This window comes from Ruegeria sp. BI7, assembly GCF_056537925.1.
Window position 1 is genome coordinate 57672 of sequence record NZ_JBQFSK010000009.1, and the last position, 113010, is coordinate 170681.

General features: G+C 54.4%; 113 protein-coding genes (2 of these 113 running past the window's edge). 67 read left to right on the forward strand and 46 right to left on the reverse strand.

Features of this window, described 5'->3' with window-relative positions; all coding sequences use genetic code 11:
* Positions 1–181, reverse strand: partial view of a fumarylacetoacetate hydrolase family protein gene (locus ACR0JB_RS17400; protein ID WP_480790119.1) — the beginning only. The gene continues 740 nt to the left of window position 1, outside the view; 181 of the gene's 921 nt are visible here — the first part of the coding sequence; it begins with the start codon at positions 179–181; its stop codon lies beyond the left edge, outside the window.
* Positions 182–320: 139 nt separating this feature from the next.
* Here ACR0JB_RS17400 and ACR0JB_RS17405 point away from each other — a divergent pair, with 139 nt between their 5' ends.
* The 4 genes from ACR0JB_RS17405 to ACR0JB_RS17420 all read left to right on the forward strand — a co-directional run bounded on the left by ACR0JB_RS17405 (position 321) and on the right by ACR0JB_RS17420 (position 4455).
* On the forward strand, positions 321–1001 hold the full coding sequence (locus ACR0JB_RS17405; RefSeq protein ID WP_170507054.1) for a FadR/GntR family transcriptional regulator: 681 nt from the start codon (positions 321–323) through the stop codon (positions 999–1001).
* Positions 1002–1193: 192 nt separating this feature from the next.
* Complete coding sequence (locus tag ACR0JB_RS17410) at positions 1194–1877, forward strand: fumarylacetoacetate hydrolase family protein (RefSeq protein WP_170397500.1); 684 nt, start codon at positions 1194–1196, stop codon at positions 1875–1877.
* A gap of 60 nt (positions 1878–1937) precedes the next feature.
* Positions 1938–3473, forward strand: coding sequence for an acyl--CoA ligase (locus ACR0JB_RS17415; protein WP_170397496.1), 1536 nt, complete (start codon positions 1938–1940; stop codon positions 3471–3473).
* Positions 3474–3477: 4 nt separating this feature from the next.
* Entirely contained in the window at positions 3478–4455 is a 978-nt protein-coding gene (locus ACR0JB_RS17420; RefSeq protein WP_170397493.1) for a 2-dehydropantoate 2-reductase, read from the forward strand.
* A gap of 324 nt (positions 4456–4779) precedes the next feature.
* Here the strand turns inward: ACR0JB_RS17420 and ACR0JB_RS17425 are convergent, their stop codons facing one another.
* Positions 4780–5151 (reverse strand): hypothetical protein, encoded by a 372-nt coding sequence (locus ACR0JB_RS17425; RefSeq protein WP_170397491.1) that lies wholly within the window; start codon positions 5149–5151, stop codon positions 4780–4782.
* A gap of 315 nt (positions 5152–5466) precedes the next feature.
* On the opposite strand from ACR0JB_RS17425, the gene ACR0JB_RS17430 reads away from it, so the two are divergent.
* Positions 5467–5823 carry a hypothetical protein gene (locus tag ACR0JB_RS17430; RefSeq protein WP_170397489.1) on the forward strand — a complete coding sequence of 119 codons (357 nt, stop codon included), beginning with the start codon at positions 5467–5469 and terminating at the stop codon, positions 5821–5823.
* Between the two features lie 602 nt (positions 5824–6425).
* Here the strand turns inward: ACR0JB_RS17430 and mntR are convergent.
* Positions 6426–6878: a manganese-binding transcriptional regulator MntR gene (gene mntR / locus ACR0JB_RS17435; protein WP_480790120.1), complete on the reverse strand. Its 453-nt coding sequence runs from the start codon at positions 6876–6878 to the stop codon at positions 6426–6428.
* Positions 6879–6995: 117 nt separating this feature from the next.
* Here mntR and ACR0JB_RS17440 point away from each other — a divergent pair, with 117 nt between their 5' ends.
* The 5 genes from ACR0JB_RS17440 (at position 6996) to ACR0JB_RS17460 (ending at position 12100) form a co-directional block, all read left to right on the forward strand.
* A complete protein-coding gene (locus tag ACR0JB_RS17440) occupies positions 6996–8849 on the forward strand; it encodes a cytochrome c peroxidase (RefSeq protein WP_480790121.1) in 1854 nt (617 codons plus the stop codon).
* Positions 8849–9709, forward strand: a complete 861-nt coding sequence (locus ACR0JB_RS17445) for a phosphate/phosphite/phosphonate ABC transporter substrate-binding protein (protein ID WP_480790122.1) — start codon at positions 8849–8851, stop codon at positions 9707–9709. The genes ACR0JB_RS17440 and ACR0JB_RS17445 overlap by 1 nt, the downstream gene beginning before the upstream one ends.
* Entirely contained in the window at positions 9706–10476 is a 771-nt protein-coding gene (locus ACR0JB_RS17450; RefSeq protein WP_480790123.1) for a phosphonate ABC transporter ATP-binding protein, read from the forward strand. The genes ACR0JB_RS17445 and ACR0JB_RS17450 overlap by 4 nt, the downstream gene beginning before the upstream one ends.
* A complete protein-coding gene (phnE, locus tag ACR0JB_RS17455) occupies positions 10476–11219 on the forward strand; it encodes a phosphonate ABC transporter, permease protein PhnE (protein ID WP_480790124.1) in 744 nt (247 codons plus the stop codon). Before ACR0JB_RS17450 ends, phnE begins: the two co-directional genes overlap by 1 nt.
* A gap of 263 nt (positions 11220–11482) precedes the next feature.
* Positions 11483–12100 carry a transglutaminase-like cysteine peptidase gene (locus ACR0JB_RS17460; protein WP_480790125.1) on the forward strand — a complete coding sequence of 206 codons (618 nt, stop codon included), beginning with the start codon at positions 11483–11485 and terminating at the stop codon, positions 12098–12100.
* A 150-nt stretch (positions 12101–12250) separates the two neighbouring features.
* On the opposite strand, the gene ACR0JB_RS17465 is transcribed toward ACR0JB_RS17460, so the two are convergent.
* Both ACR0JB_RS17465 and ACR0JB_RS17470 read right to left on the reverse strand, forming a co-directional pair.
* Positions 12251–13012: a transglutaminase-like domain-containing protein gene (locus ACR0JB_RS17465; RefSeq protein WP_480790126.1), complete on the reverse strand. Its 762-nt coding sequence runs from the start codon at positions 13010–13012 to the stop codon at positions 12251–12253.
* Between the two features lie 99 nt (positions 13013–13111).
* The gene (locus ACR0JB_RS17470; RefSeq protein WP_480790127.1) at positions 13112–13540 is read right to left on the reverse strand and encodes a MerR family transcriptional regulator; all 429 of its coding nucleotides are present in this window, start codon (positions 13538–13540) and stop codon (positions 13112–13114) included.
* A gap of 181 nt (positions 13541–13721) precedes the next feature.
* Here ACR0JB_RS17470 and ACR0JB_RS17475 point away from each other — a divergent pair, with 181 nt between their 5' ends.
* The 7 genes from ACR0JB_RS17475 (at position 13722) to ACR0JB_RS17505 (ending at position 18152) form a co-directional block, all read left to right on the forward strand.
* A complete protein-coding gene (locus tag ACR0JB_RS17475) occupies positions 13722–14321 on the forward strand; it encodes an SCO family protein (RefSeq protein WP_480790128.1) in 600 nt (199 codons plus the stop codon).
* Positions 14322–14326: 5 nt separating this feature from the next.
* Positions 14327–14749 carry a disulfide bond formation protein B gene (locus ACR0JB_RS17480; protein WP_480790129.1) on the forward strand — a complete coding sequence of 141 codons (423 nt, stop codon included), beginning with the start codon at positions 14327–14329 and terminating at the stop codon, positions 14747–14749.
* Positions 14746–15405, forward strand: a complete 660-nt coding sequence (locus tag ACR0JB_RS17485; RefSeq protein ID WP_480790130.1) for a DsbA family protein — start codon at positions 14746–14748, stop codon at positions 15403–15405. The genes ACR0JB_RS17480 and ACR0JB_RS17485 overlap by 4 nt, the downstream gene beginning before the upstream one ends.
* A gap of 17 nt (positions 15406–15422) precedes the next feature.
* Positions 15423–15905: a copper chaperone PCu(A)C gene (locus ACR0JB_RS17490; protein WP_480790131.1), complete on the forward strand. Its 483-nt coding sequence runs from the start codon at positions 15423–15425 to the stop codon at positions 15903–15905.
* Entirely contained in the window at positions 15905–16531 is a 627-nt protein-coding gene (locus ACR0JB_RS17495; RefSeq protein ID WP_480790132.1) for an SCO family protein, read from the forward strand. The genes ACR0JB_RS17490 and ACR0JB_RS17495 overlap by 1 nt, the downstream gene beginning before the upstream one ends.
* Positions 16528–17880: a peptidoglycan DD-metalloendopeptidase family protein gene (locus tag ACR0JB_RS17500; RefSeq protein WP_480790133.1), complete on the forward strand. Its 1353-nt coding sequence runs from the start codon at positions 16528–16530 to the stop codon at positions 17878–17880. Before ACR0JB_RS17495 ends, ACR0JB_RS17500 begins: the two co-directional genes overlap by 4 nt.
* A 104-nt stretch (positions 17881–17984) precedes the next feature.
* Positions 17985–18152, forward strand: a complete 168-nt coding sequence (locus ACR0JB_RS17505; protein WP_480790134.1) for a hypothetical protein — start codon at positions 17985–17987, stop codon at positions 18150–18152.
* A 138-nt stretch (positions 18153–18290) separates the two neighbouring features.
* On the opposite strand, the gene ACR0JB_RS17510 is transcribed toward ACR0JB_RS17505, so the two are convergent.
* Together ACR0JB_RS17510 and ACR0JB_RS17515 are read right to left on the reverse strand one after the other, a co-directional pair.
* Complete coding sequence (locus ACR0JB_RS17510) at positions 18291–18800, reverse strand: L,D-transpeptidase family protein (RefSeq protein WP_480790135.1); 510 nt, start codon at positions 18798–18800, stop codon at positions 18291–18293.
* Positions 18801–18865: 65 nt separating this feature from the next.
* The gene (locus tag ACR0JB_RS17515) at positions 18866–21214 is read right to left on the reverse strand and encodes a heavy metal translocating P-type ATPase (protein ID WP_480790136.1); all 2349 of its coding nucleotides are present in this window, start codon (positions 21212–21214) and stop codon (positions 18866–18868) included.
* A 195-nt stretch (positions 21215–21409) separates the two neighbouring features.
* Between ACR0JB_RS17515 and ACR0JB_RS17520 the strand changes: the two genes are divergently transcribed.
* The gene (locus ACR0JB_RS17520) at positions 21410–21673 is read left to right on the forward strand and encodes a hypothetical protein (RefSeq protein WP_480790137.1); all 264 of its coding nucleotides are present in this window, start codon (positions 21410–21412) and stop codon (positions 21671–21673) included.
* A 35-nt stretch (positions 21674–21708) separates the two neighbouring features.
* Here the strand turns inward: ACR0JB_RS17520 and ACR0JB_RS17525 are convergent, their stop codons facing one another.
* From ACR0JB_RS17525 to ACR0JB_RS17535, 3 genes are all read right to left on the reverse strand, one after another.
* Entirely contained in the window at positions 21709–22371 is a 663-nt protein-coding gene (locus tag ACR0JB_RS17525; RefSeq protein ID WP_480790160.1) for a L,D-transpeptidase, read from the reverse strand.
* Positions 22372–22736: 365 nt separating this feature from the next.
* A complete protein-coding gene (locus tag ACR0JB_RS17530) occupies positions 22737–23369 on the reverse strand; it encodes a tyrosine-type recombinase/integrase (RefSeq protein ID WP_480790138.1) in 633 nt (210 codons plus the stop codon).
* Positions 23370–23517: 148 nt separating this feature from the next.
* On the reverse strand, positions 23518–23907 hold the full coding sequence (locus ACR0JB_RS17535; protein WP_480790139.1) for a MerR family transcriptional regulator: 390 nt from the start codon (positions 23905–23907) through the stop codon (positions 23518–23520).
* An 89-nt stretch (positions 23908–23996) separates the two neighbouring features.
* Between ACR0JB_RS17535 and ACR0JB_RS17540 the strand changes: the two genes are divergently transcribed.
* Entirely contained in the window at positions 23997–24320 is a 324-nt protein-coding gene (locus ACR0JB_RS17540; RefSeq protein WP_480790140.1) for a hypothetical protein, read from the forward strand.
* Positions 24321–24324: 4 nt separating this feature from the next.
* Positions 24325–24543: a GDCCVxC domain-containing (seleno)protein gene (locus ACR0JB_RS17545; RefSeq protein WP_480790141.1), complete on the forward strand. Its 219-nt coding sequence runs from the start codon at positions 24325–24327 to the stop codon at positions 24541–24543.
* 301 nt (positions 24544–24844) lie between these two features.
* Here ACR0JB_RS17545 and ACR0JB_RS17550 read toward each other — a convergent pair whose 3' ends face one another.
* Positions 24845–25135, reverse strand: coding sequence for a winged helix-turn-helix transcriptional regulator (locus ACR0JB_RS17550; protein ID WP_254437428.1), 291 nt, complete (start codon positions 25133–25135; stop codon positions 24845–24847).
* Between ACR0JB_RS17550 and ACR0JB_RS17555 the strand changes: the two genes are divergently transcribed.
* Positions 25128–26168, forward strand: coding sequence for a nuclear transport factor 2 family protein (locus tag ACR0JB_RS17555; protein ID WP_254443033.1), 1041 nt, complete (start codon positions 25128–25130; stop codon positions 26166–26168). The two genes, ACR0JB_RS17550 and ACR0JB_RS17555, sit on opposite strands and share 8 nt — an antisense overlap.
* Before the next feature lie 158 nt (positions 26169–26326).
* Here the strand turns inward: ACR0JB_RS17555 and ACR0JB_RS17560 are convergent, their stop codons facing one another.
* The 4 genes from ACR0JB_RS17560 to gntH form a co-directional block, all read right to left on the reverse strand.
* Positions 26327–27583: a HupE/UreJ family protein gene (locus ACR0JB_RS17560; RefSeq protein ID WP_170425515.1), complete on the reverse strand. Its 1257-nt coding sequence runs from the start codon at positions 27581–27583 to the stop codon at positions 26327–26329.
* Between the two features lie 19 nt (positions 27584–27602).
* The gene (locus ACR0JB_RS17565) at positions 27603–29321 is read right to left on the reverse strand and encodes a hypothetical protein (RefSeq protein WP_170397460.1); all 1719 of its coding nucleotides are present in this window, start codon (positions 29319–29321) and stop codon (positions 27603–27605) included.
* A 91-nt stretch (positions 29322–29412) separates the two neighbouring features.
* Positions 29413–30321, reverse strand: coding sequence for a transporter (locus tag ACR0JB_RS17570; RefSeq protein WP_480785850.1), 909 nt, complete (start codon positions 30319–30321; stop codon positions 29413–29415).
* Positions 30322–30428: 107 nt separating this feature from the next.
* Positions 30429–31556 (reverse strand): guanitoxin biosynthesis MBL fold metallo-hydrolase GntH, encoded by a 1128-nt coding sequence (gntH, locus tag ACR0JB_RS17575; protein ID WP_170507076.1) that lies wholly within the window; start codon positions 31554–31556, stop codon positions 30429–30431.
* Positions 31557–31750: 194 nt separating this feature from the next.
* Here gntH and ACR0JB_RS17580 point away from each other — a divergent pair, with 194 nt between their 5' ends.
* A complete protein-coding gene (locus ACR0JB_RS17580; RefSeq protein ID WP_170507079.1) occupies positions 31751–32305 on the forward strand; it encodes a TetR/AcrR family transcriptional regulator in 555 nt (184 codons plus the stop codon).
* A 524-nt stretch (positions 32306–32829) separates the two neighbouring features.
* Here ACR0JB_RS17580 and ACR0JB_RS17585 read toward each other — a convergent pair.
* The 10 genes from ACR0JB_RS17585 to ACR0JB_RS17630 all read right to left on the reverse strand — a co-directional run bounded on the left by ACR0JB_RS17585 (position 32830) and on the right by ACR0JB_RS17630 (position 43318).
* Positions 32830–33984, reverse strand: a complete 1155-nt coding sequence (locus tag ACR0JB_RS17585) for a Gfo/Idh/MocA family protein (protein WP_217354390.1) — start codon at positions 33982–33984, stop codon at positions 32830–32832.
* Positions 33984–35039, reverse strand: coding sequence for a sugar phosphate isomerase/epimerase family protein (locus ACR0JB_RS17590; RefSeq protein WP_170397452.1), 1056 nt, complete (start codon positions 35037–35039; stop codon positions 33984–33986). The genes ACR0JB_RS17585 and ACR0JB_RS17590 overlap by 1 nt, the downstream gene beginning before the upstream one ends.
* Before the next feature lie 27 nt (positions 35040–35066).
* A complete protein-coding gene (locus ACR0JB_RS17595) occupies positions 35067–36125 on the reverse strand; it encodes a LacI family DNA-binding transcriptional regulator (protein WP_170362209.1) in 1059 nt (352 codons plus the stop codon).
* Positions 36126–36132: 7 nt separating this feature from the next.
* Complete coding sequence (locus tag ACR0JB_RS17600; protein WP_480790142.1) at positions 36133–37755, reverse strand: dihydroxyacetone kinase subunit DhaK; 1623 nt, start codon at positions 37753–37755, stop codon at positions 36133–36135.
* A gap of 11 nt (positions 37756–37766) precedes the next feature.
* Positions 37767–38759: an ABC transporter ATP-binding protein gene (locus tag ACR0JB_RS17605; protein ID WP_170397448.1), complete on the reverse strand. Its 993-nt coding sequence runs from the start codon at positions 38757–38759 to the stop codon at positions 37767–37769.
* Entirely contained in the window at positions 38752–39849 is a 1098-nt protein-coding gene (locus tag ACR0JB_RS17610) for an ABC transporter ATP-binding protein (RefSeq protein ID WP_170397446.1), read from the reverse strand. The genes ACR0JB_RS17605 and ACR0JB_RS17610 overlap by 8 nt, the downstream gene beginning before the upstream one ends.
* 2 nt (positions 39850–39851) lie before the next feature.
* Positions 39852–40040, reverse strand: a complete 189-nt coding sequence (locus ACR0JB_RS17615; protein WP_010442360.1) for a hypothetical protein — start codon at positions 40038–40040, stop codon at positions 39852–39854.
* Entirely contained in the window at positions 40037–40975 is a 939-nt protein-coding gene (locus ACR0JB_RS17620; protein WP_010442361.1) for a carbohydrate ABC transporter permease, read from the reverse strand. Before ACR0JB_RS17620 ends, ACR0JB_RS17615 begins: the two co-directional genes overlap by 4 nt.
* Positions 40972–41919 carry a carbohydrate ABC transporter permease gene (locus ACR0JB_RS17625; RefSeq protein WP_170332156.1) on the reverse strand — a complete coding sequence of 316 codons (948 nt, stop codon included), beginning with the start codon at positions 41917–41919 and terminating at the stop codon, positions 40972–40974. Before ACR0JB_RS17625 ends, ACR0JB_RS17620 begins: the two co-directional genes overlap by 4 nt.
* Before the next feature lie 79 nt (positions 41920–41998).
* Positions 41999–43318 carry an ABC transporter substrate-binding protein gene (locus ACR0JB_RS17630; protein WP_170351994.1) on the reverse strand — a complete coding sequence of 440 codons (1320 nt, stop codon included), beginning with the start codon at positions 43316–43318 and terminating at the stop codon, positions 41999–42001.
* A gap of 387 nt (positions 43319–43705) precedes the next feature.
* Here ACR0JB_RS17630 and ACR0JB_RS17635 point away from each other — a divergent pair, with 387 nt between their 5' ends.
* The 4 genes from ACR0JB_RS17635 (at position 43706) to ACR0JB_RS17650 (ending at position 48421) form a co-directional block, all read left to right on the forward strand.
* Positions 43706–44485: an MOSC domain-containing protein gene (locus tag ACR0JB_RS17635; protein ID WP_254437425.1), complete on the forward strand. Its 780-nt coding sequence runs from the start codon at positions 43706–43708 to the stop codon at positions 44483–44485.
* Positions 44486–44716: 231 nt separating this feature from the next.
* Positions 44717–46174: a xylulokinase gene (xylB, locus tag ACR0JB_RS17640; protein WP_170397444.1), complete on the forward strand. Its 1458-nt coding sequence runs from the start codon at positions 44717–44719 to the stop codon at positions 46172–46174.
* The gene (locus ACR0JB_RS17645; protein WP_170425521.1) at positions 46171–47118 is read left to right on the forward strand and encodes an aldose epimerase family protein; all 948 of its coding nucleotides are present in this window, start codon (positions 46171–46173) and stop codon (positions 47116–47118) included. Before xylB ends, ACR0JB_RS17645 begins: the two co-directional genes overlap by 4 nt.
* Position 47119: 1 nt before the next feature.
* Entirely contained in the window at positions 47120–48421 is a 1302-nt protein-coding gene (locus ACR0JB_RS17650; RefSeq protein ID WP_170397440.1) for a cytochrome-c peroxidase, read from the forward strand.
* Here ACR0JB_RS17650 and ACR0JB_RS17655 read toward each other — a convergent pair whose 3' ends face one another.
* Both ACR0JB_RS17655 and ACR0JB_RS17660 read right to left on the reverse strand, forming a co-directional pair.
* Positions 48422–49933 (reverse strand): CRTAC1 family protein, encoded by a 1512-nt coding sequence (locus ACR0JB_RS17655; protein ID WP_170397438.1) that lies wholly within the window; start codon positions 49931–49933, stop codon positions 48422–48424. It abuts the gene before it with no gap.
* Positions 49923–51140, reverse strand: a complete 1218-nt coding sequence (locus tag ACR0JB_RS17660; protein WP_480790143.1) for an ROK family protein — start codon at positions 51138–51140, stop codon at positions 49923–49925. The genes ACR0JB_RS17655 and ACR0JB_RS17660 overlap by 11 nt, the downstream gene beginning before the upstream one ends.
* A gap of 151 nt (positions 51141–51291) precedes the next feature.
* Here ACR0JB_RS17660 and xylF point away from each other — a divergent pair, with 151 nt between their 5' ends.
* The 4 genes from xylF to xylA all read left to right on the forward strand — a co-directional run bounded on the left by xylF (position 51292) and on the right by xylA (position 55793).
* On the forward strand, positions 51292–52311 hold the full coding sequence (xylF, locus tag ACR0JB_RS17665) for a D-xylose ABC transporter substrate-binding protein (protein WP_155150139.1): 1020 nt from the start codon (positions 51292–51294) through the stop codon (positions 52309–52311).
* A 63-nt stretch (positions 52312–52374) separates the two neighbouring features.
* A complete protein-coding gene (locus ACR0JB_RS17670) occupies positions 52375–53673 on the forward strand; it encodes a sugar ABC transporter permease (protein ID WP_480790144.1) in 1299 nt (432 codons plus the stop codon).
* A complete protein-coding gene (locus tag ACR0JB_RS17675) occupies positions 53673–54476 on the forward strand; it encodes an ATP-binding cassette domain-containing protein (protein WP_170379765.1) in 804 nt (267 codons plus the stop codon). Before ACR0JB_RS17670 ends, ACR0JB_RS17675 begins: the two co-directional genes overlap by 1 nt.
* A 9-nt stretch (positions 54477–54485) precedes the next feature.
* Positions 54486–55793, forward strand: a complete 1308-nt coding sequence (xylA, locus tag ACR0JB_RS17680) for a xylose isomerase (protein WP_170507094.1) — start codon at positions 54486–54488, stop codon at positions 55791–55793.
* 954 nt (positions 55794–56747) lie between these two features.
* Here the strand turns inward: xylA and ACR0JB_RS17685 are convergent.
* Positions 56748–58427: a BCCT family transporter gene (locus ACR0JB_RS17685; protein WP_170397430.1), complete on the reverse strand. Its 1680-nt coding sequence runs from the start codon at positions 58425–58427 to the stop codon at positions 56748–56750.
* Positions 58428–58769: 342 nt separating this feature from the next.
* Here ACR0JB_RS17685 and ACR0JB_RS17690 point away from each other — a divergent pair, with 342 nt between their 5' ends.
* On the forward strand, positions 58770–59702 hold the full coding sequence (locus tag ACR0JB_RS17690; RefSeq protein ID WP_170397428.1) for a LysR family transcriptional regulator: 933 nt from the start codon (positions 58770–58772) through the stop codon (positions 59700–59702).
* Positions 59703–60331: 629 nt separating this feature from the next.
* On the opposite strand, the gene ACR0JB_RS17695 is transcribed toward ACR0JB_RS17690, so the two are convergent.
* The gene (locus tag ACR0JB_RS17695; protein ID WP_254442420.1) at positions 60332–61207 is read right to left on the reverse strand and encodes a LysR substrate-binding domain-containing protein; all 876 of its coding nucleotides are present in this window, start codon (positions 61205–61207) and stop codon (positions 60332–60334) included.
* Positions 61208–61305: 98 nt separating this feature from the next.
* Between ACR0JB_RS17695 and ACR0JB_RS17700 the strand changes: the two genes are divergently transcribed.
* From ACR0JB_RS17700 to ACR0JB_RS17770, 15 genes are all read left to right on the forward strand, one after another.
* Entirely contained in the window at positions 61306–62850 is a 1545-nt protein-coding gene (locus tag ACR0JB_RS17700) for a trimethylamine methyltransferase family protein (protein ID WP_480790145.1), read from the forward strand.
* Positions 62847–64136, forward strand: coding sequence for an aspartate aminotransferase family protein (locus ACR0JB_RS17705; protein WP_170578230.1), 1290 nt, complete (start codon positions 62847–62849; stop codon positions 64134–64136). Before ACR0JB_RS17700 ends, ACR0JB_RS17705 begins: the two co-directional genes overlap by 4 nt.
* On the forward strand, positions 64133–66529 hold the full coding sequence (locus ACR0JB_RS17710) for a GcvT family protein (protein ID WP_480790146.1): 2397 nt from the start codon (positions 64133–64135) through the stop codon (positions 66527–66529). The genes ACR0JB_RS17705 and ACR0JB_RS17710 overlap by 4 nt, the downstream gene beginning before the upstream one ends.
* The gene (locus tag ACR0JB_RS17715) at positions 66529–68940 is read left to right on the forward strand and encodes an FAD-dependent oxidoreductase (RefSeq protein WP_480790147.1); all 2412 of its coding nucleotides are present in this window, start codon (positions 66529–66531) and stop codon (positions 68938–68940) included. Before ACR0JB_RS17710 ends, ACR0JB_RS17715 begins: the two co-directional genes overlap by 1 nt.
* A gap of 40 nt (positions 68941–68980) precedes the next feature.
* Complete coding sequence (locus tag ACR0JB_RS17720; RefSeq protein WP_170578237.1) at positions 68981–70651, forward strand: thiamine pyrophosphate-binding protein; 1671 nt, start codon at positions 68981–68983, stop codon at positions 70649–70651.
* Between the two features lie 4 nt (positions 70652–70655).
* Positions 70656–70871, forward strand: a complete 216-nt coding sequence (locus tag ACR0JB_RS17725) for an FAD-binding protein (protein ID WP_254442421.1) — start codon at positions 70656–70658, stop codon at positions 70869–70871.
* 123 nt (positions 70872–70994) lie between these two features.
* A complete protein-coding gene (locus tag ACR0JB_RS17730) occupies positions 70995–71372 on the forward strand; it encodes a hypothetical protein (RefSeq protein ID WP_480790148.1) in 378 nt (125 codons plus the stop codon).
* Positions 71373–71477: 105 nt separating this feature from the next.
* Entirely contained in the window at positions 71478–71897 is a 420-nt protein-coding gene (locus tag ACR0JB_RS17735) for a group III truncated hemoglobin (protein WP_170362191.1), read from the forward strand.
* A complete protein-coding gene (locus ACR0JB_RS17740) occupies positions 71894–72637 on the forward strand; it encodes a DUF2189 domain-containing protein (protein ID WP_170351584.1) in 744 nt (247 codons plus the stop codon). Before ACR0JB_RS17735 ends, ACR0JB_RS17740 begins: the two co-directional genes overlap by 4 nt.
* A complete protein-coding gene (locus tag ACR0JB_RS17745) occupies positions 72634–72924 on the forward strand; it encodes a TehB family protein (protein ID WP_170351582.1) in 291 nt (96 codons plus the stop codon). Before ACR0JB_RS17740 ends, ACR0JB_RS17745 begins: the two co-directional genes overlap by 4 nt.
* The gene (ccoN, locus tag ACR0JB_RS17750) at positions 72914–74536 is read left to right on the forward strand and encodes a cytochrome-c oxidase, cbb3-type subunit I (protein WP_170351580.1); all 1623 of its coding nucleotides are present in this window, start codon (positions 72914–72916) and stop codon (positions 74534–74536) included. The genes ACR0JB_RS17745 and ccoN overlap by 11 nt, the downstream gene beginning before the upstream one ends.
* Positions 74537–74542: 6 nt before the next feature.
* Entirely contained in the window at positions 74543–75274 is a 732-nt protein-coding gene (gene ccoO, locus ACR0JB_RS17755; protein ID WP_480790149.1) for a cytochrome-c oxidase, cbb3-type subunit II, read from the forward strand.
* Positions 75271–75438 carry a cbb3-type cytochrome c oxidase subunit 3 gene (locus ACR0JB_RS17760; protein WP_480790150.1) on the forward strand — a complete coding sequence of 56 codons (168 nt, stop codon included), beginning with the start codon at positions 75271–75273 and terminating at the stop codon, positions 75436–75438. The genes ccoO and ACR0JB_RS17760 overlap by 4 nt, the downstream gene beginning before the upstream one ends.
* Positions 75429–76301, forward strand: coding sequence for a cytochrome-c oxidase, cbb3-type subunit III (gene ccoP / locus ACR0JB_RS17765; protein ID WP_170578247.1), 873 nt, complete (start codon positions 75429–75431; stop codon positions 76299–76301). The genes ACR0JB_RS17760 and ccoP overlap by 10 nt, the downstream gene beginning before the upstream one ends.
* A 25-nt stretch (positions 76302–76326) precedes the next feature.
* A complete protein-coding gene (locus ACR0JB_RS17770; protein ID WP_302478873.1) occupies positions 76327–76452 on the forward strand; it encodes a hypothetical protein in 126 nt (41 codons plus the stop codon).
* A gap of 32 nt (positions 76453–76484) precedes the next feature.
* Here ACR0JB_RS17770 and ACR0JB_RS17775 read toward each other — a convergent pair whose 3' ends face one another.
* The gene (locus ACR0JB_RS17775; protein ID WP_170347428.1) at positions 76485–76949 is read right to left on the reverse strand and encodes an RrF2 family transcriptional regulator; all 465 of its coding nucleotides are present in this window, start codon (positions 76947–76949) and stop codon (positions 76485–76487) included.
* 106 nt (positions 76950–77055) lie between these two features.
* Between ACR0JB_RS17775 and ACR0JB_RS17780 the strand changes: the two genes are divergently transcribed.
* From ACR0JB_RS17780 to ACR0JB_RS17810, 7 genes are all read left to right on the forward strand, one after another.
* Entirely contained in the window at positions 77056–77565 is a 510-nt protein-coding gene (locus tag ACR0JB_RS17780; protein WP_170578249.1) for a cupredoxin domain-containing protein, read from the forward strand.
* Positions 77566–79026, forward strand: a complete 1461-nt coding sequence (locus ACR0JB_RS17785) for a cbb3-type cytochrome c oxidase subunit I (protein ID WP_170578251.1) — start codon at positions 77566–77568, stop codon at positions 79024–79026. It begins immediately after the preceding gene.
* On the forward strand, positions 79026–79625 hold the full coding sequence (locus ACR0JB_RS17790; protein ID WP_170578253.1) for an SCO family protein: 600 nt from the start codon (positions 79026–79028) through the stop codon (positions 79623–79625). The genes ACR0JB_RS17785 and ACR0JB_RS17790 overlap by 1 nt, the downstream gene beginning before the upstream one ends.
* Entirely contained in the window at positions 79622–80182 is a 561-nt protein-coding gene (locus tag ACR0JB_RS17795; RefSeq protein ID WP_170578255.1) for a hypothetical protein, read from the forward strand. The genes ACR0JB_RS17790 and ACR0JB_RS17795 overlap by 4 nt, the downstream gene beginning before the upstream one ends.
* Positions 80183–80188: 6 nt before the next feature.
* Positions 80189–81004: a formate/nitrite transporter family protein gene (locus ACR0JB_RS17800; RefSeq protein ID WP_170553498.1), complete on the forward strand. Its 816-nt coding sequence runs from the start codon at positions 80189–80191 to the stop codon at positions 81002–81004.
* A gap of 217 nt (positions 81005–81221) precedes the next feature.
* Positions 81222–81545, forward strand: coding sequence for a hypothetical protein (locus ACR0JB_RS17805; RefSeq protein ID WP_170414554.1), 324 nt, complete (start codon positions 81222–81224; stop codon positions 81543–81545).
* 39 nt (positions 81546–81584) lie between these two features.
* Positions 81585–81950: a c-type cytochrome gene (locus ACR0JB_RS17810; protein WP_480790151.1), complete on the forward strand. Its 366-nt coding sequence runs from the start codon at positions 81585–81587 to the stop codon at positions 81948–81950.
* Between the two features lie 85 nt (positions 81951–82035).
* Here the strand turns inward: ACR0JB_RS17810 and ACR0JB_RS17815 are convergent, their stop codons facing one another.
* Positions 82036–82980 (reverse strand): hydrogen peroxide-inducible genes activator, encoded by a 945-nt coding sequence (locus tag ACR0JB_RS17815; RefSeq protein ID WP_480790152.1) that lies wholly within the window; start codon positions 82978–82980, stop codon positions 82036–82038.
* 96 nt (positions 82981–83076) lie between these two features.
* On the opposite strand from ACR0JB_RS17815, the gene ACR0JB_RS17820 reads away from it, so the two are divergent.
* On the forward strand, positions 83077–84537 hold the full coding sequence (locus ACR0JB_RS17820) for a catalase (protein ID WP_480790153.1): 1461 nt from the start codon (positions 83077–83079) through the stop codon (positions 84535–84537).
* 169 nt (positions 84538–84706) lie between these two features.
* Here ACR0JB_RS17820 and ACR0JB_RS17825 read toward each other — a convergent pair whose 3' ends face one another.
* Positions 84707–85231 carry a redoxin domain-containing protein gene (locus ACR0JB_RS17825; protein ID WP_480790154.1) on the reverse strand — a complete coding sequence of 175 codons (525 nt, stop codon included), beginning with the start codon at positions 85229–85231 and terminating at the stop codon, positions 84707–84709.
* A gap of 58 nt (positions 85232–85289) precedes the next feature.
* Positions 85290–86039 (reverse strand): hypothetical protein, encoded by a 750-nt coding sequence (locus tag ACR0JB_RS17830; RefSeq protein WP_480790155.1) that lies wholly within the window; start codon positions 86037–86039, stop codon positions 85290–85292.
* 86 nt (positions 86040–86125) lie between these two features.
* Between ACR0JB_RS17830 and ACR0JB_RS17835 the strand changes: the two genes are divergently transcribed.
* The 3 genes from ACR0JB_RS17835 to ACR0JB_RS17845 all read left to right on the forward strand — a co-directional run bounded on the left by ACR0JB_RS17835 (position 86126) and on the right by ACR0JB_RS17845 (position 88524).
* A complete protein-coding gene (locus ACR0JB_RS17835; RefSeq protein ID WP_480790156.1) occupies positions 86126–86671 on the forward strand; it encodes a MarR family winged helix-turn-helix transcriptional regulator in 546 nt (181 codons plus the stop codon).
* Positions 86668–87366, forward strand: a complete 699-nt coding sequence (locus tag ACR0JB_RS17840) for an MOSC domain-containing protein (protein ID WP_480790157.1) — start codon at positions 86668–86670, stop codon at positions 87364–87366. The genes ACR0JB_RS17835 and ACR0JB_RS17840 overlap by 4 nt, the downstream gene beginning before the upstream one ends.
* 513 nt (positions 87367–87879) lie before the next feature.
* Complete coding sequence (locus ACR0JB_RS17845) at positions 87880–88524, forward strand: DNA polymerase beta superfamily protein (protein WP_170507110.1); 645 nt, start codon at positions 87880–87882, stop codon at positions 88522–88524.
* Between the two features lie 442 nt (positions 88525–88966).
* Here ACR0JB_RS17845 and ACR0JB_RS17850 read toward each other — a convergent pair whose 3' ends face one another.
* Positions 88967–90742 (reverse strand): adenylate/guanylate cyclase domain-containing protein, encoded by a 1776-nt coding sequence (locus ACR0JB_RS17850; protein WP_170397425.1) that lies wholly within the window; start codon positions 90740–90742, stop codon positions 88967–88969.
* A gap of 197 nt (positions 90743–90939) precedes the next feature.
* Between ACR0JB_RS17850 and ACR0JB_RS17855 the strand changes: the two genes are divergently transcribed.
* The gene (locus tag ACR0JB_RS17855) at positions 90940–91647 is read left to right on the forward strand and encodes an IS6 family transposase (RefSeq protein ID WP_170397422.1); all 708 of its coding nucleotides are present in this window, start codon (positions 90940–90942) and stop codon (positions 91645–91647) included.
* 241 nt (positions 91648–91888) lie between these two features.
* Here the strand turns inward: ACR0JB_RS17855 and ACR0JB_RS17860 are convergent, their stop codons facing one another.
* A complete protein-coding gene (locus tag ACR0JB_RS17860; RefSeq protein WP_170397420.1) occupies positions 91889–92890 on the reverse strand; it encodes an AraC family transcriptional regulator in 1002 nt (333 codons plus the stop codon).
* Positions 92891–93029: 139 nt separating this feature from the next.
* On the opposite strand from ACR0JB_RS17860, the gene ACR0JB_RS17865 reads away from it, so the two are divergent.
* The 8 genes from ACR0JB_RS17865 (at position 93030) to ACR0JB_RS17900 (ending at position 101605) form a co-directional block, all read left to right on the forward strand.
* Positions 93030–94427, forward strand: coding sequence for a metal-dependent hydrolase family protein (locus ACR0JB_RS17865; RefSeq protein WP_170397418.1), 1398 nt, complete (start codon positions 93030–93032; stop codon positions 94425–94427).
* 86 nt (positions 94428–94513) lie between these two features.
* Positions 94514–95218, forward strand: coding sequence for a DUF3299 domain-containing protein (locus ACR0JB_RS17870; RefSeq protein WP_254437424.1), 705 nt, complete (start codon positions 94514–94516; stop codon positions 95216–95218).
* Entirely contained in the window at positions 95215–96393 is a 1179-nt protein-coding gene (locus ACR0JB_RS17875; protein ID WP_170397414.1) for a carbohydrate porin, read from the forward strand. The genes ACR0JB_RS17870 and ACR0JB_RS17875 overlap by 4 nt, the downstream gene beginning before the upstream one ends.
* Positions 96394–96442: 49 nt before the next feature.
* Positions 96443–97684 (forward strand): membrane dipeptidase, encoded by a 1242-nt coding sequence (locus ACR0JB_RS17880; protein ID WP_480790158.1) that lies wholly within the window; start codon positions 96443–96445, stop codon positions 97682–97684.
* A 334-nt stretch (positions 97685–98018) separates the two neighbouring features.
* Positions 98019–98288, forward strand: a complete 270-nt coding sequence (locus tag ACR0JB_RS17885) for a potassium channel family protein (RefSeq protein WP_367647833.1) — start codon at positions 98019–98021, stop codon at positions 98286–98288.
* A gap of 176 nt (positions 98289–98464) precedes the next feature.
* Entirely contained in the window at positions 98465–99544 is a 1080-nt protein-coding gene (locus ACR0JB_RS17890; protein ID WP_170397411.1) for an AI-2E family transporter, read from the forward strand.
* Positions 99541–100605, forward strand: a complete 1065-nt coding sequence (locus ACR0JB_RS17895; protein WP_170362165.1) for an HlyD family secretion protein — start codon at positions 99541–99543, stop codon at positions 100603–100605. Before ACR0JB_RS17890 ends, ACR0JB_RS17895 begins: the two co-directional genes overlap by 4 nt.
* The gene (locus ACR0JB_RS17900) at positions 100595–101605 is read left to right on the forward strand and encodes a DUF2955 domain-containing protein (protein ID WP_170425527.1); all 1011 of its coding nucleotides are present in this window, start codon (positions 100595–100597) and stop codon (positions 101603–101605) included. The genes ACR0JB_RS17895 and ACR0JB_RS17900 overlap by 11 nt, the downstream gene beginning before the upstream one ends.
* A gap of 384 nt (positions 101606–101989) precedes the next feature.
* On the opposite strand, the gene ACR0JB_RS17905 is transcribed toward ACR0JB_RS17900, so the two are convergent.
* The 11 genes from ACR0JB_RS17905 to ACR0JB_RS17955 all read right to left on the reverse strand — a co-directional run bounded on the left by ACR0JB_RS17905 (position 101990) and on the right by ACR0JB_RS17955 (position 112042).
* Positions 101990–102259 (reverse strand): LysR substrate-binding domain-containing protein, encoded by a 270-nt coding sequence (locus ACR0JB_RS17905; protein ID WP_170397407.1) that lies wholly within the window; start codon positions 102257–102259, stop codon positions 101990–101992.
* 175 nt (positions 102260–102434) lie between these two features.
* Complete coding sequence (cutA, locus tag ACR0JB_RS17910; RefSeq protein WP_170397405.1) at positions 102435–102752, reverse strand: divalent-cation tolerance protein CutA; 318 nt, start codon at positions 102750–102752, stop codon at positions 102435–102437.
* 712 nt (positions 102753–103464) lie between these two features.
* Positions 103465–104451, reverse strand: a complete 987-nt coding sequence (locus ACR0JB_RS17915) for a type II secretion system F family protein (protein ID WP_170397403.1) — start codon at positions 104449–104451, stop codon at positions 103465–103467.
* 14 nt (positions 104452–104465) lie between these two features.
* Positions 104466–105434 carry a type II secretion system F family protein gene (locus tag ACR0JB_RS17920; RefSeq protein ID WP_170397402.1) on the reverse strand — a complete coding sequence of 323 codons (969 nt, stop codon included), beginning with the start codon at positions 105432–105434 and terminating at the stop codon, positions 104466–104468.
* Positions 105431–106822, reverse strand: a complete 1392-nt coding sequence (locus ACR0JB_RS17925) for a TadA family conjugal transfer-associated ATPase (RefSeq protein ID WP_367648225.1) — start codon at positions 106820–106822, stop codon at positions 105431–105433. The genes ACR0JB_RS17920 and ACR0JB_RS17925 overlap by 4 nt, the downstream gene beginning before the upstream one ends.
* A gap of 12 nt (positions 106823–106834) precedes the next feature.
* On the reverse strand, positions 106835–108064 hold the full coding sequence (locus ACR0JB_RS17930; protein ID WP_170397400.1) for a CpaE/TadZ family protein: 1230 nt from the start codon (positions 108062–108064) through the stop codon (positions 106835–106837).
* Positions 108061–108708, reverse strand: a complete 648-nt coding sequence (locus ACR0JB_RS17935; RefSeq protein WP_170351519.1) for a TadE/TadG family type IV pilus assembly protein — start codon at positions 108706–108708, stop codon at positions 108061–108063. Before ACR0JB_RS17935 ends, ACR0JB_RS17930 begins: the two co-directional genes overlap by 4 nt.
* Entirely contained in the window at positions 108705–109202 is a 498-nt protein-coding gene (locus ACR0JB_RS17940) for a TadE/TadG family type IV pilus assembly protein (protein WP_170397398.1), read from the reverse strand. Before ACR0JB_RS17940 ends, ACR0JB_RS17935 begins: the two co-directional genes overlap by 4 nt.
* 14 nt (positions 109203–109216) lie before the next feature.
* On the reverse strand, positions 109217–110749 hold the full coding sequence (locus ACR0JB_RS17945) for a TadE/TadG family type IV pilus assembly protein (protein ID WP_170397396.1): 1533 nt from the start codon (positions 110747–110749) through the stop codon (positions 109217–109219).
* A gap of 9 nt (positions 110750–110758) precedes the next feature.
* Entirely contained in the window at positions 110759–111718 is a 960-nt protein-coding gene (cpaB, locus tag ACR0JB_RS17950) for a Flp pilus assembly protein CpaB (RefSeq protein ID WP_170397394.1), read from the reverse strand.
* 144 nt (positions 111719–111862) lie between these two features.
* Positions 111863–112042 (reverse strand): Flp family type IVb pilin, encoded by a 180-nt coding sequence (locus tag ACR0JB_RS17955; protein WP_170397392.1) that lies wholly within the window; start codon positions 112040–112042, stop codon positions 111863–111865.
* Between the two features lie 528 nt (positions 112043–112570).
* Between ACR0JB_RS17955 and ACR0JB_RS17960 the strand changes: the two genes are divergently transcribed.
* On the forward strand, positions 112571–113010 hold the 5' portion of the coding sequence (locus tag ACR0JB_RS17960) for a helix-turn-helix transcriptional regulator (protein ID WP_170507116.1). It continues 403 nt past the right edge of the window; only the first 440 of its 843 coding nucleotides appear in the window; the start codon lies at positions 112571–112573; the stop codon falls past the right edge of the window.

Here is a 113010-nt window from a genome sequence, read left to right on the forward strand (position 1 = left end):
CGGCACTCAACGCCTCCAGCGCGGTCTGCCCGCCTTCGATAATCAGCTGCATCGTGCTTACATCAAGAGCCGTATCCGGCATGAGCATCTTAATCGCACGCGAAACATCCAACCTGCTTCCGTTAGCAAGCAATGCGACGCAAACGGCGTGGCTATCTATTGAAACAGTCGCTAAACGCACTCGGCTCTCCTCCTACATGCTAGGGCCCACTTAGGTCACCGATCTTCGCAGGCGACTCAGATTTGGTTGTCACTTGCCCTTGAGTTTTTGCCGACTTGGAGTTTCAATCAATCAACCAATCACCAAATTGGGTGAAGATGTGAGCAACCCAACCGAACTCGCGCAACACGTACGTGACCTGATTAACAATGCTGGATACCGGCATAATGACAGGCTTCCGCCTGAACGCGAACTTTGTTCAAAGCTTGGAACGACCCGAAACCAATTGCGAAGAGCTTTGGCAGAGCTTGAGGCGCAGGGGCTCATTTGGCGGCATGTAGGTCGCGGAACTTTCGTTGGTTCCAGACCGGTTCTTAACCTCACAGACGTAACCTATTTGGGCAATCAAATTAAACCAGAGCAGGTTGTATCGGTGCGATTCACGATCGAACCGCAGCTCAGCCGCCTTGCAGCGCTCCACTCCACCCGTTCAGACCGCGAACAAATGAGGCTCTGCGCCGATAAATGTCGAACCGCAGAGGATTGGCGTACTTATGAAGCATGGGACAACAATTTGCATCATGCGATAGCCCGCTCGACTAGGAACCAACTCTTTCTTTACTTTTTTGAGACGTTGAATTCGGTTCGAAGATCTATTGTTTGGGGACAGCCACGCGAAACCCTAAAGCCCGCAGAGGATTATTCCAGTTTTAGCGAACACGATGTGATCGTGTCTGCGATAGCAAAGGGCGACGATGAGCTTGCGGCAAGTGCTATGGTGGATCACCTGAAATCGGTTTATTCGCGTGTACTGCCAACGAGCATCCAGTCTGACGACTGAAGCAGCATCAACGCCCAACCAATTCTAGAAATGGTCGGGCCAGAAGGAGGCTGGAGCTCTTGCAAACTCGCCCCAATTTTGGCGATGACTTGGTAAGCGGCCACGTTTGATCGTATCTAGCGTGGCATCGATCGGAAGGTGTCTGACCGTTTGGAAATCCGATCTTTGGCAATAAACGTTCAGGAGGAAGCGATGTCCGATCATGTCATTCCCGCGCCGCAGGTGCATGTAATACCCATAGCGGGGGGCGGCACATTCCCGGTTCGTCGTGTTTACTGCGTTGGGCGAAATTATGCCGCGCACGCAATTGAGATGGGCCATGACCCAAACCGGGAGCCTCCGTTTTTCTTCCAAAAAAACCCGAACAATTTAGATCCTTCCGGGGAATTCCCTTACCCTCCGCACAGCTCCGACGTGCATCACGAAGCTGAAATGTATGTTGCGCTCAAGTCGGGCGGTACGAATATCTCGGTAGACGATGCGTTAGATCATGTCTTTGGGTACGGTCTTTCGCTTGATATGACTCGTCGCGATCTGCAAGGGCAGATGAAAAAAATGGGTCGCCCGTGGGAAATTGGCAAGGCATTTGAGCGCTCAGCGCCATGCGGACCAATTCACAAAGCATCAGAAGTCGGGCATCTCGACAAAGGACCTATTACTCTGACGGTGAATGGTGAAGTTCGGCAAGAAGGTGACTTGAACCAGATGATCTGGAAAGTCCCTGAGATGATCTCCTACCTGAGCGATTACTTTGAGCTCGCTCCCGGAGACGTTATTCTTTCGGGAACTCCTTCTGGCGTTGGCCCCGTCAACCGTGGCGATGTGATGGTTTTGGCGGTGGAGAAACTGGGTAGCCTAACCGTCCACATAACTTAGCAAGTACAAAGTCAAACCCCCTCCGCGAAATAGGCCAACGCTTTTGTAGACGGATCCCAGATGCCCCACTTAGTTGCCGAATTGATCGCACCCCATTCTGGTACCGCAAATGCTATCGGTGCCCCAGGTCGATCTTGGTTGAACTACCTGGGGCTGCGAGAGCTTTGCGCAAAGGTCAAAAAAGATCTCCATCAGATCGGAGTAGGTCGTGGCGACCGAGTGGCAATTGTGTTGCCCAATGGCCCCGAAATGGCGACGGCTTTCATATCCGTTGCCCAATTGGCGACGACGGCACCATTGAACCCGGCGTACACTTACGAAGAATACGTTTTCTACCTCAAAGACCTGAACGCCAAGGCCCTTCTTGTAAACGAAAACGACGATGGACCTGCCGTAAAGGCCGCTGGGGACCTTGGCATCGCAATCTTGAGGGCCTCTCACGATAGCTTACATTCGGCCGGACAGTTCTCTATATTGTCCTGTGACCCAATTGGCACGGCTGACACATCCGCACCGGGTGAAGATGATGTCGCACTGATACTGCACACGTCAGGAACAACGTCGCGTCCCAAGATCGTTCCTCTGACGCAGGCTAATATCTACGCATCCGCGCGGAATGTGGCTTCGTCTTTAAAACTGACAATCGACGATCGTTGTCTGAGTATTATGCCGCTGTTTCATATCCACGGGTTGATTGCGGCTGTTGCCGCGTCTTTAGGTGCTGGATCTCAAATTAGCTGCGCCCCCGGATTCAACGCTCTTAGTTTTTTCTCACAGGTCGCTGAAGTTGATCCGACCTGGTACACCGCAGTTCCGACGATGCACCAAGCCATTCTCACCCGCGCTGCACGAAACCAAACGATCATTGAGCAATCGCGGTTGCGCTTTCTTCGATCTTCTTCTGCTTCGTTGCCGGGCCCGGTAATGGAAGAGTTGGTGGCAACTTTTAATGCGCCCGTCATCGAAGCCTACGGCATGACTGAGGCGACACATCAAATGTGTTGCAACCCGCTTACTCCCCAAACTCAAAAACCCGGATCTGTTGGAATAGCAGCAGGCCCCGAAGTCAGAATTGCAGACGAGAACGAAAATGTTCTGATCTCTTCGAGGGACGTCGGAGAAATCGTTATCAGCGGTCCGAACGTGACGCCGGGATACGAAAGCAACCCGCAGGCAAATGCTGAAAATTTCTTTGAAGTGGACGGAAAAACTTGGTTTCGCACTGGTGACCAAGGGTCGTTCGACGAAGAGAATTACCTACGACTGACCGGTCGTCTTAAGGAGCTTATCAATCGCGGTGGAGAGAAAATCAGTCCACTTGAGGTTGACGCTGTACTCTTAAGCCACCCAGAAGTCGCTCAGGCAGTTTGTTTTGCCGTTCCCCACGAAAAACTGGGTGAAGACATAGCGGCAGCTGTGGTGCTTTCAGAAGGAGCGACGATCCAAGGTCAAGAGGTCAGGGCTTTTGTCGGCGCGCGGCTCGCAAAATTCAAGGTGCCGACTTCGGTGGTTGTTCTTGAAGAAATTCCAAAAGGCGCGACTGGCAAGATACAAAGGATCGGACTAGCTGCTAAATTGGGACTGGCAAAGGCTTAGACACATGAAAGTTTGTATCTTTGGTGCCGGAGCTATCGGAGGTTACGTTGCCGCGAAACTTGCACAGACTGATACAGAAGTCAGTGTCGTCGCGCGTGGCCCCCACTTGGCGGCAATGCAGGAAAAAGGACTGACCCTTCTTGAGGAAGGGCATGATCCGGTTAGCGTTCCAATACGCGCTTCAGACAATGCTGCCGATCTCGGCCCACAAGATTATGTCTTCATCACACTAAAAGCGCATTCCGTCCCAGCAGTCGTAGACTCAATGCAGCCGTTGATTGCAGACGAGACAACCGTAGTTAGTGGAGTGAACGGGGTGCCCTGGTGGTACTTCCACAAACTAGGCGGTCCTTACGAGGGAACGAGGTTGGCGTCAGTCGATCCGGGAAATGTGCAGTGGGACGGTTTTGGGCCAGATCGCGTCCTCGGATGTGTTGTTTATCCTGCCGCCGAGGTCATTGCTCCAGGATCAATCAAGCATATAGAAGGCAATCGTTTTTCGTTGGGCGAGCCCGATGGTGCTAAATCAGACCGTGCTGCCAAGCTTTCGGCTGCGCTATCCGCCGCCGGAATGCGTGCGCCCGTCAGACCAAGAATCCGAGATGAAATTTGGTTGAAACTGTGGGGTAACTTGTCGTTCAACCCGATTTCCGCTCTTACCCACTCAACACTTGATGTCCTGTGTGCCGACGAAGGCACGCGCTCGGTAGCACGCGGAATGATGCTCGAGGCTCAAGAAGTCGGTGAAAATCTTGGCGTAAAATTCCCGATAGATGTTGAAAAACGCCTCGACGGCGGAGCGGCTGTCGGTGCACACAAAACCTCAATGTGGCAGGATCTGGAGTTGCGCCGACCGATGGAAATTGATGCCTTGGTCACTTCGGTGCAAGAACTGGGGCAACTTACAGGGGTCTCAACGCCCAAAATCGACATTGTAGCATCACTGATCAAACTGAGGGCAAAGGTTGCAGGTCTTTACTAGAGTCTTTGTCGGCCTTGCAAAGAGAGCATTGCTTGAGGCTGATATGTGAGACTGGTACGAACGTGTCATACAGCGTCTTTGGGAGTATTCCTGCACCTTCGATGACAGTTAGCTCCTCGTATTGGGCCATAAATGCTTGACGTTTGGGTGGGAATTGCGTGACGCGATTTACCCATTTGTTGATATACTAGACGCCGATTGAGTCAGGAATCAGTGACGTTCCACATTTCCTATTGAACGTCACACGAACCTGACCCAACCGTCATAGTTGGACCAGAAACTAGGTGAACGTTCGACATCAGAAGGCGCCCCCAACGTTGGACATCAGTTGAATTTGACCTTTGCGTCATCAACTAACACGCCTCCCACATTTTTTGCTCCCGCAGGCAGTTTGGTTTGTTCTGACTTCCCTTTCGGAAAATCAGAGCTGATTTGTAAGTCAGACAGCGAAGATGCCTGTTTGCGGCTATCCGGCCAAGAAATGCCATCAGGATCAGCGCCTTTCAGGATGCCAAGCGCAAGGGCCTTGGATTTGCGTCTTGTTGGACGTGTGTGAAAGATGATGTCGTGACCACGCGGCCAATTACCGAGCCACCGGACATCATCCGGGTCTTTTCCGAGGCGACGGCTCAGACCCAGACGCGAGTACCCGTTCCCAGGCACGGTGCGGGGACGTTTGCGTTTGTAGTGGGCCATGTCTTTGGCCTTTCATGCAGTTTTAGAACTACATGGCACCCTCCATCGTTTGGTTTGCTGGTCTTGAGCTGGGCTCTGCTTTGACACTGAACACGCAGCCGGACTGGATATCGGATTAGTTCTTCAAAATCAATCGAAGGGAATAGGACGGCTTTGCATAGGGATTTGTGCATCGGCTCTGGCACCCGGAGAGGCCCTTTAGTCAGGGCAGTCTACAGGCAACGGATCGTTACAAGTATTTCATGTGCGTAGGCCGCTGTCAGTTTTTCCTAAAGGCCAACTACAAGCAATTGTTAAACTGCGAGGTGAAGAGACATGACTGATGATCGAAATGATCTTTTTGAACGGCTCAAACCAATTTGGGAGGCCGTAGTTAAGTTGGGCGAGAACACCCCCGAACTCAGTATGAAGGCCTATCTCAATGAGATGAGGAGCGAAGTAGACAAAGCACGGACCGCTTCATTGGGGACTGAAAACAATCCGGATCGGTGTGACGAAAAAGTAGCGGAGGATCCTGAGGCTCAGTTCAAGATGATTGCAGTCGCCTATGCCACCGGAGACATGGATGAGGTCGATCAGTTGATAAACTACCTTGCTTTTATACGTCGTATGAAAAAACAGGGCATTTATGAATTGGGGCACTGGAGTGATGAAGACCCAGGTGGGCGGTGATACAACCAGAGATCGCTTCACATAACACCCATACTGCGATGTGCGCGGTTTGTTATAACGCTGCTATTCGTGCATTGGTTGCAGAAAACTGCCATTCGAGACGCGGTTCGAGGACGACCGCCGTGCGGACTCTACCGACATTGCCGTTTCCGGTGTTTGCTGACGCAGCATTCGATTGCAGATGCGGTATACTCGTCGCTGCGTTGCAGCTGATTTCGCCAGACCGGTCGTTGAAATCCAGTCTGAGGGGCGGAATTCAGTCCGCCCTTTCGCCGCAACCGGGACCGGCCATCGAGGAGCGGGACGTTGCCGCCTTTTGCTGATGCAGACTTTGCTCGCACAGTAAACACTCGCTCTTATGCCAGCTATCATTCGGCAGCGAGATGTGAAAACCGACGCGCTCTAAAACCTGTGAACGCATTCGGAATTCGCTTTTCAGGCGGATGGAAGAGCTATTACTGGTCATTTCCAAGGCTTGCAGTTGGGTTGATTGTTAGAAACATCAAACCACCATTGATTACAATCCGCCCGAAAGTGGTCATATTCCTCAAACCCCGAACCCAGTTTCAATCAACGGGCATTGAGGTGCCCTCCACGCAATTTCAATTTGAGCCTGTTTCACGTTCCGTGAATGCCCTGAACACGCCGAGGGTTTCCTCGCTGACATGATGCTCGATACCTTCGGCGTCGTGCTCAGCCACATCTCTTGAAACGCCCAAAGCAACCAGGAAATCCACAACGATCCGATGACGTTTCCGGCACGCCTCAGCCAATTGGCGTCCCGCATTCGTAAGGCGGAGCGAGCGGTAAGGTTCATGTTCGATGAACCCTTCGCGTTTTAGTCGGGACAAGTTCTTTGAGACGGTGGGTTGGGTCACACCAAGGCGTTCAGCAATTTCCACCGGTCGCGCAGCGCCCCTCTCGTGGATCAGTTCGGCAATAAGCTCCACATAATCCTCAACCATTTCGCTTTGATGTGCCGTGCGAACCGCTTCGAATCCACTGGCCTGATTGTCAATCTTGCGGTCGGCGTCCTGTGGAGTGCTGTCAGTCATTGGGCTCACGATTACGTTATTGGCCTTCCTGTACGTGTATGCATTGCATCGCGCGGCTTGACAACGGCCTGCTGGTCACGAATAAATTAGACAAGGCTAATAATTGTAGACGAGTCTATGAAGAATCTAATTGCATCCACATTCCTCGGGTTGTTGCCTGTCATAGCAGGTGCCACGGCAATCGAAGAGGCGCCGTGGGCACCGCGGGCAGCTGCGTACCGATTGACCTTGTTCATGGGAAACCTGAGCCCGGTTCCGTGGGACAAGATCGAACAAAGCTGGATGTCGCCGCCCCTTGGCAGTGATCTGCAGATTGATGCGATTTCGCGCGTTTCCGAAGCCGAGGCTCAAGCGATCAGCCGCGCACTGGATTCCGAAGACCGCCAGGCGCTGTTCGAGGCCAGCACAGCAGCCATCGCAAGTGGAATTCTGCGGCATCTGGATGCAGCCAAGGCGGCGCTTGGCCAGCCCAAAGCCGCATCGGAGGTGTCTCAGGCCGCCGCCTTGTTTCGCGCATTTGAGGACGGCATCAAGGCAGCCGATGCACAAGCCGCGCGTGATCTGGGGCGGGCCTGGCTGGTTCTGAACTCTTCCCTTGGTAGCGCGGGCGTATTGGGTAACGGTGCGCAGAATGTTGATGCCGATAGATTTGCCGAGGCGCACAGTGTTGTAGCCGACTATATCCGGGCAAATTACCTTCCATCAGAGTTTACTGAACGAAACACGCTAACGCCAATCCCCGAGACAGTGGTTCGAAGCGGAACGCCAGTCACGCTTCCCGCCACTCTTCCACCCGGATCAAACATCGCCGATCAGAGCCAACTACCCCGGTTGGTGCTGCAATTCGAAGAAGCTGGCGAGGACGAAGCCAACCTGCCGCTAGTGGCTTTTGGCGACATGCTGTTCGACAGTCCTGAGATTTTTGGCGGCCCCGCACGCGAGTTGGGGATTGCCTGTTCGACCTGTCACAACCGGTCGGATGTGAATCGCGAGTTTTTCATTCCCGGCCTGTCTTCTCATGCAGGCGGCATGGATGTGGACGGATCGTTCTTCAATCCGATGTTCAATGATCGAACGGACGATCATCTGGACACACCATCGATGCGCGGTATCCGGTTCACGGCACCTTATGGCCGGGACGGGCGCGAACCCAGCCTGCGCCGGTTCATCCGCAACGTGATCGTGACCGAATTTGCCGGGAAAGAACCGACACCTTTCCAATTGGATGCGCTGGAGGCTTACGTCAAACAGTTCGACTTTTTGCCCAACCCTAAGATTGACCGGGCAGGCAGGCTGACTGATCTGGCATCCGATGCGGCCAAACGCGGAGAGGTATTGTTCAACACCGAGTTTGCAGGTCTGGACGACAAGGCCTGCGCATCTTGTCATACGCCGAACCGCCAATTCCGCGACGGGTTGACCTATGACATCGGCAGCGCCGAGCCTCCGTTCCAGGGCGGTACACCAACCGCGTTCGAAACACCGACGCTGCGCAACGTCAATTTCACCGCGCCCTACATGCATGACGGGTCTCTGCCGACGTTGGCCAGCGTAGTGGATTGGTTCAACGACACCAAGCAACTTGGGCTGGATGAGGCGCAACGCGCCGATCTGACCGCTTATGTCGAGGCTGTGGGGGATGGCGAAGAGCCATATCAGGTATTCGATGGTCGCGACAGCGTATTCCGGCTGTCATGGGAAGAGCTGACCACTTTCGCAAGCACATTGGACACCCTGTTGCCGATGCAGGATGCAGAAAATATCGCGCTGCTGATCGACACGGTCGCCCCCGATCTCGCGGCGGATGCCAGTGTCATGGTCAATCAGAGTTCCAAGCCGGAAATCTATGAATTCTCCGCCATTTTGCGAGCGGTCGGCGATGCCAGCGCCAGCGGTAATTGGGGCGAGGCAATCCGCCAATGGGAATTGTTCAAGGTCATGCAGGCCGAAATCGACGAGAGGATGTTCTGATGGTGTCGCGTCGCAACTTTCTGGCCACGGCCACTGCCATGCTCGCCATGCCTGCGATGGCGGCGGCCAATCAGGGTCTGAAACTGGCTTTCATCCCACAGGAGAACCCTGAGAAGCTGCTGGGGGATATCAAGGTCATCACCAAATGGTTGACGGATCAGATGGGCGTCCCGGTCACCGGGTTTGTCACTTTCGACCATGCCGCTGCCGTCGAGGCACTGCGCAATGGCGATGCTGACATCTCTTTCATGGGAGCGCTGCCATTTGTCCTGGCCGAGGATCAGATCGGCGCCGTGCCGCTACTGTCTGAGGTCTATCGCGGACAGCCCAGCTATTCTGGCCGCGTTTTCGTGCGTCGCGACAGCGGGATCGAAACGTTGGCTGACCTTGAGGGGCGCGACATTGCCTTTTCCGATCCGGTGTCGGAATCCGGTTACATTTATCCGCTTGATCTGTTCGTACGTGCCGGGCTGTTCACTGGCACGGGCGATGCGGACAGCTTTTTCGGGCAGAAATTTTTTGCAGGCGGTTATCAGCAGGCGATGCAGGCCATGGCCAGTGGGCTGGTCGATGCGGCAGGAGCCAGTCAATATGCCGATCTTTATCTGACGCCGGATCAGCAGGCCGAAGTCAAAGTGCTGGCTGAATCCGAACAGATCCCCAGCCATGCGGTCATCGCCCGCCCTGATCTGGACGCAGGATTGCAGGCGAAATTCGTGGACACCATGCTGCGTCTCAACGAGGCCGAGAACCGATATCTGTTGGCCTATCTCTTTGGCCCGGATGGTTATGTTCCTGCCGACCCGACCGTGTATGACGGCGTGCGCGAGACCGCGCGGCGCTATGGATTCCTGAAATGACCGCTGTCATCGCGCTCAACGCCGTGTCACACTGCTTTGACGGCGCAGCGGCGTTGACGAACCTGTCTCTTTCCGTGCAACCGGGTGAAAGCGTTGCGCTGCTCGGGCCATCCGGCGCGGGGAAGTCAACGATGCTGGCGCTGTTGGATGGTCGGCTGCGCGGTTGGCAGGGCCAGGCCAGTGTGTTGGGCAATCAGCTGTCAGCAACAAGGTCCCCGGCACGTGAGACTCGTGCCGACATTGGTTTCATATTCCAGGAGTTCGCGCTGGTCGACAGGCTGAGCGTCTATCAGAACGTAATGAACGGGCGGTTGGGCCGGATGAAAAGCTGGCCCGCACTTTGGGGCCGCTTTGGCGAGCAGGACCATATATGCGTCACCCGGGCGCTTCAGGATACCGGCTTGTCCGATCTGGCGCATCGGCGTGCAGATCGGTTATCGGGCGGTCAAAGACAACGCGTAGCGATTGCTCGCTGTCTGGCGCAAGACCCCGAACTGATCCTGGCGGATGAACCGGTCAGCAATCTGGACCCCGCTCATGCCGAGCGCATATTGGGCCTGATCACCGGTGCGGCGCGCAGTCGTGGGATCGGCGTCATGTTCAGCTCGCACCAGCCCGAACTATCGCGCCGGTTTGCTGACCGCATTTTGGGCCTTCGTGGCGGTGAGATCCTGTTCGACAAACGGTCTGGTCAGGTGACAAGTGAAGATATCGACGGGCTGTATCACGGTATCAGCGCCACAGCAGGGTTGCGCGTGGTCAGCTGATGGGCCGGTCTGTCATTTGGGGCGCTCTGGCGTTGGCGATCCTGTGGTCTTTGAGCAGTGCCGACATGGGGCTTGAAAAACTGCCCGGTGCCGGATCGCGCCTAACCGAGTTTCTGGGGCGCATGATCCCACCCGACCTCTCGATCTGGCCCGAGGTGCTGAGAGGTCTGGCCGAAACACTGCGGATCGCCATCCTCGGCACTCTATTTGCCATTATCCTGTCCGCCGGGCTGGCCGTTCTGGCCGCCGAAACGCTGGTGCCTCCGGCCATCTGGCGTCCAGTGCGTGGCATGCTTGCAGTGATCCGTTCGATCCCGCTTATCCTTGTTGCGATGCTGATGGTTGGTGCGGTGGGGCTTGGGCCCTTGCCCGGCATTCTGGCCATCACCTTTCACGCCACAGGCATGTTGGCCAAGTTCTATTCCGAAGCCATCGATAACGTCGCCGCCGCGCCGGTGGCCGCACTGGAAAGCGCGGGTGCCAGCCGAACCCAACAGCTGCGTTGGGCGATCTGGCCGCAAATGGCACCGGTGATTCTGCGTGACACCGTGTTTCGGTTCGAGCTGAACCTGCGTGAAAGCCTGATCCTCGGCATCGTTGGTGCGGGTGGCATCGGCCTCTATGTCCAGACTTACGTGCGTTCGTTTCAATATGACAAGGCCGCAACCGTCACGTTGGCCATCGTTGGACTGGTACTATTGTCCGAGGCCCTGAACACCGCCTTGCAAAAGCGGTTTAGCTAACGTTCCTGACCTAAGCGACGGTTCGGTTTTCTCTGATGTACAGTTAACTTGCACAAATTCAACCTGACGGCACCAGTCACAAGGCAGTTCAAACACACTGAAAATACGCGAAAAACATGGAGAACGGTAACCCGGAAACAAGATTTGCAGCATGATTCCGCTACCATTAAGCCGATCTAAAGTACAAGCCTGATAATTTTAGATACTGGTGCTACTCATACACTGAGAACTAGGGACCTTCTTCCTAACGAACGGAGTATCCGATGGTCAATTGTATCGCGAAGCGGGCTTTTTGTTATGCCGGTCAGTTCGTATTAAGTCTTCTGACCATTGCTGGTATTGCGATTGCCGTTCCGTCGTCGACTTTTGCAAATACCCTTCTTCACGAAATCAAAGCGGTCCCCGCCCCGACAGGGGCCAGGGAACTTTGCCAAAGCTATCCGTGGGCCTGCGACCGATCCACCACAACCAGTGTCTTGGACACCGCCACCCAACTCAGGTTAGCGGCTGAAGTTAATCGCGAAATAAATCGGAAAGTACGCGCGGTTTCAGATCAAAACCAATACGGTCGCAAAGAAGTCTGGACGCTACCAACGGCACGCGGCGGCGATTGCGAGGATTTCGCACTTCTCAAGAAAAAAGAACTCATTCGCATAGGTCTTGCCCCATCCAGACTGTCAATAGCAACTGCCCTCGATCGGCAGCGGAATTCGCACGCCGTTTTGATCGTCCGAACAAAGAGCGGGGACTATGTGCTCGACAATCTGACCAATCAGATGAAACCATGGCAAGACACCGGATATTCGTTTCTTCGTATGCAAGATTCCAACACGTCGTCTGGTTGGGCAATGGTCATGAGGGGCGGCGTCTTCCCACCTTAGAGCCTTTCACAGAAACGTCTTTGCCTGTTGCAGTTACGTTCACAATTTCGGAGTTGGCGCGACGGTCAAAAACCGTTGCCTCACACCGCGACTGGAATCTGTTGGCCTCCGCTTTCAAGGGACAGGTGGGCGTGGCTATGATCGTGGCGATCATGTAGCGTCGTGTTTTTCTCCGTGCGAATGCGTTGCCGCAACTCGGGCTATCATTTTCCCGGACCGGAGAGCACGAACGCGTGCATTCATCCAATGTCGGATAACAAAACGGTATAGCCAGGCTTGCACACGACCGAAATCCTGCGCGTGATCGGCATAAAAGGCATCAGGCGTGGCAAAGACGCCGAAATCCTGGACGATTCCGGTTTTTTGAATGTAAGTGTTGTCACCTTTCCAATTGACCTGAGGCGCACTCAGGCACTCGGTGCCCACCCCATAGCCACACAAGCTTTCGGTCTTGGCAAAGGTCTGCTGCAATACGCGCAGAAACATCTCGTCCAGAATGAACCCTTCGAGGTTCAACCATGCCTCGTCGACCTCGACTTCGACCCAGGAATGGATGATTTCTTGTGGAGCCAATGGGTAGACAAGCTCAGGTACCACACCACGCTGCAATTGCTTGTGGATTGTAAAGCCGTGCAGGCGGCATCGGATACCAACCCCACGCAAAAGCGCCATCAAAAGCGTACCCTTGGTATTGCATTGCCCATACCCATCGGCCAGCACATCCGAGGCCGGGATGTCATCGGCCCGGTTGTAGCCGAAGGCGATTTCGTTTCGCACGAAGTCATAAAGCGCACCGATGCGATCTGTTTGCGGTAGGTCGCGCCAGCGTCGATTGGTGATGAGCGCGGCAATGGGCCCAGTTTCAAAATCCAGAAGTGGTGTGGCCGTAAGAAGCGGGTCGTTGGCAGCCATAATATCTCTCCACGAAGCACTTGAGAGATGTGTAATTGCTCCAGTCACTGTAGGTTCAAGAAGTTTTTTTTTTTGGATTCTCGAGTTCGCCGCTCGACTTCAGGCGCCGATTTCGTCGTGGTCGGTCAGGCATTCGGAATGATCGCGCAATACTTCGAGAACACGACATTCGGATGTGTTGCCACCGCTGCATTCGTGCACCATGCGTTGAAGCTCGGTGCGCAGTGCTTCGAGGCGGGCCATTCTTTGCTCGACCTGTTTGAGTTGCCGGCGCGCGATGGAGTCTGCCTCTGCGCAAGAGCGATCCGGATTGTCGCTCAGATCAAGGAGCTCACGGATCGCTTCCAGCGAAAATCCCAACTGACGCGCATGTCGAATAAAGGACAGGCGGTCGACTTCGGCATCGCCATAGCGCCGCTGCCCCCCTTCTGTTCGGCCAGGCTCTGGCATCAACCCGATCTGCTCGTAGTAGCGAACCGTCTGAACCTTTGTTCCAGTTCTTTTCCCAAGGGCACCAATCGTTAGCACATGTGTCTCCATTTAAAGGTACAGTAACTGTAGTTTTGAGCGCGGCGGCCGACAAGTGAAACGGCATAGTTTCGCCGACCCCGTGACACCCCGCCGCAGCCACCAAAACCGTATTGAACCTCTAGCTGCTAGAGCATGTACATGCGCATTCAGATACAAGAATCAAAGCAGGCAGTTCACGTTGAAACTGACAAAGTTCCAAAAATTCCTATGGGCTGTAGCAGGAGTCGCCACGGCGGCGTTTGTCTATCTGATGCTGTGGTCTGACTACAGTGCTAGCCAAAACCAAACCTACGCCGCAGCATTTAGTGCCAGGTTTGAATTGACCGATCATTCGGGTGTCACACGATCCGAAAAAGACTATGCCGGGCGTTGGATGCTGGTGTTTTTTGGCTTCACCAACTGCCCGGATGTCTGCCCGACGACCCTGTCCGAGGTCGCGGCCGTCATGGACGGTCTTGGAAACAAAGCGGAAGAGGTCCAACCTATCTTCATCTCCATCGACCCCGAGCGGGATACGCCTTCGGACCTGGCCGAATATGTGCCGCTCTTTGATGCAGGCATTGTTGGCCTGACCGGTACACCTGAGCAAATCGCGCGAACTTCCGAGTCTTTCCCGATCTTTTACGAACGGGTCGAGGAGGCCTCGGCACCCGATGGGTACACAATGGGGCACACGTCGCATTTGTTCCTGTTCGACACACAGGCAGATTTTGCCGAATCTTGGCCTTACGGCACACCCGCCGAAGAGATACTGGCGGATCTGAAACAGAGAATCTGACAACAATGACCCGATTGACCAAAGAAACCACCCTTGGCCTGGCCTGGATGCTAGCGCTGTTTTCATCGCTTGCCGTTTTGTTCATCGGCGAGGTGCTGGGGCAAACGCCTTGCCTGCTCTGCTGGTTTCAGCGCGCGTTCATGTTCCCATTGGCCATCATTCTTGGGCTCGGTTTATGGTGGCAGGACTGGCGCGTCGGTCGATACGGGGTCGCGCTGGCGATTGGCGGCGCAGGCGTGGCCTTGTGGCACATGGGCCTTTACGTCGGTCTGATCCCTGAAAGAATACAGCCCTGCACCGCAACGGGACCGTCCTGTACGGATGCGAACCAGTTGGTCTTTGGCATCCCAATCCCGCTGATGGCGCTTGTTGCGTTTGCACTTATTGGCGCGTTGTCCGCCCTTTCACTCAAGGAGATACAAGAATGAACAGACGTGGTTTGATCCTGTCCGTTCTCGCGCTCGGCGCCGCCGGTTTCGGCGGCGGTGCGTGGTACGTGAACCGTTCAAATTCAGCGGGCGTTGCCGATCAGGTTGCGCCTGAAATCGCTGAAGCACTTATCCGGCCCTATTCCCCGATACTTGGCCCGGAAGACGCACCCGTCACCATTGTCGAGTTCTTCGATCCGGCCTGCGAGGCCTGCCGCGCCTTTCATCCGGTCGTGAAAGACATCATGGCACAACACGGCGACGCAGTGCGCGTTGTTATCCGTTACACCCCGTTCCATGGCGAAGCGTCTGAAGAAGCGATCCGCGTACTGGAAACCGCGCGAATGCAGGACGTTTTCGAGCCGGTGATGGAAGCCGTATTGAGAGAACAACCCAGATGGGCCGCCCATGGCGCACCCGAACCGGGTCTGATCCTGCAGATTGCTGCATCGGTCGGTCTGGATATCGAAGCGGCAAAGACACAGATGCGCGCGCCTCAGACAACGGGGCTACTTAATCAGGAACGTGCGGACGTTGCGGCTGTTGGCATACAGCAAACGCCCACTTTTTTCGTCAATGGCAAGCCACTCGATCCATTCGGTGAAGCCGAGTTGAGACGTCTGGTCGCGGCAGAAGTCGCAGCGTCGCAAAGTTAATCACGCGTGTGAGCAAAATGATGAAATTCCAACCGAAAAAGACCGCACTGGCAAGCGCCTTTGCCGCTTTTGCCCTGAGCTTCAGCCTTTCAGCGCCCGTTCTGGCAGGGGTCGACCAAATTGTTGTTGAAGATGCCTGGTCTCGCGCGTCGATCGGAACCAACCGTCCGGGTGCGGCCTATATGACGATCCGCAACACCGGCGACGAGGCAGTTACTGTGACCGGCATCCGCACAGACATAGCAGAGATGCCGGAAATTCATCAGACCTCGACCAATGAACAAGGGGTCAGCTCCATGGCACCAGCCGGGGATATCGAAATCGCCCCGGGCGCCTCGGTCGCACTGGAGCCCGGCGGGTTGCACGCCATGCTGATGCGGCTCCAACAGCCGATGACCAAAGGCGAGAGCTTTACGTTGACACTGATCTTTGCCGACGGCGAAGAGATGTCGGTCGACGTGCCGATTTATGGAATAGCGGCGCGAGGGCCAGAAAACTGATGCATCGCAGACGTCTGTTTCAGATGGGTGCGGCCGGTATCGGCGTGCTGGGTCTTACGCTTGTTGCGGGCTGGTGGCAGGTGGACGGTCCCGGGGCACCCGACCCTGATCCGTTGCGGCCGCTTTCCTTGTCGGCCATGGATTTCCGCATGACCGACCATGAAGGCAATGCAGTACGTCCTCAGGCACTTACCGGCCGCGCAAGCATGGTGTTTTTCGGATTTACCTATTGCCCTGACGTCTGCCCGACCACGCTGTCTGATATCTCGGACTGGCTAGACGGGATGGGGGAAGATGCCGAGCGACTGAACGTCGTGTTCATCACCGTCGATCCTGAGCGCGACACCGTCGAAGCCATGGCTGACTACGTCAGTTATTTCCACCCGGCCATTCGCGGATGGGTCGGTCAACCTGAACAAATCGTCAAAGCCGCCGCAGACTTCCGGGCGACATACGAGAAGGTCCCGACAGATGATGGTGATTACACGATGAATCACACTGCCAGTGTTTTCCTGTTCGACGCTGACGGCAAATTCGCCAGCACCATCGATTACCATGAGAAAAGGGATTTCGCGGTCCCCAAAATTCGCCGCGCAATGAAAAGAGGAACGAAAGAAACGTCATGAAAGCAAAACATTTGGCAGCTGCTGCCGGTGGTGTTGCATTGGCAGTCGCTGCAGTCTTCTCTTTTACTCCAAAAGACCCTGCGATGCGGGCTCCTGCGGCAGCAAGTTTTCAGCCCCCGGAATACCCCGAGCTACCGCAACTCGATGAGACGTCCACAAGTGACGTGTCAGCCAGCCGTCTCGAGTCCTGGCCAGATATGAAACCACCTGTTGTCCCCGCATTGGTAACGGTTGACGACCCCTTGCCAGTCATTGATCCACCTTTGAAAACCTGGTCACGCGAGATTGAGTCTGGTGAAACCCTTGACGCAGTTCTCGCCGAGGCCGGACTCGATGCGGCTGACCGCGCCGAGATCGCACTGGCGCTGGGAGCAGAATTTGACTTGCGTCGTCTGCGCCCAGGACATTCGATCGCGCTTACCCGAACGCCCGATGGCCGCCCGCTGCGCATAGCACTTGCGGTTGATGACGGTGTCCGCGTCGAGGCAGTCTTTGGCCAATCTCTGGCCACACGGGTTGTGACCCCTGAGCCTGACACCGTAATGATCGCCGGAAAGACGATCATCGAAAGTTCGATTGCAGCAGCACTGGATGACGCAAACCTGCCCGCGCGATTTGCGGTGGATCTGGCACAGATGCTGAGCGGTACGGTCGATTTCAGGCGCGAGCTCAGCGGCGGCGAAACGCTGCGCCTGCTCTGGCGCGAAAACCGTATGGATGACCAGAGGATCGGCCAGCCGGACCTTGCTTTTGCGGCGCTGGAGATGGGTGAAACGCTCTACGAAGTGGTCTGGCCGGATGACAGCAGCGGACGCGCCACAATCTATGTCGATGGCCAGTTGCTTCGTGTGTTTGCCCAACCTGTCGAAGGTGCACGTCTGAGCTCGGTGTTTGGTCGGCGCAAACACCCGATCTACGGCAACGTGCGGATGCATACCGGCGTCGATTTCGCCGCCGCGCGGGGCACCCCTGTGCATGCTACAGCGCCTGGTCGGGTATCCTATGTCGGGTGGCGCGGGGGATATGGCCGTGTGGTGGAAATCGCGCACGGGTCGGACACCGTCACACGCTATACCCATCTCAGCGCGATCACCGGTGACCTGTCAAAAGGTCAACGCATACAGGCTGGTGAAGTAATCGGGCGCGTAGGATCATCTGGCACGGCGACCGGGCCCAACATGCATTATGAGGTGCTGGTCGATGGACGACCAACCGATCCGCTTACAGATGATCGTCTCGCTAAAATCACAAATGACAAATCAGCGGACACTGCCGCGCAGGAACGGCTGAGTATGGCACGCGCCCAGCTTGAAGAGCACCTTTCCGAACGGATTACGGGCAGGCTCTGATCCACTCGACGTCCCGCTCAGCAACACACTTCAGGTAGCAGATCTTGCTATGCGTTGCTGACGGCCCCGATCTCAATTCAGAACGCGAAAACAGAGGATTAGATATGATGGCAATCGCAGGCGCCTTGGGTGGTGCATTCTGGGGTGGCTTACTGGCCAAACGGAGAAACGGAAACCGGTTTGACATACTTCAATACGCAACAGGATACGGTATCGCATTTGGCCTGCTTACCTTTTTGGCTTCGCTGGCCATTTTGCGTCTGGTTTCCTAACGCAGCTCTTGCCCCTGCGACGGGATGGAGCGCCCCATCAGGAAACCGTGTCGACGTGTAGTGGCCTGTGCGGCTCACGTCGATGACAATATCTGGTGAAGACCAGATTTTGAATTGTCGTGGGAGTTCACGCCCCCATCATGCAATAATGTCGATGGGCGTTCCGTCAGGCACCATTGCGTAGATCTCTTCGATCTGGCGGTCGGTGACCGCGATGCACCCGGCTGTCCAGTCTCGCTTATCCATCGGATCAATGCCTCGTCGCGGGCCGCCATGAATGAAGATGTCACCTCCCGGCGACTTGCCCTGCGCCTCAGCAAAAGCGCGGTCTGCTTCATTCGGGTATGAAATACCAATGGACAAATGGAACAGACTGTCCGGATTTCGCCGGTCAATGACATAAGCGCCTTCGGGTGTTCGCCCGTCGCCCTCGAACTGCTTGTGTCCACTTGGCGCGAAGCCAAGGTCGACCGGATAGGTGCGCAACACTCCCTCCGCTCCATCCAGAACCAGCAATCTCTCCGACTTGTACAGGCGCAGCCGTGTGACTTTTGGCCCTGTATAAGAGCGGAACTTGTTCGCGCATCCCGACAGGAATGCCGTCACACCACCCAAAAGGAAAAGTCGTCTCGGAAGTTTGCCAACCATCACTGCTCTATGCCTCTTTTTAGAGGTCTCCTATGTGGATTTGATACCACGAGGTCAGAACCCGATCAACGTTCATGCGCCACAGTGCTCTTCGCCAGAGGTTCGCTAACCCTGTGTCCTCCACGCGGCCCAGCCTTGTCTTCGTCTGCCCTCAGCAGGCGCAGCGCATTGGCCACAACCAGCAGCGAAACACCGACATCTGCCGCGATGGCACCCCACATTGAAGCCATGCCTACACTCGTGAGGCCCACGAACACTGCCTTCGTCGCAAGCGAGAAACCGATGTTCTGACGGATGATCGACATGGTCCGGCGCGAATGTCCGATGAGCCACGGCACCTTGCCGATATCATCTGTCATCAGCGCAATATCCGCTGTTTCGATCGCTGCATCCGAGCCGACGGCCCCCATGGCGATGGCATAGTGCGACCGCGCCATGGCCGGCGCGTCGTTTACGCCGTCGCCGATCATGGCCACCATCTCATGACGCGTGGCCAGTTCCTCAATTGCCGTCACCTTGTCTTCAGGCAACAGTTCGGCGCGCACTTCGTCAATGCCGACCTCGGCGGCCACAGCCCGCGCTGTGCGCTCGTTGTCGCCTGTCAGCATGACAATCGTTTTCACGCCCTGCGCGTGCAGCTTTGCCACGATTTGTTTGGCGTCAGGCCGAATACGATCACGCACTTCCAGAACACCCATGACCCCGGTTTCGCCACCGACAACCACCAGTGTACTGCCCGCGCCTTCGATCTGGTTGCGCAGACCGGTCGGGATGTCATCGCCAAATCCCTTTTCGATGGCAAAACGATCCGAGCCCAGCCAGATTGAGCGGCCCTCGGCACGGCCTTCCAGACCCCGGCCCGGTATTGTACGGGTATCTTCCGCAGCGGAAATCACGATGCCCTCGGCCTCGGCCCGTGTCAGGATGGCACGCGCCAGCGGGTGCGAAGATCGCACCTCAAGGCTGGCCGCGCTGGCCAGCAGATCCTGAACGGACGCGCCGCCGAGGGGATGAACAAGCGCCACTTCAGGCTCGCCCATGGTGATTGTTCCGGTCTTGTCCATGGCCAGTGCCGTAGTCCTGCCGGGGGCCTCGATATAGGCACCGCCTTTGATCAGCACTCCGGCCCGCGCCGATGCAGTCAGTGCCGCGACGATGGAAACCGGCGTCGAGATCACCAGCGCGCAGGGGCAGGCGATAACCAGCAGGACCAGCGCGTTATAGATCCAGAAACCCCAGGGTGCACCAAAAGCAAGCGGCGGAGCCAGAGCGATGACAACCGCGATGATCATCACGATCGGCGTATAGATACGGGCGAATTTGGTCACCCATTGTTCCACCGGCGCGCGCCGGGCATGGGCATCGCCGACCATGCGGATGATCTTAGCCAGAACAGTGTCCGACGCCGTCTTTGAGGCACGTACTGTAAGGGTGCCTTCGCCATTGATGGTACCGGCATAGACCTCGTCGCCTTGTTCCTTGGGCACAAGGGCGCTTTCACCGGTGATCGGCGCCTGATCGACGGCGCCAGCACCGTCAATGACCTCACCATCCAACGGAATGCGGTCGCCCCCGCGCACGATGAAACTGTCGCCGACAATCACCTCGGCCGCCGGAACCACCTCCTCCCGACCATCCGGTCGCACCACCAGAGCCGTTGGTGGTGCAAGATCAAGCAGCGCCGAGACGGCATTGCGCGCGCGCCCGACGCTCCAGCTTTCCAGATAGAGAGAGAGTGAAAAGAAGAAGGCAACCGTTGCGGCCTCGAAAAACTCTCCCAGACCGATCGCGCCGCAGACGGCAACAACCATCAGCAAGTTCATGTCAGGCGAAAGCCGCCGCGCTGAGGACCAGGCCTTGGGGGCCACCAGCCAGACGCCAAACAGGATTGCAACGGCGAACAACGCCGCCTCCGGCAAGGGCATCTGCACGTCGCCATGTCCTGAAAACAACCCGAGCGCACCACCCATTCCGGTTTCGACCAGATGCCACAGGAAACCCGCGGCCCAGAAACCACCGCTGAGCATTGTGAAACGTCGCTGCCGCGCGATATGCGCCGCCTGATCTTCGGCGGCATTCTCATCGTTCCAGGGCTTGGCACTCATCCCGGTGCTGGCGACCAACTGCTCGATCTCGTCATCAGAGATTCTTGCTGCAGTTTCAAGTAACGTCATCCGCCCGTTGATCACATCGAACGCGATATGGTCTGTTCCACCGACCTTCGGTCCGACGACCCGGTTCAGGATCGCTACCTCTTCGGCGCAGTCGAGACCCGAGACCTGAAAGCTCCGACCATTGACCTGAGCTGGCCCGGACGGCGCTACAGCTGCGTCGGCTTCGCCGCCACAGCAATGGTGGCCTTGAATGGCATCATGATCACGATTGTGATTGTGGCTATGGCTGTCGGACGGCATGAAAATACCTCAAGATTTTCCGTGATCAGAAACAGATAATTCCTACAGCAACTAGAGCTTCAAGACCAAAATGTCGGTAATTTTCAAATTATGTGCTGTCTCGTAGAACATGCCGACGCCATTGCGGCTTGCGGGTCATCAACACCGGTGCGACCTTTCCGGCAACGATTCGAAATATTGATCGGAAAAAGCTACATGCAGAACAAAAAGATTTTAGCAGTCGTTGCAGCGCTGTCCGTCACCGCCGGTTGCACCTCACAGTTTGATGCGGAAAACCAGATTGGAAACTTGCCGGATTCCGTTGTGGCGCTTGCTGCTCCGGGGCAGGACCTGGCGACTGCGCGCCTCGTTCCACAAGACAATTGTTATTGGTATGCCCATAGCGGGCCGGTCGAGACGACCCTGGTACCGTTGCGCGCCAAAAATGGCGGCCCGATCTGTGTCGCACGTGAGGCGTGACAATCGGGCGGTCGCCAATTCACTTTCGGTGGCCATTACGTTTGCGCGGTAACGCTGTCCTCGGCTGAGTATAGATATGCGGTCGAGCCGACTTTGACGGTTGGATAAAGATCGTTGATATGCGCCATGATCATGCGGACGCAGCCGGAGCTTGCGCGTCCACCAATGCTTCTTGGTTGCGGCGTGCCATGGATCCTCAGATAGGTATCGCGGTTGCCAACGAATAGATAAAGCGCCCGGGACCCGAGCGCATTGGTCGGCCCGGGTTCCATCCCATTCCTGAATTCCGCGTATTCCGGATTGCGCTCGATCATGGACGCTGTTGGGGTCCAATGCGGCCATTCAACCTTGCGCCGGATCGTATAGGTTCCCGGCTCGTATAGATTTCCGCGCGCTATGGCGACGCCATAGCGCATCGCCGTGCCGCCTTCCTCGATATGATAGAGATACCGCGCCACCGCATCGACATGAATATCACCCGGCACCAGGCCATCATTCGCAGTGACCCGCCGCGGCAGAAAACGTTCGTGCACACCCCAAGGGTTTGTTGTGGCAGAATCATATCCAGGCGGTGTGACTTGAGCGTCCCAGGCGGACTTTTGCGAACCCGTTGGCCAAGTCTTAGCCAACAGCGGGCTGGATACCGACGCTGAAAACAGCGCGGTGGTTGTTTGTATGAAATGGCGTCTCGTCAGCATGGTCCAGGTCCAAATCTTCAATCATGTTCTGCTGGCGCAACAATCCAGCAATCAAAGGATGACCATAATGCCTCTAGCAGCTAGAGCTTCAAGTGGTTTTTATTTTGTGCAGATTGACCATTGACCTCTGTGTCTTACTTCTCACCGGCATGGGTCATTAAGTGTTGCCCTACGATGCATGAATAGCTGGTATTTCCACGGTCAGGCTGCTGGTAGTTATAAGCCTCTGCAGAAGGTACTGTGCTACGAACACTCGCAGCGAAAATCTGACACTTCTTCAATGTGCTTGATCCGAACCACGGCTGCGGCGCGAATGTAGGTCTGGCCCGGATTGGCGAACGGCAAGAGCCGCCCGCCAACGTGGTTCAGATGTCAATCTGCTCAGCGATACTCAGCGCATCTTCAAGTTCGACGCCGAGGTATCTGACAGTGCTGTCAACTTTTGTGTGTCCGAGCAGCAGTTGAACCGCTCTGAGATTTCCGGTTTTCCGGTATATCTCCGCTGCTTTGGTTCGGCGCAGCGAGTGGGTTCCGTATCCGCTGGGTTCCAGCCCAATCGCGGCCACCCAATCCCGAACAAGCCGGCCATATTGGCGGGTTGAGATATGTGGGCGGTCGTGAAACCGACTTGGAAACATGAAGCGGCAACTAATCATTTCCGGCGACCTGATCCACGCGATAATCGTATCCCGCGTGTTTTCAGAGAGCTCGAACTGAACCGGTCGCTTTGTCTTGCTCTGGATCACGGACACCCTTTCGCGAACGCGGTCATCCCTAACCAAGTCGGCGACAGCGAGCTTGACCAAATCACATCCGCGAAGCTTGCTATCAATCGCCACGTTGAATAGCGCAAGATCGCGCAGGTTGCTCCTCAGTTCGAGTCGCGCCCGGATAGCCCAGACCTGTTTAGGCAACAGTGGCCTCTTCTGCCCGATTATCCGGCCCTTGTTCCAAGCACTTCGTTTCGGGGTGACAGCGGGAAGTTGGATTCTTGGCATATTGTGCCCTCCAATCCTCCCGCCAGACCCAGACATCAGCACCGCGCTGACCATCGAAGTCTACTACTTGTCGGAATGCGGGTGTCAGAATGCGCACCCTTTGAGTGTCGCTGCGTCTGCATCGGGCGGCACTGAGCTCAAAGTTTCATTAGGCGGTACGCAGTATTGAGAGCAAGGGGCAAGAGACATTCCCGCTGTCACAGTTTGCTGTGAGTTCGTTCAGCGCCGCTTCCAATCGCTTCAGCTCGTTTATCTTTTCACGCACATTGAAGATATGAAGCTCAGCCAGCTCTTTTACGGATCGGCAATCCTCTCCGTCGCCTTCGGACAGGCTGAGAAGCGTCTTTGTATCGGCTAGTGGAAAGCCCAAATCACGGCATTTTTTTAGGAAACGAAGCCTTCCAACATCGTGCGCGGAGTACATCCGCCGGTTATTCGGTGCCCGTTCTGGTTTGGGCACGATCCCTTCGCGTTCATAGTAGCGGATCGTTTCAATGCCGACACCGCTTTGTCGGGACGCTTCCCCAATCGCAAACATGTGAGATTTCCCGTCTTGATCCTGTAGCGACTACAGAAGTTATACGAGAGGCTGACACTTCGACAACTCCAACTAGTCAAGGGAATGAAATGCAGAAGTACCTTAGCGTTAGTTATCTGGGATCACTGTCAGCACTTGGCGTTGCGACTTGCTGTGTATTGCCCATGACAATGATGTTGCTGGGACTAGGAGGCAGTTGGCTGGCCATTTTCGGAAAGATCGCGGCGGCAAGCTACTACGTATTGGCGATTTCGACGGCGCTTGTCGCTATATCGTGGCTTGTATCTTATCAGCGCGGTTCCCTACCAAAGTTGAAATGGTGGCTTTCGGGGACGACCGCAATCACCGCGTTAGCTTGGATCGGCGTCATTAACGAGGCCCGGATCAACGACTACCTGATAATGCAGATGTGAAACAATGACAGAGCAAACTGTAGTGCTTGAAAGCACCCTGACGTGCCCGAAATGCGGTCACAGCGAAACCGAAATAATGCCGACGGATGCTTGCCAGTGGTTCTATGAATGCAAGTCTTGCTCAGCGGTCTTGAAGCCGTTGGAAGGGGATTGTTGTGTCTACTGCTCCTATGCCACGGTGCCTTGCCCGCCGATCCAGAATGGCGATAGTTGTTGCGGATGACAAAGTCCGCGGTGTCCGAGCAATGCTCATTGCCTAACGAAATCTCGCTGCGTCCGGCACGAATGGCCGCTTGTTACGCCGCATTGTCGAGCTCATGATGACGCACACGCGACAAAATCTGTGCTGCGAGCGCGCGCAGCGAGAATTTCGAATTCACAGATCGGGCTCGTCAGGCTCCTTCGCCGCGATTTGCACCAAGGGTCGGTCTGGGATGGATCGACTTTCGCCGCGCGTCCCATGAACTGGTAAGGTGAGGACAGAGCCGTCGCCCGAAGTCGTCAGCAATAAGTCCGCTTTGAGGTCAACTCGCCTGCTCACGATCAAATTGCATTCTAAATTGTCTGACTTCATCCATCTGTTCATGTGACCAGAAGACGAGCGGCTTTAATATCTCGAGTAAGCTGCGGCCCAAAGGCGTCAATTCATAAGATACAGCTACTGGAGGTCCGGGATCGACGGTGCGGGTTAGGTAGCCGTCGCGCTGCAGTCCACGCAGGTTTTCGGTTAGCACACTTTGTGTGACGTCTCCGATGCAGCGCTTGAGGTCACCAAAGCGTTTCGGCTCATCCTCCAGCGCGAGGACGATGATCATCCGCCATTTGCCCGTCACGTTGGAAAGCACAGAACGGATGGAGCAGTTGGAGGCTTCTGCTTTGTTTGCAACACCTATTGGTAGCATCTCAGTCTCTGGTATTGTTTCACAACTGCATGACACAGTAACGCCGCATCAGTTCCTACGCAACTCCCTGACTGCTATGGGAGTAGTGTTGAGCGTACTAAGTCAGTTCAAAGTACGTAATTGCAATATGGTATGGTTTTGCTACTACATATCGAGAGGATATGAATCAAAGGATAAATCCATGTCTCCCAAGGAACTTGTAATCGCACTCTTTACAGCAGCCTTTGCCGATCACGACCCGGAAGCTGCGCGGCAGCTCGTTACCCCGGATTATATCCAGCATAACCCACAAATCCCAACCGGAGCTGAGGGTTTGGTTGGCCTGATACCTTTGGTCGAGCAATCCGGAATGACTGGCACCACCCATCGCGTCATCACCGAAGGCGATATGGTCGTATTGCACAGCACTTTTGAAAATGCTGATGCGTTTGGCGCAACTACCCTTGCCGCATTCGACATATTCCGGGTGGAGGATGGCAAAGTCGCCGAGCATTGGGACAATTTGCAGCCGGTTCCGGAAACAACGGTGTCTGGCCGAGGTATGACCGGTGGGCCAACCGAAATCACCAATCTCGACAAAACCGAGGAAAACAAAGCATTGGTTCTCGGATTTGTGCGCGATGTCTTGGGTGGTGCCGCACCAGAGAAGGCCCCTATGTATTCCGAGGTCTACATGCAGCACAATCCAATGCTTGCTGATGGGATAGATGGGCTGATGGAGGGCACCAAGGCCTGGGCTGAGCAGGGCAATGTCATTACTAAATTCGAGCCTCAGATTGTAGTAGCGGAAGGCAACTTTGTCTTTGTCGCCTCGGATGCCACCGTCAGCGAAAAACCTTGGGCTTTCTTCGACCTATGGCGCGTCGAGGATGGCAAGATAGTCGAACACTGGGACGTTGTTTCACCCACCCCCGCGGAAATGGTGCACGGGAACGGCAAGTTCTAATATCCGGAGAGAAATGGCGGGTCGCAATTTGCGGGCCCGCCAATCAAAAAACGGACCTTCGATTGGAACGTTGTAGCAAGCACTGTGTGCCGAGATGGCCGTTCTCGGCTATTCCCATCAGTACCGGGTGGCAGCCCAAAGCTGTCGTTCGTAACCGGCTAAATTGAAAGTAAGTCCAGAAAGTCTTTCCCACGTTCGAATGTCCACCAACTCGCAATTGCGCCGCAGCCGATTGCAATCGAAACTCTGAGCGTAAACTCAGGAGTTGGACCAAATTTTGAAATCGCGTTTAGAAGCGGCCACGTTACCAGAACGATTGCGACCTGACCAACTTCCACGCCGAAGTTGAATGCCAATAGGCTCTGCCAAATATTGGGCGACGTCACTTGCAGAATTTCATGCAGCACGAAACTAAAGCCCAGGCCGTGAAGTAGCCCCATCAGGACGGTCACCACGAAAACTTTTCTGTTGGCGCTTGGTCCCGATCTGTCTCGTCTGACCGCCAGAACAGCCGCGTAGATGATTGAGAGCGCAATCCCTGTTTCTACTAAAGGGACAAACCATGCGCCGGATGGAACATAGCCGAAGAAGCCAAGCGAAAGTGTTACGCTGTGACCAACGGTAAAACCGGTGACACGCCAGAGTAGCGCGCGCAGTTCAGGGGCGCCGATGACAAGGCAAACTACAAACAGTACATGGTCGATGCCTTCGAGAATGTGGCGCACGCCCTCCCAAATGAACGACACGATACCTGCGAAACTGGACCTTGAAACCTCGACCGGGTCTTCCATCAGGCCCCGCGTTCGAAAGACCAGTGGGTCGCTGGAGCCGTAGTCGAGGATGAGGTTCGCGGTCATTTCCTGGTCTGGCAATCCGGGGTTCAGAGCGTTTGACAGCGCATAGGTAGACGGGGTGGTTTTCAGGTCATACCGTACGGTGACATCGACGATGACATCGCCAACAAATACAGGCAGATCGAGCGACAGAGTTGATCCCTCAAACACCGCTTTTTGGGCCTCGTTCAGAGTAGCAAATCCCGGTTCTTCGCCCACCCGATGGATTGCCACAGACTCCACGTTTCCTGCTACGCGCTGACCTTGCACTTCGACAATTGTTCCGGCCTCAGCGATTCGACCGAGCCCGAGCGGGTCAGCATCCAGTTGAGCGGTGTCGGCAAAATGCACGACATTGCCGTCCTCAAGGGCATTTGTCGTAAACGGAGCAGCGGATGGAAGGCCATCTGTTCCAATTGCTCCCGTTTTGTCCGCGACAAGGTAAGGCATCGGCAGTCGAAGATGGATACGCAATCCGTCGTCGGTGTGTTCAATGTGGAATACCCGAACGTTCAGGTTCAGTAAAAAATGCGCGTGGCTCGCAACCGCAAACACTATCACGCAGGTCGTGGCAAGAACCAACAAAGCTCTGCTTATCTGCTTAGACATCCGGTGCGCGCGCCTCCAGCACAGTGATTGCTCCAAGTTTCCAGTTGCCTTGCTCAGGTCGGAACTCGACCCTTGCGCGGTATTCCACTCTGCGACGGTGATCATGGCCCCAATGGCCTGCGCGCGCGTCGACCCGCCATTGCGCAACGCCTTCAAACGCACCGTATCTATTCAATCCGCCGTCTACGATGATGACATCCGTGACCTCTGCGATCTGCGCGAGACCCCCACCGGGCACCCGGATCGCCAAGCTTGCTTCCAGTTCTGTAGATACCTCAACAAGGTCAACATTCAGAACGATTGGAGCCAGGGCCTCACTACGTTTTTCTGGCGACACTTCGAGGGCTGCAACATAGACGTTGGCAATGAGCCGTGAAAAAGCATCCGTCGCGATGTGATCCGCAGGGTGATCAGAAGTCGGGCTTAAAAATGAGACGGATCGGGAATTCCAGAATACCAAGCCGATAAGAAGGCAGCCGATTGACAGCACGGATAACCCAACCTGCTGGCGCTTCTGGGATATTAGTATGGCGATCAGGCCGATCACAATCGAAAGGCTGACAGCGAACAACGCCAAAAGCGGTACAAACACGATATCCCGAGCCTTCACCGAAGATACCTCAGGCTCGACATATCGTTTCAGGTGGTTTTCCCACGTGATCTTGGCACTCTCCGGCGTCGCCCAATCCAGGAATGGACCAGCAACATCTGTCAGCGTCACAGGAACCTTGCGGATAGTATCGTCGAACATGTCCCAGGTGACAGACGCCTTTTTTGGCAAAGCTGAAATAGGATAAGACAATATCACGCCGATGAACGTCGTATCTGCGTTAAGCATTAAGGGATCCTCAACAACCTGAAACCCGCGTTCCCCGAGCGTCAGGAATGAACCGCGTACGTGGGAAGGCATTACCTGTTCTCCCTCGATGGCGACCGGGTTTTTGGTTGCGAATTTTTTCAGAGCATCCGCAAGAATCTGTGACTGTAACGCAGGATCCAGTTTGAATCCGGTTATTAGGCTTTGATCTATCCAAGGCGCAAGATCACGAGACCGGATTAGGATTTCGTGGCGAAGCTCGCGCGGAGCGACATACAGATATGATGTGGTTCCGTTCTGTGCTGAGCGGTTGAGGTTTGCGTTGACGAATGCGGTGAACCAGGGGTCCGACCAGTTGATTGTAAGTCGCGATTCTTTGTTGAGAAAGCTGAACCGCGTGACCGGAACTTCGCGATCAAAGACCATGAAGCCAATCGATGCGGAAGGACCAGTATCATCGTTTGTCGGAGGGCGGATGATCAGCGTCTCGGGTTTCCGACCGTCAAAGTCAAAGAACGCTTCTATATAGATAATGTCAGGATTTTCTGGTGGTGCTGGAAATACGCCACCGGAGATTGGGTCCGTCATACCGGCGAGAGGTGAGGCACGATCAACTCTCTCACGTCGTTCGGCGGTTACGAATTTAATCGGCAATTGAGTACCGTCAGAGCGGATGACCGACAGATCTTCAAGAACAGTTTTGTGCGCAACTGGGAATGGTTGTAAATCTGGCAACTTTCCTATTGGAAATGACCCTGCGAAAACTGCCAGGTCTTGAGGATAAACCTCCAGTTCAAGGCGAATGCCTTCATCGTCGATGTGGAATACAGCGATGTTGTTTGCGACTTCAGCCCCGCTAAACGGAGTCACATCGCCCCTAGCGGCAGTCGTCAAAACGGAAACCACACATATCGTCAAAAGGCATCTGATCTGTAAACACAGTTTGGACATTAGCCGTACAAACGCTGTCACGCCCTCCTTCAAATTACTTCGGGAACACGAGTGTCGCTGACAGCCGAGTTCCCCAACCATCAGGACCGGTTTCAGGCGACGTCAGGTAGTAGCGTGCGCCAGCCTGCAGGGACACGCGTTGTTCCCCAATCTTGACCAGCTTTGAAATCATGAGGTTCACAGGGGCGGTCCACTCATCCGTGTTCCAGTCATAGGTAGATTCAGAATTTACCGTGTATGTCCAGGCATCCTGGGTGGTGTGCGCCAGGAAGGGCTGGACATAAGTCGAGTTGATTTTGTCACTTTCGAAGGACCAGATGTGGTTGGCAAGCCCTCCAACGGTCCAAGGCCCCTCCTGAACCAGAATGACGCCGGTTATACCGCCACCCCATTCTCCCACGCCAAGTTCGCGGTCACTCGATGTCGGTAAATAGAAGATCGGTCCGACCCCCCAAGTGAATGACGATTTGGTCGGACTAAACCATAGGCTTACCGTCGAATCTCCGAACCCCTGGTTCTTTCCGGACATGCCGGAAACATCGTTTTGCCATTTGTAGGGAATGATGGTCCGGGTGATCAGGTTCAAATCATCACTGAGCGAAAACGGTATCACAGGCTGAATGTTCAGAGTTGTTTGATCGCCCTCAGCACTTCCGTAACCGGTATCGTAGTTAAATTGGAACGGAACCGAGATCAACGATGCCAATGGGTTCGACAATTGCTTGGCCAAGTCGGAGTCTTCTGCAGCCATCGCAGCGTTCGAGAGTAAGGCGAGCAGGACAACTGAAACCATCGCTTGCAGTCGGGGCGAACAAGACATCAGAGGGTTGGTAGGGTTTCGCATCACATCACTCTTTCCTCGGAACATTGATCCTAAGTCGCTTGGGGTGAAATTGTCTGACACTGCCAGCCACTGAGCAGAGAAAATTCGATCCGCTGTCATTGCATTACAACAAGCGCATCCATTCAGATTTTCGGGCTGCCTTGCAGACACCTATTGGCGATCAGACAGCAGGTGCGCCCTGAGAGGACGCACCATTCGCAGCTGAATTAATTGTCGTCAGGCATTGGTGGCGGAGTGTAACCTTCCCACTTACCAGCAGTCACTTTGTCCGATGGCTCTTTTTCCTTGGAACGAGGCGCGTTGATATATTCGTCGCTGACTGCCGGGGGTAAGGCATAATCATCAACACTGGCCTCTCGGACAACGATCTGGTCCTTTGTGACATTGATCACCTGAAGATCGCGCGCAAGCGTCAATGGCCCGTCATATGTCGACCGAACACCTTCCAAAATCGCCTGGTAGTTTTCCGGGGAAAGAACCGAATGGTACCCCAATGCCATACGAGGCTTGACAGCAGACATAACTTTGCCGAAAGCCGCCGGTTCGGTATGGACGCGGGTGGCCACATAAGTTGCCTGTTTCATGTCCCAGCCAAAATAAGGGGCCAGGGCATCTGGCGGGAGGAAAGCTTCGTGAGAGGCAAGGTCTGCGTCTTTGGCATATTCGACATACCATTTGTTCGGGTATGTGTCCCCGCCGAAAACGTACTTTAACCCATTCCATTCAAGGGAATAACTGACTGAGCCATCGAGGCTGTGGATCGCCGGCCAGGAACGAATGGTAACGTCGTTTTCTTGGTAAACGATCTCGTTCTCCTGCATGTAGTCGAACTCTGTGACTTCAAGCTTCGCTCCCTCGTCTGGCAATGCCCCGGTTCTGGTCGCAAGGTCCCAGGCATAGGCTTTGGACATACCGTCTACATAGGCCTTGGTGCCCAGTTCCTCCTCCGATCCGGACGGGCCGAAAATTCGAAGCGGGGTGTAGCGGCCCGAAAGCCAACCGCCAACGTGAAGTCCCATGAAATCGCCAACATGGTCTACATGCAGATGGCTGAAAAAGACTTTGTCGACCTTGGAAAAGTCCGGGCGCAGCGAAAACAGGTTCCCTGTAGATCCCGTACCGACGTCGAAAAGAAAGATATCCCCGTTGCCCAATTCGACTAAAAACGAAATGGAAACGGCCGCTTTTGTTTGGTTTGGCATTCCTGTGCCCAACGCGGTGATCCGCATCTCGTTCTCGCCGAGAATTTCAGTGTTGGGAAAATAGGACGCCGGATAGGTTCCGTCTTCGATTGCAGTAGCGGTACGGCCCGTAGGCAGCATGTTTTGCGCCAATGCAGTTCCGCTGACTGCCAATCCCAACGCTAAAATCGCACTTGTCGTGGAAATGAGTAATCTGTTCATAGTTCCCCCTCCCTTATGACGAAACTGATTTTATCACGTATTCGTGATTCTTCAGTTTCCCATAGACATCTCTACGGTAGTTCCGTAGAGTCCTCTATGTCAATAGAGACCTCTATGGAAGCCAAATGGCAGCAATTGAAAAAAAAGAAAAAGCGTCACGCGAGGATTGGCTACTAGCGACGCTGGACGTTTTAAGAGAGCGCGGAATAGAAGGCGTGAAGGTGGTTGCGATTGCACGCAGGCTGGGACTGACGAGCGGCAGTTTCTATTGGCATTTCAAGAATATAAAAGATTTGCTCGACGCGGTTTTGGCTTATTGGGAAGAAGCTTTGACCGGGCACATCATTGAGGATGCATTAAAATTTGAAGGCCCTCCGGAGGAACGGATCAGGCTGTTGATGCAGCAGGTCATTCGCGAAGATGCATCCAGACCTGACGGGGCCATAGCGGTCTGGGCAAAGTCCGATGCGGATGCGGCATTAAGCTACAAGCGTGCTATGGACCGGCGGTTTGAATTTTCGGCCTGGCTGTTCCAAGAGGCAGGGTTTGAACCAAAAGAAGCCGAGGTCCGCGGACGCATGATGGTAATGACGCTGATGGGTGAAACAACAAATGGGCTTAGGAAACGCAACGACTGGGCCGACATTCTCGACCGGCACTGGCGCGTATTGGTGGCATAGTCTTTTAAGTTGTTTCCAATAGCACCTCGTTTGCTGAACCGATTTCAGACTGATCGGTTCATTTGGGCTATTGGGGCATTTATACCGTCGTTTGGCTTGAAAGCCGCCGCCCAGAAGTCACCGGTTTTTGGATGCCAGCAGTTCGCAACCGGCGGGTCTGATAGTTCGGTTGAGAGTGGACCGCACAACTTTGCAATGTCCGCTTCCTGTGCATTGCTGTAATTGGGGCATCGCGCAGCATCGGTCAAATTGGGCTCATCGCAGGCGTTCTATGCACATAGGATCAATGACGGTTTTCTGAGGAGTTGAAATGATGGTTTGTTCGGTCCGCAGAAGGCCCGCTGTCATTTGTGATTGTACAATTCTGCCAAACTGCAACAAGTAACAGGGCCACATAGCTGCCGTTCAAAGACGTTCGTGGTTTGTTGTTCCGAAGTGTTCATCTATAGGTTGGGTGCGCTTCGGTTTTTGGCAGATACCCGTGCTGCCTTCCAAGATTTCTGCCTTATGCCCACAATCAGATTTTAAGTTAAGCTGACCCAAGCCGCATTCCTTGAAGAGCTTTGCACGCATGCGGCCACAAATTTAACACCATTGAGTCCGTCATGAACCGTTGGATAAACAACCGACCCGTCAGGTGAAATCCCATTTCGGAAGGCTTGGATTGCCTCTGCTGCCTCTCCATAGATATTCGCGAACCCCTCAAGATATCCCTCGGGATGTCCCGGAGGAACTCTACTCAACCGATTGGCTGCGTCACCAGCACCAGCACCATTTCGGGTGATCAAACGCTTGGGTTCGTTGTATGGCGTAAACCAAAGATAATTGGGATCTTCCTGAGACCACTCAAACCCACCTTTTTCGCCATAGACGCGTAAACGAAGTGCGTTTTCATTGCCGGGGGCCACCTGAGACGACCACAGCATACCGCGCGCTCCACCTTCGAATCGAAGCAACACGTGCGCGTTGTCATCGACTTTGCGCCCCGGCACAAAGGCCTGCAAGTCCGCCGCCAAGCTTTCCGCCTTCAGCCCGGTTACAAAGCAAGCGAGGTTGTAAGCATGAGTCCCGATGTCACCGGTTGATCCACCCGCGCCCGAGCGTTCGGGATCGGTTCGCCACTCAGCCTGTTTGAAATCCTGCTGCTCGGTCAGCCAGTCCTGGGGGTATTCAACCTGAACCACGCGGATCTTGCCAATTTCTCCGTTAGCAACCATTTCACGTGCCTGCCGGACCATTGGATAGCCCGTATAGTTATGGGTCAGTATGAATAGGGCATTCGCGCTTTCCGCTGCTTTGACCAGCTTTTTTGCATCGGCAAGGGTCGAGGTGAGTGGCTTGTCACAAATTACGTGAATACCGCGTTTCAGGAACTCGCGCGCGGATGCATAGTGGACGTGATTTGGCGTGACAATTGAGACCGCCTCAATCCCGGATTTCAGTCGGGCTTCCCTTGTCGCCATTTGTTTGAAGTCTTCATAGACCCGTTCGAGCCCCAACGCCTGACCACTTTCAAGAGATTTCTCTGGCGTCGAAGACAAAGCACCGGCAACCAATTCAAACTTGTCGTCCAGTCGCGCCGCTATTCGATGAACGCCACCTATGAAGGCGTCGTTCCCGCCGCCAACCATGCCAAGTTGAATGCGGCCTGAGGTTTCTTCATTGCGTCCTGTGACCATCATTCAATCCCCAGCATTTTACGATTGGCTGCTTCGTCTGCGCCACCATCAGCAAAATCATCAAAGGCTTTCTCGGTCACACGGATAATGTGATCTGACACAAACTGAGCGCCTTCACGCGCTCCATCCTCGGGGTGTTTGAGGCAGCATTCCCATTCGACAACTGCCCAACCATCAAAGTCATTCGCCGCCATCTTTGAAAACACCGCCCCGAAATCCACCTGGCCATCACCAAGCGACCGGAAGCGCCCGGCACGATCGACCCAGCTTTGATACCCGGAATAAACACCCTGCCGGCCGGTCGGGTTAAACTCGGCATCTTTGACATGGAACATCCGGATCCGATCTTTGTAGATGTCGATATTGTCCAGATAGTCGAGGCATTGCAGCACGTAGTGCGACGGGTCGTACAACATGCAAGCACGTGGGTGATTGCCTGTCCGTTCAAGAAACATCTCGTACGTCACGCCGTCGTGGAGGTCCTCACCTGGGTGAATTTCGTAACAGACGTCAACGCCGCATTCCTCGGCGTGATCCAGTATTGGCACCCAACGACGAGCAAGCTCCTCGAATGCCGTTTCGATCAAGCCAGCAGGGCGCTGCGGCCAAGGATAGACATAGGGCCATGCCAATGCGCCTGAGAATGTCGCATGCGCTGCAATACCCAAGTTTTTCGAAGCAGATAGCGCTTTTTTAACTTGGTCTACCGCCCATTCTTGCCGGGCTTTCGGGTTTCCTCTGACGCTTTCGGCTGCAAAACCATCAAACGCGCTGTCATAGGCCGGGTGAACGGCCACAAGTTGGCCCTGAAGGTGGGTTGAAAGTTCAGTGACGTCGACGCCATTTTCCTTGGCTTTGCCTTTGAAGTCATCGCAATAACTGGCGCTGGATGCGGCTTGTTCCAGGTCGAACAACCGGCCATCCCAACTAGGAACCTGAACGCCCTTGTATCCACAGTCAGCCGCCCATTTAGTGATCGCGTCCCACGAATTGAACGGCGCTTCGTCCCCCGCGAATTGCGCAAGAAACAAAGCTGGACCTTTGATTGTTTTCATAAAATTTCCTCCCCAAAACCTGAGCCTCTATGGCGGTAAATTTTCCTTCAGATAGATGTCGATACGGATACGTTCCTGTGCTTTGTTGAACGGAACCTTGTCCGAAGTTGCGCGCAATAGACGGACGGCAGAACGAACAATGTGCCCGGTATCTTGCGAGATTAAGGCGTCAAATGTGCCAAGCCTAAGCGCCTCACGACTGAGCGGAGTAAGCTCATGAGCTATGATCACCAGATCTTTGCTGAGTTTGTTCTCTGAAAGAAATTGAATCAGGCCCGCATTGCCCGCTGCTGACGAGTATATTCCGACCAGATCCGGATAGGTTTCAAAGATTTCGGGCATCATCCTGTAAATCAGATCCGGGTCATCCCGGCCCTCGACAGACGCTACGACTTCCAGGTTCGGAAATTCCTCAGCCACAACAAGGTCAAAGCCTTGACGACGCTCCAGGTGGTCACGCGCCAAACGGGATCCTGTAAGAACCAAGACCTTGCCTTCACGATGGACAAATCTTCCCATCAGCTGAGCGGCGGTTCGTCCTGCCGAAACGTTATCAATTCCGACAAAGTGGTCTCGCTCAGAACTTGGCAAGTCAGACACCAAGGCAACAACCGGAACGCCTTTGTCCCTGAGCCTTTTTACAGCGTCGCGGACAGAAGGCGTTTCGGGCCCGAAAACGGCGACTCCGTCAACGTCCAAACTTTCGACGGCATCTAAAATGTTGACGATATCTTGCGGCTCGAACGGAGCGACGTTCTTTACTGCAATGCGCGTCCGTTGGATAAATTGGTCACGTGTTTGTTCAGCGATCTGACTGCTTATTGCCTCCACAAACTCGTTGTCCGTGTCTGGTAAAACAAAGAGGAAATTGTAGACGCGGTTTCGCGCTAGGTTGGCTGCGGCGGTGTCGCGCACATACCCCAGCTGATCAATCGCCTTCTGTACTTTCTGTACAGTCACTGCTCGCACGCCGGGGCGCCTGTTCAAGACCCGATCAACGGTCGCCAGGCTGACACCCGCCACGCGAGCGATGTCATTAACGGTTGGCTTTTTCACCAATTCTAGTTTTTGTTTTTGATCTTCCACGTGTTCTTCAGCCCTCAATCTCCCGTGCTAAGCCTTCAAACAACAAAGCAACAGCTTCAGCGCCGGGATCGTTATGTCCAACTAGGTTTTCTTCGGGAACATAGGCCGCGCGGCCCGCCTTCGCACGACGAATATTTGCGGTGTTGTTCGCGCCTTCGCGGGCAGCCTCGGCTGCATGCGTCAGACCAGATGGTAGTGCGGCAAGTGCTGGTGCCAGGGCGTCAATCATTGTCCTATCACCGACCTTGGCACCCCCAACCTGACTGACGCGGTTCAGTCCTTCGACCAGAGACTTCGGTACCGAAGCCCCGCTCGCACAGGCATCGCCAGCTGCGTTGAAGAAAATTGCGAGTATCACGCCGGAAGAACCACCCATTGTCTGGCTTAACTCATTGCCTAGTGCCGGAAATAGTTGCGTCAGATCAGCAAGCGGCATGCGGTCAAGGCTACCTTGCAAAGCTCTTGCGGCAGTGGCGAGTGTGCTTCCCGTATCGCCATCTCCGGATTTCGCGTCCAGCTCGTTCAGGTTCTTCTCTGCGTTGATGAGCAGTTCAGACAACCGGGTGATCGTTTCCCTTGTGGAGGGATTGTTCGAAGGAATTGGATCGATTGGAGTCAAACCATCAGGCAAAGGCGCTACTTTTATCGAGTCGATGGAATTGACGCCGGGCCAAGCCGCCAGGTCAACAGGCGCTTTAAGCGCCGATAAATCGTCCTGACCTACCGGCAGAATAGAAACAGAAAACCCGTGCATATCCAGCGATGTCATCATTGGGGCCGGGCCAATGATATGGTGGGCAATACCAGTTTCGGCCAGCGCATGCGTGAGGACAGCCATTTCCAGCGGCGTTGTAGAACCCAGGTTGTTGACCAACGCCACACAATCCCCGGACCCCACCCGTTGTTTCAGCTTCTCCACAACTGTGGACATAGCCGATACAGCATTTGAGAATTCGACTTGCTGTACACCGGGCTCGCCATGGATACCCAAGCCAAGCTCTGCTTTCCCGGGGGCGATCCTGTCTTCTTTCGGAGATCCCGGAACAGTACAGGTGTCCAGGCTCATACCGATGCTGACGACCTTGGCTATGGTGCGTCTTGCTGCGGCGGTGACGGTGTCCAGATCAGCACCACTTTCTGCAAGCGCTCCGGCTATTTTGTGCACGAACAACGTACCTGCCACGCCACGTGGTTGCGGAAGGTCGGGCAGGGCGATGTCATCATCAACGACGACCATCTCTACCTTGCGACCCAATGCACGGGCGCGTTCAGCCGCTAGTCCAAAGTTCAGCCGGTCACCGGTGTAATTCTTGACGATCAGCAGGCACCCAGCTTCACCCGTGACCGCAAGAATGCCCGCCAAAACCGCTTCGACTGATGGGGATGCAAAGACTTCCCCGCAGACCGCGGCCGTAAGCATACCAGCACCAACAAAGCCCGCATGGGCGGGTTCGTGGCCAGACCCTCCACCAGAAACCAAGGCGACTTTCGACTTGTCCCAATCCGACCGGTAGACAACCTTGATATGCGGGTATCCGTCCAATCGGGTAAGTTGCCCTCCGGAGGAGGCTAGAAGACCATCAATGGCCTCTGTCACCAGGGTTTCTTTTGTGTTGAGGAACTGGGCCATGCTTTTGCTCCTTAATTCACTCGCGCGCCGGACGCGTCAAAATACAATGGGTTGTGTGGGCGGATTTTTATATATTTTCCAGATGGATAGTCCTGATGGACATCAATCAAGGTCACAACCGGGTGACCGTTTAAGTCCAGGTGCAACCGCGTTTGATCCCCAAGATGTTCAGCGCGTATCACACGCGCTTCACTGCCTTCGCCTTCAATGATGTTTTCCGGGCGCAGGCCAATCTGCGGGCCTTTGTGATCGCCTCCGAACAACTCGGACGGCAAGATGTTGATCCGAGGCAGACCCAACCGGCTGGCTACGTAAACACTGCCCGGGTTTTCATAAATGTCCCGGGGTGTTCCGTACTGCACCAACCGGCCGTTTTCCAAAACCCCGATATGTGTCGCCATTGTCATGGCTTCGACCTGATCATGGGTCACGTACAGCAAAGTCGATCCCAGATCTGCCTGAATTCTCTTCAGTTCTACCCGCAAATCCGCCCGTAGCTTGGCGTCCAGAGAGCTGAGCGGTTCGTCCATCAGAAATATCTGGGGGTCGCGCACAAGCGCCCGTCCAATTGAAACGCGCTGCATTTCACCGCCAGACAATTCAGTGGCTTTGTTGTCCATTTTGTGCGGGATCTGGAGGATCTCAGCGACTTCGTTTACCTTCCTCGTGATCTCATCCTCTGGTGTTTTCAGGATCGGCGACCGCAGAGGGAAAGACAGGTTTTCCCGCACTGTCATATGCGGGTACAGCGAGTATTGCTGGAAGACCATTGCTACATCGCGCTGAGCGGGAGTGTCTATTCCAACGTCACGCCCAGCGATGCGCACTGTTCCTGAATCCAGTTTCTCAAGCCCTGAAATCAATCTCAGTGTCGTTGTTTTTCCCGCGCCAGTCGGACCCAACAACACCACAAAGGCACCGTTGGGGATCGTCATTGAGATATCATCCACCGCTGTGACGTTGCCGAATGACTTCGAGATGTTCTCCAAAACGACTTCAGCCATTGCTTAGTACCTCGTCGTTCAGAGCGGACCTCAACGCGCGCCCGGTAGATTTTTCAAACAAAGTTACTGCGGGGGAGCGGAACTCCAATCCCACTGTCTCACCGGGACTGACGACCTCGCGTGCATCAATGCGGGCTTTCAGTTCTCCGTTCGGACTTTGCAATGTTACGATCTGGGTGGTTCCAAGGTATTCTGCGGCCAGAACCTTGGCCCTGTATTCGCTCGCATCCGACAGAAAAACATGTTCGGGGCGAACGCCAAAAACCAAGTCACCTTCCGCCCCTTCCATCAATCTCGGTACAGCTTCGTCATGACCGTTCAGTCGAACCGTTTCCGAGCCGGGTTCGACCTTTCCCTGAAACGGCAGGAAGTTCATTGAAGGAGACCCGATAAAATCCGCCACAAACATCGTCGCCGGTTTGTCGTAGATTTCCTGAGGTGTGCCAAATTGCTCGATCACAGCATTATTCATCACCACGATCTTGTCGCCCATTTGCATGGCTTCCAGCTGATCATGCGTGACGTACACAGTGGTCGCCCCCATGCGATCATGAAGCGCACGCAACTCTTCGGCCATGTGTTCCCGAAACTCAGCATCCAAGGCACCAAGGGGTTCGTCCATCATGAACGCTTTGGGCTCTCGAACAATCGCGCGACCCAGCGCTACACGCTGTCTATCGCCACCTGAAAGTCCACCCACTGGGCTATCGAGGATGTCGTTGATCCCCAGAATTCCCGCGACTTCCTCTACTTTGGCTTTGATAGCAGCACGCGGCATGCCCTGCGATATCAGGGGGTAGCTGATATTCTTGCGCACGTTCATGTGGGGATACAGCGCGAACATCTGGAACACGAAGGCAATGTCCCGTTCTGATGGCGGCCGCTGGCTGATTTCTTCACCTTCCAGATAGATTTCACCCGACGTTGGAAGCTCCAACCCTGCGATCATCCGCAGCGTCGTCGTCTTTCCGCAGCCGGATGGCCCCAGCAGCATGAAAAACTCACCATCCTCAATCGTGAACGAGCTTTCGCGCACAGCCGTGAAGTCGCCGAACATCTTCTTTACGTTTTTGACTACGATCTGGGCCATTTCTACTCCGGGAAATGGCTGACGATGATGAACATGACGGTTCCGATCAGCGTGACTATGAAAGAGTAGGTGAAGGCCCAAAGGACAAAGGGCTGCATCAGCATAAAGACACCCAGTGCGATAAGGATGGTTGCGACCATCTCCCATGGGCCGCGGCGGAGCCGCATCAATCCGGTTAGAAAGTCGCTCATTTGCGCACGGCTCCGAATGTGATCCCACGCAGCAAATGTTTGCGCATCAGGATGGTGAAAATCATGACGGGGATGAGGAAGATCGTTGCACCGGCCGCCACGGCAGGCCAGTCCAGACCGCCGATACCGATAATGGTCGGGATGAACGGTGGTGCAGTCTGTGCGTTCGCGGATGTCAGCAGCACGGCAAACGCGTACTCATTCCAGGCGAAGATCAGGCAAAAGATAGCTGTTGAGGCTATGCCGGTCGCGGCTTGCGGCAGCACCACTTTGTAGAATGCCTGAAACCTCGTGTAGCCATCTATGAGGGCGGCTTCTTCGTACTCTCTTGGGATTTCGTCGATGAAACCCTTCAGCAACCAGACCGCCAGGGAAATATTCACACCCGTATACAGCAGAATCATTCCCAGATGCGTGTCGCTCAGCCCAAGGTTTCTGAACATCAGGAAGATTGGGATGGCAACAGCGACAGGGGGCATCATCCTTGTACTGAGGATGAAGAACAGCAGGTCGTCCTTTAGTGGGACTTTGAACCTGCTGAACGCGTAGGCGGCCAGCGTGCCAAGAAAGATACTCAAGAACGTCGAGCCGAATCCGATGATAACTGAATTCATAAAACGCTCACCGAATTTGGATGGTCCGACAATCACCATGTCGTATTGGCGCACGATCTCATCGGCCCAGTTCTGCGGTGGGTTCGCTTCCAGAAATTCCTGCGTCTGCCGCGTGCGTGTGGTGAAGAGATTGACGTAGCCTTCAAGCGTTGGGTCAAAGACAACCTTGGGCGGGTAGCTGATCGCATCGGCTGGAGACTTGAAGCCAGTTAGCAAAATCCAAACCAGCGGGATCATCGTGATCAGCGCGTAAGTAATAACCAAGAAGCCTGCGATCCACTTGGACCGGTTCGAAGGTTCAGTGACGGAAAAACTACTCATCTCTGTTTCACCTTGTTCAGGGCTTTGACGTAGATCGACGCAAGGCCGAACACGGTGACGAAAAGGATGATCGCATAGGCCGAGGCATAGCCCGTACGCCACTTTTCAAAAGCCTCCCGCTTGAGATTGATTGAAGTGAGTTCCGTAACAGAACCGGGCCCTCCACCGGTTAGCTGAACCACTAGGTCGAACATCTTGAAGTTTTCGATCCCTCTAAACAGCACGGCTAGCATCAGGAACGGCAACACCATCGGGATGGTGATCGTAAAGAACTGCCGCAGCTTACTGGCTCGGTCGATCTCAGCTGCCTCGTAGATGTAGTCTGGAATGCTGCGCAGACCGGCCAGACAGATCAGCATCACGAAGGGGGTCCACATCCAGGTGTCGACAATCACGATTGCCCACGGGGCCAACGTGACCGATCCCAGCATTTCAAAGCTCGATGGGTCCTTGCCGGTAAACCAGGACACGATGTAGTTAAACAGGCCGATTTGAGGTTGATACAGGAACTTCCAGAAGTTCCCGACGACTGCAGGAGACAGCATCATCGGCAGCACGATAATCGTGGTCCAAAGATCGTTGCCCTTAAATTTCTTGTTGATCAACCATGCCAGAGTAAACCCGATCAGGACCTGGAAAAAAATTGTCCAGAACAGGAAATGCGCCGTCGCCTGCATATTCAGCCATGTGTCCGAGTCTGTCAGGATACGCTCGTAATTCCTGAGCCCGACATCTTTGACTTCACGCCCGATCCGGTTGGCCTTGTAGTTGGTAAAGCTTAGTTGGATGGTCCAGATCAACGGAAAGATGTTGATCGCCAGCAATAAGAAAATCGTTGGTGAGATGAATATCCAGGCGATCGCGCGGTCGGATAACCCTCGGATTTTTCGCGCAACTCGCTCGGGCGTTGCCTGCGCAACGCGATCTACGGTCCTGTCAGACATCTCTTTGCCAGTTCTTTTTGGTTTCGGACTCACGGGTGAAGGTGGAGCGGGATTGCACCCGCTCCTAGCTGCCTCCAGACTACAGCTTGCCTTCGTCTTCAAAGACTTCCGTCCAATCTTCGATCAGAAGATCTAGCGCTTCTTGAGCTGTGCCTTGGTCGGCAACCACGTAGTCGTGGATGCGCTTCTGCATTGCCAGCAGCAGTTCCGCATAGGCGGGCTCTTGCCAGAAATCCTGAACTCCAGCCATTGCTTCCAGAAAGTCACCGGCAAACGGTTGGCTGTCTACGAAACCAGGATCTTCCAGAACCGAGTTATGTGCCGAATAGCCTCCAAGTTCCCACCATTTGGCCTGAACTTCCGGCTGTGCAAACCACTTAATGTACTCAAGTGCGGCGTCCTGTTTGTCAGAGTAGCTGACGACAGAAATACCTTGTCCGCCGAGTGTCGAGCCTGGCTGATTTTGTGGTGGGTTCACGAAGAAGTCGATCTTGTCACCACCTGTATTGGGATCGGCATATAGACCAGGGAAGAACGCAAACCAGTTCATAGCCATAGCGACCTGACCGGACTTAAATGCATCCAAGCTCTCACCCATGTAGGAGTTGGTATATCCAGGAGGCGTCGCCGTTTTGTAGAATTCTTTATAGAACTCCAGCGCCTCAACCGCTTCCGGTGAGTTTACTGCGCCTTCCATATCATATGAGCCCGGGGTGTTTTCGTATTTGAAGCCCCAAGGATACAGTGCTCCGGTCACACCCATGGTGATCCCTTCCGAGCCGCGCTCGGTAAAGATTGCTGCCCCATAGACGGTCTTGCCGTCGATCTCACGACCTTGGAAGAACTGCGCGATCTGCAATAGTTCTTTTTGAGACTCGGGCTCGCGTAAATCCTGACCAGTTGCTTCTTTGTATGCGGCTTGGATTTCTGGGTTTTCGAACCAATCCTTGCGATAGAACCAGCCATTTGCGTCACCCATCGCAGGCAGCGCGTAGTAATTTGGTGTACCCTTGGGCCAGGTTGAATAAGCGTAAACTGTGGCAGGTGCGAAGTCGTCCATGCTGATGCCTTCAGCGTCGAAAAAGTCATTCAACTGGACATAATGACCGTTTTCGGCGCCGCCGCCGATCCATTGGCTGTCACCAATCAGCAGGTCGCAGAGCTTACCCCCAGAGTTCAGTTCATTCAGCATCCGGTCCGCAAAATTTGGCCAGGGAACAAATTCGAAGTTCATCGAGTGGCCGGATTCTGCTTCGAATTCTTTTGATAGCTCAACAAGCGCGTTGGCCGGGTCCCATGCAGCCCAACAGAGTGTCAGATCTTCAGCATTTGCCTTGGTAGAAAGAGTAGTAGCGGCAAAGACTATTGCGCTGGCCGAGGCCAGTTTTGTGTAAGTCATCCATTCCTCCCTTTTTTGCGCCGTCAATCGAGGATGTGCGAATCGCGGCATACATCCAAGGCTATTTGAGGTACGCACCTCAAGTCCAGATATTTTTGAGGTTCGTACCTCAAGAGATCAGCGGAGATCGCAAATTATGTCTCTTAGCTATTGATTCCTAAAGAAATTGTTCTTTGAACTTGATGCGCATGTATTTTTGGCAGCGAAGTATTGAATGGTCATATCGACTTAAATGGGCGCAGCCGTCATGCGGCCAACAGGTTCAGCGAACCCGCTTCTGAAGCGTTCAAAGATTATTTGGTCGATACCTTTGAGAATTCGAGATAGCGTCAAACAGCGCGAAAAACTCGGGACCGTGCATAACTCTTTTTGGTTAGGTGTTGACGTATGAGCAATCTCTCCATCGTCCGATTGAACCGCTACCCTATAAAAGGCTTGAGTTCCGAGCCTATGCGAACTGTGACGCTGCGAGCAGGAGAGGGCATTCCGGGCGATCGCCTGTTCGGATTTGCTCGCTACAACTCTGGTTTCGACATGCAGAACCCAATGCCACTGCCGAAAGATCGTTTTATCGTTTTGTTGAACGAGGCTGCACTGGCAGGCATTCAGACCGGTTTTGAAATTGAATCCCAGTCACTTGAGTTCAATGCGAACGGAAAGACACGACGCTTTGATATGCGAGAGTCTGAAGATCGGGAGAAGGCGGCAGAGTTCCTTTCTTCAGAGATCGATTTAAAAGATCCAGAGCTTCCAAAGTTTGTCTCTTCTACTCCTCATAGGTTTACAGATGTATCTGTCGTATCACCACAAATGATGAACGCGATATCCGTTTTGAATCTGGCCTCTGTAAAAAAGTTGGGCGAACAACTGAACGCAGAAATTCACCCGGCGCGCTTCCGAGCGAATATTGAGATAGACGGATTACCTTCGTTTGCTGAGCTGGATGCAGTTGGATCAGTTTTGAGATTTGGCGATGTCGAGTTGAAGATACTCTCACGTACGAAAAGGTGCGCAGCAACTGAAGTGAACCCGAAAACGGCCGAGCGCGACTTGAAAGTACCCTACCTTATTCGGAAATTGATGGGCCATATGGATATGGGCGTCTATGTCGAAGTGGTTAGTGGTGGAACGCTAACGGTCGGTCAAACCGGGGAAATACTCGCTTAAACCTTGCCTCCTGCCAAAGTGGCTTTTCTAAGAGGTTTGAGCCATGTTCGGTCAGATGATTAAACTCAACTCTTGCTCTGACTTTCTTTTGGCTATCCGGGGTATCGAAGGACGTCGCGTTCGAGCGTTCTGATCCAGAAACGATTTGAGGGCACTCCTTTGACGGAGCCTTGACAAGATCTCTGTTTCAAATAATTTTAGTCATTAAAATATTTAGACAGGTGGTGCTCAATGTATCTGGGCTTAGATTTGGGAACGTCAGGTCTCCGCGGGATTCTGGTAGATGACACAGGACACGTCGTCGGTGATGCTGAAGTCAGAATTTCCACCTCGACGCCCAAGCCTGGCTGGTCTGAGCAGGATCCTTTGGATTGGACCAACGCTTGCGAAGAGGTTGTTGGGAAGCTTCGCGTCGGCAACCAGCAAGCATTCTCAAAATTGCGAGGTATTGGCCTAAGCGGACACATGCACGGCGCTACACTACTGGATTCTGATGGCGAAATATTGAGGCCCTGTATTCTTTGGAACGATACACGGTCAGCTGATGAGGCGAGGATACTGGATCAATCGTCAGAGATGCGCGCAATATCGGGAAACATCGTATTCCCCGGGTTTACGGCGCCAAAACTCGAGTGGTTGCGCAGCCATGAGCCGGATGTGTTTTCAAAGGTAGACAAGGTATTGCTGCCGAAAGATTATTTGCGGTTTTGGCTTACTGGCGAATATGTCTCAGACATGTCTGACAGCGCAGGAACATCTTGGCTGGACGTTGACACTCGGCAGTGGTCAGAAAGGGCGTTGGCCATAGGTCACATGCGTGTCGAGCAGATGCCGAGCTTGGTCGAAGGCAGTGATCCGGGTGGAGAGTTGAAGGTCCGTTTGAGGCAGGAGTGGGGGCTTTCGAATCCGGTTGTCGTGGCTGGAGGTGCTGGCGACAATGCTGCCGCGGCCTGCGGGATCGGGAGCATCAACGACGGCACCGGTTTTGTCTCACTCGGAACGTCTGGCGTGTTGCTTGTAGCGCGGGAAGCCTATGCTCCTGATCCGGAAACAGCCGTGCACTGTTTTTGTCATGCGGTTCCTGATCGGTGGATACAAATGGGTGTCATGCTTTCAGCAACGAACAGCATGAACTGGCTTGCTCGCAATCTGGGCGAACCCGTGGAAAGACTCGCTTCAGCTATGCCTGAAAAACTGAACGGACCTGCAGCGATCACCTTCCTGCCATATCTGTCAGGAGAACGGACGCCGCATAACAATAGCCATATCCGAGGCGCGTTTTTGGGCGTGGACATCTCGTCGGAACCCGCTGAGTTGACCCAGTCCGTAATGGAGGGTGTTTCTTTTGGAATGAGAGATTGCCTGGAAGCACTGAAGAGCACCGGAACCCAGCCAAATAGCCTTATGGCAGTTGGGGGAGGCGCGCGATCTCGGTTCTGGCTGGAAACCTTGGCTACTGTTTTACAAGTTCCGCTGGAATTGCCAAAAGGCAGCGAATTCGGTGCCGCAATGGGCGCTGCGCGCCTCGCGATATGTGCAGCCAACGATGCGGAACCAGCGCAAATCATGACGCCGCCGGAAATTCAGGAACGCATCGAACCACGCGGCGATCTGATTGACGCCTACGAAAACGAATACCAGAGATACAAGCAATTCTATCAGGCTCTTGCGCCGCTGGCAGTAAGATGAAACCAGAAACGGGTAAAGCCTCTGGGATTGAAGCTGCTAGTATTACGGACGGGGATATGCGTGTTTCGGTCCTGAACTATGGGGCTATCACGCAGGGTTGGTGGTACAAGGACGTCCCGCTCATCCTTGGGTTCGAGGACCCAAATGAGTATCTCGCCGATACGCGTTACCTGGGCGCAATTGTTGGGCGCGTTGCCAACCGGATCAGCGGCGCGGCGTTTGACTTGGATGGCGCCAGTTTTGAACTAAACGCCAACGAGGGCAAAAACACCCTGCATGGCGGCGACGATGGGCTGTCTAAACAGTTTTGGGAACTCGAACAGATTGTACAGAACGAGGTTTCGCTGAGCTACGTTTCTCACGACGGAGAGGGCGGCTTTCCAGGGAATATCAGGTTCGAAGTCAGGATCTGCCTACAGGGCTCACGCTTGGTCTATTCAATAACTGCACAGCCTGACCGGCCGACGCCGATAAGCATTGCGCAGCACAACTACTACACTTTGGGTGCTGCAGATGGCGTAGACGGGCATAAGCTGAAACTCGCTTCAAATCGGTATCTGGAAATCGACGATCAGGGTATTCCGTCGGGCAAGGTGCTTGCGACCAACGAAAACCGGTTGGATTTTTCGACGCCCAAAACGATTGGAAGTGCTACTGAAGGGATCGATCACTATTTCTGCTTTGATCACGATCGCGACCCAGAAACTCTGGTAGCGGAAATCACTTCACTCTCTGGCCTTGCGTTGACCGTCTACTCAGACCAACCCGGAGCACAGGTTTATTCAGGCTATGAGCTGACCAAACCGCGTCGCGCTTCACGTGGTGTGTGTATCGAGCCATCGGGTCATCCCAACGCACCGAATATCTCGTCGTTTCCTTCAATCATCTATACTCCGGAGAATCCGTATCGGCAGGAACTTATCTTAGAGGTGTCTGAGGAATGACATGAGAGCAGTTTCGCTATTCTTGGCTTTCGGCTTAACAATCTCAGCGGTGGGTGGTGCGCGTGCCCAATCGCTTGGTCCTTTGCCGGAGTTTCTTGATCCTGACTTTGGAAGTGCTGAGCTGGGGCGTTTGCTGTTCTATGACCCGATTTTGTCTGGCAACAAGAATATTAGCTGCGCGACCTGTCATCATCCCAGGCTTGGCACGTCCGATGGTGTTTCCCTTGGTATAGGGGAAGGGGGAATTGGGTTGGGTCCAGAGCGGACATTGGACCGAGAGAACACCCCGGAACAACGTATTCCTCGAAACTCACCAGGGCTTTGGAACCTTGGAGCCACTGAGTTCACGACGTTTTTTCATGATGGGCGACTAGAGGTAGACACAACGCAACCTGATGGTATCAGAACCCCGTTGGGTACTCATATGCGGTCTGGTTTCAAGTCCGCGCTGGCCGCACAGGCGATGTTCCCGGTTTTGTCGCCAGACGAAATGGCGGGTCACTATTCTGAGAATGACGTGAGCAAAGCGGTTCGCCTCGGATTTCTGACACAGCAAGGCGGTGCGTGGGATCTGATTGCAGAACGTGTTGCGGCCATTCCAGAGTACGAGCAGAGGTTTGAGGACTTAGCGCCGGATGATGAAATTACGTTCACGGCAATTGCCAACGTAATCGCGGACTTTATCGCGTTCGAGTGGCGCGCGGATAACAGCCTCTTCGATCGCGCGATGCGAGGTGAGGCTGAATTGCCAGAAGAGGCCGAAGTTGGCATGGGCCTGTTCTACGGAAAAGGTGGCTGCAGCAACTGCCATTCGGGCTGGTTTCAGACGGATCACAAGTTTCATTCGATGGCACTGCCGCAGATCGGCCCGGGAAAGGCGGCGCGATTTGAAAACCATGTCAGGGACGACGGGCGTCTTCGCGTGACCGGTGATCCCGGCGACGCGTTTGCTTTCCGCACGCCATCTTTGCGCAACGTGACTCTGACAGCTCCGTACGGACACAACGGAGCCTACGCTGAACTTGAGGATATGGTACGCCATCATCTGGACCCGGTGGCGTCCTTGCGAAACTACTCGATCGAGATGGCCACCTTGCCGGACTTCCCCGGCTCTGACGACCAAAGGGCAATGTCGGATAATCAGCACTTGGGTGCGATTGCCCAAAGCAACAGCTTGTCGAAAGTAAGCCTGACGGATCAGGAAATCGACGCTCTTCTCAGATTTCTGGCAAGCCTTGAAGACCCGGCAGAGCGGCTAGGTGTGCCCGACCAAGTTCCAAGTGGGTTACCGGTTGAAAAGTAATCAGCGGTGAAGACGTATGATTTGGTTGGGCTGATAGTCCAACCACTCGTCTTTCGAACCATCCGGCCAGATCATACGAACCTGCACCTGGTCCTCACTCCCAAGCCCAAAATGCTGAAACCCAGCGATGCCACCAGCGTGACCGCCGCCGATTGTTAGCTCGCGGGTCTGAACACCCAGCGAGGTTTTGACTTCAACAAATCCACCAATCGCTGCGTGATTGGATTGATCCTGAGTGACATCCAGCAATAGCCAGTTGCCACCTTGAGAAGTGTTCTGGCTGACTTCTAGCTCAGAACCTCGGTTGACGACCACCAGGTCCAGCTTCCCATCGTTGTTCAGGTCAGCAATCGCCGCACCACGAGATTTAGCCATCGAAGCAGCACCGGCATCTGCTGCAGCTTCAATAAACTGTCCATCGGAGTTCTGTAGTAGTAGGTTATTGGGGTCGTTCAGAGCTGCATCGGGCATCTGATCTACGTTTCCCTTGGCCACGAATATATCGTCCCGGCCGTCGTTGTTGACGTCGCCAAACTGTGCGTGCCACCCGGTGGATGGCCTTCCGTCTCCGCCGATATGCGGTCTATGAGCGGTCGTACCCTTTTCGTAAGTTGCATCGAGCCAGGTCGGGCCGTTTGTCACTGGGTCAAAAATCTGGAGTTTCTGGTCACCCATCGAGGTCAGATAAACTTCGGGAAATCCGTCTCCTGTAAGGTCGCGAGAGGCGATCCCCATTCCCCAGATCGAATATGGAAGCCAGCCTTCGTCTTCCGAGTATTGCCGAGGCTCGGGTTCCATCGCCCATAACTGCTCGTGACCGCCGCGAACATAGTAGTGACGGTCGTTGCTGACGCGAAGATCAGCGCGGCCAGTTCGGGCCCAGTCCGAAAAAAAAATAGAAAGTGAGCAGTAGCCGGGCTCAAGATGCAATGGCTCGTGATACAAGTCGCCTTCTGGGCGGTACAAAAGGGTTGGCCCGCAGGATTCAAAAGGACCTTCGGGATCAAATCGATCAACATAAGTGCCAAACGCCAAGGTCGGTAAAGTTTGCCCGCTTTCCCATGTTGCCGAGAAACCTGTGGTCCAGTGATCCTCGGACTGAAACCCGAGTTCAGTGAAAGGGCTGAATTGGCAGTCGGTATCGCCCCGAAGAAGCAGGTCTAGGCCAACACGCAAAATCGCCAAATCCACTATGCCGTCGCTATCAACGTCGAGAGGGTAGGCGCCGGTCACACCGGCCAGTGAAAGACCTTCAGGCGTCTTTGCCTGAAATGCTATCTGTTCCTTCGAGGTATTGATGAACAGTTGAGACCGGTTGGAACCGCCAGCCAAAAAGAGTTCTGGCAGCGAGTCCCCATTGCAATCGAAAACGGCCACACCACCGCCGACAAAATGCTCCCACCCGCCATCATAGGCATGTTTTGGTACATCCACATTTGTAAACTGGGGAATAACAGTGTCCGCATTCGCAACTGTGGCCAAAGTCGCAAATATCGCAAACTCAAGACGCATTCGCCGTCAGCTCCTTGACCTTGAGAATTGAGATTTGTTCAATTCCATAGGCTGCCGCCCCCTTGGCCCACATCATGTCACCCCAGTGATGAACTTTGATCTGGGGCAAAGGTGCATCGACATTCACAACGCCGTTTTGAATGCGGGTCATAACTTCGTTGGAACACAAATGCTCAAAGCTCATTTGTGCCCCCGAGACGATAATGCACTCTGGGTCATACAAGTTGATCAGGTTGGAAATCCCGAGGCCAAACATCTGACCTGCGCGGGCAAGCACTGACGAAGCTCTGTCGTCACCTGAGTCGGCGCGGTCATGTATGTCGGAAACGGTTTCCATGTCGTTGGTGTGACCGGTGACTGTCATCTCGCGGATTAAAGCATAGTCGCCCACATAGGCTTCTAGACATCCGCGTTGACCGCATTGGCAAAGGGCTCCGTCAAGTTGAACTTTGGTGTGCCCAAACTCAGCGCCGCAGCCTCGTTCTCCACGGTATAGTTTGCCATCCAATACGATGCCAAGGCCAACACCGTGTTCGATCGTAACAACGAGGAAGTTCTTTAAACCCTTACCCAAGCCAAAAAGCTGTTCGGCCTTGGCGACAAGATTGGCGTCGTTGTCGACGAATACGGGGCAGGGCAGCTCATTTGAAAGCAAGTGGCTGAAATCAATGTTTCTCTCAGCAATCGAGGATGACCAGTGGACAAAATTCTTGTTTGCATCGACCAGTCCAGCCACCCCGATAGAAACACCTGCCAAATGAGCGACAGTACGATCGATCTGACTGCAGGTTTCTTCAAGAGCTTCGCGGATCGCCGAAACAAATACTTGCGGCGACATTCTGGCGTGATCCAGAGCATATTTATGGGATGCGACTTCGTTACCTTCAAAGTCGACCAAGATAACGGAGATTACTTGCCGAGCCACCTTGAGGCCGGCCACAAGGTGCATCTGGCCGTCCAATTGCAGCAATACTCTGGGTCTGCCTCTCTTCCCCGACTTTGACTGTGCTTGGCTTTCAGTCTCTTTGACCAGCCCGGCCGAGATGAGATCAGCCGTGGCGGCGGTGACAGTCGCAGGGCTGGTTTGCAAGGCGGATGCAATATCGATCCGCGAGACGGACCCCTTGGCTCTGATGTGCTCCAATACCCGTAAGCGGGTCGTATTTCTTTGTTCCAAAGAAACTGGAGAGGCTTTGCTTTTCAGCATCTTGTCCTCGCGAATCTTGCTGTTGATCCAATCTATTTGAATTTGGGTGCGTCTTGTAGAGTAAATATTTTACCGACTGAAATAAATATGGTATTCAAATTTGTGAGAGCCGCGAATCGAAATGCGATGGCTCGGCAAATGGGAGGAAATCATGAAGAGAATTCTCAGCTTTTCGGCTGTGGCCACTTTGTTGGCTTCGACCGCATTCGCAGAGCCAGTGGTCGGCGTAAGCTGGTCGAACTTTCAGGAAGAGCGTTGGAAAACAGACGAAGCGGCCATCAAATCGGCGCTTGAAGCAGGGGGTGCCGAGTACATCTCGGCAGACGCGCAGTCGTCTTCCGCAAAGCAGCTTTCGGACATTGAAAGCCTGATCGCCCAGGGTGTAGACGCGCTTATTATTCTGGCCCAGGACGCGCAGGCAATCGGACCGGCTGTTCAGGCGGCGGCGGACGAAGGTATTCCAGTCATTGCCTATGATCGCCTGATTGAGGACGACCGCGCGTTCTATTTGACCTTCGACAACGTGGAGGTCGGCAGAATGCAGGCCCGGGCTGTCTTTGAAGCCATGCCCAAGGGCAACTACGTGATGATCAAAGGCTCTCCTACTGATCCGAACGCAGATTTCCTGCGCGGTGGTCAGCAAGAGATCATCGGAGCAGCCGTCGACAGCGGTGACATCGTAATCGTTGGTGAGGCCTATACGGATGGCTGGCTGCCGGCGAACGCGCAGCGAAACATGGAGCAGATCCTGACCGCGAATGAGAACAACGTGGATGCGGTTGTTGCGTCAAATGACGGTACTGCAGGCGGTGTTGTTGCTGCGCTGACCGCACAGGGCATGGAAGGCATTCCGGTTTCCGGTCAGGACGGCGACCACGCAGCATTGAACCGTGTCGCACTGGGAACGCAGACGGTTTCGGTTTGGAAGGATGCTCGCGAACTTGGAAAGGCCGCTGGCGAAATCGCTGTCGCATTGAGCGGTGGGACAAGCCCTGCTGATGTCGAAGGCGCAGTTAGCTGGACATCACCGGGTGGGACCGAGATGAACTCGGTTTTCCTAGCGCCTGTTCCAATCACTAAGGACAACTTGTCCGTGGTTGTTGATGCCGGATGGATCCCGCTGGAAGATCTTTGCCAAGGCGTTGAAAACGGACCTGCCCCTTGTAACTAAACCACTCAGCCCTGGGCCTCTTAGTCTGGGCCTGGGGCAAATGCTGAATATGAAAGATCGGAAATGACCGAAACTTCGTCTCAGCCGATACCTGAAAAAGCGAAACCCAGCCTGTTCCAGCAACTGGAACTGGACATGCGACTTGTGGGAATGATCGGCGCGTTTGTCATCCTGTGCATCGGATTCAACATCTTCACAGATGGAAGGTTCCTGACGCCGCGCAATCTATTCAACCTGTCCATTCAGACAGTTTCGGTTGCCATTATGGCATGTGGGATGGTGTTCATTATCGTCACGCGACACATCGACTTGTCGGTTGGCGCGCTATTGGCAACAACCTCGGCTGTGATGGCAATGACGCAAACCGAGCTTTTGCCGCAAATACTTGGGATGGGTTTGAACAACCCGGCAACCTGGGCGATCACAATCGTTGTCGGACTGTTTGTCGGCACACTGATTGGTGCGTTTCATGGCTGGATGGTTGGTTATCTGACGATACCAGCGTTCATCGTTACGCTTGGTGGATTTCTGGTTTGGCGAAACGTGGCGTGGTATTTGACCAGCGGCCAGACGATTGGTCCTCTGGATAGTACATTCCTGATGTTTGGCGGGACCAACGGGACATTGGGAACGACGACAAGCTGGCTGTTTGGATTGTTCGCTACTGCGATTGCCATCTGGGCTTTGTGGAGTGGGCGACGCGCAAAAGCGTCACATGGTTTCCCGGTAAAACCTGTTTGGGCCGAGGCCACTTTGGCCGGGATAATCGCAATCGCCATCCTTGGGTACGTTTACATCGTAAACAGCTACGCCATACCGACGCGCCGACTGCAACGTATGTTCGAAGCGCGCGGAGAGACAATGCCAGAGGGGCTGGTCGTCGGATACGGCATACCAATTTCTGTCCTGATACTAATCATAGTCGCGGTTACCCTGACGATCGTGGCACGGAAAACCCGGTTTGGTCGGTACATCTTTGCCACTGGCGGCAACCCAGATGCGGCAGAGCTTTCGGGTATCAACACTCGGCTGCTGACCGTTAAAATCTTTGCTTTGATGGGTTTCTTGTGCGCCGTTTCCGCGGTGGTCGCCTCGGCCCGCTTGGCAAACCATTCGAACGACATTGGTACGCTCGACGAACTTCGGGTCATAGCCGCTGCAGTGATCGGAGGAACCGCATTGTCGGGCGGCATCGGCACCATCTATGGCGCGATCCTGGGTGCATTGATCATGCAGGCGCTGCAATCGGGCATGGCAATGGTTGGCGTTGACGCGCCGTTTCAGAACATCGTTGTCGGCAGCGTCCTCGTGTTGGCCGTCTATATCGACATCGTTTACCGCAAGCGACTGGGGGCCAAGTGATGCAAGCTCAGGATACTCAGAAAAAACCTTCCGGCACTGGGCGTGGGTCAGGCGCGCCGCCATTGGTCGAGATGCGCGACATCTCGATTTCCTTCGGTGGGATCAAGGCCGTCGACCATGTGTCGGTCGATCTCTATCCGGGTGAAGTCGTTGGCCTGCTTGGCCATAACGGGGCCGGGAAGTCCACTCTGATCAAGGTTCTGTCCGGCGCCTATCAGATGGATCACGGTGAGATCCTGATTGATGGCAAGCCAGTCGAGATTGGCAATCCCCGTGACGCCCGGGCGAATAACATCGAAACGATATATCAGACGCTCGCCTTGGCCGACAATCTGGACGCGACATCGAACCTGTTCCTAGGGCGCGAGATGACGACGCCTTTTGGTTTGGTCAACGACGCAGCCATGGAGGCCGAGTGCCGAAAGATCATGGCTCAGCTCAACCCGAACTTTCAGAAGTTCAATGACCCGGTCTCCGCCTTGTCGGGTGGGCAAAGACAATCAGTGGCGATCGCTCGGGCTGTCTACTTCAACGCACGTATTCTGATCATGGATGAGCCGACAGCAGCGCTCGGGCCGCATGAAACTCAGATGGTGGCGGATCTGATCCACCAGCTAAAGGCGCAAGGCATCGGGATATTTCTGATCGATCACGACGTGCATGCCGTCATGGAACTGTGCGACCGCGCCTCGGTCATGAAGAACGGAAAACTGGTTGGGACGGTCGATATCGCAGACGTAACTGATGACGATCTATTGTCCATGATCATTCTCGGCAAGCAGCCAGCACAAAAAGCAGAGTAGGGGGCAGAAATGCCAAGTGGATTTTTTGAAGGGATCGAGAAGGTCCAGTTTGAAGGTGTGGACAGCAAGAACCCGTTGGCCTTTCGTCACTACGACCCGGATGAAATCATCATGGGCAAGCGTATGGAGGACCATCTGCGGTTTGCGGTGGCCTGGTGGCATTCATTCGCGTGGGAGGGTGGAGACCCCTTTGGTGGACCTACGTTCGAACGCTCATGGTATCCTCAGGACGATATGGGCCGGGCCCGCCAGAAGGCAGATATTGCATTCGAATTGTTTGAAATTTTGGGGCAGCCATTCTTTTGCTGGCACGACGCTGATATCCGGCCTGAACAGGGAAATTTTGCCGATAACCTGCGCACATTGGAAGAAATCACCGATTATATCGGTGAAAAGATGCAAGTTTCTGGCACCAAACTGCTTTGGGGTACGGCCAATATGTTCAGTCATCGTCGCTGGATGTCTGGCGCCAGTACCAATCCTGATCCCGACGTTTTTGCGTTCGCTGCAGCGACAGTGAAATCCTGTATGGATGCAACTCACAAACTAGGCGGTGAAAACTATGTTCTGTGGGGTGGTCGTGAGGGCTACGAAACCCTTCTGAACACGGACCTGAAAACTGAATTGGACCACATGGGCCGTTTTCTGAACATGGTCGTAGAGTACAAACATAAGATCGGGTTCAAAGGCACCATTCTTGTTGAGCCGAAACCTCAGGAGCCTTCCAAGCACCAATACGACTATGACGCAGCTACTTGCATCGGTTTTCTCAGGAAGTATGGGTTGGAGAACGAAGTGAAACTAAATCTCGAGCAGGGCCACGCGATCCTTGCCGGGCATAGCTTTGAGCACGAAATTGCGGTTGCGGCTGCTGAAGGGATGCTGGGTTCGATTGATATGAACCGCAACGACTACCAATCCGGATGGGATACAGACCAGTTCCCGAACAATACACCGGAAGTTGCCCTAGCTTACTATTACATTCTGAAAGCTGGTGGTTTTACCACCGGCGGCACAAATTTCGACGCCAAAATTCGCCGGCAATCGATTGACGCTGTCGATCTGGCGGCGGCTCATATCGGCGGAATGGATATATGCGCACGTGGTTTGAAAGCAGCGGCTGCAATGATTGAAGATGGAGGATTGGAAAACGCGCTTTCGCAACGCTACTCCGGTTGGAAGTCTCCCAAAGCGGAGGCCATGTTAGGCAGTAGTCTGGATGAAATTTCCGCTCGCGTTTTAAATGAAGGAATAAACCCAGAGCCGCAATCTGGACGCCAGGAAATACTAGAGAATTATGTGAACAGATTTGTCTAACTGCCAAATTTGGGTGTTTTCCACTGCTGTCAAAAGTCATGCCAAGCCGTCTTTGGTGCTGAGGGCACGAATGGAGGTTTTGTTCATAACCCGTCCATATAGACAAAACCCCTCCTTAATATGGTTGAATGGCCTCAATTCGTTTTGGGTCACAAATGATTGACGTTTGGGTCGCAAATGAGTGACGTAAATGACCGATTTATTGAAGTTTTGACCGTCGATTGAGTCAATTATCAGTGGCGTTCCACATTTCCAGTTGAACGTCACACGAACCTGACCCAACCGTCATAGTTGGACCAGAAAAGCAGTGAATGTTCGACATCAGAAGGCGCCCCCCAAAGTTGGACATCAGTTGAATTTGATCTGACTTCCCTTTCGGAAAATCAGAGCTGATTTGCAGGTCAGACAGCGAAGCTGCCTGTTCCTGCTAATCTGCCACGTGGCGAACGCGGGAGGGGGCGAGGCAACGCTATTCGACAGGGGTGGTGCGGCCCGCAGGCGCAGCCGAGGACGAGGTCTTGCCTAATAGGGTTGCCCGAGGGGGAGGGTCGCGCCGTCACCCTGACGGCCAAGGGCGTTTGGCTTGTCCAAATCCCGCTGGCCCACGAAGGGAAAGTGTGAGGAAAAGAGGGCCCGCCGCCATTTGCGATTGTGCCATTCTGTCAGACTGCAAAAAGCAATAGAGGGCCACAGAGCTGCCGTTCGCGGCGGTTGCAGCACATGTCGCTTCGAACGGCAACAATGCGCAGTATTGGACATTGCAAAGTCGCGAGTCACAGTGCCGCCTGCCCAATCAGGCAGCCCTCAGCCGACAACCATCGACTCGGTACACCTCAAAGTTCAGACACCCCGTTCCTGCCGTTTATGCATCGCGTAGCAATTTTTAATGGATAAGAGTGTCGTGGACAATGAGGCCCCAGATGTTAACCAGGGCCTCAGTAGATTTAGCGACACCTATTCCGCTGGCATCGTCGAGGTTTCCGGATCAATTGTTGAAGCAACGCCTGCGGCCTCGCGCCGACCATCATTCCAGATGGCCTTGATCAAAGCGATGCACATAAGAGCCATCACAATCGAGAACGGCAACGCCCCAATCACCATTGCGGTCTGAATTGCGCCGGTGCCGCCAGAAATCAGCAATCCACCGACGACCAACGCAAGCGCAGCGCCCCAGAACACGATGTGAGGACGTGCCTTGGGGCCTTCATCCCCTGCAGCGTTGATCGTGTTGACGATCAATACCGCAGAGTCAGCTGACGTCACCAGGAAAGTCATCAGCAAAACAACGATGACTACCGCCATACCCCAGGCCAAAGCCTGTGCAATTGGGGCTAGCATGAATTCGGTCATGGCAAAAATCTTGTCGCCATTCGCGGCATCCAGGATCACACCATTTGCATTGCCGTTCAGTTCCAGATCGATTGCTGTGCCACCGGCCCATGCGAACCAAACGAAGCACATCAGCGAGGGAACAATCATCGCGCCGAGTACAAACTCTCGGATCGTACGACCGCGTGAGATACGCGCAAGGAACAAGCCGACAAAGGGTGCGAAGGCAATCCACCAAGCCCAATAGAATACTGGCCACCAGCCCTGCCATTGGGCAAGCAGGAAGGATTCTGATCCTTCGACACCATCAGATGCATAAACATTAAAGCTCAGCCACGGCAGCGCAACCAGATAGTCCCAGATCCCAACAAAGAAGGCGCTTGCACCAAAGAACGTCGCACCAAAGATGATAAAGAAGCCCAGCAAGAAGATCGACAACACCATATTGATGTTCGACAGCCATTTGATGCCTTTGCCAACTCCGGACAACGCCGACAATGTCGAGGCCCCCATTATGACCACTAAGGCAACGATGATCCCAAGCGTCGTCGCCGAACCATCCGCATGCGCGAGCCCGCCGATACCGATCCGCGTTAGACCCGCAACGAACTGCTCGACCCCGAATCCCAACGTTTGAGCAACGCCAAGGATGGTGGCAACAACGGCCACAATATCGATCACGTGACCAATGTTACCGGACAGCGCCTTGCCAAACAGCGGCGTCAGCGACGACCGGATCGTTAATGGCAGCCCGCGGCGATAGCTGAAGAACGCCAGCGACAGACCAGCAATTGCGTAACACGCCCATGCGCCAAGACCCCAATGCAGATAGGACCACACATAGGCAGTTCTAACGTTGTCCGCATCGAGCGCCGTCGTGATACCTTGAATCACTGATGGGTTGTTCTTGAAATGCGCGACTGGTTCCGCAACGGCCCAGGTCAGCATCCCGACACCGATCCCGGCGCCAAACATCATCGAAAACCAGGAGAAGTTGGAGAACTCGGGTTTTTCCCCCTCGACACCAAGCTTAAGACGCCCTCCGGTCGGCCAGATTGCCAGCCCGATACAAACGATAACAAACGCGGTTACGACCCAGATATACCAAGCGGCAAACTGAGCCAGAATAGCCGCGTTCCAATCGCCTAAGATTCTGCCAGCTTGAGTGGGCCACACAATACACCAGACCACCAGTAAACTGATAATGATCTTACTGATTACCGTCACGTTGACGCTGAACCCCCGATAGAAACCGTTTTCAGCGGTTTTTATCGGAAGTTCCGATAGTGGAGGCTTAACTGCCATATTCTTCATCTCCCTGTAGCTGATCTAGCGGGTTGCAAGATCAAATCGTTGCGACTTCAGCACCAAGCCGTGTTTGGACTAGCCGCAAATTGTGTTGCCTAACCCAGGCAATAAGAAGCGACAGGCTGAACTGTTCCTGCACGACCTGTTGAAGGGGAATTGACCCACGTTTTTGGGGAAGTCACCTTGCCCATCTGCATTGCTCTTGCAGTCTGGGTTGTCTGATTACGCCACCACCCGGTCATGACTCGATCCCGTCTCTTTTTTGTCCGGGCGGCAATAGACACCCTTTGACAGAGTTTTTGATACATATTCGAGTAGTTTTGCAGTAGTTCAGTAATTATGAATGACATTAACAAGATTAATACCAATCTCAGCCGCAACCTTGTCGCACTCTATGCTTTTGAGATGGTCGCGAAACATGGAAACTTCACAAGCGCTGGCGAAGCGCTTGGCTTGACGCAATCTTCGATCTCTCAACGGATTAAGGGTTTGGAGATCGATTTGGGCGTAGTGCTTTTCAAGCGAGAACACCGTGGCGTTTCACTAACATATGAAGGGCTCAGGCTTCTCAACGTGGTCAAACCTGCAATGACACAAATGGGCTATGCGGTTGGATCCTTACTCGATCGTAAATCCAAACCAAGGGTTCGGATTTCTGCCGACTTCGCTTTCTCTACGTTCTGGCTGCTACCGCGTCTGGCTTACTTGCGCGAAGAGCTTGGGGACGAGATTGAGATTCAAATTCTGGCATCTACTGTGCCTCCAGGCTTGGACGACACGGATTGCGACATACAAATCCATGTAGCGCCCAGAAGTGAGATTAAGCCTGGTGAAATTCTACTGCTGGAAGAGACTGTCGCAGCAGTTTGCAGTCCTCAGCTATTAGAAAAGATAACACCAATTCGCTCTTCTGCAGACTTATTGGATGTGCAACTGCTAAGTTTATCAAAACCCGCCACTGCCGAGTGGCAAACTTGGCAGGGTTGGTTTGATAGTCTGGGCATTGCAGGCGAAAGAAAGAAAAATTACATCAGCTTTAATAACTACGACATGGTCACTCAGGCTGCGTTAGCAGGGGACGGGGTCGCATTGGGTTGGATCGGTCTAATAGATGGCTTGCTCAACAAAGGTTCGCTGGTGCAAGTGACAGATGACGTAGTCATAAGTGACGCAGGCTACGTCATGTCGCGGGACCAGACCAATTTGGGACGCGGCCCTCGAATGGTATTCGACTGGATCGCGGAACAGGTTCTTTCGCCTCATTCGTACTAGAGCTCAGCATCAGCGATGAAGTCGCGTCTAGCCATACCAATGAAACTGCGCCCGTACCCGCCAGTGAATGACTGCTTCCAACCGTTCGTTCTCCGCTGCGCATGCGAGGGGCTGCCAGGAGTCCGATGGCGGCTATGAGGATTTCGCGTTGGTTGCCAATAACGGCATCGAAAGCGGACATCTATTTCACGCCATGCATTGGCAGTTTTGTCCGCGTCACCGCCATCTGCATGCCTCTCAGAGAATGTCCGGTTTCACGTGGTTCGCGACCTGCTGCATGAGCGAATGACCGAGGTGTGATCAAAGTCTGGTAAGGGCTCGTTCGACCAATCCGGGACGTCGCAGAGAATGGCCGCATCGAGCCCACAGCGGAAACTCCGAATTTTGCGCTGCGAGCGCACGCAGCATGAAAATCGTTGCATCAGGTTAATTCACAATGTTGCACTACGGCGGAGAACGCGGCCATTGAACCATATTTGTTTCTAGGTCATGCCGACCGATGGCGCATCCTTAGGCAGATTGATGTGATATCGAAGAAGCCGAGGTAGCTTTCTGCAGTTTCCTCACAACTACCGACGACATGGCGGGGATTCTTCCGCTTGACGATGGTGCCAAGACAAGCCTGCATTTCATGTTCCGCCCGTCAGCCATTCAACGACCCGACGCACCTCCGCTCGGTGCGCATGGCCCCCGCGCGTTTCGACAAAGTATCCATGGGTTGGGGAGATATCCTCGTCAAATAGGCGGACCACACGACCTTCGGCAAGATCCTGGTCAATAAGAGGCAACCAGCCGATCACCACGCCTTGTCCATCGGCCGCGCCCCTCAACAAGGTGTTTGCATCTTGAAAAATCGGGCCCCGCAAAGGCTGGTCGACAGCGACATTCATCGCCGTAAACCAATCCAGCCACCCCCAGTGATTTCTTTGATGCAGCAATGGCAAACGCTTCAGATCGTCTGGATGGCAAATGGCGGGATGCGCCTCGATGAAGGCCTTGGATGCAATGGCTGCAGGCCTCAGTTCTAGCAGTTTGGTCGCCTTTGGGTCCGATCCTTCGATGCGGTCCCATCGGATGACGATATCGACGGTCTCGTTGGCAAAGGCACCTGGTTCGATGGATGGAAGAAATTCGAGTTCGATATTCGGGTGAGCTTGCCAGAATTCGCTCATCTGCGGCATCAACCACCGTGCTGTAAAAATCGGTCCCACGGCCAGACGCACAACCTTGCGCGTATCACGGTGGAGCGTTCGAACAGCATCATCAAGTATCCCGAATGCCTGGCCTGTGGCTTCCGCCAATCTTGTGCCATCCTCGGTCAGAATGACATCCCGTCCGCTGCGTACAAAAAGCTTCGTGCCCAACTGATCTTCGAGGCCGCGCACATGATGACTGATTGCGGTCGCTGTCACCGAAAGATGTTCCGAAGCCGCACGAAAACTACCGTGCTGGGCGGCGGCGTCAAAGGCGCGCAGGGCTGGTAACGAAGGCTTCATGGCGGTCATTCATAAGTTTTACTCATCGATTGATAAAAAAGAAACCTTTGTAAACTGAATTTTTGACTGCGAAGGTTCGGCAGACGAAACACAATACTCATGAGTTCATGGTTGAAGCTCGCCGCCGCCGAGGTCGCAAAGACCGCTTAAAGCAACCCACAGAGGAGGAGGTGGTTCTCCCAGTGTGGCCCGGCGTGCTTGGGGGGCGCCTCATGCCATTGTCGTCCAGGGAGGCGGAGTTGGTGGAGGACGTGACGTTTTCGCTTTTGGCGACGCTGGGCCTGAGGCAGGCCACCCCGTCGATGATCGAAAAAGTCACCGAAGCCGGTGGTTCCTACACCAAGGAAGGGCGGTTGCTCTTTCCTGAAAAGCTCGTCCGATGGGCGATTGATGGGGCGAAGCGTGGATTCACACTCTGTGGGCAAACGCCCGAACGCGATCTGAAAATCGAAGGGACTCGGGTCCATATGTCGACGGGCGGCGCGGCCCCCGGTGTGTTTGATCTGGACACACGTGCTTACCGCGACAGTACCTTGCAAGATCTTTATGATGCTGCCCGCATCGTGGACCGGATGGACAATATCCATCATTTCAGCCGATCTGTTGTTGCGCGTGACATTGAAGATAACGCGGTGATGGATCTCAACACGGCCTATGCCTGTTTGGCTGGTACCTCCAAGCATGTCTCGATCTCGATCACTGAGCCGCAGAATGTGCAGGCTATCGCAGACCTCTGCTATGCCATCTCCGGAAGCGAGCAAGCCTTCCGCACACGCCCCTTTATGACGATTATGGTGTGTCATGTGGTGCCGCCTATGCGCTTTGCCGAGGAAGCTTGTGGGGTGCTGGAACGCGCGATTTTGGCAGGCTTTCCCGTTCAGCTTATCAGCGCGGGTCAGGCTGGCGCGACCAGCCCTGCCACCGTCGCCGGTTCTCTTGTGCAGGCCGTGGCCGAGACCTTGGCGGGGTTGGTCTTCGCGCGGTTGGTGGCTTCGGATGTCAAAGCGATCTTTGCACCCAAGCCACTCGTCGCGGATTTACGCACGGGCTCCATGAGCGGTGGCGGCGGTGAACAAGCCATTCTGATGGCCGGCGCGGCACAGATGGGCCGACACTGGGATCTACCAACCAGTTCGATTGCCGGGATCACCGATGCCAAATGCCTCGATGCGCAATACGGAGCCGAGAAATCCCTTGCGGTGGCGATGGCAGCCCATGCCGGGTCCAATATTGTCACTCAGGCGGCGGGTATGATGTCGAGCCTGCTGGGCGTTAGTCACGCCGCCTATGTCAGTGACAACGATCTTCTGGGAAATATCCTGCGGACCATTCGCGGGATTGAGGCAACTCCGGAAAACATCGCAGCAGATGTCATCAAGGCCGTTTGCGAAGGGCCGGGGCATTACCTGGGTGAGCATCACACCTTCGGGCGGATGAAATCGGACTATTTCTACCCAGAGATTGGTGACCGCCGGACGCCCCGCGAATGGGAGGAGGATGGCGCCAGGCCCATCGGGGATGTTGCGCGCGAGAAGACCCGCGAGATTCTTCGTAGTCACTTTCCGAAACATATCTCTGATACATTGGACAATAAATTGCGTGCGAGTTTTGACATCCGCCTGACGCGTGCCGGATCTGGGCGGTCAGAATGAGTAATCTCCGCCTTAGCGAACAGGCCCGCGCGGCCCTCCCCGGTGGGGTCAGCCACGAACTGCGCTATCGTGATCCGTATCCGCTTTATATCGATACGGCGCGTGGCGCCGAAAAGTGGGATACCGAAGGGCGACGCTACATTGACTTCAAAATGGGCTCAGCCGCCCAAATGCTGGGCCACTGCCACCCTGCTGTGGTCGAGGCGCTGCAAAAGCAAGCCGAACGGGCGATCTTTGCCGCTGATTGCCATGCGTTTGAAATCGAGTGGGCGGACTGGATCAACCGGCTATACCCCTCGGCCGACCGCACCCGCTTTACCGCCTCGGGAAGCGAGGCCACGATGCTGGCATTGCGATTGGGGCGGGCCTATTCGGGCAAAGATCATGTGCTGCGGATTGATGGCCATTACCACGGTTGGCATGACTACGCGCTGAAAGGAACCAAGCCGGGCAGCAACGCGCCGCCGTCACTGGGTGTGCCGCAACCCGTGACTGAACTTGTGCAGGTCTGCGCAGCTGATCCAATCGCGATGGCCAAAGCGCTGGAAGATGACCGGATTGGCACGGTGATATTCGAGGCATCCGGGGCGAATTACGGCTCTGTGCCACTCGCCACCGAAACCCTGAAGGCGCTGTACGATGTGGCCCGTGCTGCAGGCGTGGTGCTGATCTTTGACGAAATCATCACCGGCTTCCGCTGGTCTCCTGGCGGGCGTCAGGCGCGGGACGGGGTCGTGCCCGATCTGACCACGCTGGCCAAGATTGCTACGGGCGGTCTGCCCGGTGGCGCGGTCTGTGGCCGTGCGGACATCATGGACTTGATGAACAACACCACCGAGCGCGACGGGATCGCCCCAGCGGTCAGCCACAAGGGCACGTTCAACGCCTCCCCCCTGATCGCAGCGGCTGCGTGTGCGGCCATGCCATACCTCGCCGATGGAGTGGCTCAGAGCCATGCGGACGCGATGGCCAGACGCATGCGTGACGGGATGAACGCCCGGATGGCGGAACAGGGGGTCAAGGGGCTGGCCTATGGCGATAGCTCGATCATCCATGTCTATTTCGGGCAGGACACGCTTGACGGGCTCAGCCCCAAGCAAATCCGAGGCCTGCCCAAAGCGGTGGTCAACGGCTATCGGGACGGCATGCTTTCGCATGGGGTGGACATCATGTCCTACACCTCGGGACTGACATCAGCCGCACATACCCCGGACCTGATTGACGAAGCGCTTGAGGCATTTGCCAAGACCCTCATGGACATGACACGCGGGAGAATACTGACATGAGCCTCCCCTCTCAAGCCCGCACCGTGATCATCGGTGGCGGTGTAGTTGGCTGTTCGATTGCCTATCACCTGGCCCGCGAGGGTCGGAAAGACATCGTGCTGCTGGAACGCTCCAAGCTGACCTCGGGTACCACCTGGCATGCCGCTGGTCTTGTGCGGCGGCTGCGGCCTTCGACAACGCTGACGAAGCTGATCAACTATTCCATCGACCTTTATGGCGAGTTGGAAACCGAGACGGGACAGGCCACCGGCTGGACCCAGACCGGGTCACTGACGCTGGCCACCAATCCCGACCGTCTGACGAACATCAAACGTCAGGTCTCGCTGGGTCGGGCCTTTGGGCTTGAGGCCGAAGTGGTCGATGCTGCCCGCGCGAAAAAGCTTTGGCCATTGATAGAGGTTGATGATGTGATCGGCGCGGCCTGGTCACCGGCTGATGGCCGCGTGAACCCGTCAGACGTGGCTTTGGCGCTGTCCAAAGGTGCCCGGTCGCGGGGAGTGCAAATATTCGAAGATACCCGGGTCACCGGTTTGCAAAAGAAAGCCGGGCGTATTTCGGGTGTCGAGATCGGCGAGCATCTGATCGAAGCCGGCGAGGTGGTGATCGCCTCCGGCCTTTGGTCGCGCGAAGTGGCTGCGATGGCGGGTGCGCATATGCCGCTCTATGCCTGCGAACATTTCTACATCCTGACCAAACCGCTGGAAGAGGTGCAAGCGCTTGGCAAGGGCGCGCATCTGCCCACGCTGAACGATCAGGACGCCTACCTTTATGCCCGCGATGACGTTGAAGGGCTGCTGGTCGGCTCCTTTGAGCCACACGCCAAGGGCATCTCGACCAAAGACCTGCCCGCTGATTTCTCGTTCGATCTGTTGGACGAGAATTGGGATCATTTCATGCCCATGATGGAAAACGCCCTGCGGCGCATCCCGGCGCTAGAGAAAGCCGAAGTGCGAATGCTGCTGAACGGGCCGGAAGGCTTCACGCTCGACAGCCAGTTCATGTTGGGTGAAAGCCCCGAAGTGCCCGGGCTGTTCCTGATGGGCGGCATGAACTCCACCGGGATCGCGCTTGCGGGCGGCGCGGGCAAGGCGATGGCCGAATGGATCATCGCCGGCGAACCGACGATGGAACTGAATGAGGCCGATATCCGTCGGTTCAGTCCAGAGATGAACGTGCTGGGAGCTTTAGAGGCGCGTATTCCAGAAGTGCTGGGTCGCCATTATGACAATCCCTATCCGGGGCGTTCGATGGGCACCGCACGAGGCCAGCGTCGGTCGCCGATCCATACCGGTCTGGTGGCCGCTGGCGCGCAGTTTGAAGGGCGCGGCGGCTGGGAACGGGCAGTGCACTATGGTGGCGCGGACGCACATCTGCCGCTGACCTTCGGTGCACCGCAATGGCGCGACACGGTGGGACACGAGGTTGCGGCCTGCCGGAGCGGGGCGGCCATTCTGGATCAATCGGCTTTTGGCAAGATAATGGTGCAGGGGCCGGATGCTTGCGCCTTCCTCAACCACCTTTGCACCGCGCAAATGGACATCGCCGAGGGGCGCATTGCCTACACCCAAATCCTGAATGCGCGCGGTGGCGTGGAAAGCGACCTGACCGTGCAGCGCCATGGGCCTGAGACCTATCTGATGATCGTCGGCGCAGGCGAGGTTGTGCGCGACATGAAACGGATGCGCGACACCAAGGGCGAATTCCGGGTCGAATTCACAGATGTCACCAGTGGCTATGCCATCGTCGGGCTGGCCGGGGCAAAGGCTCGGGAGGTCTTGCAGGCCACCAGCAGCAGCCCTGTGCCCGTCATCAAACGCTTTGGCTTTGCGCCGGTTGAGATTGGCCTTGCCCGTGCGTGGGCTGGCCAGCTGAGCTTTACTGGTGAGGAAGGATTCGAACTCTACGTCCCCTCCGACATGGCAATGGCTGCGCATGAGACATTGGTTGCTGCCGGAGCGACACATGCCGGGCTTTACGCCAGTGGATCGTTGCGCATCGAAAGCGGCTTCCGCGCCTTTGGCCACGAATTGACCCCCGGCACCACACCGCATGAAGCCGGGCTAGGCGCGTTCTGCGCCGCAGGCACCGGGTTTTTCGGGGAAGAGGCGCTGAAAGATTATGTGCCCAAACGGCGCATCGTGTCTCTGCTCTTCGATGATCCAAATGCGATCCCGATACATGACGAACCGATCTACTTTGACGGTCAGGTTGTCGGGCAGATCACCTCGGCTGCGTGGAGCTATCGCTTTGGCCGCTCGGTTGCACTCGCGATGATCAATGCGCCACTGGACCAGCTCGCCACCGAAGATACCGTGCCGGGGTTTGAGGTGGAAATCGCCTGCCACCGCTTTACCGCCCGAGCCTCTCTTAGACCCGCAAAGGAGGCGTTCTGATGTCGGACACGCTCCGCTCCACCCGCGTTGCCATCATCGGCGGTGGGATCATGGGTGTTGCGGCCCAATACCAGCTTGCCGAAGCGGGTTGGACCGATACGATCCTGTTTGAAAAAGCCGAATTGACCAGTGGCTCGACCTGGCATGCAGCTGGGCAGATTACCCATGCGGTGGGCAGCCGGGTCATGGGTTGGATCAACAAGACTTCGATCGAAACCTACAAGAAGGTCGAACAGGAAACCGGCCAAAGCATCGGTTGGCACGAGGTTGGCGGTTTCCGCATCGCAACCACGGATGATGAGGTCGACTGGATGAAATCGATTATGGGCGTGGGCAAATTGCTCGACCTGCCGATGGAGCTTGTCGGGCCAGAAGCTGTGGCCAAGGGCAACCCATTCTACAAGGTTGATGACGTTAAGGCAGCGATCCAGACCTTTGAAGACGGGCATATCGATCCCTCCAGCGTGACCATGGCACTGGCCACCGCAACGCGCGCGCGAGGGGCCAAGATCGAACGACACAATCAGGTGCTGGGGGCCAGTCGCAAGGGTGACATGTGGCTGCTGCGGGGCGAAAAGGGGGACGTGCTGGCCGAACATGTGGTCATCGCTGCGGGGTCCTATGCCAATCAGGTGGGGCAATGGTTCGGGCTGACGATCCCCTCGGTCAGTTGCTTGCACCATTATCTTGTCACCGACACGGTGCCGGAATTTCTCGACCGCCCCGAACTGCCAGTGATGCGGGACAACGCCTTTGGCGGCTACATCCGGCAGGAACAGAAATCCGGCCTGATTGGCATCTACGAAGGCCATGTCTGCCCCACTGTTTGGGAAATGCCCCAAGGCGCGCCCTGGTCGGCAGAGAATGAGCTCTTTGAGGCGGATTACGATTCCATCGGAGACTTCCTGATGGTCGCCTTAGACAAGATGCCCATTCTCGCAGACCTCGGCATCAAGCGCGTTGTGCGCGGGGCGATCACGCATACGCCGGATGGTGGAATGCTCGTTGGCCCCTCTGGCGCGCCGAATGTATGGCTCTCCTGCGGTTCATCTATCGGGCTCGCCTGGGGTGGTGGCGCGGGCAAAGTGCTGGCCGATTGGATGGTGCATGGCGAGACCGAGATCAACACGCGCAGTTTCGACCCGCGCCGGTACGGCAATTTCGCCGACGGTGTTTTCATCCTAGAGCGCACCAAGGACGAGTTCATGCGCCGCCACGACACCCCTTGCCCGGGCAAGCAATTCCACAGCCTGCGCCCCCTAAACCGGCACGCCCTTTATGATCGGCTGGCCGCCAAGGGCGCAGTCTTTGGTGAGATCGCGGGTTGGGAACGCCCACGCTATTTCGGTGAGGTGGGTGAGGTCGAACAGATTGGCTGGGGTCACCAGAACTGGCACGAGAATGCCATCCGCGAAGCCAAAGCCACGCGGGAAGCGGCGAGCGTGATCGACCTCTGCGCCTTTGCCCAGTTCGAGATCGCGGGCAAAGACGCAGGCGCGCTTCTAAACCGGCTGTCCGCCAACAAGATCCCCGCGCGCGACGGGCGGATGAGCCTGAACCACCTGCTAACAGAACAGGGCCGGTTCGAGACCGAGATCACGATTTGGCGGATTGCGGAAGACCACTTTTTCACTGGCTCACCCGTCGCCCGGTCTAACCCGGATTTCGATTGGATCAAGAGCCATATCCGCGGGGGCGAAGACGTTCAGATGGTCAACCGCTCGCACGATTGGGGCATGCTGGGGCTATCTGGTCCAGCCTCGCGCAAGATCATGGCCGAGTTGACTGATGTGGACTTGTCGAACTCCAATTTCCCGTGGCTTTCGGGCAAGGAGATCCCGATTGCGGGTGCGAATTGCTACATGCTGCGGGTGTCTTTTGTGGGCGAGCTTGGCTGGGAATTGCATGCGCCGCTGGATCAAATCGGGGCGATCTACGACGCCCTTTTTGAAGCGGGTGAAAAGTATGGGCTGGTCGATCTGGGCAACTATGCCTTCAACGGCCTGCGCATGGAAAAAGCCTATCTCGCAAGCGGTGAACTGACCACGGATATCGGCCCCTTCGATGTCGGGCTTGAGCGTTTCGTAGTGACCGAGAACCGTGACTTCGTGGGCCGCGCAGCGTTGATGGAGCGCGATCCAGCGTGGGAGTTGCTTTATGCAGAACTGCATACCGATAACATCGACATCCACGGAGGCGAACCCGTTCTGCTGGATGGGAAGCCCGTGGGCCTGACCACTTCCGGCGGCTATGGCTATAGCATCGGCAAATCGCTGGGATGGCTCTTTGTTCGCAAGGGTACGCCGCACGACGGGCTAAAGGTGCAGATCCTGAACCGCGAGATTGCGACGACCGTGCATCCCGATGCGCTGTTCGACCCACAGAACCTGCACCCGAGATCGGATACCTAATGACCGCCATGCGCAAACATCCGCTTTCAGGAGAACAGATATGACCACGATCAATGGCGGCGAAGCCGTTTATCGCGTTTTGAAAGCCAACGGCATCGACACGGTGTTCGGCCTCTTGGGCGGCTCAATGCTCGAACTTTACGATGCGATGTACGAAGGCGGTGAGATTGCCTATGTTGGTGCCCGCGACGAACGCGCGGCAGGCCATATGGCCGATGCCTGGGCACGCATGACCGGCAAGCCGGGTGTCGTACTGGGCGCGCAGGCGGGACCCGGCGTGGTCAATATCGTGACAGCAGTGGCCGAGGCGCAGTTGGCCTATTCGCCGCTTGTGGTGATCGCCGGGGCCATCACCCGCGCCGATCAGGCCAAGGATACGTTCCAAGAGGTGGATCAGGTCGCCCTGTTCGCCCCGATCTCCAAACGCTCCGTCATGGTCACTGATCCAGCCCGGTTGGCGCCCATGCTGGAAGACGCGATCCGGCTGGCCAACACAGGTCGACGCGGCCCTGTTGTTCTGCATGTGCCCCGCGATCTGTTTTCCGCAGATGTCCCGGCCATCGACCCCAAGCCGTTGCTGATTGCACGCCCAGGCCCCGCTGCGGCTGACGATGTGTCCGCGATTGCCGAGCTCGTGTCAAACGCCGAACGTCCGGTCATCTTTGCAGGCGGCGGTTTCAAATGGGGCGCTGGGCGTGACGCGCTGACGGCCTTGGCTGAAACCCTGGAAATTCCCGTAGTCGCCTCGACCGGCCATGCGGATGTGATGCGACATGGCCATCCGTGGTTCGCAGGCCAGGCGGGTCCGCGTGGCAACCGTGTCGCTTCGCGCCTGACGAAAGAGGCGGATGTGATGGTGGTGCTGGGCGCACGCCTTGGCTTTAACTCGACCTTCCACAGCAACGATTATGTCGGTGTGGACACATGCATCGCCCATGTCGATGTCGAAGGTTCTGCCGTAGGCCGCTATTTCCCGGCTAAAATCGCCGCACAAGGCGACGCCCGCCTGACTGCCGAAACGCTTATCACTGCTGCGCGAAAGCCCAATTGCGACGCGTGGCGTGACAGCTACCGCGCAGATATGGACAGCCTCTGGGCCGAACGGGCCGAGGAAGCTGCGATTGAGACACTGCCAATGCACCCCCGCCGTGCGCTGGCCGAAATTCGTGATGCTTTGCCCGAGGATGCCATTGTCACGCTCGACACAGGCAATACCTGTCTGCAAGCCGCCGACCGACTGGCGCATTACGCGCCGATGTCGCTGATCACCCCGCTTGATTTCGGGTTGGTGGGCTTTGGTATGCCTGCGGCCATCGGTGCCAAGGCGGCCGCCCCTGACCGTCCGGTTGTAGCCGTGATGGGCGACGGTGCGGTCGGCTACACAATGATCGAAATCCAGACGGCTGTTTCCCATAACTTGCCTATTGTTTTGGTCGTTCTCGACAACGACGCCTGGGGGGCGGAAAAGGCCTATCAGCATGAATTCTACGGCGGTCGTCTGCTGGGCGCGGAAATCCGATCTCCGCGCTATGACAAATTCGCCGAACTCTGCGGCGGCAAAGGCATTTGGGTTGATGGCCCCGGCGGCATGGGACCGGCGTTGCAAGAAGCGCTCGCAAGCGGTGAGACCACGGTCATCCAAGCCAAAATTGACCCCGGCGCACTGATGACCCTGCGCAAGGATCTGTTCAAAGCTCCAAAGGAGGATTGATCATATGACGACTTGGGACACTGTGATCATCGGTGCTGGAAACGCGGCCTTTTGCGCCGCACATGCCGCTCGGGAAAAAGGCGCAAGCGTTCTGATGCTGGAAAGCGCCCCAAAGACGGAGAACGGTGGCAACTCTCGATACACCGCTGGTGCGATCCGCTTTGACTATGACGGGGTTGAAGACATCCGCGCGCTTTGCCCTGACCTGAGCGAAGATTAGGTCGCCATCACCGATTTTGGTGCCTATACCGAAGAACAGTTTTTCGACGACATGTTTCGCGTCACGCGTTTCCGCACCGACCCCGCCTTGTGAGAGCGGTTGGTAAGGTCATCACGGGAGACCATGCACTGGATGCGCGGCAAGGGCATCCAGTTTCTACCCATCTATGGGCGTCAGGCTTTTAAGGTGGATGGACGGTTCAAGTTCTGGGGCGGGCTAACACGGGAAAGCTGGGGCGGTGGTCCGGGCCTGGTTGATGCCCGTACAGAGATCGCGAACGCCGCTGACAATGTGTCTGATCCGACTGTGCCTTGGAGTGGGACACATACCATGGTTGATCTTGGGACAATTCAGGTTGAGTTACCTGATGATCGTTCTGAAAGCACCAAAAAGGTGTTCGACCCAACCCGGATGCCTGAAGGAGTTAGGGCACCCCTGGATGATGTTTTTTCCCTGCGAAGTGGAGCTTACGCGGAATCTGCGGCAAGACGATCCGTCTGAGAGGCGGGTTGAGTATCTGTGGGGTACCAGTGCCCCCTTTAATAGGTATTGACAATACCTATTAAAGGGGGCAGAAAACGGGAGCCTGAAATGGAGTAGATTCTGATGACAGCTGCGATGGTTGCCAAACCACAGATGTTTGAAATTTCCGCTGAGGAAATTGAGATATTGGTTTGCCGGTTTTACGCGCAGATAAGGGTGCATCCTGTATTGGGGCCCGTGTTCAATGAGGCCATTCAGGATTGGAAAGCGCACGAAGAAAAGATCGCATCGTTCTGGCGCGGCGCGATCCTCAGGGAGCCCGGGTATTCCGGAAATCCAATGCAGGCTCATCTGGCGAATTCAGACATCCTTCCCGAGCATTTTCCCTTGTGGCTCGATCTGTTTGGCGAAACGGCACATCAGGTTCTGCAGCCAGATACCGCTCAAGCTTTTACTCATTTGACCAACCGGATCGGTAAAGGTTTGACCTTTGGGATCGAGAACTTTCGTCGCGAGGTGGGTGCCCCGCCGGTGTTGTCATGACCATATCGGTATATTCAAAAGCGCAGGTCATTACCGAGCCGCCAATCCAAGTCGTGAAACGTTGGTTGCGAGCGGGATGGCGCGATTTTAGAGCGAACCTTGAGTATTCGATATGTTACGGCATTGCGCTTGTTCTGTTGGGATGGGCATGTGTCGCGGGTCTTGTGTTTAGCGGTCAAGGTTGGGTTCTGCTGCCACTTTTGGCTGGTGGCGTGCTTGTTGGACCCATTGCCACCGTTGGTTTGTATTCGATCGCCAGCGGTGACACTGGACCCGCCGTCGCTAAGGGGCAGATTGCTCTGGTCGGCGCGATCCTCATGGTGTTTGCCCTGACTTGGATACGTGCCGCGACAGTCATGTTCGCCATTGTTTATGGTCTGCGCCCGTTCTCAGGCTTCGCTGACACTCTACTGCTGATGATCAGCACACCGTCCGGCTGGGCTTTATTAGTCTCTGGATCTTTGATCGGCGGATTGTTTGCATCGTTGGGGTTCGCTGTCTCAGCCTTTTCGCTTCCGATGCTTGTAGACCGCAAGATTGATGGCTTCTCAGCCATGGGGCTGAGTTTTAATGCCACCACTCACAATTTTCGTCTTTGCCTGTATTGGGGCAGTGCGATTACCGCGCTGACTTTGTTGGGGATTTTAACGGGCCTGCTAGGGCTGGCCGTAGTTTTCCCTTTGCTGGGATATTCAACCTGGCATGCCTATGCAGAGCTTTTCCATGGAGACGCACAATGACAGAAGCCCTTCCAGAAGGCGTGGTGCACTATGCGACTTCGCAATTCACGCACGACACTCTGCCAGAAAAATTGCGCAAGGATCACAGCACGAAAGCCGGTGTCTGGGGCCAATTGGCGGTGCAATCTGGCCAGCTTTTGCTGCGCCGGGACAACAAAGATGACCTGGTGTTAGCTGCGGGTGATACGGCGGTCTTTGCGCCCCAGGAAACTCACTCTGTGAACCCCATGGGAGAGGTCGCATTGGAAGTGCGTTTCCACCGGCAGGAGCGGCCAGATGCTGAATAACAATACTGTCGAAAACGTTTTGGTCCTGTGTGCTCTTGCCATTGTTCTGATCGGCGGAGTGGCCATTCTTGGTTGGGGTGTACCTATCGCCTATGTGCTGCATGGCTGGATGATCGCCATCTTCGCCGGTTGGGGGTTGATCTGGATGATCACCCGAATGAGTGAAGAAATCCGGGACATCCCGCTTGAGTATAATGACAAGGTCACGCGTTTCGGTGTCATAGCTGCTCTATTTTGGGCCTTGGTTGGTTTTACCGTCGGAGACATTCTAGCTTGGCAACTGGCCTTTCCGGCATTGAACGGGGATATTTTCTGGTCGAACTTTGGCCGGTTGCGTCCGGTACACACGTCTGCGGTAATCTTCGGATTTGGCGGCAATGCCCTTATCGCAACTTCGTTCTACGTGGTGCAGCGCACCTCGCGGGCAAGACTGGCCAGTGAATCGCTGCCTTGGATGGTGTTTTGGGGCTATAACCTTTTCATGGTCCTTGCGGCGACCGGCTACCCCTTGGGGATTACCCAATCCAAGGAATATGCGGAACCGGAATGGTACGCGGATCTTTTGTTGCTGGTTGTATGGGTAGGGTACCTCGCGCTTTACCTAAAGACCCTTTCGCGTCGGGCAGAGCCGCATATCTATGTGGCCAACTGGTACTATCTGGCTTTCATCGTCGTCATCGCGATGCTGCATACGGTGAACAACCTCTCGGTCCCCGTCTCCATCGCTTACCCCAAAAGCTACTCGCTTTTTTCGGGGACGCAGGATGCCATGACGCAGTGGTGGTATGGGCACAACGCGGTTGGTTTCCTGCTTACGGCAGGGTTCCTGGGGATGCTTTATTACTTTCTGCCCAAAGCTGTGAACCGGCCGATCTATTCATACCGCATGTCGATTGTGGGGTTCTGGGGGATCACATTTTTGTACCTTTGGGCCGGATCGCATCACCTGCATTATACAGCCCTGCCTGATTGGGTTCAGTACCTTGGTATGACCATGTCGATCATTTTGCTGGTTCCCAGCTGGGCCTCTGTGTTCAACGGCATCCTTACGATCAACGGGGCTTGGGATAAAGTCCGGACGGACCCGGCAGTCCGGTTCATGATGGTCGCAATTTTGTTCTATGGGCTGTCGACATTTGAAGGTTCGTTTATGGCGATCCGCCCGGTAAACTCGCTAAGCCACTATACCGACTGGACGGTTGGGCACGTTCATGCCGGCGCGTTGGGTTGGGTCGCTTTCATCACCTTTGGTGCCTTGTACAAACTGGTGCCCTGGATATGGAAGCGGGACGGCGTATATTCCTTGCGGCTGGAGGCCTGGCACTTCTGGCTCGCCCTGAGCGGAACGCTGATTTACGTCGGCGCGATGTGGAACAGCGGCATCACGCAATCGCTGATGTGGCAGACCTATGATGCGGACGGCGCTTTCCTCTATTCCTTCCTCGACAGTGTGATCGCGATGCATCCTTACTATGTCGCCCGCGCGATTGGGGGGCTGTTGTATCTGATCGGAGCCTGCATCGGTGCATACAATATTTACATGACTGTAAGTGGGCCGAAGAAGGCCCAAACCCGGGAAGCCGGACCATTGGTCCAGCTGCCAGCGGAGTAAGTCCCAATGAGCACTCAGCACCAAAAACTCGAACGCCATTCACTTGGGTTTGCAATGGCAATCCTGATGGTTGCATCGATCGGTGGAATTGTCGAAATCGCGCCGTTGTTCACGATCGAAAACACAGTGGAAAAGGTCGAAGGTATGCGGCCCTACACGCCGCTGGAACTTGCCGGGCGTGACATCTATGTCCGCGAGGGGTGCTATGCCTGCCACAGCCAGATGATCCGCACCCTGCGGTCGGACATCGAACGCTATGGACATTACAGTCTGGCTGCCGAAAGCATGTATGACCATCCGTTTCAATGGGGCTCGAAACGTACAGGGCCGGACTTGGCGCGCATTGGTGGCAAATACTCTGACGCATGGCATGTGGCGCATTTGGAAGCGCCGCGAGAGCTGGTCGAGGGGTCAATCATGCCGGGTTATGCGTTTTTGTCCGAGACGCGTCTTGCGACTGGACATTTACCTGCCTCGCTGAAAGCCCTCAGCCGGGCTGGTGTGCCCTATACGGACACCCAGATCGAAAACGCCGAAAAGGACGCCGCATGGCAGGCGGATGCTGAGCAGTACTTTGAAGGAGAGTTGCAGGCAAGTTACGGTGAAAACGTTCAGGTTCGGGATTATGACGGGCAACCGGGCAGGCTGACGGAAATGGATGCCCTTGTAGCCTATCTTCAGGTTCTTGGCACATTGGCCGATCTGGATTCGTTAAACCTTGAGGAGGTTCAGCGATGACACATGATACGGTTCTCGTTTTCTCCAAGACTTGGGGCGCAATCTACCTGCTGGCCGTCTTTTTAGCTGCAGCTGTTTGGACCTATTGGCCCTCGCGCCGGAAGGTTTACGACGATGCCGCCCAATTCCCACTCGATCGTCAGGAGGATCAGCCATGTCGATGAAGGAAAAGGATCCCGTTTCCGGCACCGATCTGACTGGCCACGAATGGGACGGTATTAAAGAGTTGGATACACCTGTTCCCTGGGCTGCCCGATGGGCGCTTTGGATCAGTATCATCATAGCAGCGCTGTATTGGGTGTTTTACCCATCTTTCCCGAGTGTGCGTGACTACGCGAAGGGGATGCTTGGCTATTCCTCGCGTGCAGAAGTTGCGACGGCACTTCAACAGGCGGATGCGAGTCGAGAAATGACATTCGCGCCTTTCGCGTCCGGGGATATAGAGAAGCTGGCCGCCGACCCGACACTGGAGGCAAGGTACAGCGCGTCGATTTCTAAGCTTTACGCCGACAATTGTGCCGCTTGTCACCGGAATGACCTTAAAGGTCAGGTTGGCTTTCCTGACCTGGCAGATGGTCATTGGCTGTGGTCAGGCTCGCCGGAAGAGATAGAGACAACCATACGCTATGGAATCAATGCGCAGCATGACGATACACGGATCGCACAGATGCTTGCCTTTGGTGCGGATGGCATGATCGAAAATCAACAGGTTGAGGAAGTCACAGAATTTGTCTTGTTCCTCTCTGGACAGCAGCATGATGCGACTGCGGCCGAAGCCGGTAAATTGGTTTTTGAAGAAAACTGCGCGGCCTGTCACGGAGATGACGGCCGCGGGGGCTATGAGATCGGCGCGCCAGATCTGGGCGATGAAAGTTGGATCTATGGGGGCGACCGGGACGCCATCTATCACAGCATCCATTTTGGCCGACGGGGGGTGATGCCGGCGTGGGACGGACGTTTGAGTGACGCTCAGATCCGAATGCTGACACTGTACTTACTCTGGAATGCAGAAGATGTACCAAGCTGAAGAGAATCCACGATTCCGAAGGGCAATGTATCTGATGATAATGGTCCTGTTGGCCGGCTACATCGGGTTCAAGGCATGGCACCTATCGATGGCATTCGAGGCCTGGGAAGGGCAGGCGATTGAGGATGCCGTGCCTGGTGCAGCTAAATGAAAATCGTGGTTTATACGATTTCAATTTGCGTATTAATGATCTGAAGCCAGCGCATGACTAACTTCTAGCGCTCGGATCAGGTTTTTCATTCCGCGATTTCCTTCCAAAACATCCTGCAATGTCTTGCTGTCCAAGGCAGTAAAAAACGCCTCCTGAGCTTCAGTCAGGATTGGCAGCAACCCACAGGCAGGCGTCATCACACAACAGCCGCCGTCTTCTTTCATACACTCAACCAAAGGGGTGCCGCGTTCGGATTTTCGCAGCAGGCCGCCAATCGAGATCGCATTGGGAGGCAAGGCCATTCGCATTCCACCGTTGCGTCCACGAACGGATTCTACGTAGCCCTCGTGTGTGAGCCACTGGGAGATCTTGGCCAGGTGATTGAAGGGCAAGTTTTGCATAGCCGCAATCTCGCGGGTCGACATCAACCCCTCTTCGTGGGTGGCAAGGTGGATCAGGATGCGCAAGGCATAGTCGGAAAACTTGGTAATTTGCATAGTTATATTTCTCATAAAAAATAGGCTTTGAAAATGCCTATTTTGTTGACATCTTTTTCTGGTCTTTATAATAGGCATTTAAAATGCTTAATAAAGGAGATGGCTCATGCAGCCTGTTGTACTTTTGATCTCGCTGATCCTGATGGCAGTGCTGTCACTTGTCTTCTGGAAGGCCGCGCGCGCCTCGAACGGGGCGGAAGCAGGACCCAATGCCAACTCGAAGCGTGCGGGCTTGATCTGGGCAATGACGATTGTTGGAGTAATCGTGGCAGTCAGTTCATTGCGACCATGGCCGCACGCTTTGGCCAGTACAGAAGATGCCATCACCGTTTCCATCACCAGCGGGCAGTGGTGGTGGGATATCGACACAGTTGAGATCCCTGTTGGAACGCCCATCAATTTTAGCGCCACGACCGAAGATGTTACCCACGGATTGGGCATTTACACTTCAGACCTCCGCCTTCTGACGCAAGTCCAGGTGATCCCCGGTTACACAACCGAAGTTTCTTACACGTTCGATGAGCCCGGCACTTACCAAGTCCTGTGCATGGAGTTCTGCGGGGTGGCGCATCAGGACATGGTCAACGAATTCGAAGTCGTCGCGGTGGAGGACTAAATGAGCGCTGTATCTGAACTTGTCGCGGAAAAATCAATCGTCACTGAACCCCAGGCTGGGGCAGTCAAGCTTACCATGATCCTCTCAGGCGCGGTCTTTGCCTTGATGATGGTCTTTGGTCTGATCATGCGTGCTGCGCAGGGCCAATGGATCGAAGTGGATCCGGCTTTGTTTTACCAGTTGCTGACGGCCCATGGCGCCGGAATGGTTGGTACAGCTGCACTGTCTGGCGCCGCAATCATGTGGCATTTTTGCGGGCGTCATATCGTTCTGACGGCTGGAATCTTTTGGGCTTTCCTTGCTTTGTTTCTGCTGGGCGTCGTCCTGATCTTTGGCTCGATCTTCATCGGCGGATATGGCGGCGCATGGACATTCCTGTTTCCCTTGCCCGCGATGTCAGGGGGAGCGTGGGAAGCGGGCGCGGCTGCTGCGTTCAAGCTTGGATATGTTTCGATCGGCGTTGGCTTTCTGCTGTATTATCTGGAGCTCGGTCGTCAGATTCATGCCCGTTATGGCAGCCTTTTACGCGCTCTGGGCTGGAACCTGATCCTTGGGCGAGAGGACAAAAACCCTCCGCCGCCAACCATCATCGCTGCGACGGCCGTGACTATTTTCAATTCGATCGGGATAGTCCTAGGTGCGGCAGTATTGGTGGCGAGCCTTGTCCACCTGCTGGTGCCGGGTTTTGAAGTAAACGCGCTGTTGGCCAAGAACCTGATCTATTTCTTTGGCCACGTTTTCATCAATGCCTCAATCTACATGGCCGTCACTGCGGTGTATGAAATCCTGCCGGAATACACCGGCAAACCGTGGAAATCGAACCGCCTGTTTGCGATTGCCTGGAATGCAGTTCTGATCTTCGTGATGGCTGTTTACTGGCACCATCTGCTTCAGGATGTGGTGATGCCACCCTGGATGCTGGTGGCCGGGCAACTGGTCTCATACTTCAGCGGCATTCCCCTCATCGCGGTCACGGCATTCTCTACGTTCCTCTATGTGCGCGGTTCGAAAATGACCTGGGATCTGACGTCTTCACTGCTGGTTTTGTCCGTGGCAGGCTGGTCGGTCGGCTCAATCCCCGCGTCAATCGACGGGATGATCAGTGTGAACAAAGTGATGCACAATACAATGTGGGTCCCGGGGCATTTCCACACCTATCTGCTGCTGGGCGAAGTGGCGATGGCCTTTGGGTTCATGGCCTGGCTGGTCCGAGGCAAAACCATCGCCCAGATGAGCGGGTTGGACCGGGTCGCTTTTGTGACCTACCTCGCAGGCGCCGCTGGGTTTGTGACAGTGTTTCTCTTCTCTGGCGCGGCTTCAATCCCGCGTCGCTGGGCAGTGCACTACGAAGAATGGCTGACCCATGACCGTATTGGCACCTTGTTCGGCGTGCTGGTCGTATTGGGAACATTGCTCTTTGTTCTGCGCTTTGTGCTGCGTCTTGGGCGGAGTGACAGCTGATGATTGCGCGCGCTCTTCCCTCGGTTCTGGTCGCGAGCATCGGCTTGGGAACTCTCTGGCATGCCACAGATGGAGGGCAGGCTTTCACCAGCGAAGCCGCTCGGAGATTGGACGTGGTGCGCGCACCACGCCCAGTTCCAGCCCTGCAACTGGAAGACATGTCAGGTCAGTTGATGCCCCTGTTGCCGCAAGGGGAGGAGGTGGTTTTGGTCGAGTTCATCTACACCGTGTGCGGCGACATCTGCCAGATTGCAGGCGCAGACTTTGCCGAGATCCGAGATCAATTGGAACAGCGTGGAGAGCCCGTCCGGATGATCTCGGTCAGTTTTGATCCTAAGCGAGACACGCCCGAGCAGATGACGGTTTACGGGGAAGCCCATGAGGCGGACGGAAAAATGTGGACCGTCGCGCGGCCGAGGCCAGAAGAGTTGCCGGCATTGTTGAAGCTTTTTGACGTGACTGTCATTCCCGATGAATGGGGCGGGTTTCAGCACAATGCCGCAATCCATGTGATTGAAAGCGACGGCCGCTTTTCGGCGGTGTTTGACACCGATGCGATCGACGATGTTCTGACCCATTTGGAGGAGCGCAGCTCATGAAGTTGCTTGGTTTGGCCTTCCTGGCTTCTGCCGAGGCCGTTGCACTTCGCTATGCGGTTGTTGAAAGTCCGATCCAGCATACCTTGGTGCAGATGCCATTGCTGGTAATGGCCGGGGTGTTGTTGGCTTGGAACAGGCAGGTCCGGCGTGAATGGGCTGTTCCTTTGCTGCTTGTGGCTTTGGCCGTCTTTCTGTTCTGGATGCTGCCAAGAAACGTTGATTGGGCTCTGACGCCGACAGGGGAAATTGCCAAATATCTGAGCTTGCCTTTGCTGTTGGGGGCACCGCTGAGGCTGTCATGGCCCTGGCTGGGCCCGGTGCTTCGCGGATTTCTGAAGGCGAATGCGCTGTCGATGCTGGGTGTGCTGGGTTTTCTGTATACGCATGCGCCGGTCAGGATTTGCAACTCCTACCTGGTCTCGGCTCAGAAGGATCTGGGCATTGCCTTTCTCTACCTCGCTGCATGCTTGGCCTGTCTCTGGGCTATCCCGATCCTGTTTGGAAATCCAAGTGGCCAAAGGTCGAACGCGACCGGCTGCGCAAGCTGTGGAGTGTAATACGAAATGACCTATGCTGACACAGTCATTGGGTTCGCAGAACTGGCGCAAGAGAAAGGCGTCAACCTGCGTGCAGATCCAATTGCCTTTCTGATCCTCGCTTTAAAAGCCGGGGCGTTTGTTGGGGCGGGCATCTTGCTGATCTTTTCTGTTGGTCAGGGTGCGGATCCATCCATCCGTCCCATCGTCATGGGGGCCAGCTTCGGTATCGCCTTGACCCTTGTGGTTTTTGCAGGGGCCGAGCTGTTCACTGGTCACACCATGTACATGACGCACGGATTGCTGGCCAAAAGTATTGCTTGGTGGGATGTGCTGCGCTGCTGGTTGGTCAGTTGGGCAGGAAATCTGATCGGGGCCATATTGCTGGCGTTGCTGTTCGTCGCAGGCGGTGGTGGACTTATTTTAGGGGCAGGCGAAGAGGCTTTGCTTTATAAGGTGGCCATCAAGAAGATGCACGGCACCGAGTTGGAGCTGTTCGCCAAAGCGATCCTGTGCAATTGGCTGGTTTGTCTTGCCTTGTGGTGTTCGGCTCGCGCAAAAGACGACGTTACCAAATGCATCGTCATCTTCTGGTGTCTTTATGCATTTATTGCTGCGGGGTTTGAACACAGCGTTGCGAACATGACCGTGTTTTCACTGGCGCTGATCTCAGATCACCCCGACAGCATCACCCTGGCCGGAGCCGCCCACAATTTGACGTATGTCACCTTGGGCAACGCATTCGCCGGTGCCGGGATCATGGGCTACGGCTACTGGCGAGCGGCTTCTAAACCCACGGTTAAGGGCGCCGCAACACACGCGTCAACCAAACACCCTGTCTAGTGAGGGCGCGATCATGAGCGTGACACAACCTGTCAAAATCTCTGTCTCAAAAAACCGACAGTCCCATGCCGAGCCTCTTTTTGAGGCCGCCCGCATTGCACTGATTGCGACTATCTCTATTTGGATGGGCGCCGCAGTTTGCGGTAACTTGATAGCGGCTCCGGCCAAGTTCCAAGCCCCGTCATTGACATTGCCGGTCGCCTTGGACGTTGGGCGGATGCAATTCCTGTGGATTGGCGTATTCGAGGCGTTTTGCACGCTACTGATTGCACTTCTTCTTCTGTCGTTCCGGCAGAAACCGTCGTTGTCATTAATTGTCGCGCTCTGCGTGTTCGGATTTCAAAGGCTTTGGCTCCTTCCTTTGCTGAACGCGCGGACGCTTTTGATCATCGCGGGTCAACCAGTCGAGGACAGTTCATTGCATCTGCTCTACGTCGCGTCTGAATTTCTGAAGATCGGTTTTCTTTTTTGGGCTGGCATTCGGGAAATGAGAAGCCTGTTCCGAAAAGCAAGACCGACTGCAGTTTCGGTCCAAACCTGAATTCTCAACTATCTGCAATCAAAAGGAAGGGATGATCTCATGCGAGGTATTCTTGTGGCTGTAACAATAGCGCTGGCGGGTGCTCAAAGCGTTGCCGCAGAAGGCGACGCGGCGGCAGGCGAAAAAGTTTTCAAAAAATGTGCCGCATGTCATGCAGTTGACGAAGGTAAGAAAAAAGTGGGCCCAACGATGTTTGGTGTTTGGGGCCGAGAAGCTGGCGCTGTTGATGGTTACATATACTCAACAGCGATGGGGGAAGCCGGATTTGTTTGGGATGAAGAACACTTATCCGGGTTCCTAGCGTCTCCCAAAAAGTACCTGCCGGGCACGAAGATGTCCTTTCCCGGAATAAAGAAACAGGAGCAAATCTCAGACCTGCTGGCTTATCTGGAATCCCTGCAGTGACAGACCAACGGCGTTTCTTTGATGATGACTTGCACGCTTGCCCTCAAAGAAACGCTAAATTGCCTTTTCCGTGGTTGGTCAGGCTCTAAGCTTTTCCGATCAAATACCGCGCCATTTCCGGGGCAGTCATAAGGGTCTGAATGAAAGTCCCGAAATGTTCAAGCGATCCCGTGCGTGGGTCACTGTCGCGCCATGCCAGCCTGATAGAACGGCCAAACACCCCATCCGCAATGGGATGTGTTGTTGCTAGGCCGCCGAAACGGTCGGGGCCACTCACAGACAATGCCGGAAAAAGCGCGCAACCCTCTCCTAGCGCGACCATTTGCCGGAGCATCTCAAGACTGCTGGCCACTCTTTGTCCTGGTCGGTCAATCCGGTCGCAAAACGCAACGGTCTGATCCCGTAGACAGTGTTCTTGAGAAAGTAGAACGAGCTGTGAGGACAAAACCTTGGACCAACGAACCTTTTCATTGGGTTTGAGATCCAGATCCTTGGGACAGGCAAAAACAAATGGTTCATGAAACAGCTCAAGCGCACTTAGTGCAGGCTGATTCGGGTTAGTTGCGATCAGCGCAGCGTCCAGCGCCCGATTGGTGAGCATCTCTTCAAGAACATGCGTGGGTTCTTCGAACAGTGACAGCCTTAACTTGGGATAAGCGGCTTTGAGTGACTTGAGGATGAGCGGCAATAAGTAAGGACCAAGGGTCGGAAGTACACCAAACTTCAAATCACCTTCCAGATTGTCACTCAGGCTCAGCGACAATTCCAACAGCTCACGGGCCTCGGTCAGAAGGATTTCTGCTTTTTGCAGGACTATCCGGCCATTTTGCGTCAAAGAGACATGCCTGCCCTGACGTTCGAAAATCGAAAATCCAAGTCGGGCCTCTAGCTTCAATACCTGTTGGCTGATTGCAGGTTGTGAGACCCCACAGATATCAGCTGCTCGGCCAAAATGACCTTCTTCGGCAATGCTTTGAATGTACTCAAGATCTCTGAGTGAAAGACCGGCAACCGAGGTTCTTCTTGCCATGCATCACCTCTGATTATCGATCGGATAATTTATATAAGTTGGAGTAATTCGGCGGTTTTCGGTTTTGTTCTGCCAATACCAACTCAGGAGATTGACATGACCAGCAAGCCGAAACTGACCACCGCATTTGGCGCGCCAGTGCCCGACAACCAAAACACTCTGACGGCGGGGCCGCGTGGTCCTGCGCTGCTTCAGGATGTCTGGTTTCTCGAGAAGATGGCTCATTTTGATCGCGAAGTGATCCCCGAACGCCGGATGCATGCCAAAGGGTCTGGCGCTTACGGTACATTCACAGTGACCCACGACATCACACGCTATACACGCGCCAAATTGTTCTCTGATGTTGGCAAGATGACGGATCTCTTCCTGCGCTTTTCGACCGTTGCAGGAGAACGCGGTGCGGCGGACGCGGAACGGGACATTCGCGGCTTTGCAGTCAAGTTTTACACCGAGGAAGGAAACTGGGATCTGGTGGGCAATAACACTCCAGTGTTTTTTCTTCGCGACCCGTTGAAGTTTCCCGATCTTAACCACGCGGTCAAACGCGATCCGCGGACCAACATGCGCAGTGCGGATAACAACTGGGACTTCTGGACCAGCCTTCCCGAAGCTTTGCTTCAGGTGACGATTGTTATGTCTGATCGCGGCATTCCCGCAACCTACCGGCACATGCACGGCTTTGGCAGCCACACATTCAGCTTTATCAATTCGGACAGCGAACGGTTCTGGGTCAAATTCCATTTCAAAACCCAGCAGGGGATCAAAAACCTTACCAACGAAGAAGCCGCGCAAATCATCTCTGGTGACCGTGAAAGCCATCAGCGTGATCTTTATGATGCTATCGAAGACGGTGATTTTCCCAAATGGACGCTCTACGTCCAAGTCATGCCAGAGAAGGATGCGGATACATACCACCTCAACCCATTTGATCTGACCAAGGTTTGGCCGCATGGGGACTATCCGCTGATTGAGGTTGGCGAGCTGGAATTGAACCGCAACCCCGAGAACTACTTTGCCGAAGTGGAACAGGCGGCCTTTGCGCCTTCTACAATTGTACCTGGTATCAGCTTTTCGCCGGACAAAATGCTGCAAGGACGTCTGTTTTCCTATGGCGACACTCAGCGGTATCGGTTGGGTGTCAACCATTCCCAGATCCCCGTGAATGCGCCGCGTTGCCCGTATCATTCCTACCATCGTGATGGAGCGATGAGGGTCGACGGCAATGCCGGATCTCGGATTGGCTATGAACCCAATATGCATGGCGAATGGTCCGAGCAACTGGATTTCTCCGAACCACCTTTGTCCATCAAAGGTGCTGCGGATCATTGGAACCACCGCGAGGATGATGACTATTTCACGCAACCCGGTGATTTGTTCCGCCTGATGACGCCGGAGCAGCAAAAAGTGTTGTTCGCAAACACAGCCCGCGCGATTGGCGCTGCAAGGAAGGAAATTCAGATCCGTCACATATCGAACTGTCTCAAGGCCGATCCTGGTTATGGTGCCGGTGTGGCAAGCGCGCTTGGTTTGAGCATCGAGTGTGTAGACCTGGCATAAAAACAATTGGCAAGTCCCCGATCTTTTGGGACTTGCCTGACGCTGTGGGTTGTTGGGTAGCGAGCACCGTTTGGTGTTTTTGGGCTTTTCGTCGCCGTGTAAGACAAAACTACGGTTTGGCGATGGCGCTTGGAAAAAACGATTTCCATATGTGGGCACCTTGGCCCGATCACACATTGCAGCTACCTGGTTTGCATTCGCTTTGATCAACAGTGACGGTGCCGCCTTTGGTCGACACGACCTCCTGTGTCAGAAGACTGCCAATCTCGGACCCCAATTGAAGTTCCGAAACCTGACCAAGGTGATGCGCAACGATCTGCCCCGCCTGATCTAAAAGGACAAGGCTTGGTGTGCCGCGCATGCCAAAGCGAGACATCGTGATTGGCAACGGTCCTGCGCCCTGTTTGTCCACGCCGACAGGGAACGTGATGCGATATTCATGCAGGAAAGCTTGCAAAGACACCGGTGTCATAGCGTTGTGATGCTCGAACACGGTGTGCAGGCCAATTACGGCTACCTTCTCTTCAGGAAACGTCCTCTGAATCGACTGCGCCAAGGGAATACCGTGCAGGACACATCCTGGGCAAAGCATTTGAAAGGCCTCAATGACGACAACCCGTCCTTTTAGGTTATCTAGGGTCAGGGGCGTGTCTGTGTTGAACCATTCCGTGACGTCTAACTCTGGTGCTTGCATTTTCTTTGTCCTCAGTAGCAGGCAGCCGCCGTGGGTTCGGCGGCTGCGCAATCGAATGTTAGTGAATCTTGCCCGGCAGGCTCAGTTCGCCAGATGCGACGTCAAAAACATCTGTGACGCACAGCAAGGGAGCATGGATATTAGCGTTCACACGCAAGGCCGAAGTGACGCCATCGTAAGCGACACCTTCCAGTTCGACGTCGCTGGCGAAGCCTGCGTTCACCGAGATTTCGGGCCCGTCGAACAGCGGTGTAAACCCTGGGCTGTCCAGAAAGATCGGGAATCCAGGCCATGTCGCAGGTAGCTTGGGTGTGGAACCTTCGGGGATGTCACGTACGGCAAGCGCGTCGGGTCCGCACGCTTCGGTCGGGGTCAAGACAACCCAATGGCTGTGCCATTCGATGCCGTCATTGGCCGGATCTCCGTCACCGTTCTCGTCAAAAAGCGGTGTGTCATCAAAATCTGGATGACTGGTTGCGGCCATTGCAAGGATGCCTGTGCCGCCTTCGAACCCAACGGCCGAAGGGTCCAGAGACGTAGGCCAGACATATGACCAGACGTCTGAACCACCGACCTCTCCGGTTGCCGCCGGAACCGAGGTGCCAGCAGATCCATTCGTTGTCATGTGAAAAGTGACCGTGTTTCCATTGCGGTGCGCGTGCGCGGCCAGAATGTCAAAATCCGCGACTTTACTGGCGTCAGCAGAAGATATGATCGCGCCATCCTGATGAATGGCATGGCTTCCATCAGCAAAAGCTGTGCTGCCGATGAGCAGAGCGAAAGTAGAAGTGAGCGTTGAAAGTTTCATGGGTGCCTCCAATTAAAAGATAGCGAGTCGCTACTATAATGAGAAATATATTGCAACTATAATTTCGAGTCGCTACTAAAAGCGTTATGAACACTGATCATCGCATACGCACACTGATCAACCGTCTGGCCCGGATTGATGCGTCCGAAGGATGGGCGGGAGATCTGAACCCGACTCAGAGGATGGCGCTCGAGTACCTAGCAGAGGCGAACATGTTCTCGCGCTCGCCGTCGCATGTCGCAGAATACATCGGTACAACCCGTGGAACGATGTCACAGACGCTCAAGGCTTTGGCGCGCAAAGGCTATGTAGAAGAGCACCGCAAAGAACACGATCAGCGGTCGATTTCCTACGAACTCACAAAAGAAGGGGCCGAGATCGTACGTCAGCCAAATCCTGTTGCTCAGGCAATTGGAGACATGCCTGCGGAAAACCTAGCCTTACTTGAGCAGGGGCTGATGCGCAGCCTCAGTCTGGCTTTGGCCGCAAATGGAGGCCGATCCTTCGGCCAGTGCAAATCCTGCACTCATCATGACGACACGACAAACAGCGGTTTTTGCAAGTTATTGGGCGTCTCACTGGAGCCCGGCGAAAAAGACAAGATCTGCATTGAGCACGAGGAAGCCAGATGAACCATCCTGAACTGTCGGCAAACATCGACGGCATTTTCCTTGGAGCCATCAGAGATCGCTGGGAAGGTAAACCCTCGTCGGCCATTCAGAAAGACCGGGTGAACGGGCGGCAAGCTATTACCTCGCTTGGATTTTCCGGGGACGCTCAAGCGGATCTGACCGTGCATGGTGGCGAAGACAAAGCCATCCATCATTATGCACTTGATCACTATTCAGCCTGGCAAGCAGAGGGCCTAATGGCACCCGGCACAATACCAGCGGCGTTTGGTGAGAACATTTCAACAACGGGGCTGACCGAGGAAAACCTCTGCATCGGGGACATCCTGTCACTCGGGACGGCGGTAGTTCAAATTAGCCAAGGGCGGCAGCCGTGCTGGAAACTTGGACTACATACCGGGCGAAAGGAAATGCCGAACCAGTTTCAGAAGACGGGCCGAACCGGATGGTACTATCGTGTACTCGAACCTGGCGAAGTTGGCGCCGGTGATCGGATCACCTTGTCTGAAAGGCCAAATCCCAATTGGTCTGTATTGGCTGTTACACGCGCACGGTTGACTCGTCGCATTCTGCCGGATGATGCCGAGGTTTTGTCTCAGATGGAAGAACTTGCTGAGGGTTGGCGACAAGCCTTTAGTCGAATGGCTGAAGGCAATGCCAAGGAGGATACATCGGCAAGGCTTGGAGGCACCGGATAAGACACCCAACGCGCGTTCAGTCGTGATGAAATTTCCTCGAACTTAGTAACCTTCTCAACTCTATGATGGTTAAATCCGCGTTTGTCAGTCGCTGGGTGGAGCAGGCAAGAAATGAGACATCAACTTCAGCATCGATGAAATGCTATTAATCGCCTTGGTCCAGAAATGCTTGACGTTTGGGTCAGAATTGAATGATGCGATTTGAACTTTTCTTGAGGTTTTGGCCGTCGATTGAGTCAAAGATAAGTGACGTTCCACATTTCCTTGTAAGGCGACACATAGTTCTGCCACCAGCGACAGAACCTTGCCATTTTCGCCTCACTTCCTTCATCCAGCACCTAAACCGATTTCATTGATCCTGACTTCCTTTTGGGAAAATCAGGGCTGATTTGCAGATCAGACGCTCAAGGCGCCTGTTCCTGCTGATCTGCCACGTGGCGAACGTGGATGGGGGCGAGGCAATGCTATTCGACAATAGTGGTGCGGCCCGCAGGCGCGGCCGAGGACACGGTTTTGTCTAATAGGGTTGCCCGAGGGGGAAGGCCGCGCCTTGAGCCCGGTCGTGATTTTATCGACCTGCCCATTGAGGGCGATTGGGACATAAACGGGTGGGATATTCGTAAAGCGCTTGGTTTGTTGATCAAACCTAACCCTGTGATGTTGGAAAGGTTATCCAGTCCTATCAGGTACAGGTGGAATGACGCGGTCTGTGCACGGCTGATCGCCTTCGCGGCCAAGACGACCTATGGAGAATCCTGTCTGCACCACTATCGCAACCTGACACAGAAACAGTGGGACAAGCATGTTGGAGAGAGCCAGGAGGTGAGTTTCAAGGCGTATTTCTACATACTGAGACCCGCCCTGGCGATCTCGTGGATCAGGCAGATACCCCACTCGCCGCCGCCGATGAACCTGCATGATCTCATTAAAGATCAGAACCTGTCACCCGACCTCATCGGGCATATTGACAGGCTGTTGACGTTAAAAAGCAAAACCAAGGAAATGGGCCATGGACAACGCATAGCGATCATTGACGATTTCATACACGATCAAATGGCGTGGGCAGCCGTGGTGAAAAAGAACGAAGATCGCCTCGACCTCATGGCCGAAGGTAATAACTTGCTGCTGTACATCGTTAAGGAAAATGCCACGGCCTGAAATGCCATTGTCGAAGGTATATAAGCTAGCAACCATGAGGGCAGATGAAGCATTCAACGAGAGACCACTGCGCATAACACCCGTTCAGCAATGTCCAATGGCTTTTAGCTAAGGCCTACCCTCCGAGAGCTTAAACCTGACACTTATGCGAGACGCAGCGAATGTCTCAAAGGAGCCCACACCAGACCTGTCAAATTAGTGCTGCGCGTGCTCGCGGCGCCAAATTCGCTGCAATGGCGTAAACTTAAAGCTGCCGAACAGCGAGAACAGCAGCGGTTCATGAAACGTGCAGCAAATCTGAAGCCATGAATTCACAGGTCGCGGACAAATCAACCAAACTTGACTATCGAAGATGGTTGATTTGCGACATGTCTCGTGTTGTCACTTTGGGCCATGGGCGGAAGTCGCCTTGGGTCTGCCCAAAACTAGCAGATGGTTTAGCTTATTCGGGCATACCGCCCGCACGCAGGCCGTCGAGTATCACGTCGAGGTGTCTTCTGCATTTGAATCGCAACAGCTCTTCGTATAGCGAGACCGTCGCTCCCGGGGCGATCTCCAACAACCTCTCAACCGCGGCAACGCTATCCAACGGGCGACCGAGCTGGCTTGATGCCGCAGCCAGAACGAGTTGGGTAGTGTCCCAGCCCGGGTTAAGAGCCATTGACTTGCCCGCCATTTCCGATGCCTGTTCAGGTTGGTCGGACAGCAGCTGCGCCATCGCAGTGCCGGTAAGAGCGAAAAAACTGCCGGGATCGGTGGGGCTCAATTGAAGTGCGCGCTGGAAGCACGTCAGGGCGATGTCCGGCCTGCCAGCGAAGGTGTTGGCCCAACCCGCAAACATCGAAATCGGTGCCGTATTCGGGTTTATGGAGAGGGCGCGATCGATCGTGGTCAGACCCACGTCATAGTCTCGGTCAACCATCAACAGGACGAAGCCGGCTGTAGCCAGCGCATTGGCATCGTCGCTGTTGGTGGCAACCGCGCGACGCGCCAATGCGACGCTTGTCGCCGCGTCGGAGACCTGGGTCGTTTCCCACCCCCGTGTCAGGCGCTGTTCGTAACACCAAGCGGCATTTGCGAGCGCGGGTGCATAGTTTGGGTCATGTTCGATGGCGTCGTTTAGCAGACGTAAGGCTTTGCTGTTTTCGTCTGGTTGCATGGCATAGGCATGGGGTAGAGCTCGAAGATAGAGGTCATACGCATCGAGGTTTTCCGGTGGAATCCTTCGCGACCGTTCGATCTCGGCCTTACGCAGCGTCGGCTCTATCGCGCCAACCACACTTTCGGTGATTTGATCTTGCAGATCGAACACATCTTCGACGCTACCATCAAAGTTGTCCGCCCACAGGTGAGCACCGCTAGCACCCTCAATCAGCTGACCGGTGATGCGAATACGGCCACCCGCCTTGCGCACACTCCCTTCCAACAGATAGCGCACACCAAGTTCCTTGGAGACCTGCCTTACGTCCACGGATCGGCCCTTGTAGGTAAAGCTGGAGTTGCGTGCGATGACGAACAACTGGTCGAGCCGGGAAAGCGCCGTAATAATGTCTTCGACCATTCCATCTGCGAAATACTCTTGCTCTGGATCGCCACTCATGTTGTTGAACGGCAGAACGGCGATGGATGGCTTACTCGGCAATGGCTGCTCAGGCTCGAGTGGCGCAGATACTACAGGCCCCCCACCAACACTTGACTTCACTCGGAATACCCTAACCGGTCGAGCAATATTTTTGACCTCTACCTCGCCCAAGTCTTCAAGTGCAATCTCCATGCGGTCGCGTATCTGGTCGCGTACTGCGCGGGAGAGGCAGATACCGCCCTGTTCAGACAATGCCTCCAACCGTGCGGCAACGTTGACGCCGTCGCCGAGCAGATCTTCGCCCTCGGCAACCACATCACCAACATTGATGCCTACGCGGAGCTGTATTTGCTGGTTCTCCGCAATTTCAGCATTGCGCTCATCCATGCCAGATTGAATCTCCAACATGCAGCGAACTGCATCAACGACGCTCGGAAACTCGACCAAGAGGCTATCGCCCGCCGTATTGGCGATGCGACCCTCATGCTCAGCAATTTTCGGATCGATCAACTCAGCTCGGTGCGCGCGAAGCGAAGCTAACGTTCCTTCCTCATCGGCACTGATCAAGCGACTAAATTCCACCACATCCGCTGCCACGATTGTCGTGAGCTTTCGTTTTGTAGCGTCACCAGACATGTCCCCTCCCAGAAATAGGTATATACGAAACTAGGCTGGGCCGACAACGCGATCGGAATGAAGCGACATAGGCGCTGCTGGAAAGCATTGATGGTTTTTTGCGGAAACCTTGGGCTGAGACCGCTTGGGTCATCCGTGGCGATCTTGTCAGAGGAACATTGCTTGAGCGGGGTAGGGTGGTCGCATAGCTTTTGGCAATGACCAAACCTGTCTCGTTCAAATACTTCAAAACCAGTCCTGAGATCATCCGCCTGGCGGTGATGCTGTACATCCGTTTTCCGCTTTCATTTCGGAATGTCGAAGACCTGCTGCACGAGCGTGGCATCGATGTAAGCCACGAGACCGTCCGATATTGGTGGAACAGGTTCGGCCCGATGTTCGCCTCGGAAATTCGCAGAAAACGGGTTCAGCAATTGCGGGCATACTCAAGGTCGAAGTGGCATGTCTACGAAGTCTTCGTAAAGGTAAACGGTCGGCGGCACTACCTGTGGCGCGCCGTTGATCACGAAGGCGAGGTGCTTGAAGCCATTGTCACCAAACGTCGAAACAAGCAGGCAGCACTTAAATTTTTCAAGAAATTGATGCGGCGACACGGTGCTGCGGATGAAGTTGTCACCGATCGCTTCGCGTCATACCGAGCCGCGCTCAGAGATCTCGGTGCGACGGAAAAGCAGAAGACAGGCAGGTGGCTTAACGCCCGGGTTGAGAACTCACACCTTCCGTTCCGACGAAGAGAACGCGCGATGCAGCGCTTCAGGCGTATGCAAAGTTTGCAGAAATTCGCCGCCGTCCACTCCTCCGCCTACAACCACTTTAACCAGGAGCGATCTCTCACCAACCGAGGCACCTTCAAGCTGACACGCGCCGCTGCTCTCGCCGAGTGGCGCGAACTTGGCGCGGCATGAAGGACAGTTCTACTGGCCTAATTGAGACTAGTTCGAATTTGTCTGACAGCACCTTCCTAGGTTTCATTCTTCGACTTGGCGTTGCGTCACAGTTCCTTCCGACTAGCGCCGTACTTACTACCTCAGAAAGATCCGCCAGCAACGCAATGGCCAAAACTCAGGTGATTGTTACGAATGCAAAATCCGCACGACGTGCCCGTGAGTGTTTCAACTGCTGAGCATCCGTTCCGTTCGAGAGCCGCTACTTTTTCCGGAAAGCAGTCGGTGTCATTCCGGTCTGGCCTCGAAAAAATCGAGTGAAATGGGACTTGTCGGAGTAGCCAAGCATGAGACCGATCTCCGCAATTGTCATCTGGTCTCCTTTGAGGTGCTCTTTGGCGACATCGATACGTAGCCGTTTGATCTCGCGGGGCAACGTCGTGCCTTGTTGTTGAAGCGCTTTCAGAAACCGTTCCGGCTGTATCCCCAGAAATCCAGCCACCACCTCTGGTCCCAGATCGGTTTCATCCAGTTTGTTGCGTAAGACAGATCGCAAAGCAGCCACCACGGTTACTTCTTCCTCTTGTCTCGGTGAGGTTTGGGGCCTGGCAGAGCCCTCAGAGACATGGTGCAAATACAACCATTCCACAGGAAAACTAATTTGCATTCCGGGATCGGCTCCAAGGCCAACCTCGATCCCCTTGTAGTTGATAGGCAGACCATTGATGTATCGACTTTCCCATCGCACACGGGAAGAATCCCAAGAATCTCCGACGACGGTCTGCAATAGACGTACATAGATTGCGGCACCAAAACCGGTCACCTGAATGGGTGGGACAGTTGGTTCCTGTTGCCTATCGATACGATAAGTCGCTTTGTCAGCTTCAATGACAAGGTTGTGCCGCACAGAATTGGACTCCTGCGGTACAAGCCCAATAAAGCGAGTAAAAAACTCGAACAGCGTTTTTGTAGATTGCAGGGCTTGAGCGAACGGAGGCCACTCTTGCAGGTCAAACGTCTCTCCGACATTCAGGCCAAGATATCGATCCCCTGACACTTCTGAGAAGGAATTCAGCAAACCATAGACCAACTCTGAGTGAACGAACACGGATGGGTCAGACAACAGTTCGGCTTTCAAGCCGACCTGATCCAGTGCTGGTTGCGGATTGATCTTACGTTCGGTGAGATATTGCAGGAACGGAGCAGCTAAGGAGAGGCGAATAAAGCCTTCGCTATGCTCTTGAGAGGTGGAGTTGAAAGGCAAGCTCGTCACCCTCGTTTGGACTAGATTTACAATGTGGCCATTTTTGCAGTCACATTCGAACATCCTAATGCGAAACTGGCAACCGAGGCAAAGGCTTCCGGGCTACAGTTGGCAAAACATGAATATGAAGGGAGTGCTTATGTCCGGTCTACGAATGTCGCTTTGCTCGACGGCAATTGTCGCTGCAGGACTTTGTTTTTCAGCGTCCGCGCAGGCTCAGGATCAAGAAGAACCCCAAACGCTGTTTACCAACGTGCATGTCTTCGATGGCGTGAATGAACAGCGTATCGAGAATGCCAGCGTATTGGTCGAGGGCAATCTGATTACGTCTGTATCAACTGAAGCGATTGACGCCCCTAATGCTACGGTTATTGACGGAGAAGGGAGGACACTGACCCCCGGCTTTATTGAAAATCATGCACACCTGATGCTGCCCGGACCCACGTTGCCCGCAATGGAAGCCAACAGCACTTGGGAAGACCTCGCGATTCACGGCACTCAAATGGCTGAGATGTACTTAATGCAAGGCTTTACCACTGTAAGAGATGCAGGTGGCGCTAATGGAGGTCTTCGTCGCGCAATCGACAGCGGGACCATTGCCGGGCCGCGTTTCTACCCTGCGGCTGCTTTTCTAAGTACACGTGGTGGGCATGCTGATTTCGCCAACTTTACGGCGCCTGTTGGCCAGTCTTCCAACTTCAGCCGTCTGAATATGGCCCAAGAAGTCGACAGTGTCTCCGAAATGTACAAGTTTGCTCGCAACAACTTCCGGATGGGAGCAACACAACTGAAGTACATGCAATCAGGCGGTGTAGTTTCAGCGTTTGACCCGTGGCAGTTGTTGGCTGGATCGACGGCAGAATTAGAAGCAGCCGTGCAGGTTGCAAACGAATACGAAAGCTACGTCATGGCCCATTCCTACCGCAAGGAAACGATTATGGCGGCACTGAATGCTGGTGTGCGATCAATTGAACATGGGTTCATGTTTGATTGTGAAATATCAGCGCTGATGGAAGAGAAAGGAGCCTACATCACAACCAATCTCACAGCATTTGATCCAAATCTCTTTGATATTCCTGCCATTCGAGATGTCCCAGCCAGCTTACGAAAGGCACAGTCCGCTACGCAGGCTTTTGGCGACTACATAAAAAACATGAATGAGTGCCCAGCCAAAAGAGGGTTTCATACGGATTGCGTAGGTTCTGTGGCAGCCTGCAATATTCAAATTGCCTATGAAAAGCATCTCAATAATGAGTTCTTTGGTTCCCACGCCTCTTTGGTCGCAATGACATCTACTGGCGGTGAAATCGCTGCTTTGTCCGGGTCGTTTATGAACCCCTATCCCGAAGGCAAATTGGGCGTGATTGAGGAAGGAGCCTATGCAGACATTCTGCTCATTGACGGCAACCCGCTTGAAGACTTCTCGGTTGTTGGCACGGGTAATCAGTGGTTCGGTGCCGATCCGAGGCCTGAAAGCCCAGATACGATCCGCCTGATCATGAAGGACGGCGTCATCTACAAAAACACACTGGATTGACCTGTCTAAACAGCCGGAGAAAATTTATGCACCATTGGTTTCGCTCCTTAGTATTTGCAGGGTTGGTTTGGTGTGGTCATCCTGTCATGGCGACACCAGGAACCGCGTTGGACTGGTCTGACCTACCTGACCCGTCCGCGCAGGTCTTTGAAGACCCCTATCGAGATCTCAGCCCCGAACAATTCGACGATGTCCTCTACGTCGTAAGACTGCGCGGCAGGCTGCAGCAGGATGGCGGCAGCGAAGAGGAGCGGCAGAAGTGGCAAATGCTTTTGACCGAGACTGAGGATGCCTTGGCAACTGATGGAATTGATGTCGACTGGCTGCTCGATCAGCGCGAAGTTGTGATGGAACGTCGAAGAAAGGCTGGAACGAACGGAAATCCACAATTCGATGGTCAGACAATCACACTGGCGGGCTTTGCCATTCCTGCTCCGAATGATCCAGACGGTCGGCCTGTCGCATATTTGGTGCCAGAAAGAGGGATGTGCAGTCACATGCCTCCACCTCCGCCCAACCAGATGATCCGTGTGCGGTTGAACGGGGGCTGGGCACCCAGCTATTTTCATGAACCCGTTCGGCTGACAGGCACGCTAACGATCGATCCGTCTGTTCAGAATATGATGGTTGTGGATGGCCAGATGCCCATGAGCGCGACTTTCCAGTTGGAAGCAGAAAGTGTCGAAACTCTGGAAACCAAGGCAGATAGGCTGGAATGGAAGCAGCGTGCCGCTGATCGCGTCCGGGCGGCGGGAAATCGCAAGACCGGCGGGGCAAAGGCGTCTGAATGATAAGACTTCTGGTTGCCGCATTGAGCATTGCCTTCGCTGGCACAGCGTCGGCTCAGGGACTATCCGGGCCATCTTCGGTCGAAGCTGATCTAGAGCCCGGAGATGGGCTAACCGACCCACAATATCGTTCCGATTTTCCGCGCAATATCGCACCGGGTTGGTTTCAATGGAAAGACCGACTGGCTGAGGGTGGGTTTCGCTTCAACATTGATTACTTGGCATTGGGCCAATCCACAAATGCTGATCTGGGAACCGGCGAAGCGGCCAGTGGGATTGCGCGTTTCTACGGTAGTTGGCAGGCAACTGAACGCGGCTCTCTGACATTCAAGATCGAAGATCGGCACAGCTACACCGATGTTGCCCCACAGTTTTTGGGGCTGGATGGCGGAGCCCTTTCAATCACGGGAACAGCCTTCAACGATAATGGTCTGCTGCTGACCAATCTGTTCTGGACTCAAAGGGCCGAGAACGGTTCGTGGACGCTGCAAGTTGGCCAGATTGATGTAACGGACTTTGTGGATATCTATGGGTTGGTCAGCCCCTACAGTGGTTTCCAAAACCTGTCTTTCAATACCAATCCGACTATTAACACACCCAATCAAGGCCTTGGCATTGCCGGTGGAGTGAAGCTGAGCGAAAACTTCTACGCTGTTGCCAGCGTCTCAGACGCAAACGCCGACCCGTCTGATCCAAACTTTGATGTGTTTAGCGACGGCAATCTCTTCAAATCACTCGAGCTTGGTTACACCTCCGGCTTTGATCGCATCTACTTCGACAACATCCATTTGACCCTTTGGCATGCGGATGCGGCTGACGATGGCAGTCGAGCGGAAGATTACGGCGCTGCGTTCTCTGCCGCATGGTTTGTTGACAATAAGTGGATGCCGTTCTTTCGGGCTGGGGCCTCAAAGGGTACCGCAGCGCTTTATGACCGGTCCGTCTCAGCAGGTCTGGGCTACTATGGTCGCAACACCGATTTGGCCGGGCTGGGCCTGAACTGGGCCGAGGCAAGAGGCATAGACGGTGACCAGTTCACGCTCGAAGCATTCTACCGGTTTTCAATCTCGCCCGGACTGCAGATCACGCCATCACTACAGTTCATTTCTGACCCGCTGCTGAACCCCACTCAGGATAGCATTACGCTGTTCGGTCTAAGAACCCGGATCGTCTTCTGAGGCGGTTCGAATGCGGCGGTAAAAACAAAGCAGTTAATGAGGTACTGTCATGAAGACCATGTTGGCCGTAAGCGCTATCGCGATCACTCTAGGTTGCGCACTACACGCGAGCGAGGAAAGCAAGACTTGGGGTGCATCAGAAGAGGCGAAGCAATTCGTACAAGACACCATCGTCCTCGGCATGTTGGCCAGCCCCTACGGCACTGGTTGGACCGACTACGACCAGCTTCATACTTACTTCACGCGCGCTCGGGACAACGGCATTACGGGACACGAGATGACGCTGGCTGCTGCGGATATGTCGTTTGAAACCCTGCTAGAGCAGCACTATCACTTTCGCTCAGCCATGGCACAGCAACCGGAAAACTACCTGATCGTCAATGAAACCCGAGATATCGAAGCCGCCCATATACAAGGCAAGACGGCCGTCATCTGGAACAGCCAAACCGCCACAATCCTGAACGGCGATCTTAAGAAAATGGCATTGCTAAAGGATATGGGGATCAAAAGTATGATCCTGACATACAATGACATTTTCCGAACCGGATCGGGGCAGTTGGCGGCCTATAACGGGCGCGACATTGGTCTGACACCTTGGGGGAAGTCGGTCATCGATGAAATGGTGCGGTTCGGTATCTTGCTTGACCTAAGCCACACGGGTTCAAAAACGGCCAACGACGCCATGGACTACATGGATGAAAACTATCCCGGTGTGCCCTATGTATATACACACTCTGTCCCAGCTGGGCTTTATGCGAACGAACCCAATGCCACGACACGCGGTTGTTATCGGGCCATTCCCGACGACGAGGCGCTGCGTGCGGCCAAATCGGGCGGCTATATTTCTCCGACCTTCACCGAATGGATGATGGACGGTGTTTGGCCTGAGGATATCTCACCCCAGCAAGCTGCTGATATGATCGACTACTATGTCCAACTTGTGGGGGTCGACCATGTTGGGATTGCAACGGACGACATGTTCTCGACTGAACTAGTCGTACAGTTCGCAACTGCAAACGCGAGCATGTACGACGACGGCGGCTACATGATCGACGCGTTCAACAAAGGAGCCACCGGTAACGGCGAACTTGCCAAAATCCTTGCGGCGATTACCGATGACCTTTGGACGCGAGGCTATTCAAACGAAGACCTTGCGAAGATTTATGGCGGTAACAAGATGCGAGTTTATGCGCAAGTTTGGGAGGGCAAACCGCCCGAACTATTCCTGAAAGAGTACCCAGAGCGTCTGCGCCTAAGGCAAGAACTTCGTGATGGGTTCTATTCGCGTTAGAGACGTAAGACCTAGCAGCAAGATACTTGGCGCGTAGGCGAACGGCTCGATTGCTAGCTTGCAAAATAGAACCTCTACGGCTGTTCATGCTTCCAAATCACTCGAATGAAGGGATCCGCTTATCTGTACCTGTCGGACCATCGCGCGCAGAGTAGCATCGATGAATCTGGGACTCTGGTTGAGAGTTCTTATTGGGCAGCTTTCAGTAAATCAGCATTGTTCCTTCCGTAAATCCTCAACTCTGATACAAATGCAATTATTCGAAGATGAGGGTGCAATGAATTCACTGACCAGAATAACACGAGGGATAGGCGTCGCTTTCAGGGACGGTAGAGTGAAAGGCATTCTTGCCTTCACAGTTGGAATGATTTTATGGGCCTCGGTCTTTTACCACTTTGTCGAAGGTTGGAGTTGGCTCGACTCAATCTACTTTTCTGTCGTGACCATCTCGACCGTGGGTTTTGGTGACTTCTCACCCGAAACCGCGGCAGGGAAGATCTTTACGATGGTATACATCATTGTAGGTCTGGGTGTCTTCGTGACTGCAGCAACCACAGTGGCGGATACGATCTTGTCCCAGGACGACACAAAAGCGGACAAGTAGATTATCCTAATTTGGCCAAACCGAGTTCACGCCCAGGCATTGGTTTGACTGGACACCTAAAGCCGTAGCCTGGATTCATTTGTGTCTTCAAGCTGATAGATGATCACCAAAATTCAAAAAAATATACATATTATGTTTTTTGAGTGTAACATTCGAAAAACACATGGAGGGATGGAATGGAAAAGACACAGGACGCAAAGATTGTCGATCTGGCAATACGATTGCTCTTTCTCGGACTGTTCCTCTACAGCGCCCTAGTCATGGTGGCCCCGCTTGCGAGCGTGGTTATCTGGGCAACGATCCTCTGTGTGGCGCTATACCCGGCATTTGATTGGCTGCAGTCCAAGCTGGGAGGGCGGAAAAAACTTGCCACGACGATCTTGGTTTTGTTGGGCCTTGTTCTGACCCTCGGGCCAGTCGCTACTGCGGTGTCTGGTGCCGCAGAACTTGGGTCTGAATTCGCGGAACAAGCAGACAAAGGTGAGTTGAAAGTCCCACCTGCGCCCGAGGGCCTCAAGGAGTTGCCCTTGGTGGGAAACAAAATAGCCGATGTCTGGGGAATGTTTGAGCGCAATCTTGACGGCGCGCTTGCAAAATATGGCACGCAAATCCTTGAGATCACCAAATCGCTCTTCGGAAAGGTGCTGGGCATCGGAATCGGCCTGCTTGGCTTAGCTCTGTCCGTGTTGATTATGGGGGCATTGTTCAGCCCCGGGCCAAATTTGGTCCAGGGTCTTCAGCGCTTTGCCAACCGTGTCTTTGCACCGCGCGGTGGTGAATTCGTGACACTCGCGGGCGCAACGATCCGGAACGTTACAAAAGGCGTGATTGGCGTAGCAGCCATTCAGGCGGTTTTCGTTTGGATACTGTTGGCATTGTTTGGGATTTCTTCGGCCGCCACGCTGGCATTTATCTGCCTGATACTCTCGATTATCCAAATCGGGCCCGGATTGGTTCTTATACCGGTTATTATCTATGCATGGAGTTCCATGTCCGGCGGAACAGCTTTGATCTTCACCATACTGGCCGTTCCAGTCATGATAATGGACAGTTTCCTAAGACCCGTGTTCATCTCAAAAGGCCTTGAGACTCCCATGTTGGTCATCCTCATCGGTGTTCTCGGAGGTATGATGGCGTACGGTTTGATCGGCGTCTTTATGGGGCCGGTACTCTTTGCTGTGTTCTATGAGCTGTTCAAGGTTTGGATTGATACTTCGCCCGAAGCCGAGGCCGCTGCAGAAGGTGCCGCGAAATGAGGAAGACGATATGGACAACCCTGGCTGTCATACTGATTTTTCTTGTCTGGTATCTGGTCGCTGATCGAAAAACGCCATTTACCGGGAACGCCAGAGTAAAAGCGGTGGCCACACAAATCGTGCCTCAGGTGACCGGAACGGTAACGGAAGTTTTGGTAGAAAACGGCCAAGTCGTTTCGGCAGGTGATGTTCTGGTTCGAATAGATTCCAGGCCCTACGAAATCGAGCGTTCAAAGGCGGAAGCTGATCTTGAAGCGGCGACCCAAGAGGTGGGTGCGTCTTCGGCAGAGGTAAGTGCAGCACAAGCCAAACTCGCAAGGGCGCAGAGTGATCTGGATACGATGCGCATTCAGACCGAACGTGTGTTTGCGCTCGAAAAGAAAGGGTTGATTGCCGTCTCAAAGGCCGATGATGCACGAGGGCAATTGGCAGAGTCTGAGGCAAACTTTGAGAACGCAAAAGCGGATCTGGAAAAAGCAAAACAAAGGCTTGGTGACGACGGGATTGAAAACCCGAAAATCCAGCGCGCGTTGGCGGCCTTGGCGGATGCAGAACTGAACCTTGAATGGACGGAACTGCGTGCTCCGGCGACAGGTGTCATCACTAATTTGCTGATAGCCCCCGGAACGTATGCGCGATCCGGCCAGGACCTGTTGACGTTTCTTGATGCAACGGACGTCTGGATCGAGGCGTATTTTACCGAGAACAACCTAGGAAGAGCTTCGATAGGGTCTCCGGTTGATGTAGTGTTGGACATGCATCCCGGTAAGATAGTTCCGGGCGTCATCGAGAGCTTTAGCGCGGCCGTTTCCCTAAGTGGCGGTGATGAGCCCGGGCAATTGGCGAGCCCGCCAAGTACCAAAGGTTTTTTGCGGGAGCCTGAAAGGTTCCCAGTCAGGATCGTTTTGCCGGGCTATGAAGCCGGAAGCACCGAAGATGATCTTCGCTTTCAGCTGAACGGACAGGCCGATGTGATTATGTACCTAAGCGACAACTCGTTACTGAACTTCGTAGGCCGCACCTACATCCGCTTGGTCTCAATTCTGTCTTATGCGTACTGAGGACCAACGCTCTGTCGCCCGGCTTGCGGTTGGTGTTACCGGCGTCTTTTCCTTGGGCTTATTTCTTGGCTGGCCACTCGCCGTCGTTGGGGCGGTGTTCACCGCACTGTTTTTGCAGGCGCCCGCTGCATTGCCTCTGGCAGCATTTGCTAAGCTGTTTGTCTTTTCGATTGGATTGATGTTCATTTCATTCTTGGTGTCGTCAATCTTCTCACCATATCCTCTAGTTTTTCTCATTCTGGTGGCCATAGGAATAATCCTGTCTTTCATGTGGTCGGTTTCCGGAGCCGGAGTTTTACCGGGCGTCATTGCCCTGATGGGCGCACTGATGATCCCGAACTTGGTTTTGCAATCACAGGATCTGGCTTTGGTGCTCGTGTATTGGATACCCTTGAACCTGCTGTTTGCAGGCTTTGTATCGACGCTAATGTTCGTGTTGATACCCGCTGCACCTCAAACGCCCACTCAAAAGAAGGCCGCATCGACGCCCCACTTCGACCCACATCGCCGAATAGTCAGGATGTCGCTTGTAACAGTGCCGTTTGCCTTGGCGTTTTTTGTTTCCGGCGCATCTGCACTACTGGTTCTGTTTTTTGTCGCCCTGCTGAGCCAGCAGCTTGCGGCGATGCCCGCTGCAGGCAAAACAGTTGCAAAAGCTATGCTGACGGCAAACCTTCTTGGGGCGGCAGTATCCATCATATGCTACGAAATAAACGTAATAGCTCCGGTTATTATAACCCCCATTCTGCTGTGTTTTTTCTTTTGCCTAACACTCGGAGCACTTGGAAAGTCAAAAGTACCGCTCGCCGCCGCCGCCGGTTCCGCTATTACAACAGCTCTGATTGTATATGGCGGTTCGGTTGCACCGTTTTCGGACGAGGCTGACGTCAAGAGCATCACTCGCGTATTGCAAGTTGCCAGCGCCGCTTTTTTTGTAATCATCGCATATGTCGTGGTAGATGAATTCTGGCCGGAAAAAGAGCGCCGGGCAATTCAATGAGGTTAGCTGCGATGAGGCTTGGAACCGAAACCAGCAGAGATCCTCCAGCTGTATGCGCGCACTGCACAAAACCACAATGACCGCCTTGGGCTCGAAACAGACGTTCTCCGCGCGCAGGATCAATGACTGCTATCCGGCGATTTAGTAATGGTTCGTTTGATCCGCAAAGGAGCTGACCACTCAACCAGAGATCGCTTCACATAACACCCCTTCGGCGACGTTCATGGTTCGTTACGGCACCACCAATCATCCAGTGCCTGTGAAAGCCTGCCGCTCAAGCCCCCTGTTGCCGATGACCGCAACGCGGGACGGAGCCGCCGTTCGCTGCAAACATCCCAAGTTCGGCTTTGTGCAATTGAAGTCAGCGCGGGGGCACCTTTTCGGTCAGGCCGGATGTTGTTTGATCTGTTGTCGAAGGTGGTCCAGAAATAGACCAACCCGGCGAGGTTGGAAGGCTTTTTCGGGGTAGACTGCAAACACTCCAACATCCGGGAACTGCCCTGTTAAATTGATTGGCTCAAGTTGGTCCGCTTCCACCAAATCTGTCGCCATGATTTCTGGAAGCAATCCGATCCCCAACCCACGCACCAGTGCTTCGCGATAAGTATTGGTTTGGTTCATGACAAGTTTCCCGGGCAGGCGCAGCTTTTGCATCCCTTTATTCGATGGACGTTCTGCACTACAAGCGCGTCGGATCGCTGAGCGAACAAGTAACCGAATTACGATCAACGCCCGGTCAGGGCTTATCTGCTTGTCCGAACTCGCCGCAGAGAAAGTCGGTAGTGAGCCCAAAGATACAGCGGTTATAGGCCGTTAGTTTGAGCTTTGGTTAGATCTCGCGCGTGCTTTCAATTATCCACTCAAGATATTCACCGTTGGCTTGGTCAACATCAATCGAGAGAATACTGGGCGTCTCATAAGGGTGCATCCTGCGGATCGCTTCAACGACTGCGCCAAAAAGTTCCTTTCGGGTTTTCAGCAGAAGTGGGACCTCCCGTGCGGTTACGATTTTTCCCTTCCAGAGATATTTACTGCTAGTCGCAGTGTAGCGGTTCGATGAGCAAACCAAACGCTCTTCAAGAAGCTTGTCCGCGATCTGGTCAGCGACTTTCTCGGATGGGCAGTTGACCCAAATTTTGACTATCATCTGCAATCTCACAAACGCCAAACCTAAGTTCTTAGTCTAACACGGGACCATTTCGACGCCATTGTCACTCCTACAACGTATCACCGCCATCTGCGTACCACTCAGAGAATGGCCGGGTTCCTTTGGCACGCGTTGTCACCGATTGGGCGGCAGGTCGATTGACAGGCGTGTCGCGTGATCCAGAAGTCGAAGGTTTGGCTGGTTTGCTGATCGATCAAGCTGAAGGCTGAGAAAGACAGGAGCGTGCATTTTCTGGCGACCTGCCGCTCTTGGATGCGGCTGCACGCTTGAAAATAAATGTGATATCGATCTGGCGGTTGCGGAATGGCGGCTTTCTAAATCAGGTCACGGTGCGAAACCCGGACACGCAGCACTACCGTTGTTATATAACTGCCCAAAGCCTGCAAGCGTTTGTGGCTCGTTATGTAACACTGGGTCAAATGGCAGAGCAGTTTGAATTTGCCGCGATTCATCTGGCTCGGGCGTTGGACCGAAGAGAAATCGAGACGATCCCCTGTGAGGCTGGGTTCGTTCGCGCTTAGTGGACGCCGCCTGGAATACGACCGATACCTGGTGCTTTAATCCAGCAAAATTTAGCGTTAGCAAGGTATTAGGATTAGAATTTGACTAAAAGCAGATAACTAAAGCGTGTCATCCATTGCAGCTCAAAGAAGATTCTTTGTTCCTTCAATTCTCAGACTACACCCAACCATCACCCAAACATATTGATCCATCGGATCACCATCGGCGACAGGCAGATCAGCAGTAGAACGGGCATCATGCACATGGCCATTACGGCTGACATTTGAACTGGTAGCCGGTTGGCCTTTTCCTGAGCGCGCAGTTCGCGATCGATACGCATATCAGTGGCAAATCTGCGCAGCGAAGCGGAAATGCTGGTGCCGTATTGATTGGATTGAAGGAAGGCGTTCGCGAAAGAGCTGACCTCGTCAATGCCGACGCGTTCGGCCATGTCCATAAAGGCGGCCTGACGCTCTTTGCCAGCTTGCAGTTCCAGTTGGAGTATCGTGAACTCTTGCGAAATCTCCGGTGCCGCATGCGCCATCTCATTCGCCACTCGCACCATTGCGGCGTCAAATCCGAGCCCGGCCTCAATCGCCACCTGTAACAGGTCCAGTGCATTTGGAAGGCTGTGTTCGATGGCCTGGCGGCGCTTTCTTATACGGTGCCGCAGCCAGAGTGCTGGACCGTAGAAACCGGTTACCATCAAAGCGGTGACAATCTGCAATGCGTTCACCCAGGTGATGCTTTGCAATAGGCCAGCAATCCCAAGCTGAACCTGAGTTTCAAGCGGCAACGACAAAGCCATTACGAAAGCGGCTGGAAGCACAAAACCCATCACCAAACGGAAAAGATAAAATGATCGGACCGCATGTTTGCGCTGAATACCAGCTTGCTTAAGCATTCTGCCAATTCGGGAACGTTCGCGTTTCGACGAGGGCACAAATGCCTTAAGCAGTCCGTGCGGGTCGCTGTCATCCCCCTGTATGAGGTCAAAATCTGTTCCGTGCCCCCGAGAAATTGATCCGACCCGCATCCGGCGCGCGGCCGTGTCATCGGTTGCGGTCATGCCAGAGATTCCGAGGATTACAAAGAAAACACTTACGGCAATCCCACCCAACACAAGATACTGAAGGGGAAGGTCTTGGCCGTTTAGAACATTTTGAATAAATTCCATTTTTCCGCTCCCATTCAGAATTTGAATTTGACGAGCCGCTTCAGGATAAGTCCTTGGGCAATCGTCAGACCGACTATCGCGCTCGCGAAATATGGGAACAGCGGATCGTTTCGGACATCGCCGTAGAACGAAGGTGTGGACATCTCGATTGAGAAGTAGATGAACACTGGCAGGACCGTGAGAATTAGACTGCTAAGACGCCCTTCGGCAGAGATGGCCTTGATCTTTTTTTGCATGGTTTGCCGGTCACGGATGACCTGGGACAGAATGCTTAGGACACGGGCAAGGTTGCCGCCGGTGCCGTGCTGAATACCGATGCTGACGGCAAGATAGTTCGCATCCTCTGTTCCGACACGTTTTGCAAAATCCTGAAACGCCGTTGCCACGTCGTCGCCATAGTTAATTTGGTCCTGAATTATGCCAAACTCACTACCTATCGGGTCCGGAAGATCTGTCGCCACGTTCCCGACAGTTACAGCCACGGGGTGCCCGACTTTCAGGCCACGGGCCATAAGCTCCAATGCATCCGGTAACTGTTTCGTCAGTTTTTTGGCCCGGGTATCCTTCATAGCGATCAGTGCCAGCAGCGGCAGAAGGCCAGCCAGAAGGACGCTCAGAGCTGCGGCAATTTCCGGGGCAAGGAATCGGGATATTGCGACGAAGGCCGCCATGGCCAGACAGGTGGCTGCAAGGACCACCCAGATCGGGCTGATCGTCAGCCCGGCCTGGACAAGCAGACGACGAAAACGGGCGATCAAACTGGGTTTTTCGCCAGGAGCCGTCATCGCAGGGTCACGTAGCAATTGCAGAACCTGATCGGTTGAGGCGCCCCCCTGGATCAGCTTCATGCGCCGATTTCTAGCCTCGCTGAGGGATTCCTTGCGCAGGAAAAGCTGCTGTATTCCTTCGTAAGCAAGAAGAATTCCAAGGAAAATCGAAATGTAGAACAGAATGTTCAGGGTGTTCGGTTGCAGGTCAATCATGACGACATAGCCCCACGAATAAACATGTTGGTGTCTACGTCGACCCCTGCGGCAACCAACTGATCGAAGCATTTTGGACGAATGCCGGTAGGCAAGAACTCTCCCAGTACCTGTCCGTCCTCCGATTTGCCGCGACGTTTGAAAACAAAGATGTCCTGCATCGTGATCGTGTCATCCTCCATGCCGGTAATCTCGGAGATGCTGACGACTCTGCGGGTGCCGTCGCTAAGGCGGCTGAGTTGGAGTACGATCTGTATGGCCGAAGCTATCTGCGACCGAATGGTTCTGATCGGCAAGTCAGCGCCAAGCATTGTCACCATCTGCTCAACTCGGCTTAGTGAATCACGCGCCGAGTTTGCGTGAACGGTCGTCATCGATCCGTCATGGCCCGTATTCATGGCTTGAAGCATGTCAAAACATTCTGATCCACGAACTTCTCCAACGATGATGCGGTCAGGCCGCATCCTCAGGGCATTGCGAACCAGATCACGTTGGGTGATTACACCTTGCCCTTCAGCATTTGGAGGGCGGGTTTCAAGACGTACAACATGGCTTTGCTGAAGCTGAAGTTCGGCAGCGTCTTCGATGGTAACGATACGCTGTTTGCCATCGATAAACGACGATACAGCGTTCAGCATGGTTGTTTTACCCGTGCCGGTACCGCCTGAGATGAGGATATTCAACCTCGCTTCGACAAGTGCCTCAAGGAGTTTGGCTGCCTGATCATTCATGCTGTTCTGATCAACAAGCTTTTTTATTGTCAGAGGGTTGCGGGAGAACTTGCGAATTGACAAAGCTGGTCCATCGACGGAACACGGCCGAATAATTGCGTTAACGCGGCTGCCGTCTTCCAAACGCGCATCAACCCAGGGCTGAGACTCATCGATACGCCGACCAACTTTGCTGACGATCTTGTCGATAATCCGTAGCAAGTGACGTTCATCGCGGAAGCGAACAGTAGAAGACTCCAGAAGACCAAAGCGTTCGACGTACACCTGATCAAAAGAGTTTACGAGAATATCGTTGATAGTCGGGTCTTCCAGCAACGGTTCCAATGGCCCCAGGCCCATGACTTCGTGGATAAGCTCATCAACCAGCGCAGTGAAAGCCTCAGACCGCATGTGCAGGTTTTCAGCCTCGATCAGGCCGGTTACCAAAGATGCGATCTGGCGTTTCAATTCCGATCGTTCAACCTTGTCGATTACTGAAAGATTGAGCCGGTCCAGAAGCTCACCATGCAAGCGGCTTTTGAGTTCCAGATGCGCCTGCAGGTCGACGTCCACTGGGTCAGGAGTCGCCTTGGATTTGGTGGGCATGTCAATGGGTCGATCCAGTGTCAGCACATTCGACTTGGAAGCAACCTTGCGTGATCTAAATTCGTTGAACACGTTGATCTCCTTTTACGCTTTCTTCGTTGCCACGGGCTGAGTTTCAGCCGAGACCGCAGCGGCCAGTTTTGCCAAGGCTTTTCCAAGGTCCGATTGCGGCTTCATGTCCACAATCGGCCGTCCAAGATCTACGGAATTTCTGGCAACTTTCGAATTGTCGGGAAGCCAGTGTTTCAGGCTTGTTTTCAATACCTTCTCGGCTTCGCGGACATGCGAAGGCTTGATCAAAGTGTTCCGCTCTCTGTTGACCACGAACTCCACCGGAAGGCCAACGTTTGCCTCGCGGTAGAAATCAATCAACCGCCGCGCCTGGCGTACGCAGGGGACAGTAGTATCGGTAACCAAAGCCAATTTGGTGGCCCGTTTGAAAATAGGTTCAACCCATTCAACAACGGCGCAGGGAAGGTCGATGATTATATAATCATAGCGCTGTTGCAGAAGGTTCAGCATTCCTTCGATCAGATCAGGCCGCATCGATTGCAGGGGCACCATCGGGGTAGGCGCGCACAGAACGTCAACGCCAAGCCCATGCTCTTGCAGGATCGAAGACAAAAGGTGATCATCAGGAATTTCAGAATTTTCAATTAGCTGAAGGAATCCGCCGTTGTCCTCGATGTCCAGAAAGACATTCGAGTTTCCGAACTGAAGGTCAAAATCCAAAAGGGCTACTCGGTTTTTTGCGGATTTCCTGAAGAAAGATCCCTTGCCGCCGACAAGCGAGCACGCGAGGTTGACAGCAACTGTTGAAGCCCCGATTCCACCGCGCGCCTTTGCGACTGGTATCACCTTGCCCAACGCCGAAGAACCGTCTGAAATAGTGGTTTGCGAAACCGCACGCGCATTTAGTTTTTCACTAACTGCGGCTTTCAAACCTTCGCCATCAATTGACAGCGGCAAAACCTCATCAATACCGATCTTGTACAACTCGCGCGCTTTGGTGATCGACAGATCATTCTGAGTAAGCGCAACAAACAAGGTATCATCGTCGCGATGCGCCAGCACGGCCTCGATAGCGCGGAGCTCTCCTGTGTCATCAGGGTCGATTTCAAAGATTACCAGATCGTGCTTGAATGCAAGATCGAGGGCAGTTCCATTCAACATCTGAAACGATGCCCCGTTCCTGGTGACTTTATTTTCCTCATTTACGGGAAAGACATCCGCAACCAGCTGCGCGATCTCTTCGTTTTCCGAAACAAGCATAATTGCCTGTGATTTGGGTGTGAAAACACTCTGATCTCTCATCCTGACTCTCCTAATGCAAGGTCTTCAGCAGGCAGCGAGACGCTGAAGTTTGAGTAACCGACTGTCGAAGGTATTGTGCTGTTCGTTGCGCCTGCGGCGTTTGCCAGCGCGGCCAACGGTGACACGAATTGAAAATCGTTAAGGTTCAATTCGACTGAGACCATGGGTGTATACGGGCCACCCAGGAAACCCAGATTGGGATTGAAGTCATAATGAAACTGTAAGTTGTCTATTGTGGCATCCGGGGGCAAAAGCGGGCTAATCCGGGTCCAGATTTCCGAGGCCGTAGCATTGGTTGCGACACCCGAACACGAAGGGGTTTGAGGATCCGCACAAACCCCGGCCGAGGCACTGCAGGACGTACCAAATCTCGGTGACGAAGTAGATGTGCCTCGCTGATGCGTCGTGGGCACTCCGGGGCACGCAGGCGGTCGTACGACTGCAATGCGCGCAGCAAGTTGCGAGGCTTTTTGAGCATTCGCAACGCTATAGGACATGCGGCCGAAATCCAGTAGCGCCATGAAGAGAAACAGAAACAGGGAGACGACAATGGCGAACTCTACAAGAACGCCGCCGCCTTGATCCTGAAGAACTTTCTGCCCTCGGCGAAGCAAGCGCGTGTGGATATGAAGCTGACCTTTCATTGTCCGAAAATCCGTGAAGTGTCAGAGACATCCGTCGTCACGGACGATAGTCCGCTGCCAAAGAGGGACAGGATGCTGCCCATCGGAAACTGGATAGTGATGTTTGCGCTGACCGTGCCTACTGGGGCTGGGTTGACCCTATAGGTTCCAGACACACAGGACAGGCTGGGTGTCACCGAATTGACCGTTATGCTGGGTGGAAACAGGCTATTGGCATTTTTGTCGTCCTCGACGATGCCTTTCAATGTTGTAGTAAGCCCTGCAACAGAACCGCCAGAGGTGCAGATATCTGCCGGAGTGACTCTGGACAGATAGCGACTGGCGTCGCGAACGCCTGCTATGACCGATTGGTATGACCACATCATACGTGCAGATTCCAACGTGACCGCCAGCAGCAACAGCATGAGTGGCATGACCAGGCCAAATTCCACAAGGATCGCGCCATCATCTCTTTTTACAAAGCGTTTGAGGGATTCTGCGAAGCGAGTTTTCATGATCCTGCGCCCCATCACCGATACAGTTGCACGAGGTCGCGAAAGATACCGCCGAACCCATTGCCGCCGCTGCCGACACCTGAAACGTCAGGGAAGCCGACAACTTCGCCATGGATGTCAAAGCTTGGTGGCGAGCCGCCATCATCCCCGACTGGTTCAGTCAGGAAGACAGCAACAAACTTTGTGACCGGAACGCCCGTGGTCGAGCCGCTGACTGGATTTTGAGTACAATCAATGCCTGCCGCGGTCACGACTCGACGCGCCGGGTCAGTCGACATTTGGTTCGAACACATCGGACGCCCGGTTTCGGAAAGACCCGGATCCAGAATATCTGGCGCGTTGGGATTGGAAAGGGAGTTTCCGTACGCGATCTCTCTCAGGTACATTCCGTACCGCGTATTGGCAAAGACAGTATCCGATCCCGTTAGTGAAGGCAGGTGGTCAATGTTGCCAACCCCGTTGTTCGGAATACCGTCTGCAAGGTCGTAATTTTCATTGATGTATCCTTCGCGATCCCAGACCCCGTCTCCAAACCGGTTGTTGCCGCCACAGGTACCCGCAGCCATGCAAGTGTCGCGGCCAAGGGCCGTTGTATTAGGCGAGGCCTCTTCATTACCCTGAATGCAAGCACCGCCACCCTTCTTCTGGATGCCCTTGATCACGTTCGGGGCCGGCGCAAAGTCTGGATTGTTCTTTTCACCGTTGAGGACAGAGCGGTAGATATCAAAGCGGACATTGAATGCCGCATTGGTGATACCGACCTTCTGACCCGGTTCCGTATCCAGACCATTGGTCAGCACGCATTGCGTGATCTGGCTTTGTGCCGCGATAAGGCAGGCTAGTTTGTTCCCGCCTTCATCCGCACATACACCAGAGGTATCTTCAAATGTCGCTAGGTCGATAAAACCAAAATTACCCGGCCCCCAGGCAGTTCCATTGCCACCGCTTCGCAGCAGGATTTGGTCGCCGACGGTTAGGGTATTTTCCCAGTTCGGCGGCAGACAGAACATCAAAGGTGAGATATCGCAGGCTGCCTTGGAGTAACCAGCGACAGCCTCGGCCGAAACGCTGGCCGATATGCCGCTTCCGCCAAGCATCCGGTCCAAAGCCGAAGCAAGGTTCATGCTAAGGGATTTGGGCGTTAGCACGACCTGAGCAAACTTGGCTTCTCTTGGGTTGGTCGTGACATCTGCGCCCAACGGCGTGAGGTCCGATGCCGGCAGGGCGGAATGAAACGAAAGCGTATAATCCGATGAACCCGAAAGCGTGGCGGACCCATTGGCAAACGTCTGGCTGTCACTGATCAAGTTGGCCGCTGCATTGGTTGCGCGGGTGATGGCGTCGGGTTGTCCGTCCAACTCACCAGCGGCTGCCAGGGCTACGTGGTCCGCGAAGGACTGAAGCTCTGCATGGGTCGAGTTCATTCGGCCTACATCCAGCGTGATCGCAAAGAACCCGAGAAATGCGACAAATGCTGTGCCCCAAAGGATGGCGACCGTGCCGCGTTCGTCCCTGGCAAAGAATGATATGTTGGCTTTCAAATGCATGGCGCAGACTTACTGTGCAGAGTTCTGGCTAACTTCGATCGAGCGGGCTTTTGGCTTGACCTCTGGGTTGACAGTTGTCGGGGTAGACGGGGCATCCGTCTGATTGCTGGATTCCGTCTGGGGACCCGTCTCCGTTTCTGTCGCTTCGTCGGCTCCGCGGGAGTTCCTCTGGATCACGACAACTTCGGATTCCGTGCCGCGATTCAATCTAACTGTCGGTTGTGCATCGACTTTTTCAACCGGGCCTTCTTCTTGCAGAAGATCGCGCAGGCGAACCATTTCCATTGGCTCATCCTCGACACCGTCCAGCGTTCTAAGGGTAAGGCTCAGGGTGCCGGCCTTTTGGGCCAAAGCCAGGCGCTGACCTTGCTGAGGGGTCACTTCTACTGTGATCGTACGGGCAATTTCGGGCTGATCACTCAGTTCTTCGGATTGCTGATCCACACCAATAACGCGGATTTTCTGTAAAATGGTCACAGCGCGCAAATCCATTTTCGCACCTTGTGTCAAAACGATGTCTACCCAATCACCCGGAGTGACAAATCCGCCGACCGCGGTAACGGCATCGACTTCGATCGCCATGGCGCGTGTGTTTTCCCCCAGCTTTTGGACCAGCGTGACCTTTTCGCCAAAATTCGAAACTTTCGAAAGAAGCATGACTTCACCGGGATAGAACCGCCCCTTAGCGCGACGCAGCTGTTGGCGATTATCCGGAACAAGTACGCCTAACTCGGTGAAAACCCCGGCAGGTAGCGCTTCGCGTGGCCAGAGATGAGTTGTGACGTGATGATTTTCTATTGTTTGACCAAATGCGATTTCTGAGCGCGCAACGTAGATCTCAACGAGATCGGCGTTCGTCGTAGCACTGGATGCAGTCGTGTTAAATTGGATGTAATCTTTCGCCAGGAACACAGAGCCTGAAGCAATCGCAATTCCAAATAATGTGGTAATAACTGGTCTGATACGCATCTCTGTCTCCAAAAGTTACGCTCAAAAATTTCGAAACTTCTACAAAGGTGATTTCGAAAATCCCGGCGGTTTATTCTGCGCCGCTACGCTGGTGCGAGGGCGCAGAATTATGTTGTGGTTCGCCAACTGAATTTTGCTGTTGGCTTAGCAGGGGTTGGTGAGGCTCAGAGCGTCACACGCGAGACCCACATTGTTGGCCGTTTCACTACCCAGGAAGCTGAACGCACCAACTGCAATTGACGCGACAACCAAAAGGGCAAGGCCATATTCTACAATTGCCGCGCCGCTTTCTTCTTTGACAAACTTCTTCATAAATTTGGTCATGTTTCCCCCGAAAGGTTAAATTGAAATCCACGCTACGTTTGTCGCAGCGCAAGCCAGGCATTTCGCATTGGCTCTGAAATAACGGTAGCGGTGATGAAAACTTCCGCCTTCCGCGAAAAATAGGAAAAATACACGTAATAGGAGATTCAATTACCATTGAAGCTTCTTAAGGGAGATTAAAATAAATACTGCATTAACAAGGCTTTAATCTTCAATCGAATCAGTCAGTCTGGAAACAATGCGGCGATTCGAAGTGCAACTGTGGCTGGAAAGCTCAATAATACTCGTCGCTATATCTTTTCTTTGAGGCATCCAAGTGTCGGGAATTTGTTTTTCGGTATCTAGGTTTTACCTCATAATTACAGATAGTTATGCAAATATTGGAAACTGCTCACTCTTTTTTTGCCCTATAGGCATGGTCTTAAAATCAGTTGCTGGGCCCATGAACCCCGAACAAGTTTGTAATTGCGGTGGGGCCGCGGCAGAAAGTTCTGCCTCGCAACGTTTGTTGTTTTGGTTAGTAGGGTAATGAGTATCAGTTTCTCCAAGAGCGCCCAGGCGCAAAATAGTTTCAATTTTGTTATGGAATGGACGCATGCTTTAACGAGCAAAAACTCCATTCCACAGGTTTTAAATAAGCTAATAAAGTTAGTTAATGCGGATGCCGCATTAATTGCACGTACACTTAAGGTGGAACGAAAAGTAAAATATATTGCCCGGTGTTGCAGCGAGGAAGGAAAGGTTTGGCCCTCTCAACCTCAAACTCTGGTGGAACGGGTTCTGGGTGAAAGTTTTCTGACGGCACGGATGGGCTCAATTTGGACGTTGTCAGACGCGTTGGTTGCGGGCAACACAGCAACGCTTCGTCATTTTGAGGGCAATTTAAAGGCGCTGGGCGAGGTGATCGTGGTTCCGCTTGATACAACCGGCGGGCATGTGGATCACATCGAGCTGCATTTCAGGCATGA

Excerpts from the sequence above, each read along its gene's own strand:
- ACR0JB_RS17900 (WP_170425527.1), top strand. The coding sequence starts at position 100,595 with ATGCGTACTGAGGACCAACGCTCTGTCGCCCGGCTTGCGGTTGGTGTT.
- ACR0JB_RS17795 (WP_170578255.1), top strand. The coding sequence starts at position 79,622 with ATGAAGTTGCTTGGTTTGGCCTTCCTGGCTTCTGCCGAGGCCGTTGCA.
- ACR0JB_RS17825 (WP_480790154.1), bottom strand. The coding sequence starts at position 85,231 with ATGCAAGCACCAGAGTTAGACGTCACGGAATGGTTCAACACAGACACG.
- ACR0JB_RS17570 (WP_480785850.1), bottom strand. The coding sequence starts at position 30,321 with ATGACAGCGGATCGAATTTTCTCTGCTCAGTGGCTGGCAGTGTCAGAC.
- ACR0JB_RS17675 (WP_170379765.1), top strand. The coding sequence starts at position 53,673 with ATGCAAGCTCAGGATACTCAGAAAAAACCTTCCGGCACTGGGCGTGGG.
- ACR0JB_RS17890 (WP_170397411.1), top strand. The coding sequence starts at position 98,465 with ATGGAAAAGACACAGGACGCAAAGATTGTCGATCTGGCAATACGATTG.
- ACR0JB_RS17805 (WP_170414554.1), top strand. The coding sequence starts at position 81,222 with ATGCAATTCCTGTGGATTGGCGTATTCGAGGCGTTTTGCACGCTACTG.
- ACR0JB_RS17820 (WP_480790153.1), top strand. The coding sequence starts at position 83,077 with ATGACCAGCAAGCCGAAACTGACCACCGCATTTGGCGCGCCAGTGCCC.
- ACR0JB_RS17670 (WP_480790144.1), top strand. The coding sequence starts at position 52,375 with ATGACCGAAACTTCGTCTCAGCCGATACCTGAAAAAGCGAAACCCAGC.
- ACR0JB_RS17555 (WP_254443033.1), top strand. The coding sequence starts at position 25,128 with ATGATCATCCGCCATTTGCCCGTCACGTTGGAAAGCACAGAACGGATG.
- ACR0JB_RS17635 (WP_254437425.1), top strand. The coding sequence starts at position 43,706 with ATGAGCAATCTCTCCATCGTCCGATTGAACCGCTACCCTATAAAAGGC.
- ACR0JB_RS17485 (WP_480790130.1), top strand. The coding sequence starts at position 14,746 with ATGAACAGACGTGGTTTGATCCTGTCCGTTCTCGCGCTCGGCGCCGCC.
- ACR0JB_RS17415 (WP_170397496.1), top strand. The coding sequence starts at position 1,938 with ATGCCCCACTTAGTTGCCGAATTGATCGCACCCCATTCTGGTACCGCA.
- ACR0JB_RS17500 (WP_480790133.1), top strand. The coding sequence starts at position 16,528 with ATGAAAGCAAAACATTTGGCAGCTGCTGCCGGTGGTGTTGCATTGGCA.
- ACR0JB_RS17510 (WP_480790135.1), bottom strand. The coding sequence starts at position 18,800 with ATGGTTGGCAAACTTCCGAGACGACTTTTCCTTTTGGGTGGTGTGACG.
- ACR0JB_RS17870 (WP_254437424.1), top strand. The coding sequence starts at position 94,514 with ATGGCGACACCAGGAACCGCGTTGGACTGGTCTGACCTACCTGACCCG.
- ACR0JB_RS17465 (WP_480790126.1), bottom strand. The coding sequence starts at position 13,012 with ATGGCTGCCAACGACCCGCTTCTTACGGCCACACCACTTCTGGATTTT.
- ACR0JB_RS17815 (WP_480790152.1), bottom strand. The coding sequence starts at position 82,980 with ATGGCAAGAAGAACCTCGGTTGCCGGTCTTTCACTCAGAGATCTTGAG.
- ACR0JB_RS17440 (WP_480790121.1), top strand. The coding sequence starts at position 6,996 with ATGAAGAATCTAATTGCATCCACATTCCTCGGGTTGTTGCCTGTCATA.
- ACR0JB_RS17945 (WP_170397396.1), bottom strand. The coding sequence starts at position 110,749 with ATGCATTTGAAAGCCAACATATCATTCTTTGCCAGGGACGAACGCGGC.
- ACR0JB_RS17600 (WP_480790142.1), bottom strand. The coding sequence starts at position 37,755 with ATGGCCCAGTTCCTCAACACAAAAGAAACCCTGGTGACAGAGGCCATT.
- ACR0JB_RS17835 (WP_480790156.1), top strand. The coding sequence starts at position 86,126 with ATGAACACTGATCATCGCATACGCACACTGATCAACCGTCTGGCCCGG.
- ACR0JB_RS17620 (WP_010442361.1), bottom strand. The coding sequence starts at position 40,975 with ATGAGTAGTTTTTCCGTCACTGAACCTTCGAACCGGTCCAAGTGGATC.
- ACR0JB_RS17895 (WP_170362165.1), top strand. The coding sequence starts at position 99,541 with ATGAGGAAGACGATATGGACAACCCTGGCTGTCATACTGATTTTTCTT.
- ACR0JB_RS17590 (WP_170397452.1), bottom strand. The coding sequence starts at position 35,039 with ATGAAAACAATCAAAGGTCCAGCTTTGTTTCTTGCGCAATTCGCGGGG.
- ACR0JB_RS17745 (WP_170351582.1), top strand. The coding sequence starts at position 72,634 with ATGACAGAAGCCCTTCCAGAAGGCGTGGTGCACTATGCGACTTCGCAA.
- ACR0JB_RS17770 (WP_302478873.1), top strand. The coding sequence starts at position 76,327 with ATGTATCTGATGATAATGGTCCTGTTGGCCGGCTACATCGGGTTCAAG.
- ccoP (WP_170578247.1), top strand. The coding sequence starts at position 75,429 with ATGTCGATGAAGGAAAAGGATCCCGTTTCCGGCACCGATCTGACTGGC.
- ACR0JB_RS17445 (WP_480790122.1), top strand. The coding sequence starts at position 8,849 with ATGGTGTCGCGTCGCAACTTTCTGGCCACGGCCACTGCCATGCTCGCC.
- xylB (WP_170397444.1), top strand. The coding sequence starts at position 44,717 with ATGTATCTGGGCTTAGATTTGGGAACGTCAGGTCTCCGCGGGATTCTG.
- ACR0JB_RS17850 (WP_170397425.1), bottom strand. The coding sequence starts at position 90,742 with ATGTCTGGTGACGCTACAAAACGAAAGCTCACGACAATCGTGGCAGCG.
- ACR0JB_RS17940 (WP_170397398.1), bottom strand. The coding sequence starts at position 109,202 with ATGAAAACTCGCTTCGCAGAATCCCTCAAACGCTTTGTAAAAAGAGAT.
- ACR0JB_RS17935 (WP_170351519.1), bottom strand. The coding sequence starts at position 108,708 with ATGAAAGGTCAGCTTCATATCCACACGCGCTTGCTTCGCCGAGGGCAG.
- ACR0JB_RS17420 (WP_170397493.1), top strand. The coding sequence starts at position 3,478 with ATGAAAGTTTGTATCTTTGGTGCCGGAGCTATCGGAGGTTACGTTGCC.
- ACR0JB_RS17690 (WP_170397428.1), top strand. The coding sequence starts at position 58,770 with ATGAATGACATTAACAAGATTAATACCAATCTCAGCCGCAACCTTGTC.
- ACR0JB_RS17650 (WP_170397440.1), top strand. The coding sequence starts at position 47,120 with ATGAGAGCAGTTTCGCTATTCTTGGCTTTCGGCTTAACAATCTCAGCG.
- ACR0JB_RS17785 (WP_170578251.1), top strand. The coding sequence starts at position 77,566 with ATGAGCGCTGTATCTGAACTTGTCGCGGAAAAATCAATCGTCACTGAA.
- ACR0JB_RS17735 (WP_170362191.1), top strand. The coding sequence starts at position 71,478 with ATGACAGCTGCGATGGTTGCCAAACCACAGATGTTTGAAATTTCCGCT.
- ACR0JB_RS17630 (WP_170351994.1), bottom strand. The coding sequence starts at position 43,318 with ATGACTTACACAAAACTGGCCTCGGCCAGCGCAATAGTCTTTGCCGCT.
- ACR0JB_RS17810 (WP_480790151.1), top strand. The coding sequence starts at position 81,585 with ATGCGAGGTATTCTTGTGGCTGTAACAATAGCGCTGGCGGGTGCTCAA.
- ACR0JB_RS17700 (WP_480790145.1), top strand. The coding sequence starts at position 61,306 with ATGGTTGAAGCTCGCCGCCGCCGAGGTCGCAAAGACCGCTTAAAGCAA.
- ACR0JB_RS17710 (WP_480790146.1), top strand. The coding sequence starts at position 64,133 with ATGAGCCTCCCCTCTCAAGCCCGCACCGTGATCATCGGTGGCGGTGTA.
- xylF (WP_155150139.1), top strand. The coding sequence starts at position 51,292 with ATGAAGAGAATTCTCAGCTTTTCGGCTGTGGCCACTTTGTTGGCTTCG.
- ACR0JB_RS17955 (WP_170397392.1), bottom strand. The coding sequence starts at position 112,042 with ATGACCAAATTTATGAAGAAGTTTGTCAAAGAAGAAAGCGGCGCGGCA.
- ACR0JB_RS17530 (WP_480790138.1), bottom strand. The coding sequence starts at position 23,369 with ATGCCAAGAATCCAACTTCCCGCTGTCACCCCGAAACGAAGTGCTTGG.
- ccoO (WP_480790149.1), top strand. The coding sequence starts at position 74,543 with ATGAGCACTCAGCACCAAAAACTCGAACGCCATTCACTTGGGTTTGCA.
- ACR0JB_RS17715 (WP_480790147.1), top strand. The coding sequence starts at position 66,529 with ATGTCGGACACGCTCCGCTCCACCCGCGTTGCCATCATCGGCGGTGGG.
- ACR0JB_RS17930 (WP_170397400.1), bottom strand. The coding sequence starts at position 108,064 with ATGAGAGATCAGAGTGTTTTCACACCCAAATCACAGGCAATTATGCTT.
- ACR0JB_RS17875 (WP_170397414.1), top strand. The coding sequence starts at position 95,215 with ATGATAAGACTTCTGGTTGCCGCATTGAGCATTGCCTTCGCTGGCACA.
- mntR (WP_480790120.1), bottom strand. The coding sequence starts at position 6,878 with ATGACTGACAGCACTCCACAGGACGCCGACCGCAAGATTGACAATCAG.
- ACR0JB_RS17840 (WP_480790157.1), top strand. The coding sequence starts at position 86,668 with ATGAACCATCCTGAACTGTCGGCAAACATCGACGGCATTTTCCTTGGA.
- ACR0JB_RS17615 (WP_010442360.1), bottom strand. The coding sequence starts at position 40,040 with ATGAGCGACTTTCTAACCGGATTGATGCGGCTCCGCCGCGGCCCATGG.
- ACR0JB_RS17430 (WP_170397489.1), top strand. The coding sequence starts at position 5,467 with ATGACTGATGATCGAAATGATCTTTTTGAACGGCTCAAACCAATTTGG.
- ACR0JB_RS17855 (WP_170397422.1), top strand. The coding sequence starts at position 90,940 with ATGACCAAACCTGTCTCGTTCAAATACTTCAAAACCAGTCCTGAGATC.
- ACR0JB_RS17550 (WP_254437428.1), bottom strand. The coding sequence starts at position 25,135 with ATGATCATCGTCCTCGCGCTGGAGGATGAGCCGAAACGCTTTGGTGAC.
- ACR0JB_RS17625 (WP_170332156.1), bottom strand. The coding sequence starts at position 41,919 with ATGTCTGACAGGACCGTAGATCGCGTTGCGCAGGCAACGCCCGAGCGA.
- ACR0JB_RS17790 (WP_170578253.1), top strand. The coding sequence starts at position 79,026 with ATGATTGCGCGCGCTCTTCCCTCGGTTCTGGTCGCGAGCATCGGCTTG.
- ACR0JB_RS17520 (WP_480790137.1), top strand. The coding sequence starts at position 21,410 with ATGCAGAACAAAAAGATTTTAGCAGTCGTTGCAGCGCTGTCCGTCACC.
- ACR0JB_RS17865 (WP_170397418.1), top strand. The coding sequence starts at position 93,030 with ATGTCCGGTCTACGAATGTCGCTTTGCTCGACGGCAATTGTCGCTGCA.
- ACR0JB_RS17720 (WP_170578237.1), top strand. The coding sequence starts at position 68,981 with ATGACCACGATCAATGGCGGCGAAGCCGTTTATCGCGTTTTGAAAGCC.
- ACR0JB_RS17775 (WP_170347428.1), bottom strand. The coding sequence starts at position 76,949 with ATGCAAATTACCAAGTTTTCCGACTATGCCTTGCGCATCCTGATCCAC.
- ACR0JB_RS17915 (WP_170397403.1), bottom strand. The coding sequence starts at position 104,451 with ATGGAATTTATTCAAAATGTTCTAAACGGCCAAGACCTTCCCCTTCAG.
- ACR0JB_RS17760 (WP_480790150.1), top strand. The coding sequence starts at position 75,271 with ATGACACATGATACGGTTCTCGTTTTCTCCAAGACTTGGGGCGCAATC.
- ACR0JB_RS17660 (WP_480790143.1), bottom strand. The coding sequence starts at position 51,140 with ATGCTGAAAAGCAAAGCCTCTCCAGTTTCTTTGGAACAAAGAAATACG.
- cutA (WP_170397405.1), bottom strand. The coding sequence starts at position 102,752 with ATGATAGTCAAAATTTGGGTCAACTGCCCATCCGAGAAAGTCGCTGAC.
- ACR0JB_RS17780 (WP_170578249.1), top strand. The coding sequence starts at position 77,056 with ATGCAGCCTGTTGTACTTTTGATCTCGCTGATCCTGATGGCAGTGCTG.
- ACR0JB_RS17920 (WP_170397402.1), bottom strand. The coding sequence starts at position 105,434 with ATGATTGACCTGCAACCGAACACCCTGAACATTCTGTTCTACATTTCG.
- ACR0JB_RS17410 (WP_170397500.1), top strand. The coding sequence starts at position 1,194 with ATGTCCGATCATGTCATTCCCGCGCCGCAGGTGCATGTAATACCCATA.
- ACR0JB_RS17740 (WP_170351584.1), top strand. The coding sequence starts at position 71,894 with ATGACCATATCGGTATATTCAAAAGCGCAGGTCATTACCGAGCCGCCA.
- ACR0JB_RS17605 (WP_170397448.1), bottom strand. The coding sequence starts at position 38,759 with ATGGCTGAAGTCGTTTTGGAGAACATCTCGAAGTCATTCGGCAACGTC.
- ACR0JB_RS17705 (WP_170578230.1), top strand. The coding sequence starts at position 62,847 with ATGAGTAATCTCCGCCTTAGCGAACAGGCCCGCGCGGCCCTCCCCGGT.
- ACR0JB_RS17450 (WP_480790123.1), top strand. The coding sequence starts at position 9,706 with ATGACCGCTGTCATCGCGCTCAACGCCGTGTCACACTGCTTTGACGGC.
- ACR0JB_RS17880 (WP_480790158.1), top strand. The coding sequence starts at position 96,443 with ATGAAGACCATGTTGGCCGTAAGCGCTATCGCGATCACTCTAGGTTGC.
- cpaB (WP_170397394.1), bottom strand. The coding sequence starts at position 111,718 with ATGCGTATCAGACCAGTTATTACCACATTATTTGGAATTGCGATTGCT.
- xylA (WP_170507094.1), top strand. The coding sequence starts at position 54,486 with ATGCCAAGTGGATTTTTTGAAGGGATCGAGAAGGTCCAGTTTGAAGGT.
- ACR0JB_RS17695 (WP_254442420.1), bottom strand. The coding sequence starts at position 61,207 with ATGACCGCCATGAAGCCTTCGTTACCAGCCCTGCGCGCCTTTGACGCC.
- ACR0JB_RS17655 (WP_170397438.1), bottom strand. The coding sequence starts at position 49,933 with ATGCGTCTTGAGTTTGCGATATTTGCGACTTTGGCCACAGTTGCGAAT.
- ACR0JB_RS17460 (WP_480790125.1), top strand. The coding sequence starts at position 11,483 with ATGGTCAATTGTATCGCGAAGCGGGCTTTTTGTTATGCCGGTCAGTTC.
- ACR0JB_RS17585 (WP_217354390.1), bottom strand. The coding sequence starts at position 33,984 with ATGGTCACAGGACGCAATGAAGAAACCTCAGGCCGCATTCAACTTGGC.
- ACR0JB_RS17490 (WP_480790131.1), top strand. The coding sequence starts at position 15,423 with ATGATGAAATTCCAACCGAAAAAGACCGCACTGGCAAGCGCCTTTGCC.
- ACR0JB_RS17540 (WP_480790140.1), top strand. The coding sequence starts at position 23,997 with ATGCAGAAGTACCTTAGCGTTAGTTATCTGGGATCACTGTCAGCACTT.
- ACR0JB_RS17525 (WP_480790160.1), bottom strand. The coding sequence starts at position 22,371 with ATGCTGACGAGACGCCATTTCATACAAACAACCACCGCGCTGTTTTCA.
- ACR0JB_RS17730 (WP_480790148.1), top strand. The coding sequence starts at position 70,995 with ATGCACTGGATGCGCGGCAAGGGCATCCAGTTTCTACCCATCTATGGG.
- ACR0JB_RS17505 (WP_480790134.1), top strand. The coding sequence starts at position 17,985 with ATGATGGCAATCGCAGGCGCCTTGGGTGGTGCATTCTGGGGTGGCTTA.
- phnE (WP_480790124.1), top strand. The coding sequence starts at position 10,476 with ATGGGCCGGTCTGTCATTTGGGGCGCTCTGGCGTTGGCGATCCTGTGG.
- ACR0JB_RS17830 (WP_480790155.1), bottom strand. The coding sequence starts at position 86,039 with ATGAAACTTTCAACGCTCACTTCTACTTTCGCTCTGCTCATCGGCAGC.
- ACR0JB_RS17580 (WP_170507079.1), top strand. The coding sequence starts at position 31,751 with ATGGCAGCAATTGAAAAAAAAGAAAAAGCGTCACGCGAGGATTGGCTA.
- ACR0JB_RS17480 (WP_480790129.1), top strand. The coding sequence starts at position 14,327 with ATGACCCGATTGACCAAAGAAACCACCCTTGGCCTGGCCTGGATGCTA.
- ACR0JB_RS17515 (WP_480790136.1), bottom strand. The coding sequence starts at position 21,214 with ATGCCGTCCGACAGCCATAGCCACAATCACAATCGTGATCATGATGCC.
- ccoN (WP_170351580.1), top strand. The coding sequence starts at position 72,914 with ATGCTGAATAACAATACTGTCGAAAACGTTTTGGTCCTGTGTGCTCTT.
- ACR0JB_RS17645 (WP_170425521.1), top strand. The coding sequence starts at position 46,171 with ATGAAACCAGAAACGGGTAAAGCCTCTGGGATTGAAGCTGCTAGTATT.
- ACR0JB_RS17800 (WP_170553498.1), top strand. The coding sequence starts at position 80,189 with ATGACCTATGCTGACACAGTCATTGGGTTCGCAGAACTGGCGCAAGAG.
- ACR0JB_RS17610 (WP_170397446.1), bottom strand. The coding sequence starts at position 39,849 with ATGGCCCAGATCGTAGTCAAAAACGTAAAGAAGATGTTCGGCGACTTC.
- ACR0JB_RS17725 (WP_254442421.1), top strand. The coding sequence starts at position 70,656 with ATGACGACTTGGGACACTGTGATCATCGGTGCTGGAAACGCGGCCTTT.
- ACR0JB_RS17685 (WP_170397430.1), bottom strand. The coding sequence starts at position 58,427 with ATGGCAGTTAAGCCTCCACTATCGGAACTTCCGATAAAAACCGCTGAA.
- ACR0JB_RS17495 (WP_480790132.1), top strand. The coding sequence starts at position 15,905 with ATGCATCGCAGACGTCTGTTTCAGATGGGTGCGGCCGGTATCGGCGTG.
- ACR0JB_RS17535 (WP_480790139.1), bottom strand. The coding sequence starts at position 23,907 with ATGTTTGCGATTGGGGAAGCGTCCCGACAAAGCGGTGTCGGCATTGAA.
- ACR0JB_RS17425 (WP_170397491.1), bottom strand. The coding sequence starts at position 5,151 with ATGGCCCACTACAAACGCAAACGTCCCCGCACCGTGCCTGGGAACGGG.
- ACR0JB_RS17545 (WP_480790141.1), top strand. The coding sequence starts at position 24,325 with ATGACAGAGCAAACTGTAGTGCTTGAAAGCACCCTGACGTGCCCGAAA.
- ACR0JB_RS17905 (WP_170397407.1), bottom strand. The coding sequence starts at position 102,259 with ATGCAAAAGCTGCGCCTGCCCGGGAAACTTGTCATGAACCAAACCAAT.